The 115343-nt window shown below is 55.0% G+C and carries 103 protein-coding genes, 2 tRNA genes, 6 pseudogenes and 1 riboswitch (1 of these 112 cut by a window edge); of the genes and pseudogenes, 55 read left to right on the top strand and 56 right to left on the bottom strand.

Annotated features, from left to right (window positions below):
• On the bottom strand, window positions 1-106 hold the 5' portion of the coding sequence (fabB, locus tag PU683_RS09780) for a beta-ketoacyl-ACP synthase I (RefSeq protein ID WP_277171297.1). It extends 1109 nt beyond the left edge of the window; only the first 106 of its 1215 coding nucleotides appear in the window; its start codon is at window positions 104-106; the stop codon falls past the left edge of the window.
• Between the two features lie 155 nt (window positions 107-261).
• Here fabB and mnmC point away from each other — a divergent pair, with 155 nt between their 5' ends.
• Complete coding sequence (mnmC, locus tag PU683_RS09775; RefSeq protein ID WP_277171296.1) at window positions 262-2262, top strand: bifunctional tRNA (5-methylaminomethyl-2-thiouridine)(34)-methyltransferase MnmC2/FAD-dependent 5-carboxymethylaminomethyl-2-thiouridine(34) oxidoreductase MnmC1; 2001 nt, start codon at window positions 262-264, stop codon at window positions 2260-2262.
• A gap of 224 nt (window positions 2263-2486) precedes the next feature.
• Here the strand turns inward: mnmC and PU683_RS09770 are convergent, their stop codons facing one another.
• The 6 genes from PU683_RS09770 to prmB are packed head-to-tail and all read right to left on the bottom strand — an operon-like array spanning window position 2487 to window position 7023.
• Window positions 2487-2765, bottom strand: a complete 279-nt coding sequence (locus tag PU683_RS09770) for a YfcL family protein (protein WP_277171295.1) — start codon at window positions 2763-2765, stop codon at window positions 2487-2489.
• Window positions 2766-2792: 27 nt separating this feature from the next.
• Entirely contained in the window at window positions 2793-3332 is a 540-nt protein-coding gene (locus PU683_RS09765; protein WP_054804318.1) for an elongation factor P hydroxylase, read from the bottom strand.
• Window positions 3329-4141, bottom strand: coding sequence for a sulfite exporter TauE/SafE family protein (locus PU683_RS09760; RefSeq protein ID WP_277171294.1), 813 nt, complete (start codon window positions 4139-4141; stop codon window positions 3329-3331). Before PU683_RS09760 ends, PU683_RS09765 begins: the two co-directional genes overlap by 4 nt.
• A complete protein-coding gene (gene mepA / locus PU683_RS09755) occupies window positions 4141-4965 on the bottom strand; it encodes a penicillin-insensitive murein endopeptidase (RefSeq protein ID WP_277171293.1) in 825 nt (274 codons plus the stop codon). Before mepA ends, PU683_RS09760 begins: the two co-directional genes overlap by 1 nt.
• Before the next feature lie 3 nt (window positions 4966-4968).
• On the bottom strand, window positions 4969-6054 hold the full coding sequence (gene aroC, locus PU683_RS09750) for a chorismate synthase (RefSeq protein ID WP_277171292.1): 1086 nt from the start codon (window positions 6052-6054) through the stop codon (window positions 4969-4971).
• A 36-nt stretch (window positions 6055-6090) separates the two neighbouring features.
• Window positions 6091-7023: a 50S ribosomal protein L3 N(5)-glutamine methyltransferase gene (gene prmB / locus PU683_RS09745; protein WP_277171291.1), complete on the bottom strand. Its 933-nt coding sequence runs from the start codon at window positions 7021-7023 to the stop codon at window positions 6091-6093.
• Between the two features lie 165 nt (window positions 7024-7188).
• Between prmB and smrB the strand changes: the two genes are divergently transcribed.
• Complete coding sequence (smrB, locus tag PU683_RS09740; protein ID WP_277171290.1) at window positions 7189-7740, top strand: endonuclease SmrB; 552 nt, start codon at window positions 7189-7191, stop codon at window positions 7738-7740.
• A gap of 55 nt (window positions 7741-7795) precedes the next feature.
• Here smrB and sixA read toward each other — a convergent pair whose 3' ends face one another.
• From sixA to PU683_RS09720, 4 genes are all read right to left on the bottom strand, one after another.
• Entirely contained in the window at window positions 7796-8281 is a 486-nt protein-coding gene (gene sixA, locus PU683_RS09735; RefSeq protein WP_023479752.1) for a phosphohistidine phosphatase SixA, read from the bottom strand.
• Window positions 8282-8490: 209 nt separating this feature from the next.
• A complete protein-coding gene (gene fadJ, locus PU683_RS09730; RefSeq protein WP_431190934.1) occupies window positions 8491-10635 on the bottom strand; it encodes a fatty acid oxidation complex subunit alpha FadJ in 2145 nt (714 codons plus the stop codon).
• Entirely contained in the window at window positions 10635-11945 is a 1311-nt protein-coding gene (gene fadI, locus PU683_RS09725; protein WP_277171289.1) for an acetyl-CoA C-acyltransferase FadI, read from the bottom strand. Before fadI ends, fadJ begins: the two co-directional genes overlap by 1 nt.
• A 165-nt stretch (window positions 11946-12110) precedes the next feature.
• Window positions 12111-12395 carry a YfcZ/YiiS family protein gene (locus PU683_RS09720; RefSeq protein ID WP_277171288.1) on the bottom strand — a complete coding sequence of 95 codons (285 nt, stop codon included), beginning with the start codon at window positions 12393-12395 and terminating at the stop codon, window positions 12111-12113.
• Between the two features lie 377 nt (window positions 12396-12772).
• Between PU683_RS09720 and fadL the strand changes: the two genes are divergently transcribed.
• A complete protein-coding gene (gene fadL, locus PU683_RS09715) occupies window positions 12773-14092 on the top strand; it encodes a long-chain fatty acid transporter FadL (protein ID WP_277171287.1) in 1320 nt (439 codons plus the stop codon).
• A gap of 56 nt (window positions 14093-14148) precedes the next feature.
• Here the strand turns inward: fadL and mlaA are convergent, their stop codons facing one another.
• Complete coding sequence (gene mlaA / locus PU683_RS09710) at window positions 14149-14901, bottom strand: phospholipid-binding lipoprotein MlaA (RefSeq protein WP_277174255.1); 753 nt, start codon at window positions 14899-14901, stop codon at window positions 14149-14151.
• A gap of 274 nt (window positions 14902-15175) precedes the next feature.
• Between mlaA and PU683_RS09705 the strand changes: the two genes are divergently transcribed.
• The 6 genes from PU683_RS09705 (at window position 15176) to PU683_RS09680 (ending at window position 20481) form a co-directional block, all read left to right on the top strand.
• Window positions 15176-16105 carry a formate/nitrite transporter family protein gene (locus PU683_RS09705; protein WP_277171286.1) on the top strand — a complete coding sequence of 310 codons (930 nt, stop codon included), beginning with the start codon at window positions 15176-15178 and terminating at the stop codon, window positions 16103-16105.
• Between the two features lie 137 nt (window positions 16106-16242).
• Window positions 16243-16605 (top strand): GtrA family protein, encoded by a 363-nt coding sequence (locus PU683_RS09700; RefSeq protein ID WP_277171285.1) that lies wholly within the window; start codon window positions 16243-16245, stop codon window positions 16603-16605.
• Entirely contained in the window at window positions 16602-17534 is a 933-nt protein-coding gene (locus tag PU683_RS09695) for a glycosyltransferase family 2 protein (protein WP_277171284.1), read from the top strand. Before PU683_RS09700 ends, PU683_RS09695 begins: the two co-directional genes overlap by 4 nt.
• A gap of 5 nt (window positions 17535-17539) precedes the next feature.
• Entirely contained in the window at window positions 17540-19078 is a 1539-nt protein-coding gene (locus PU683_RS09690) for a DUF6056 family protein (RefSeq protein ID WP_277171283.1), read from the top strand.
• A gap of 157 nt (window positions 19079-19235) precedes the next feature.
• Window positions 19236-20282 carry an acyltransferase family protein gene (locus PU683_RS09685; protein WP_277171282.1) on the top strand — a complete coding sequence of 349 codons (1047 nt, stop codon included), beginning with the start codon at window positions 19236-19238 and terminating at the stop codon, window positions 20280-20282.
• A 124-nt stretch (window positions 20283-20406) separates the two neighbouring features.
• Window positions 20407-20481, top strand: a tRNA-Arg gene (locus PU683_RS09680).
• A gap of 445 nt (window positions 20482-20926) precedes the next feature.
• Here the strand turns inward: PU683_RS09680 and PU683_RS09675 are convergent.
• The 9 genes and pseudogenes from PU683_RS09675 to PU683_RS09640 form a co-directional block, all read right to left on the bottom strand.
• Window positions 20927-21721, bottom strand: coding sequence for a hypothetical protein (locus PU683_RS09675; protein ID WP_277171281.1), 795 nt, complete (start codon window positions 21719-21721; stop codon window positions 20927-20929).
• 16 nt (window positions 21722-21737) lie between these two features.
• Window positions 21738-22901 carry an MFS transporter gene (locus PU683_RS09670; RefSeq protein WP_277171280.1) on the bottom strand — a complete coding sequence of 388 codons (1164 nt, stop codon included), beginning with the start codon at window positions 22899-22901 and terminating at the stop codon, window positions 21738-21740.
• A gap of 103 nt (window positions 22902-23004) precedes the next feature.
• Window positions 23005-23796, bottom strand: a complete 792-nt coding sequence (locus PU683_RS09665) for a hypothetical protein (RefSeq protein WP_277171279.1) — start codon at window positions 23794-23796, stop codon at window positions 23005-23007.
• Between the two features lie 3 nt (window positions 23797-23799).
• Complete coding sequence (locus PU683_RS09660) at window positions 23800-25248, bottom strand: radical SAM protein (protein ID WP_277171278.1); 1449 nt, start codon at window positions 25246-25248, stop codon at window positions 23800-23802.
• Window positions 25248-27914, bottom strand: a complete 2667-nt coding sequence (locus PU683_RS09655; protein ID WP_277171277.1) for a glycosyltransferase — start codon at window positions 27912-27914, stop codon at window positions 25248-25250. The genes PU683_RS09660 and PU683_RS09655 overlap by 1 nt, the downstream gene beginning before the upstream one ends.
• A 524-nt stretch (window positions 27915-28438) precedes the next feature.
• A pseudogene (locus PU683_RS22425) lies at window positions 28439-28552 on the bottom strand (Clp protease N-terminal domain-containing protein); the annotation flags it as partial.
• 9 nt (window positions 28553-28561) lie between these two features.
• A pseudogene (locus PU683_RS09650) lies at window positions 28562-28736 on the bottom strand (type VI secretion system contractile sheath small subunit); the annotation flags it as partial.
• A 631-nt stretch (window positions 28737-29367) separates the two neighbouring features.
• A complete protein-coding gene (locus PU683_RS09645; RefSeq protein ID WP_277171276.1) occupies window positions 29368-29505 on the bottom strand; it encodes a hypothetical protein in 138 nt (45 codons plus the stop codon).
• A 386-nt stretch (window positions 29506-29891) separates the two neighbouring features.
• Window positions 29892-31664 (bottom strand): sigma-54 interaction domain-containing protein, encoded by a 1773-nt coding sequence (locus PU683_RS09640; RefSeq protein ID WP_277171275.1) that lies wholly within the window; start codon window positions 31662-31664, stop codon window positions 29892-29894.
• 481 nt (window positions 31665-32145) lie between these two features.
• Here PU683_RS09640 and ygeW point away from each other — a divergent pair, with 481 nt between their 5' ends.
• From ygeW to arcC, 5 genes are read left to right on the top strand one after another with little or no spacing between them, the layout of a single operon-like run.
• Window positions 32146-33333, top strand: coding sequence for a knotted carbamoyltransferase YgeW (gene ygeW, locus PU683_RS09635; RefSeq protein WP_277171274.1), 1188 nt, complete (start codon window positions 32146-32148; stop codon window positions 33331-33333).
• Window positions 33334-33391: 58 nt separating this feature from the next.
• Window positions 33392-34591, top strand: a complete 1200-nt coding sequence (gene dpaL / locus PU683_RS09630) for a diaminopropionate ammonia-lyase (RefSeq protein WP_277171273.1) — start codon at window positions 33392-33394, stop codon at window positions 34589-34591.
• A 38-nt stretch (window positions 34592-34629) separates the two neighbouring features.
• Window positions 34630-35841: a YgeY family selenium metabolism-linked hydrolase gene (locus PU683_RS09625; RefSeq protein WP_277171272.1), complete on the top strand. Its 1212-nt coding sequence runs from the start codon at window positions 34630-34632 to the stop codon at window positions 35839-35841.
• Window positions 35842-35892: 51 nt separating this feature from the next.
• Window positions 35893-37314: a dihydropyrimidinase gene (gene hydA, locus PU683_RS09620; RefSeq protein WP_277171271.1), complete on the top strand. Its 1422-nt coding sequence runs from the start codon at window positions 35893-35895 to the stop codon at window positions 37312-37314.
• Window positions 37311-38243 (top strand): carbamate kinase, encoded by a 933-nt coding sequence (gene arcC, locus PU683_RS09615; protein ID WP_277171270.1) that lies wholly within the window; start codon window positions 37311-37313, stop codon window positions 38241-38243. Before hydA ends, arcC begins: the two co-directional genes overlap by 4 nt.
• 34 nt (window positions 38244-38277) lie before the next feature.
• On the opposite strand, the pseudogene PU683_RS09610 reads toward arcC, so the two are convergent.
• Window positions 38278-39096 (bottom strand): annotated as a pseudogene (locus PU683_RS09610) (XdhC family protein); the annotation flags it as partial.
• A gap of 423 nt (window positions 39097-39519) precedes the next feature.
• Between PU683_RS09610 and ygfK the strand changes: the two are divergent.
• The 3 genes from ygfK to PU683_RS09595 all read left to right on the top strand — a co-directional run bounded on the left by ygfK (window position 39520) and on the right by PU683_RS09595 (window position 45514).
• Window positions 39520-42624, top strand: coding sequence for a putative selenate reductase subunit YgfK (gene ygfK / locus PU683_RS09605; RefSeq protein ID WP_277171268.1), 3105 nt, complete (start codon window positions 39520-39522; stop codon window positions 42622-42624).
• Window positions 42621-43955 carry a putative aminohydrolase SsnA gene (gene ssnA / locus PU683_RS09600; protein ID WP_277171267.1) on the top strand — a complete coding sequence of 445 codons (1335 nt, stop codon included), beginning with the start codon at window positions 42621-42623 and terminating at the stop codon, window positions 43953-43955. Before ygfK ends, ssnA begins: the two co-directional genes overlap by 4 nt.
• Window positions 43956-44068: 113 nt before the next feature.
• Entirely contained in the window at window positions 44069-45514 is a 1446-nt protein-coding gene (locus PU683_RS09595) for a nucleobase:cation symporter-2 family protein (protein WP_277171266.1), read from the top strand.
• Between the two features lie 35 nt (window positions 45515-45549).
• Here the strand turns inward: PU683_RS09595 and PU683_RS09590 are convergent, their stop codons facing one another.
• Entirely contained in the window at window positions 45550-47001 is a 1452-nt protein-coding gene (locus PU683_RS09590; protein ID WP_277171265.1) for an MFS transporter, read from the bottom strand.
• A 103-nt stretch (window positions 47002-47104) separates the two neighbouring features.
• Here PU683_RS09590 and PU683_RS09585 point away from each other — a divergent pair, with 103 nt between their 5' ends.
• Window positions 47105-47899 (top strand): helix-turn-helix transcriptional regulator, encoded by a 795-nt coding sequence (locus tag PU683_RS09585; RefSeq protein WP_277171264.1) that lies wholly within the window; start codon window positions 47105-47107, stop codon window positions 47897-47899.
• Here PU683_RS09585 and PU683_RS09580 read toward each other — a convergent pair.
• Window positions 47869-48150 (bottom strand): annotated as a pseudogene (locus tag PU683_RS09580) (helix-turn-helix domain-containing protein); the annotation flags it as partial. The gene PU683_RS09585 and the pseudogene PU683_RS09580 sit on opposite strands and share 31 nt — an antisense overlap.
• 60 nt (window positions 48151-48210) lie before the next feature.
• On the opposite strand from PU683_RS09580, the pseudogene PU683_RS09575 reads away from it, so the two are divergent.
• Window positions 48211-48671, top strand: a pseudogene (locus PU683_RS09575) (glutamine amidotransferase); the annotation flags it as partial.
• Here PU683_RS09575 and PU683_RS09570 read toward each other — a convergent pair.
• Window positions 48628-49374 (bottom strand): helix-turn-helix transcriptional regulator, encoded by a 747-nt coding sequence (locus PU683_RS09570; RefSeq protein ID WP_277171263.1) that lies wholly within the window; start codon window positions 49372-49374, stop codon window positions 48628-48630. The pseudogene PU683_RS09575 and the gene PU683_RS09570 overlap by 44 nt on opposite strands.
• 58 nt (window positions 49375-49432) lie before the next feature.
• Here PU683_RS09570 and PU683_RS09565 point away from each other — a divergent pair, with 58 nt between their 5' ends.
• The 3 genes from PU683_RS09565 to yajD all read left to right on the top strand — a co-directional run bounded on the left by PU683_RS09565 (window position 49433) and on the right by yajD (window position 51566).
• Entirely contained in the window at window positions 49433-49795 is a 363-nt protein-coding gene (locus PU683_RS09565) for a VOC family protein (protein WP_277171262.1), read from the top strand.
• 123 nt (window positions 49796-49918) lie between these two features.
• A complete protein-coding gene (locus tag PU683_RS09560) occupies window positions 49919-51097 on the top strand; it encodes an alpha/beta hydrolase-fold protein (protein WP_277171261.1) in 1179 nt (392 codons plus the stop codon).
• 121 nt (window positions 51098-51218) lie between these two features.
• On the top strand, window positions 51219-51566 hold the full coding sequence (gene yajD, locus PU683_RS09555; RefSeq protein ID WP_023479696.1) for an HNH nuclease YajD: 348 nt from the start codon (window positions 51219-51221) through the stop codon (window positions 51564-51566).
• 128 nt (window positions 51567-51694) lie between these two features.
• Here the strand turns inward: yajD and cspE are convergent, their stop codons facing one another.
• Window positions 51695-51907, bottom strand: coding sequence for a transcription antiterminator/RNA stability regulator CspE (cspE, locus tag PU683_RS09550; RefSeq protein ID WP_023479762.1), 213 nt, complete (start codon window positions 51905-51907; stop codon window positions 51695-51697).
• Window positions 51908-52333: 426 nt separating this feature from the next.
• Window positions 52334-52511: riboswitch (M-box (ykoK) riboswitch) on the top strand.
• A 55-nt stretch (window positions 52512-52566) separates the two neighbouring features.
• Between cspE and PU683_RS09545 the strand changes: the two genes are divergently transcribed.
• The 3 genes from PU683_RS09545 (at window position 52567) to PU683_RS09535 (ending at window position 56640) form a co-directional block, all read left to right on the top strand.
• Window positions 52567-53580, top strand: coding sequence for a magnesium transporter (locus tag PU683_RS09545; protein WP_277171260.1), 1014 nt, complete (start codon window positions 52567-52569; stop codon window positions 53578-53580).
• 147 nt (window positions 53581-53727) lie between these two features.
• Window positions 53728-54138, top strand: a complete 411-nt coding sequence (locus PU683_RS09540) for an ASCH domain-containing protein (protein WP_277174254.1) — start codon at window positions 53728-53730, stop codon at window positions 54136-54138.
• Window positions 54139-54708: 570 nt separating this feature from the next.
• On the top strand, window positions 54709-56640 hold the full coding sequence (locus tag PU683_RS09535; RefSeq protein WP_277171259.1) for a methyl-accepting chemotaxis protein: 1932 nt from the start codon (window positions 54709-54711) through the stop codon (window positions 56638-56640).
• Between the two features lie 88 nt (window positions 56641-56728).
• On the opposite strand, the gene PU683_RS09530 is transcribed toward PU683_RS09535, so the two are convergent.
• On the bottom strand, window positions 56729-57661 hold the full coding sequence (locus PU683_RS09530) for a LysR family transcriptional regulator (RefSeq protein WP_277171258.1): 933 nt from the start codon (window positions 57659-57661) through the stop codon (window positions 56729-56731).
• 92 nt (window positions 57662-57753) lie between these two features.
• Here PU683_RS09530 and PU683_RS09525 point away from each other — a divergent pair, with 92 nt between their 5' ends.
• The gene (locus tag PU683_RS09525; protein WP_277171257.1) at window positions 57754-58230 is read left to right on the top strand and encodes a GNAT family N-acetyltransferase; all 477 of its coding nucleotides are present in this window, start codon (window positions 57754-57756) and stop codon (window positions 58228-58230) included.
• A gap of 468 nt (window positions 58231-58698) precedes the next feature.
• Here the strand turns inward: PU683_RS09525 and PU683_RS09520 are convergent, their stop codons facing one another.
• Both PU683_RS09520 and PU683_RS09515 read right to left on the bottom strand, forming a co-directional pair.
• On the bottom strand, window positions 58699-59538 hold the full coding sequence (locus PU683_RS09520; RefSeq protein ID WP_277171256.1) for a TraB/GumN family protein: 840 nt from the start codon (window positions 59536-59538) through the stop codon (window positions 58699-58701).
• A 163-nt stretch (window positions 59539-59701) separates the two neighbouring features.
• Window positions 59702-60601 carry a LysR substrate-binding domain-containing protein gene (locus PU683_RS09515; protein ID WP_277171255.1) on the bottom strand — a complete coding sequence of 300 codons (900 nt, stop codon included), beginning with the start codon at window positions 60599-60601 and terminating at the stop codon, window positions 59702-59704.
• Between the two features lie 153 nt (window positions 60602-60754).
• On the opposite strand from PU683_RS09515, the gene PU683_RS09510 reads away from it, so the two are divergent.
• From PU683_RS09510 to PU683_RS09495, 4 genes are all read left to right on the top strand, one after another.
• Window positions 60755-61300 carry a sugar ABC transporter gene (locus tag PU683_RS09510; protein ID WP_277171254.1) on the top strand — a complete coding sequence of 182 codons (546 nt, stop codon included), beginning with the start codon at window positions 60755-60757 and terminating at the stop codon, window positions 61298-61300.
• Window positions 61293-61619, top strand: coding sequence for a hypothetical protein (locus PU683_RS09505; protein ID WP_277171253.1), 327 nt, complete (start codon window positions 61293-61295; stop codon window positions 61617-61619). The genes PU683_RS09510 and PU683_RS09505 overlap by 8 nt, the downstream gene beginning before the upstream one ends.
• Before the next feature lie 13 nt (window positions 61620-61632).
• Window positions 61633-62472, top strand: coding sequence for an MBL fold metallo-hydrolase (locus PU683_RS09500; protein WP_277171252.1), 840 nt, complete (start codon window positions 61633-61635; stop codon window positions 62470-62472).
• A gap of 500 nt (window positions 62473-62972) precedes the next feature.
• Window positions 62973-65213: a hypothetical protein gene (locus tag PU683_RS09495; RefSeq protein WP_277171251.1), complete on the top strand. Its 2241-nt coding sequence runs from the start codon at window positions 62973-62975 to the stop codon at window positions 65211-65213.
• Window positions 65214-65301: 88 nt separating this feature from the next.
• Here PU683_RS09495 and PU683_RS09490 read toward each other — a convergent pair whose 3' ends face one another.
• From PU683_RS09490 to PU683_RS09480, 3 genes are all read right to left on the bottom strand, one after another.
• The gene (locus PU683_RS09490) at window positions 65302-65772 is read right to left on the bottom strand and encodes a GNAT family N-acetyltransferase (protein ID WP_277171250.1); all 471 of its coding nucleotides are present in this window, start codon (window positions 65770-65772) and stop codon (window positions 65302-65304) included.
• Window positions 65773-66037: 265 nt separating this feature from the next.
• Complete coding sequence (locus PU683_RS09485; RefSeq protein ID WP_277171249.1) at window positions 66038-66277, bottom strand: biofilm development regulator YmgB/AriR family protein; 240 nt, start codon at window positions 66275-66277, stop codon at window positions 66038-66040.
• Window positions 66278-66535: 258 nt separating this feature from the next.
• Entirely contained in the window at window positions 66536-67264 is a 729-nt protein-coding gene (locus PU683_RS09480) for an SDR family NAD(P)-dependent oxidoreductase (RefSeq protein ID WP_277171248.1), read from the bottom strand.
• A 100-nt stretch (window positions 67265-67364) separates the two neighbouring features.
• Here PU683_RS09480 and PU683_RS09475 point away from each other — a divergent pair, with 100 nt between their 5' ends.
• Window positions 67365-67748, top strand: coding sequence for a winged helix-turn-helix transcriptional regulator (locus tag PU683_RS09475; RefSeq protein ID WP_277171247.1), 384 nt, complete (start codon window positions 67365-67367; stop codon window positions 67746-67748).
• A gap of 85 nt (window positions 67749-67833) precedes the next feature.
• Here the strand turns inward: PU683_RS09475 and PU683_RS09470 are convergent, their stop codons facing one another.
• Together PU683_RS09470 and hiuH are read right to left on the bottom strand one after the other, a co-directional pair.
• Window positions 67834-68325: a GlcG/HbpS family heme-binding protein gene (locus PU683_RS09470; RefSeq protein ID WP_277171246.1), complete on the bottom strand. Its 492-nt coding sequence runs from the start codon at window positions 68323-68325 to the stop codon at window positions 67834-67836.
• Window positions 68326-68331: 6 nt separating this feature from the next.
• On the bottom strand, window positions 68332-68742 hold the full coding sequence (gene hiuH / locus PU683_RS09465) for a hydroxyisourate hydrolase (protein WP_277171245.1): 411 nt from the start codon (window positions 68740-68742) through the stop codon (window positions 68332-68334).
• 135 nt (window positions 68743-68877) lie between these two features.
• On the opposite strand from hiuH, the gene hprR reads away from it, so the two are divergent.
• Both hprR and PU683_RS09455 read left to right on the top strand, forming a co-directional pair.
• Entirely contained in the window at window positions 68878-69558 is a 681-nt protein-coding gene (gene hprR / locus PU683_RS09460; RefSeq protein WP_277171244.1) for a response regulator transcription factor HprR, read from the top strand.
• Window positions 69551-70906, top strand: coding sequence for a heavy metal sensor histidine kinase (locus tag PU683_RS09455; protein WP_277171243.1), 1356 nt, complete (start codon window positions 69551-69553; stop codon window positions 70904-70906). Before hprR ends, PU683_RS09455 begins: the two co-directional genes overlap by 8 nt.
• 18 nt (window positions 70907-70924) lie before the next feature.
• Here the strand turns inward: PU683_RS09455 and PU683_RS09450 are convergent, their stop codons facing one another.
• A complete protein-coding gene (locus PU683_RS09450) occupies window positions 70925-71410 on the bottom strand; it encodes a DUF2938 domain-containing protein (protein WP_277171242.1) in 486 nt (161 codons plus the stop codon).
• Window positions 71411-71482: 72 nt separating this feature from the next.
• Here PU683_RS09450 and PU683_RS09445 point away from each other — a divergent pair, with 72 nt between their 5' ends.
• The 5 genes from PU683_RS09445 (at window position 71483) to PU683_RS09425 (ending at window position 76945) form a co-directional block, all read left to right on the top strand.
• The gene (locus tag PU683_RS09445; protein WP_277171241.1) at window positions 71483-71884 is read left to right on the top strand and encodes a helix-turn-helix domain-containing protein; all 402 of its coding nucleotides are present in this window, start codon (window positions 71483-71485) and stop codon (window positions 71882-71884) included.
• 461 nt (window positions 71885-72345) lie between these two features.
• Window positions 72346-74307, top strand: coding sequence for a type VI secretion system Vgr family protein (locus tag PU683_RS09440; protein ID WP_277171240.1), 1962 nt, complete (start codon window positions 72346-72348; stop codon window positions 74305-74307).
• Window positions 74308-74328: 21 nt separating this feature from the next.
• A complete protein-coding gene (locus PU683_RS09435) occupies window positions 74329-75393 on the top strand; it encodes a PAAR domain-containing protein (RefSeq protein ID WP_277171239.1) in 1065 nt (354 codons plus the stop codon).
• Window positions 75394-75416: 23 nt separating this feature from the next.
• Window positions 75417-75863, top strand: a complete 447-nt coding sequence (locus PU683_RS09430; protein WP_277171238.1) for a hypothetical protein — start codon at window positions 75417-75419, stop codon at window positions 75861-75863.
• A gap of 14 nt (window positions 75864-75877) precedes the next feature.
• Window positions 75878-76945 carry a hypothetical protein gene (locus tag PU683_RS09425; protein WP_277171237.1) on the top strand — a complete coding sequence of 356 codons (1068 nt, stop codon included), beginning with the start codon at window positions 75878-75880 and terminating at the stop codon, window positions 76943-76945.
• Here the strand turns inward: PU683_RS09425 and PU683_RS09420 are convergent.
• Entirely contained in the window at window positions 76933-77166 is a 234-nt protein-coding gene (locus PU683_RS09420) for a hypothetical protein (protein WP_277171236.1), read from the bottom strand. The genes PU683_RS09425 and PU683_RS09420 overlap by 13 nt on opposite strands.
• Before the next feature lie 321 nt (window positions 77167-77487).
• Between PU683_RS09420 and PU683_RS09415 the strand changes: the two genes are divergently transcribed.
• Window positions 77488-78225 carry an alpha/beta fold hydrolase gene (locus PU683_RS09415; RefSeq protein WP_277171235.1) on the top strand — a complete coding sequence of 246 codons (738 nt, stop codon included), beginning with the start codon at window positions 77488-77490 and terminating at the stop codon, window positions 78223-78225.
• A 51-nt stretch (window positions 78226-78276) separates the two neighbouring features.
• Window positions 78277-78696, top strand: coding sequence for a bleomycin resistance protein (locus tag PU683_RS09410; RefSeq protein ID WP_277171234.1), 420 nt, complete (start codon window positions 78277-78279; stop codon window positions 78694-78696).
• A 23-nt stretch (window positions 78697-78719) separates the two neighbouring features.
• On the opposite strand, the gene PU683_RS09405 is transcribed toward PU683_RS09410, so the two are convergent.
• Window positions 78720-79169, bottom strand: coding sequence for a GNAT family N-acetyltransferase (locus PU683_RS09405; RefSeq protein WP_277171233.1), 450 nt, complete (start codon window positions 79167-79169; stop codon window positions 78720-78722).
• 116 nt (window positions 79170-79285) lie between these two features.
• Here PU683_RS09405 and PU683_RS09400 point away from each other — a divergent pair, with 116 nt between their 5' ends.
• Window positions 79286-79597: an EthD family reductase gene (locus PU683_RS09400; RefSeq protein ID WP_277171232.1), complete on the top strand. Its 312-nt coding sequence runs from the start codon at window positions 79286-79288 to the stop codon at window positions 79595-79597.
• A gap of 44 nt (window positions 79598-79641) precedes the next feature.
• On the opposite strand, the gene PU683_RS09395 is transcribed toward PU683_RS09400, so the two are convergent.
• Entirely contained in the window at window positions 79642-80508 is an 867-nt protein-coding gene (locus PU683_RS09395; RefSeq protein ID WP_277171231.1) for an SDR family oxidoreductase, read from the bottom strand.
• 108 nt (window positions 80509-80616) lie between these two features.
• Between PU683_RS09395 and PU683_RS09390 the strand changes: the two genes are divergently transcribed.
• Window positions 80617-81492 (top strand): LysR family transcriptional regulator, encoded by an 876-nt coding sequence (locus PU683_RS09390; protein WP_277171230.1) that lies wholly within the window; start codon window positions 80617-80619, stop codon window positions 81490-81492.
• 39 nt (window positions 81493-81531) lie between these two features.
• On the opposite strand, the gene PU683_RS09385 is transcribed toward PU683_RS09390, so the two are convergent.
• On the bottom strand, window positions 81532-81747 hold the full coding sequence (locus PU683_RS09385; RefSeq protein ID WP_277171229.1) for a hypothetical protein: 216 nt from the start codon (window positions 81745-81747) through the stop codon (window positions 81532-81534).
• Window positions 81748-82427: 680 nt separating this feature from the next.
• On the opposite strand from PU683_RS09385, the gene PU683_RS09380 reads away from it, so the two are divergent.
• Window positions 82428-82916, top strand: a complete 489-nt coding sequence (locus PU683_RS09380; protein ID WP_277171228.1) for a DinB family protein — start codon at window positions 82428-82430, stop codon at window positions 82914-82916.
• Between the two features lie 39 nt (window positions 82917-82955).
• Window positions 82956-83366 (top strand): VOC family protein, encoded by a 411-nt coding sequence (locus PU683_RS09375; RefSeq protein WP_277171227.1) that lies wholly within the window; start codon window positions 82956-82958, stop codon window positions 83364-83366.
• 150 nt (window positions 83367-83516) lie between these two features.
• Here the strand turns inward: PU683_RS09375 and PU683_RS09370 are convergent, their stop codons facing one another.
• Window positions 83517-83903, bottom strand: coding sequence for a nuclear transport factor 2 family protein (locus PU683_RS09370; protein WP_346771067.1), 387 nt, complete (start codon window positions 83901-83903; stop codon window positions 83517-83519).
• A gap of 98 nt (window positions 83904-84001) precedes the next feature.
• Here PU683_RS09370 and PU683_RS22370 point away from each other — a divergent pair.
• Window positions 84002-84217, top strand: a pseudogene (locus tag PU683_RS22370) (cupin domain-containing protein); the annotation flags it as partial.
• 105 nt (window positions 84218-84322) lie between these two features.
• Entirely contained in the window at window positions 84323-84775 is a 453-nt protein-coding gene (locus tag PU683_RS09360) for a helix-turn-helix domain-containing protein (protein ID WP_277174253.1), read from the top strand.
• Window positions 84776-84814: 39 nt separating this feature from the next.
• Here the strand turns inward: PU683_RS09360 and PU683_RS09355 are convergent, their stop codons facing one another.
• Window positions 84815-85828: a zinc-dependent alcohol dehydrogenase family protein gene (locus tag PU683_RS09355; RefSeq protein ID WP_346771066.1), complete on the bottom strand. Its 1014-nt coding sequence runs from the start codon at window positions 85826-85828 to the stop codon at window positions 84815-84817.
• Between the two features lie 214 nt (window positions 85829-86042).
• Here PU683_RS09355 and PU683_RS09350 point away from each other — a divergent pair, with 214 nt between their 5' ends.
• Window positions 86043-87296, top strand: a complete 1254-nt coding sequence (locus tag PU683_RS09350) for a mechanosensitive ion channel family protein (RefSeq protein ID WP_277171224.1) — start codon at window positions 86043-86045, stop codon at window positions 87294-87296.
• Window positions 87297-87573: 277 nt separating this feature from the next.
• A complete protein-coding gene (locus tag PU683_RS09345; protein WP_277171223.1) occupies window positions 87574-88509 on the top strand; it encodes an omptin family outer membrane protease in 936 nt (311 codons plus the stop codon).
• A gap of 53 nt (window positions 88510-88562) precedes the next feature.
• Here PU683_RS09345 and PU683_RS09340 read toward each other — a convergent pair whose 3' ends face one another.
• Window positions 88563-89789, bottom strand: a complete 1227-nt coding sequence (locus PU683_RS09340) for an alpha/beta fold hydrolase (RefSeq protein WP_277171222.1) — start codon at window positions 89787-89789, stop codon at window positions 88563-88565.
• Window positions 89790-89901: 112 nt separating this feature from the next.
• Between PU683_RS09340 and PU683_RS09335 the strand changes: the two genes are divergently transcribed.
• Window positions 89902-90780: a LysR family transcriptional regulator gene (locus PU683_RS09335; RefSeq protein WP_277171221.1), complete on the top strand. Its 879-nt coding sequence runs from the start codon at window positions 89902-89904 to the stop codon at window positions 90778-90780.
• 5 nt (window positions 90781-90785) lie between these two features.
• On the opposite strand, the gene PU683_RS09330 is transcribed toward PU683_RS09335, so the two are convergent.
• The 9 genes from PU683_RS09330 to hutI all read right to left on the bottom strand — a co-directional run bounded on the left by PU683_RS09330 (window position 90786) and on the right by hutI (window position 102436).
• The gene (locus tag PU683_RS09330; protein WP_277171220.1) at window positions 90786-91418 is read right to left on the bottom strand and encodes an NTP transferase domain-containing protein; all 633 of its coding nucleotides are present in this window, start codon (window positions 91416-91418) and stop codon (window positions 90786-90788) included.
• Window positions 91419-91430: 12 nt separating this feature from the next.
• Entirely contained in the window at window positions 91431-91895 is a 465-nt protein-coding gene (locus PU683_RS09325; protein ID WP_277171219.1) for a (2Fe-2S)-binding protein, read from the bottom strand.
• An 11-nt stretch (window positions 91896-91906) separates the two neighbouring features.
• The gene (locus tag PU683_RS09320) at window positions 91907-95122 is read right to left on the bottom strand and encodes a molybdopterin cofactor-binding domain-containing protein (protein WP_277171218.1); all 3216 of its coding nucleotides are present in this window, start codon (window positions 95120-95122) and stop codon (window positions 91907-91909) included.
• A 191-nt stretch (window positions 95123-95313) separates the two neighbouring features.
• Window positions 95314-95946 (bottom strand): ECs1377 family protein, encoded by a 633-nt coding sequence (locus PU683_RS09315; RefSeq protein ID WP_277171217.1) that lies wholly within the window; start codon window positions 95944-95946, stop codon window positions 95314-95316.
• A gap of 175 nt (window positions 95947-96121) precedes the next feature.
• Window positions 96122-97657: a histidine ammonia-lyase gene (gene hutH / locus PU683_RS09310; RefSeq protein ID WP_277171216.1), complete on the bottom strand. Its 1536-nt coding sequence runs from the start codon at window positions 97655-97657 to the stop codon at window positions 96122-96124.
• Window positions 97657-99339 (bottom strand): urocanate hydratase, encoded by a 1683-nt coding sequence (gene hutU, locus PU683_RS09305; RefSeq protein WP_277171215.1) that lies wholly within the window; start codon window positions 99337-99339, stop codon window positions 97657-97659. The genes hutH and hutU overlap by 1 nt, the downstream gene beginning before the upstream one ends.
• A 139-nt stretch (window positions 99340-99478) precedes the next feature.
• A complete protein-coding gene (locus tag PU683_RS09300; RefSeq protein WP_277171214.1) occupies window positions 99479-100216 on the bottom strand; it encodes a histidine utilization repressor in 738 nt (245 codons plus the stop codon).
• A 40-nt stretch (window positions 100217-100256) separates the two neighbouring features.
• On the bottom strand, window positions 100257-101213 hold the full coding sequence (gene hutG / locus PU683_RS09295) for a formimidoylglutamase (protein WP_277171213.1): 957 nt from the start codon (window positions 101211-101213) through the stop codon (window positions 100257-100259).
• Window positions 101210-102436 carry an imidazolonepropionase gene (gene hutI, locus PU683_RS09290; RefSeq protein WP_277171212.1) on the bottom strand — a complete coding sequence of 409 codons (1227 nt, stop codon included), beginning with the start codon at window positions 102434-102436 and terminating at the stop codon, window positions 101210-101212. Before hutI ends, hutG begins: the two co-directional genes overlap by 4 nt.
• Before the next feature lie 462 nt (window positions 102437-102898).
• On the opposite strand from hutI, the gene ypdK reads away from it, so the two are divergent.
• Entirely contained in the window at window positions 102899-102970 is a 72-nt protein-coding gene (ypdK, locus tag PU683_RS09285; protein ID WP_099458783.1) for a membrane protein YpdK, read from the top strand.
• 48 nt (window positions 102971-103018) lie between these two features.
• Here the strand turns inward: ypdK and alaC are convergent, their stop codons facing one another.
• Complete coding sequence (alaC, locus tag PU683_RS09280) at window positions 103019-104260, bottom strand: alanine transaminase (protein ID WP_277171211.1); 1242 nt, start codon at window positions 104258-104260, stop codon at window positions 103019-103021.
• A gap of 387 nt (window positions 104261-104647) precedes the next feature.
• On the opposite strand from alaC, the gene PU683_RS09275 reads away from it, so the two are divergent.
• Together PU683_RS09275 and PU683_RS09270 are read left to right on the top strand one after the other, a co-directional pair.
• On the top strand, window positions 104648-106348 hold the full coding sequence (locus PU683_RS09275; protein ID WP_277171210.1) for a sensor histidine kinase: 1701 nt from the start codon (window positions 104648-104650) through the stop codon (window positions 106346-106348).
• Window positions 106345-107073 carry a LytR/AlgR family response regulator transcription factor gene (locus tag PU683_RS09270; RefSeq protein WP_277171209.1) on the top strand — a complete coding sequence of 243 codons (729 nt, stop codon included), beginning with the start codon at window positions 106345-106347 and terminating at the stop codon, window positions 107071-107073. Before PU683_RS09275 ends, PU683_RS09270 begins: the two co-directional genes overlap by 4 nt.
• On the opposite strand, the gene glk is transcribed toward PU683_RS09270, so the two are convergent.
• Window positions 107070-108035 carry a glucokinase gene (glk, locus tag PU683_RS09265; protein ID WP_023479899.1) on the bottom strand — a complete coding sequence of 322 codons (966 nt, stop codon included), beginning with the start codon at window positions 108033-108035 and terminating at the stop codon, window positions 107070-107072. The two genes, PU683_RS09270 and glk, sit on opposite strands and share 4 nt — an antisense overlap.
• A gap of 267 nt (window positions 108036-108302) precedes the next feature.
• Here glk and mgrA point away from each other — a divergent pair, with 267 nt between their 5' ends.
• Together mgrA and PU683_RS09255 are read left to right on the top strand one after the other, a co-directional pair.
• Window positions 108303-109301, top strand: coding sequence for an L-glyceraldehyde 3-phosphate reductase (gene mgrA, locus PU683_RS09260; protein ID WP_277171208.1), 999 nt, complete (start codon window positions 108303-108305; stop codon window positions 109299-109301).
• Window positions 109302-109425: 124 nt separating this feature from the next.
• Window positions 109426-109773 (top strand): DUF2502 domain-containing protein, encoded by a 348-nt coding sequence (locus PU683_RS09255; RefSeq protein WP_277171207.1) that lies wholly within the window; start codon window positions 109426-109428, stop codon window positions 109771-109773.
• Window positions 109774-109974: 201 nt separating this feature from the next.
• On the opposite strand, the gene PU683_RS09250 is transcribed toward PU683_RS09255, so the two are convergent.
• On the bottom strand, window positions 109975-111222 hold the full coding sequence (locus tag PU683_RS09250) for an Nramp family divalent metal transporter (RefSeq protein WP_277171206.1): 1248 nt from the start codon (window positions 111220-111222) through the stop codon (window positions 109975-109977).
• Between the two features lie 352 nt (window positions 111223-111574).
• Between PU683_RS09250 and PU683_RS09245 the strand changes: the two genes are divergently transcribed.
• Window positions 111575-112762: a NupC/NupG family nucleoside CNT transporter gene (locus tag PU683_RS09245; protein ID WP_277171205.1), complete on the top strand. Its 1188-nt coding sequence runs from the start codon at window positions 111575-111577 to the stop codon at window positions 112760-112762.
• Window positions 112763-112804: 42 nt separating this feature from the next.
• Here the strand turns inward: PU683_RS09245 and PU683_RS09240 are convergent, their stop codons facing one another.
• Both PU683_RS09240 and PU683_RS09235 read right to left on the bottom strand, forming a co-directional pair.
• Window positions 112805-114976, bottom strand: a complete 2172-nt coding sequence (locus PU683_RS09240; protein WP_277171204.1) for a sensor domain-containing phosphodiesterase — start codon at window positions 114974-114976, stop codon at window positions 112805-112807.
• A gap of 175 nt (window positions 114977-115151) precedes the next feature.
• Window positions 115152-115227, bottom strand: a tRNA-Ala gene (locus tag PU683_RS09235).
• Window positions 115228-115343: the final 116 nt, after the last annotated feature.

Below are 115343 nucleotides of genomic sequence, written 5' to 3'. Positions count from 1 at the left end.
AAAATGTGATCCCTGAGCGTCCTTCACGCAGAGATGCCAGGACTTCCTGCTGGTTACTACCAATGCTGGAAACGATGCCCAGGCCAGTAATTACTGCACGCTTCATTCAATACCCCTAAGTCGCACTAATTAAGTTTCGTGTCGCAAGATAGCGTACACTTGTACGCCGAACAAGTCCGATCAGACATTTCACACAGAAATTTGCGCCTTTCTTTGACCCTCGTTAAGATCGACGCACTGCTTGCCGGACGAGTAACTTACGTGAAACACACCGCTATACAGACCGCTAACCTCGAATTCAACGCTGAGGGTACACCTGTTTCCCGAGATTTTGACGATGTCTACTTCTCTAATGATAACGGGCTTGAAGAGACCCGCTATGTTTTTCTCGGCGGCAACGACCTCAAGGCACGGTTTCCAGAACATTCAAGGAAGCTGTTTATTGTTGCGGAAAGCGGCTTTGGTACCGGCCTCAACTTCCTGACATTGTGGCAGGCTTTCGCCGCTTTTCGCGCCGATCATCCTGACGCTACCCTGGAAAGATTACATTTCATCAGTTTCGAAAAATTTCCCCTCACCCGCGATGACCTGCAAAAAGCCCATGCCCACTGGCCGGAACTGGCACCGTTTGCTGAGCAGCTGCAGGCGCAGTGGCCGCAGGCGATCGCTGGCTGCCATCGGTTGTTGCTGGATGCGGGTCGCGTGACGCTGGATCTCTGGTTTGGCGATATCAATCAGCTGATCGATACCCTCGATGAGAGCCTTAACCAGCAGGTTGATGCCTGGTTCCTCGATGGCTTTGCGCCGTCGAAAAATCCCGATATGTGGACACCCGCGCTTTTTCAGGCGATGGCGCGTCTTAGCCGCTCTGGCGGGACGCTGGCGACCTTCACCTCAGCCGGGTTTGTGCGTCGTGGTTTACAGGAGGCGGGCTTCTCCATGCAAAAGCGCAAAGGCTTTGGCCGTAAGCGGGAGATGCTGAGCGGCGTGCTGGAAAAGGGTGTTGCAGCCGCGTCACGCGCGCCGTGGTTTGCCCGCAGCGGTGCAGAGACGCGGGAAGTTGCGCTGGTTGGAGGCGGTGTGGCGAGCGCGCTGCTTGCCCTTGCACTGCTGCGCCGTGGCTGGCAGGTCACACTCTACTGCGCAGATGCCGCTCCGGCAGAGGGTGCATCCGGCAACCGCCAGGGCGCACTCTACCCGCTGCTAAGCGCGCACGATCCGGCGCTGGCGCGCTTTTTCAGCGCCGCATTTACCTTCGCCCGCAGGCTTTACGACGCGCTGCCGGTAGCGTTTGATCACCAGTGGTGCGGCGTCACGCAGCTTGGCTGGGATGAGAAGAGCCAGCATAAAATCGAGCAGATGCTGACACTGGAACTGCCTCATGAGCTGGCACACCATATCGAGGCGGAGGAAGTGCTGGCGCAGAGCGGCGTGGAGACCGGGTGCGGCGGCATCACCTACCCCACCGGTGGCTGGTTATGTCCGGCGCAGTTAACCGCGGGCGCTATCGCGCTGGGGGTTGAACAGGGTTTACAGGTGCACTTTCGTCATGAGGTTCAGCAGCTTCTTCGACAGCGCGATGGCTGGCTGCTACGTTTCGCCGATGGCAGCGAACGCCAGCATGACAACGTGGTGCTGGCCAACGGTCACCGCATTCAGCACTTTTCCCAAACGGAGAGACTGCCGGTTTATCCGGTGGCCGGTCAGGTCAGCCATATTCCCACAACCGGGCCGTTGGCTCACCTGCGCCAGGTGCTCTGTTATGACGGCTATCTGACGCCGCATAACCCGCATAACCAGCAGCACTGCATCGGTGCCAGCTACCACCGCGGCCAGCAGGAAGCCATCTACAGCGAAGTGGATCAGCAACAGAACCGCCAGCGGTTGATTGACTGCTTCCCGCAGGCCGAGTGGGCGCAGACGGTCGATATCAGCGCTGGCGACGCCCGCTGCGGCGTGCGCTGCGCCACGCGCGATCACTTACCGATGGTTGGTAATGTGGCGGATTACGATGCCACGTTGTCGGCTTATGCACAGCTTGCGGAACACCCGGAAGCGGCGGTCAGTGCGCCGGTACATGAGGGCTTATTTATGATAGGTGCGCTCGGATCGCGCGGCTTATGCAGCGCGCCGCTGGCGGCGGAAATTCTGGCCGCGCAGATGAGCAGTGAGCCCATTCCGCTGGATGGCGAAACGCTGGCGGCAATGAACCCGAATCGGTTATGGGTGAGAAAGTTGTTGAAGGGAAAAGCAGTGAAATAGGGGTTTTGCCGTCGGGATGGTGCCATGAAGAGATTGCCGGATGGCACGTAAACGCTTATCCGGCCTACGCCGTTTCAGCCGCTCCACACCCGCAGGCCGAATAAGGCAGAGCCGCCATCCCGCAATAGGTGCATACCCGACCACTCGTATTCAGCCGCACTACACCCGTAGGCCGGATAAGGCAGAGCCGCCATCCGGCAACACAGCCTCAGGTTAAAGCAGGCTTAGTGCGCCTTCGCCTGCTGGTAGAGATTTTCCCACATGCTGAGCACCAGCGCCTGGTCACGCGGCGACAGCTCACCGGCCTGGATGGCGTGTTGCACACTGGTAGTCACACGTGCGGATACCGCTTCCGGCGAGTGGTCGTCACCGCTCTCCAGATCGGCCACCGCCAGCGTCAGGTGCCCGCGCAGATAACCGCCAGCAAACAGTTCATCATCACTGGCGTCATCCACCATATTGTCAATTAACGCCAGAATGCGTGATTCAAACTCCGCGATCATCTCTCTTCCTCTCGTAAAAACATGGCTCTACAGATCTTCCGGCCATGGAAATTGTGCTGCCGCTAACGGCGGCGTCTGGTAATAATCCTGTAATGCCTTGATAAAACGCGCCGGACGCGCCGGGATCCCTTGCTCAAGCCACACCATCACCTGGGCGTGTACGCGGCGCTGAAACGCCACGCGGTCCGGCTCGACGTCGCCTTCCAGGTTGTCGCAGCTGACATTAAACGGGAAGCCCGCTGCCGCGCAGAAGAGCCACTCCAGCGCCTGCGGCTTCACTTCGACATCTTCAAACTGCCCCTGCGTGGCGGCATCGCGCCCGTCCGGGCAGTACCAGTAACCAAAATCAACCAGCTTGCGCCGCTCTGCCCCGGCAATGCACCAGTGCGAAATCTCATGCAGGGCGCTGGCGTAAAAGCCGTGGGCAAACACCACGCGGTTGTAAGGCGCGTCGGCATCAGCGGGAAGGTAGATCGGTTCGTCGTCGCCTTTAATCAGACGGGTATTAAAATCGCTGGCAAAGCAGCCATCAAAAATATCAATTAATTGCTGATAGTGGTGCGTCATACATTCACCCCCAGAAACTGGAGGATCTCCTGGCCGTGACTGTCATAGAGAAGTTTTGCGCTCATCACCGCCGAGACAATCACAATCATCGGACGGATAAGCTTCTGCCCTTTACTCAGCACCAGCCGCGATCCCATGCGCGCACCCAGAAACTGGCCGACAAGCATCACAAAGCCGGTGCCCCAAACAACTTTGCCGCCGATAATAAACAGCAGCAGCCCGCCGACGTTGGAGGTGGCGTTAAGCACTTTGGCGTGTGCGGTCGATTTCGCGAGGTTGAACCCGCAAAGAGTGACAAACGCCAGCGCGTAAAACGACCCGGCTCCGGGGCCGAAAAAGCCGTCATAGAAACCGACGCAGCCGCCGGCTACCAGCGCAAACGGCAGGCCATACAGACGACGCTGCCGATCCTCTTCGCCAAGCTTTGGCATTAATAAAAAGTAGAGACCGATACAGATAACTAATATTGGCAGGATCTGCCGCAGCACGTCCGATTTCACATACTGCACCAGCAGCGCGCCGCTCGTTGAGCCGATAAAGGTCATTAAAATATTGAGCTTCTGATCGGCGATATTGACCACTTTGCGGCGAATAAAGTAGAGCGAGGCAGAGAGCGACCCACCGCAGGCCTGCAGCTTGTTGGTCGCCAGCGCCTGCGCAGGCGTCATCCCTGCGGCCAGTAGCGCCGGAACGGTTAACAGCCCGCCGCCGCCCGCCAGCGCATCGATAAAGCCTGCCAGCAGCGCGACAAAAAAGAGCACCGCCAGCATCAGCGGTGTCATCATAAACAGCGAGTCAAAGAGTTCCATCAGAGGGCGTGTTCATCCAGTAGAGCCTGACAGGAAGGCGGCAAAGGTGGCGGCGTCTTTTTCTCAGGCGTGCTGCTGCCCGGTTTCGCCGGTTCAAACCAGCTCTGCAGCTCCGCGCCGCAGCCGTCGCCCGGTGGCGGCGCTGGCTGATCGACACACTCAAGGCTGTCGGCCGGGCAGCGCAGGCGCACATGCATATGCGCACGATGCTGGAACCATGGGCGCACCTTGCGCAGCCAGTCGCGATCCGTGCCGGCATCGAGGCAGAGCTGCTGTTTGATCGCCGGATTAACGAAAATGCGCGTGACCTCATCATCCTGCGCGGCCAGCTTAATCAAACTGCTGATTTCCGGCTTCCACAGCGAAGGCACCACGCTTTTTCCGTCGCGCGAGACCAGATCCAGCGCCTGCGGTTTCAGCAGCTGCGCCGTGCTCCAGCGCGTTGTTGGCAACTGCAGGAAGATATCAACATCCAGCCCCGACTGATGGCTGGCATGACCGCCGTTAAAGCGCCCGCCTGCGGGCATCCCCATATCGCCCACCAGCACGGTGCCAAGCCCGAGGTTATGCACCTGCGTGCTGAGGCGCTGAATAAACAGCACCAGATCCGGGTGGCCAAAATAGCGGCGTTGATCGGTACGCATCACCTGATAGGTGTCAGATTGCAGCGGCAGCTCCTGCGCGCCGACGATGCAGCCATTAGAGAAAGCACCAATCGACTGCGGGCTGCCGGGCACCGGATGGGTCAGTTTTTGCCACGGTGTCGCCGCCGTAGCGGCGGCGCTCAGCAGCAGAGCAAACAGCGCGAGTGCCGTGTTTTTCATTGGTTACCAGCGTGGAAGTGTGGGAGTAACATCAGCGTTTTGACCGCGCTGACGCAGGAAGTGATCCATTAATACGATCGCCAGCATCGCTTCGGCGATCGGCACGGCGCGAATGCCAACGCAGGGATCGTGACGCCCTTTCGTGATCATCTCCACCTCTTCGCCAGAACGCGTCACCGTTTTACCCGGTACAGTGATGCTGGAAGTCGGCTTCAGCGCAATATTGGCAACGATCTGCTGACCGCTGCTGATTCCGCCGAGAATACCGCCAGCATGGTTGCTCTGAAAGCCGTCGCGGGTCAGTTCATCCCGGTTCTGACTGCCGCGCAGCTTAACCACTTCAAAGCCGTCGCCAATCTCAACGCCTTTCACCGCATTAATGCTCATTAACGCATGGGCGATATCGGCATCGAGACGGTCAAACACCGGCTCGCCGAGGCCTGGCGGAACGTTGTCAGCCACAACCGTCACCTTCGCGCCGATGGAGTCGCCCTCTTTCTTCAGGCCGCGCATCAGCTCGTCCAGCGCCTCGATCTTGTCCGGGTCCGGGCAGAAAAAGGGGTTGAGCTCAACCTGCTCCCACGCTTTTATCTCCAGCGGAATATCACCCATCTGGCTCAGGCAGCCGCGGATCACGATACCAAATTTCTGCGCCAGGTATTTCTTCGCAATGGCACCAGCCGCAACGCGCATCGCCGTTTCGCGGGCAGACGAGCGGCCGCCGCCGCGATAGTCGCGCACGCCATATTTCTGTTCGTAGGTGTAATCCGCATGACCCGGACGGAAGAGATCTTTGATAGCCCCGTAGTCCTGCGAGCGCTGATCGGTGTTTTCAATCAGCAGGCCGATGCTGGTGCCGGTGGTTATGCCCTCAAACACGCCGGAGAGGATTTTGACCTGGTCCGGCTCGCGACGCTGGGTGGTGTAGCGCGAGGTGCCTGGACGGCGGCGGTCGAGATCGTGTTGTAAATCCGCTTCTGTCAGCGGGATGCCCGGCGGCACGCCATCCACAATACAGCCCAGCGCCAGCCCGTGCGATTCACCGAAAGTGGTGACGCGAAAGAGTTGTCCAATCGTGTTTCCTGCCATCACGGCTCCGTTATTCGTTGTGTGTTTGCGCGTTGATCAGTCTTTGTAAATGCTGAAATGTTCTTGTGCTGCAATCAGTTGCGCTTTGGTCAGCATAAAGACACCGTCCCCGCCGTTATCGAACTCCAGCCAGGTAAACGGCACATCAGGGTATTGGTCCATCAGATGTACCATGCTGTTGCCGACTTCACAAATCAGGATGCCGTTATCAGAGAGGTAGTGCGGCGCGCAGGCAAGAATGCGGCGCGTCAATTTCAGACCATCGCTGCCGGAGGCAAGACCCAGCTCCGGTTCATGACGGTATTCCGACGGCAGGTCCGACATATCCTCTTCATCCACATATGGCGGGTTGGTGACTATCAGGTCGTACTGCACTTTCGGCAGGTCGCGGAAGAGATCGGAGCGGATCGGCGTAACATGGTGAATAAGGCCATGCTCTTCAATATTGTGTTCCGTTACCGCCAGCGCATCGGCGGAGATATCCACCGCGTCCACTTCCGCTTCCGGGAAGGCGTACGCGCAGGCGATAGCGATGCAGCCGCTGCCGGTGCACATATCAAGAATGTGCTGCGGTTGATGATCGATAAGCCCGGCGAAGTGGTTATTAATCAGCTCGCCAATCGGTGAACGCGGCACCAGCACACGCTCATCGACATAGAATTCGTGGCCGCAGAACCAGGCTTTATTGGTGAGATAGGCCACCGGAATGCGCTCATTAACGCGGCGGATCACGCGCTCAACAATGCGGTGGCGCTCGCTGGAGGTGAGGCGCGCGTTACGCATCTCTTCGGGAATATCCAGCGGTAAGTAAAGGGTCGGCAGCACCAGCTGCACGGCTTCATCCCAGGGGTTATCAGTGCCGTGGCCGTACCAGATGTTGGCGGCGCTAAATCGGCTGACCGACCAGCGCAACATGTCCTGAATGGTGTGCAGCTCGTTCACTGCTTCGTCGACAAAAATTTTATCCATACTATCCCCCAGGGCATGCTCGCAATAAATTCGGCGGCTAGTTTGCCATGAAGATGGGGATAAATCAGCATCCACGCGCATCTGCGCGGCGTAAAAATGCATTTTGCTGCACCGTAGCCGCCCGCAGTCGGGTACACTGGCGCAAAGAAAAAACAGGATGCGCAAATGAAAAAGAAACCATCGCTTAGCGAGGAGGAGCAGGCCCTGTTCCGGCAGCTGATGACCGGGACGCGCCAGATGAAACAGGACACCGTCGTGCACCGCCCGGCGCGCAAGAAGATCGCTGAAGTGCCGGTCAAGCGCCTGTTGCAGGAGCAGGCGGATAACAGCCACTACTTTTCCGACGAATTTCAGCCGCTGCTTAACACCGATGGCCCGGTGAAATATGTCCGCAGCGATGTCAGCCACTTTGAGTTGAAAAAACTGCGCCGCGGCGACTACTCCCCGGAGCTGTTTCTCGATCTGCACGGTTTAACGCAGATGCAGGCCAAACAGGAGCTCGGCGCGCTGATAGCCGCCTGTCGCCGCGAGCACGTCTTTTGCGCCTGCGTGATGCACGGCCACGGTAAACATATTCTCAAGCAGCAAACGCCGCTCTGGCTGGCGCAACATCCGCATGTGATGGCGTTTCACCAGGCACCGAAAGAGTACGGCGGCGATGCGGCCGTGCTGGTGCTGATTGAAGTTGAAGAGTGGCAGCCGCCAGCGTTGCCGTAAGGCAGAAATGAGAAGAGCCGCACTATGCGGCTCTTTTTTGCATCGGTCCGATGAATCAGATGGCTTTCGGCATCTTCAGGTTACAGGGACTCATTTGCCAGTTGAACACCCCTTTGCCCTCGTTATCCAGCGTTACGCTGGCGATAGCCGAGGTGGTGAACATGGGCGGCGTTTCACCGGGACAGAGTTCGGCGACCAGGTAACCCACCAGCGGCAGGTGAGAGATCACCAGTGCTGTTTCGGTACCTTCATTGGCCAGCGCCTGTAAATAAGCGCTTACCAGGCCGACATCGCCGCAGGGCGTCAACTCCGGCAGGACATCCACATTGTCAGGCAGGTTCATACACTCCCCTACCTTCTCCAGCGTCTGCTCAGCGCGTAAAAACGGGCTAACCAGAACACGATCGATATCCACTTTTTGGCCTTTCAACCACGTTGCCATTTGACGCGATTCGTCGCAGCCGCAAGGGGTAAGCGGACGAACGGAGTCACTGGCTGCATCGAGGGCAGCATCGCCGTGACGCATGATAAAAACTTGCATATTGCACCGCTTTTGTTAACCAGAAGCATCGCGCTTTCGCCGGTGAAAAGAGATCACGCTGGCAGAAAAACGGGATGGCCGGGCATTTTGCCTGATTCATTCGTTGAATGAAACGCTGTTTTTTACCTCAATGGCGCAAGTATAGTCAATCACTGTTTATGAAATAACCGCGAAGGCCATGAGGTATAACAAATTTACTTTTTTCGACCTTAACTTACAGGCTCACACTCCGCTGTCGGCCAGAAGCGTTTCCCCTCCTCAGCCATGCGTAACAGGGCTTCACACGGTGCAAATCGTGCCCCAAAACGCGCCTCCATCTGCTGCAGCGACGCCACGACGCTTGCCGCGCCCAGCGTATCCATATAGTGGAAAGGACCCCCTAAAAATGGGGGGAAGCCAATACCGAAAACGGCACCGATGTCGCCATCGCGCGCGCTACGGATCACCTGCTCATCGAAACAGCGCGCCGCTTCGTTAAGCATCAGCAGGACGCAGCGCTCGGCAATCTGCTGAGCCGAAGATTGCCCTTTCGCCGACACACCGATTAAGCGGTAGATCGAGGCATCAGGCTGTTTTTTGCTTTTACGCCCTTTTGTCGGGTAAAGATAGAAACCGCGGCCATTTTTTCTCCCTTTGCGATCGTCATTCAAGATCGCGGAGACAAGCGTTGCAGGCGCGCTAAAACGCTCCCCATATGCAGCCTCCAGCACCGGAATGATCTTCGTCCCGGTATCGATGCCCACTTCATCCAGTAGTTGAATAGGCCCTACAGGGAAACCAAACTTCACCAGCGCCCGGTCGATAGCCTCGATCGGCTCGCCCTCGCTCAGCAGGCGCATCGCTTCATTGATATAGGGCGCGAGAATACGGTTAACGTAAAAGCCCGCTTTGTCGGCCACCACAATCGGCGTTTTGCCCTGCTTCTTCGCCAACTTCACCGTGGTGGCGATGGTCTGCTCATCCGTACCGGCGTGCGGGATCACTTCGACCAGCGGCATCTTCTCTACCGGGCTGAAAAAATGTAATCCGATCACCTTTCCGGGACGCGTCGCGTTTTCGGCGATATCCGCAATAGGCAGCGAGGAGGTATTGGAGGCAAAAATGGTATGCGGTGCACAGTGCGCCTCCACTTCGCTGACCATCTTCTGTTTGAGTGAGAGATCTTCAAACACGGCTTCGATCACCACATCGCGATGCGCAAAGCCGCGGTAATCAAGCGAGCCTGAGATCTTCGCCATCTGGCTGTCGCGCTCGCCGGGTTTGATAAAACGGCGACGCACCTTTTTATCTAACTCCTGCCAGCTGTACTTCAGCGCGTGGTTAATACCTTTCGCATTAATATCCTTAATGCGAACCGGCAACCCGCCCTTGCTGGCGGTGACATAAGCGATGCCGCCGCCCATTAGCCCGCCGCCAAGAATGCCGACGGTGTGCAGCGGCGCGGCAGCCACCGCGCTGCCAGGATCTTTTTTAATGTCGGTCGAGGCAAAAAAGATGTTACGCAGCGCCTGCGATTGCGGCGTCATCGCCAGTTGACCAAAGGCGCGCGCCTCCGCCTCATAACCGCTGCTGCGCCCCTGCGCCAGACCGGTTTCCATCACCGATAAAATTCGCGGCGCAGCAGGATAGTTGCCGTGGGTTTTCTGCTCAGTGCGCTTCGCCACCATCTTGAACAGCAGCGCGCGGCCAAGCGGCCCGGCGAGAATACGCTCGCGCACTGGCAAACGGCGGCTGAGCGGACGCTCCTGTTGCGCCAGTTCGACCGCCGTTTCCAGCAGAATATCGTACGGCACCACATCATCGACCAGCCCCACTTTCAGCGCCTGGCGCGCACGAAGCTGTTTGCCGGTCAGGATCATCTCCAGCGCAGTGCTGAGACCAACCAGACGCGGCAAACGCTGGGTGCCGCCGGAGCCGGGCAGCAAACCGAGCTGCACTTCCGGCAGGCCGAGGATGGTTTTGCCATCGTCCGAACAGACGCGGCGATGACAGGCCAGCGCCAGCTCCAGGCCGCCGCCGAGACAGGCACCGTGGATAGCAGCGACAACCGGGATCGGCAGCGCATGGATCTCCGCCATGATCTTCTGACCCTGGCGGGCCAGCTCTTCTGCCTCTTTCGCGCTCTGGCAACGACCAATCATGTTGATATCGGCACCAGCAATAAAGTTATCCGGCTTTGCCGAAATAAACACCACGCCGCGCAGCGCACGGTTATCACGGATCGCTTTTAAGATGGCGCGAACCTGGGCGCCAAACTCCGCTTTCAGGGTGTTCATCTTTTCATTGGGTACATCAATGGTGACGACCGCGACATTGTCGGGGCGCACATCAAGGTTAAATGCAGAAACCGTCATTATTCCGCCTCCAGAACCATTGCCGCGCCTAATCCTCCCGCCGCGCAGGCGGTGACCAGACCGAAACCGCCGCCGCGACGCCGCAGCTCATGCAGGGTTTGTGTGATCATCCGCGCACCGGTGGCGGCAAAGGGGTGACCATAGGCAATTGAGCCGCCAAGCACGTTAAATTTACGCTCATCCACCTCTCCGGTGGCCTGCGAACGCCCGAGCACGTCGCGGGCAAAACGATCGCTGGCCATCAGTTTCAGGTTAGTTAAGGTCTGGGCGGCAAAGGCTTCATGCATATCAAACAGCGTCAGATCGGCCATGGTTAATCCGGCGCGATCCAGTGCCAGCGGCGTTGCCCAGGCCGGGCCGAGCAGCATATCTTTTTGTACGCCAATCGCCGTAAAGGCGTAGCTGCGCAGATAGCCCAGCGGCACAAGACCCAGCTCTCTGGCGCGTGATTCGGTCATTAAGATCACCGCCGCCGCGCCGTCGGTGAGCGGAGTACTGTTGGCCGCGGTAACGGTGCCATGTTTGCGGTCAAAGGCCGGGCGCAGTTTGGCGTAATCGGCGAGGCTGGAGTTGCCGCGCACGTTATTGTCCTGCCCGACCGGGTCGCGGAACGGTGGCGCATAAGCGGTCATCACCTCTTCCGCCAGCTTGCCCTCGGCCCAGGCCTGCGCGGCAAGCTGGTGAGAACGGTGCGCCAGCGCATCCTGCTCCTGGCGGCTAATGGCGTAGGTTTTCGCCATCTGCTCGGCGGTATCGCCCATGCGCAGTCCGGTTGAATACTCAGCAACCGCAGGCGGAACCGGTAACAGATCGCGCAGGCGCAGGCGCGAGAAGAGTTTAAATTTCTGCCCGACGGTACGCGCTTTGTTGGCATCCACCAGCACGCGCGCCAGTTTTTTACTGACGCCAATAGGCAGTACAGAAGAGGAGTCAGCCCCACCGGCGATACCGGCGCGGATAGTGCCGGCCAGCAGGCTTTCGGTGACGTTTGCCACCGCCTGAAAGCTGGTCGCGCAGGCGCGGCTGACGCTGTAGGCGTCAGTGTGCACACTCATGCCGGTGCCCAGCACGATTTCACGCGCAATATTCGGTGCTTCTGGCATCTGCACCACCTGGCCGAAGACCAGCTGTTCGATCACTTCGGGGGAAATTTCGTTGCGCGCCAGCATCTCCCCCACCACCATTTTGCCGAGATCGATCGCCGGCACGCCGTGAAACGCGGTTGCCTGGCGGACAAATGGGGTCCGTAACCCGCAGACAATGGCAATGCGGTCGCCCTGACGGGTGACAAGCGGTAACGCCTGACTCATAACACTCCCCTGTTAACAACGTAATCAATAAAGTGGTCTGACCTGATAACAGTCTTAACCAATCTTTTACATTTAGCCAATGGCAGGGAGGAAAAAATGGGAGCTAAGGCACAGATAAACGGATAAAAAAACGCTCCCACAGAGGGGGAGCGTTAAGCGAGGGGTTTAGCGCAGACCAAGCTGGAAAATCAGGGTTTCCGCTTCACAGGCGAAAACAAAATCGATATCCAACTTAACGCCCTCTGCCACCTCGGTGAAAGTCGGAGTGATTTCACACGGTTCAGACTCAACGCTGCGCGCTTTGGCGCTCAGCGCCGCCAGCGTCTCTTCAGCGTCGGCGCGGTTAGGGAATACGCGGCTGTAAGAGGCGGTACAGTCGGAGTTGTCCATAATGGTTCCGACATCCATACAGCAGCAAACCGGGGTTTCATCAGCACTGCATTTACTCATAGAAGATTTCCTCTAAATTCGCACCCTGGGTGCCAGGTCAAGATTGCGCATATTTTACGCCGCCGCGCAGGGTCGCTCCAGTCGTTAATCGTCGGAACGGCCTTAAGTGACCGAAATCACAATTAAAAATGATCTAAAACAAAAACTACCGAAAACGGGGATCCGTGCTACGGCCAAATTTGCCACGCAGATCCCGTTTCGGAGATCACAATTGAAAAATCTTGATTACATACTTGCAACATTAGTTCTGGTCAGACCTATACTCTCGCCACTGGTCTGATTTCTCTGCGGTAGCTCAGACCCTACACTTCGCGCTTCTTTAACAAGGCGTAAAAAAGTTTGTATAAAAATAACTCGCTTCGAATGAGGTTATGGTCATGAGCCAGAAAACCCGTTTTACCAAGTCTGCTCTGGCAGTCGCAGTGGCACTCGTTTCTACCCAGGCCTGGTCCGCAGGCTTTCAACTCAATGAATTCTCCGCCTCCGGCCTCGGTCGCGCTTACTCTGGTGAAGGCGCAATCGCTGATGATGCCGGCAACGCCAGCCGTAACCCGGCGCTGATTACCACCTTCGATCGCCCGACCTTCTCCGGCGGCGCGGTGTTTGTCGATCCGGGCGTGGATGTTACTGGCAGCTCTCGTTTCAATAACGCCAGCCAGGACAATATCGCACCGACGGCATGGGTGCCGAACCTGCACTTTGTTGCGCCGATTAACGATCAGTTTGGCTGGGGCGCATCCGTCACCTCCAACTACGGCCTGGCAACAGAGTTCAACAACAACTATTCAGCTGGCTCCGTGGGCGGTAAAACCGATCTCGAAACGCTGAACCTGAACCTCAGCGGTGCATACCGTCTTAATAACAACTGGAGCTTCGGCCTCGGTTTTGACGCGGTCTATGCACGCGCGAAAATTGAACGCTACGCGGGTGATCTGCCGCAGCAAGTTGATGCAGCAACCGGCAATGCCTTTGGCGTGAGCAGACTGATTTCGCCTGATACGCAGATTGCACATCTGAAAGGCGATGAGTGGGGCTTCGGCTGGAACGCCGGTATCCTCTATGAACTGGATAAAAATAACCGCTGGGGTCTGACTTACCGCTCAGAAGTGAAAGTTGACTTCGACGGCGACTATAAGAGCAACCTGCCGCTCGCAGTTAACGTGCTGGGCCAGCAGCTTGGCCTGACAGGTCTGCCAGTCGCAACAGGCGGCGCAACCATTCCTGGCTCGCTGACGCTCAACCTGCCGGAAATGTGGGAAGTATCGGGTTATAACCGTGTCGATCCGCAGTGGGCGATCCACTACAGCCTGGCCTACACCAGCTGGAGCCAGTTCCAGCAGCTAAAAGCGACGGGTAGCCAGGGTCAGCAGCTCTTCTATAAAGAAGAGGGCTTTAAAGACGCCTACCGTATCGCGCTCGGTACCACCTATTACATGGATGATAACTGGACCTTCCGCGGCGGTATCGCCTTTGATGACAGCCCGGTTCCTGCCGATAAACGCTCTATCTCCATTCCGGACCAGGATCGCTTCTGGCTGAGCACCGGTGCGACCTATGCATTTAACAAAGATGCCTCTGTCGATGTCGGCGTCTCCTACATGCATGGTCAGAAAGTGAAGTTCACCGAAGGGCAATATACTTTCAAATCTGAAGGGCGCGCCTGGCTGTATGGTGCCAACTTTAACTACGCCTTCTGATAAGCGCGCAGGGATAAAAAAAGGTGAGCGTCTGGCTCACCTTTTTTATTGGGCTTTTATTCCGAGTCGATATCTTTTAAATCACCCTCAATCGCCTGTGCGTTAGGGTTTTCCTCCGGCTTCAGCTTGCCGCCGTTGGCGATAAAATCGTGGCGCTGGAAATAGGCTTCACGCACCAGGATATAGGGGTCGGAAGACTGGCGCAGCAGGCCATCGGAGTCGAGCAGCTGGGCGCGCGATTCGATGCCTTCAACCGTCCATTTACCTACGGAGAGCGGCCAGGTCAGCCAGGAGAGCACCGGATAGAGCGTATCTGCCATATCGCCGCCATCTTCACGCAGGGTGAAGCTGCCATAGAACGGCAGTTGCATATAGGGGCCGTAACCCATGCCATAGTGACCCAGCGTACTACCGAAACGGTGCGGCTCTTCGCGCTGCAGTTTCGGGTTCGACATCCCGGCCACATCCATTAAACCGCCCATCCCTAAAAGAGTATTAAGGAAGAAGCGGGTGAAGTGAACCATCCCCTGATAAGGATTGCCCTGCAGGAAGTAGTTCGCCATCACTGCCGGCTCTTCAAGGTTACTGGTGAAGTTGCTTAACCCATTACGCGCCGGCTGCGGCACATAGTCACGCCAGGCAACGGCAACCGGTCTGACAACATAGGGATCCAGCACGTTGAAGTTGAAGTTATACATGGTGCGGTTAAACCCTTCTAACGGGTCCGAGCGCCCTTGCGTCTCATTCGAGCTGGCGCAGCCGACCAGCACAGTGGTGGCCAGCGCAAGCGCCGACAGGCGGTATTTCATCATGATCTCCCTGCAGAATACGGCCTTCTTCGAGGCCATTCATCAAAATGCAACGCATTGTAACAGCGCGTCTTATGATGTCTATGTCGTGGTCTGTGTGATTCACTTCAGCATAGCCGCAGTTGCCGGTGCGGCGTGTTAATAATCTTATACATTGTTTCCAGGCAATCTATCGCCTTTTTTGCTCTTCACTATAATTTCGGAGGATACCGCCCTGAATAGAGGGAGAAAGCCGCTACGCTTAACGCACAAGAATCAATAAAGTGAGGCCTTCGTGGACAAAATAGAAGAAGAGAAGATCGACCAGCACAGCGATGACATTAAAGTCGAAAGCGAAGAGAAGCAGCGCGGCGAGGAAATAGAGGTTGATGAGGAGCATCTGCCCTCGCGGGCGATGGCGATCCATGAACATATTCGCCAGGATGGCGAAAAAGAGATGGAGCGTGATGCAATGGCGCTCTTCTGGTCGGCGATTGCCGCAGGCTTATCGATGGGCGCCTCGTTACTGGCAAAAGGCATTTTTCATGTGCAGCTGGAGGGCATTCCCGGCGGCTTTTTACTTGAGAACCTCGGCTACACCTTCGGCTTTATTATCGTCATCATGGCGCGTCAGCAACTCTTTACGGAGAACACCGTCACCGCCGTTCTGCCGGTGATGCAAAACCCAAGCTGGAAAAATATGGGTCTGCTCGGACGCCTGTGGGGCGTGGTACTGCTGGGTAACCTGGTCGGCACCGCCGTGGCCGCGTTCGCCTTTGAGTTTATGCCAATCTTTGATGAAGCCACCCGCGACGCCTTTGTCAAAATCGGCATGGACGTGATGAAGAACACACCGCTGGAGATGTTCTCCAACGCCATCATCTCCGGCTGGATCATCGCCACCATGGTGTGGATGTTCCCGGCTGCGGGCTCGTCAAAACTGGTGGTGATTATTCTGATGACGTGGCTTATCGCACTGGGTGACACCACCCATATCGTGGTCGGTGCCGTGGAGATCTTCTACCTGGTATTTAACGGCACCCTGCACTGGAGCGAGTTTCTCTGGCCCTTCGCCCTGCCAACGCTCGCCGGGAATATTTGCGGCGGCACCTTTATCTTCGCCCTGCTCAGCCATGCGCAGATCCGCAACGATATGAGCAACGCTCGCAAAGCGGAGGCGAAAGCCAAAGCGAAAGAGGAGAAGCAGGCGCGTGAAAAAGCGTAATTGGCCAGGGACAGATAAATTGCAGTGATATATCACATTGAGCAATGAGCGCTGATTTTCGCGGACTGGCGCCCTTTAATGACCTTCCAGGGGTTGTCTGATACACTCGCGGCATCAGCGACTCATTGCCCAGAATTATGTTTAAACGATTTTCTACCTACGCCTCTGTTGGTTTAATAAATACCGCTCTGCACTGGCTTATTTTTTGTCTGTGCGTTTATGGTTTCACCCTGCGTCAGGCGCTGGCTAACCTTGCCGGTTTTATTGTTGCGGTCAGTTTTAGCTTTTTCGCTAATGCCAAATTCACCTTCAAATCATCGACCACCGCCGGGCGTTATCTGATGTATGTCGGATTTATGGGCATGCTGAGCGTGGCTGTTGGCTGGCTTGCCGATCACTCCGGCACGCCGCCTATCGTGACGCTGATTCTTTTTTCCGTTATCAGCCTGGTGTGCGGCTTCGCCTGGTCAAAGTTAATTGTTTTCAGGGATGCGAAATGAAAATCTCCTTGGTGGTTCCCGTCTTTAATGAAGAAGAGGCGATACCCATCTTTTATCAAACGGTGCGCGGCTTTGACGCCTTAAAACCCTATACCGTTGAGCTGGTTTTTATTAACGATGGCAGCAAAGATGCCACCGAAACCATTATTAACACCCTCGCGCTCTCCGACCCGCACGTCGTGCCGTTATCCTTCACGCGTAATTTTGGCAAAGAGCCGGCCTTATTTGCCGGGCTTGAGCATGCGACCGGAGAGGCCATTATTCCGATGGATGTCGATTTACAGGATCCGGTTGAGGTGATCCCCCATCTGATTGCGAAGTGGCAGGCGGGTGCCGATATGGTACTGGCGAAGCGTAGCGATCGCTCAACCGATGGCAGAATGAAGCGTAAATCGGCTGAGTGGTTTTATAAGCTGCACAATAAGATCAGCGACCCGCAGATAGAAGAGAACGTCGGTGATTTTCGGCTGATGTCCCGCGAGGTGGTCGAAAATATCAAACTGCTTTCTGAACGGAATCTGTTTATGAAAGGCATACTTTCATGGGTGGGCGGTAACACCGATATCGTTGAATATATTCGCGCTGACCGCGTTGCCGGTAAGTCAAAGTTCAACGGCTGGAAGCTGTGGAATCTTGCGCTTGATGGCATCACCAGTTTCTCCACCTTCCCGCTGCGTATCTGGACCTATATCGGACTTAGCGTCTCGTTACTCTCCTTTTTCTACGCCATCTGGATGGTGCTCGATAAGTTGTTATGGGGAAACCCGGTGCCCGGTTATCCCTCGTTGATGACGGCCATCCTTTTTTTAGGCGGTATTCAGCTTATCGGCATCGGTATTCTTGGCGAATATATCGGGCGCGTTTATACCGAAGTGAAGCAGAGACCGCGTTATCTTATTAAGAACAGAAAAAGAACCCTGGAACGTTAATTATTATGTTAGAGAAATCTTATAAAGCTCTGCTTATTGCGCTCGCCTTTGCGAGCCTGTTCGCCATTGAGTGGCTGACGCCCATTCACTCAGATGATTACCGCTACTATCTGTTGGGTATTTCCCCTGCCAGCCATTACCAATGGTATATGACCTGGAGCGGCAGGATCGTGGCGGATTACGCCAGCGCGCTGATCCTCTTTACCCAGTCACAATTTGTCTACGCTTTCTCAACCGCTTTTGCGGCTTTAGCCTTCTGTTATTTCATTGCCAAAACGCCGGGCAAAACCCTGCGCTGGCAAAAAAGCGATAATATTTTGCTGCCGCTGGTCTTCTGTACCTACTGGATTGCTAACCCCAACTTAGGGCAAACCACTTTCTGGCTGGTAGGTGCCGCCAACTACCTCTGGACAAATTTGTTTGTCGCCGCGTGGATTTTTTATCTCTACCGGATCACCGTCGACAATATTAAGACCATTAATCCCTTACTGATGGTGCTCGCGTTTATGGCGGGCTGCTCAAATGAGAGCGTCTCGCCTTTTGTCGTGCTCCTCGCTGTGGTGGCCATTATTTATGAAAGGGTCACGGCGAAATCGGTAGCTAAAAACAAAATCCTCTATGCCCTGGCCGCGCTGGCAGGCTCCTGTACGCTGATCTTCTCGCCAGGTAATTTCGTGCGCGCGGCGAGTAAAACCTACTGGTACGGTAAACCGCTACTGGAGCGCATTACCATTCACTTAACCGAGCGGGTGCATAATCATCTGGCCTTAATCTGGATTAGCTATGTTGTGCTGCTGCTGTTAGTGCTGGTTATTCTCTTTAATAAAGAGGTCAAAGCGAAAATTACCCGCCGCACGGTACTGCCTGCTATCCTGACCGCAGTTTTTGGCGTCGGCACGGTGCTGATTATGTTCGCCTCCCCCTCCTACCCGGACAGGGTCGTCAACGGCACCTTTATGTTCTTCCTGTTGACCATCGCTTTTATCGCCTACGCCATTTTAATGAGCGGCGTCAGAAAAGCCGTTATTTGCACGGCAATTATCACCCTGCTCTGCGCGGGCACTTTCGCCTGGTCATGGACGCTGATGCATAAAAGCTATACGCACATTGCGCTGCAAGAGCAGGTGCGGATGAGCATTATCGAAAACGAGTCCGCACAGGGAAACAGAGAGATCACCATTCCCGATTACTACTTTATTAAAATGCAGAATAGCGGCGGCCAGTTTGGCCTGTTCCACGATCCTGAGATCTACGGCCAATATTTTGGTGTTGATAATATTTACCCTGAAACGGTGGACTTTGATTACTCCGCCATTGCTCATGGCGAGGTGATCCGCGTAACGAACACCGTCATCGCCTACAGCAACGCGCAGGGTGATTTAATTATCATCAGCCCGCAGCCGATTACTCAACCGGTCACCGTTGAAGTGGGTCAGGCGCGCCGTACGCTTGCGGCCGAGAAACTCAAATCGGCGAAAATCAATGGCGAGCACTGGTATTACGGCCATATTCCTGAAGGTCATGTAGAAAAGGTTTCACTGTGATTTTTCACCTCCCCACGCGGTAATGGTGGGGAGGTTTGCTTCTTTTTGGGCATTTAGCCCCGGTTCTGAATTCACTTAATGATGCTTAAAATGCGTGTTCGCGACATCACAATAAAAAACACGCGGCGGTAATAACTCATAAGAAACGGATGATGTGATGACGGATAGAAATTTCTGGTCAATACAGGCAATGCGAGCGTTAGCCGCGGTATTGGTAATGTGCTTTCACTTTAAAAGTTTTATTAATCAGTCGCTTCCGGGCTGGGGCGATCGGCTTTTTCTCAATGGCGATATCGGCGTCGATCTCTTCTTTGTCATCAGCGGGTTTATTATTTACTACATTACCCGCGACGATAATGACGGTTTTTCCTCTGCGAAACGCTTTTTTATTAAGCGCTTTTGCCGTGTCTTTCCTCCCTATTTCGCCATTACGCTGCTGGTAGCAGGCAATAGCGTTGAGTCATGGTTGCAAACCGCCACCTCACTGCTCTTTATTCCGTTAGACACGACGCAAATCGCCCCCTGGTTTGGTGTTGCTAAACTGTTTGTTGGCTGGACGCTCAACTACGAATTTATCTTCTACACACTGTTTACCCTCTGCATGTTGTTTAAAACGCGCAAAAACAGTGTGCTGTTTATGATTCTGGCCCTGGCAGTTGCCATTCCCGCCTGGTTACATAACGTGGCAATTTCACCCTCAAACCACTATAACTATCCGGGCTATCTCGCCACCATAACCAACAGTTTGATGCTGGAATTTCTTGTCGGCACCTTGATTGGCTGGCTGGTAGTGAATAAAAAGATCGCCTACGGGAAAGGTGTCAGCATTGCCTTAATCGTGCTCAGCTTCGCGCTGTTTCTCTCTATTCTGTTTACCCATTACAGCAAAATTGGCGGCCTCGGTTATATTTTCGCCGCTTTTGCACTGGTCTTTTCCCTGACCAACCACGAAGCGCAATACACTTTTTGGGCACCGAAGCCGGTGCTCTATACCGGGAAAATTTCTTTCTCCCTTTACCTTGTTCACTACCGTGCGAAATCGCTGCTCGGCAAAGCGCTGCACCATACTCAATCTGCCTGGGGCGGTGTAATGCTGTTTGTGCTCGCAGTGATCCTCTCATTTATCTTTGCTGTTATTTCATACTATTTGTTAGAGAAAAAATTCAGTTCACTCTTCAGAAAGTACTTATTAAAAAAGGCCTGATACAGAGGGATGCCATTTTACGCTGGCATCCCGATGCTTATCGCCGCGAACAGGGAACAAAAACCTTGAAGCGCAGCAAGCAGTTACGGTAGCATACGCACGCCAATTCATGGCCCCGCTCTGCGTCCCCTTAGTTAAATGGATATAACGAGCCCCTCCTAAGGGCTAGTTGCAGGTTCGATTCCTGCAGGGGACACCATACACACCTCGCCTGACATCTACCAAATTCAATAAAACCCTCTTCTTATCAGTGATAATCCCTCTATTCTGGCTATGCGACGTCAGCTGATCTCTACCTATTTCAAGGTGAATCAATAAAGACCTGGGGACTTAGTGGAGGCTTATCCTGTTCAATGAAAAACGAGGCCCCAAAAATTTGTTTAGTGTGCACACTATTCATTTGTTCAATTAGAACTTGCACATCTCTTTCAGTGAAATAAAGCGGCAATCGAAATGCGGACCAGTCCAGTGGAGAATGGTGAAACTGCCCCGGTTCATACTGTGCATATCAATGGTTATTGCCGTTAATGCAGTACTTAAGGTCTTCCCGTGTTCGATCTTTGATATCAAAAATGGGGAAACGACGGAAAAACTGCTTTCATCGTGAGGTTCCCCTTCTCTGTCAGGAGAAGGGGAATACCAGGCTAGAGGCTACCAACGATAGTTATGTAGTCAGTATATAGCTGCGGTGCACCAGAAAAAGAGGCCAGCTCGCGCCATTCGTCATACATCCTTTCGCTTTCCTGGTGTTCTTTAACGAACTGCAGTGATTTTTCAGTGGAAACGTCCAGCCCGGGATGGAAAGAGTTCAGCGATTCCAGGCTGTCAATCTCCAGCATTACCAGGTACTGCTCAATGCGGTTACCGCCCGTACCTTTAAGCATATGGAATTTCCACCCGGGATAATCGTCAATCCGGTGGACGTTGTTAAGGATAAAGTCATCAAAGGTCTGAGACGAAACACCTGAACGCAACGCCAGATTATGCAGACCTACGACGCGTTTGACCGGTTCCCGTCCCTCCCGACGCTGATAATTTGCCCCTTCTGCCAGGGAACTATGTTCATTTTCAGCCAGTTGCCTGTAGGTCGAGAAAATAGTGGGCAATTCACCAAATGTTGCGAAGGTCTTCCAGGTGCCGATCAACTCCACACCTTCAGGATGGTCGCGCCAGAACGCGCGAGCCTGCTCAGTTTGCTCACCGTGGTCATCAATGTAGCGCGCGTAGCATTCGGCATTCTCTGCCTCGTACAACATCAAATATTGGTTCTGACGTTCGCCACGCAGGCCCTTAAGTAGGGTCCATCGCCAGCCAGGATAAGCTGGAATATGCACACCCTTCTCCTGTAAAAACGTTTCGAATGTCTCTTCGGTGACGCCCTTTTTCAGATTAAGGCCAACATAGTGGAGACTGAAAACTGCTGATGAAGATTGACTCATAAAAATTCCTGTTTAGTTAACGCTGACGAGAAACAACCTGCGAACCGAATGCCACCAAAAAAAGCAGTAACAGTGCGCCGCTGAAAGTTACAGTGAGCCCGATATAGTGGGCGATAAAGCCAATAAGAGCAGGCCCGGCAAGCAGGCCGCTGTATCCGAAAAGTGTGACGGCAGGGATAGCAAAATCGGGTGAAATTTCCGGCTGGTTTCCGGCTAATGTGAAGAGGATGGGGATGATGTTGGACAGTCCCGCCCCCACCAGGATAAATCCTGGCAACGCGCCCCAGCGTGTAAAGACGATTAACACAACTCCTGCGCAGGCAATAGCACAACCGAGCAACAGCATAGATTTGCCACCCAGAGAGCCAGCCAGCCGGTCACCGCTCAGGCGTCCAAGAGCAACAGTGATGGAATAGAGAGTGTAGCCGAAGCCCGCAAGCGAAACGCTCATCCCCCGCTCTGACGTCATGAAGACCGCCGACCAGTCCAGCATTGCGCCTTCGAGCATAAAGACAAAAAAACAGAGAACCGCGATAATCAGAACTGGAGGATGACACAATACGCGGAGCGTTTCGCATTTGCCGCCTGTCGCATCGCTCTGTTTCGGCAAAATGTAGCGGGAATACGTCGCAAGAAGCAGAGCCAACAAAACGGAGATTGCGCAAACGGAAAGCAGAGGCGTTGCATCCAGCCACAGGAAGAGACTGACACTTCCCGCCCCGACGATACTACCGATACTATAAAATCCATGGAAGCCGGACATTTTCGCCTGCTCGCTTTCCTGCTCAACAACAACTGCGTGGGCGTTCATCGCGACATCGAGCATGCCGTTAAACGTGCCGAACAGCAGCAATGACATTACCATTGTACTGCGCTGGTCAAATAGCATCAGCAGCGGTAAATCAACGGCAAGTCCCAACACGCCAAGAATAATCAGGCGGCGACAGCCAAATTTTTTAATTATACTGCCGATAAATGGCATAATTAACATTGAACCAGCGGCAATGCAAAATAGCAGCAACCCCAAAGTACTATCGTTAAGATTAAGCCGTGTTTTAACGAAGGGAATCAGCGGAGCCCAGGATGACATCGCTAACCCGGCAATAAAAAATATAGCGCGCGTAGCATTCTGCTCCCGTGACTGAATATACGCCACGAAAGGTTTTGAATTAATTTCCATAGTAAGTTAGCAACTCATATCTGTTAATTCATTGCACGTTTTATGGCGAATGAATATGCTTCTATATCGTGTCTGGTCCTTCAGACACGTATCCCCATAATGATTAATTAAGGTTTTCAGCTACCGAGATATAGTCGGTATAAATTTGCGGTGACCCGGAAAATGACGCAAGCTTTTTCCACTCTTCGTACATTTGTTTGGTATCCCGGTGCGCTTTGGCAAACTTAGCCGCTTCATCCGTGGCAATATCCGGTTCGGGATAAAAGATATCCAGCGCGTCCAGGCTGGCGATTTCCATCAGAACCACATATTGATCGAGCCGGTTACCGCGTTCTCCTTTTAACAACCGGAATTTCCAGTCGGGATAATCTTCAATACGGTGATGATTATCTGCAATGAAATTTTCGAACTGCTCTGCACTGATGTTCGGGCGCAGCGCGAGATTGTGAATACCAATTACCCTCGCAACAGGGGGCTGATGCTGATAGCGGGGCCCGGGCAGAACGGTGCTTTTTTTATTCTCAGCCAGCAGGCGATAATCGGTGAACAGCGTTGGTAACTCGCTGAAGGTGGCATAGCCACGCCATTCAGCCAGCAGCGTTTCTGCCTCAGGATGTTGTAGCCAGAACTGCCGGGCAAGCGCTGTCTGGTTGCCGTCGGCGTTCAGGTAGCGGTCACGCAATTCTGCACTTTCAATTTCAAACAACATCAGATATTGCCCGGCACGTTCACCGCGCAACCCACGAAGCAGAGTCCAGCTCCAGCCCGGGTAGCAGGGAATATGCACACCTTTGTTGCGGACAAACGTTTCAAACGCCTGCGGAGTAATTCCAGCTTCAGTGTCGATGGCGATATAATACAGGCTGAAGACCGGCGAGGTTGAAGAATGGTTCATGGTTTACTCCTGCCCGGCATCGGTTAAGGTGAATTGGGTATTAATGATCGCTTCTACAAGCGTCGTGCCTACTGGCGTCAGAGTAACTACCCCCTGCTCGATAACTACCAACTTTTTCTCCTGCAGCTTTTCCAGCGTGGTTTTGATGATGTGGTTTTTTAAAAAGCTTTTACCGTTAAAGCGTTTCGAGAATACGATGTCATCAACCGGGATCAACGTGGAGAGCGCCATTTTGAAAGCGTTCACTTCGCGCTGCCCGGGCGAGATGCCATGGCTTTTTTCAATCGGCAGACGGCCCTCATCGAGGTACTGCTTATATTGTTTATAGTGGGTGATATTAATGGCTTCAGTGCGGGTGCATTTTGAACTGCCGCCCAGACCTATAGCCACCTCAGGATATTGTTTATCGAGGTCGGTAATCAGCCCCTTCCATTTTTCAGCTTCGAGGTGATTCTGGTGGAAATACATCGTCGGGTGTTCGCGATAGTTCTCTTTGAGGTATTTCTCTACCAGCTCACGCATTTGGTATTGCTTGCCCAGCCCCGGGAAGGTCATACCATTCGTACTGATAAGCCCTTTCTTTTGCCAGAGGCTTTCGCGTTCTCCGGAAACGCCGGTGCGCGTTTTCATGAACTCTTCCATGTGTAGCTTGGTACATACCACATGCGAGAGATCAAGCGCCAGGATGCGTTCCATATCGTATTTCACATCATCCACGGTCTGGCCCAGCATACCGTAGATAAGATCAACGCTTACCCAGTCGATGCCCTGTTCCCGAGCAGAGCGAATGGTCTCTTCACACTCATCGGCGGTGTGCTGGCGGCCACTGGAGACAATGATGGCATCGTTAAAAGACTGAGTTCCAAAGCTGATTTTGCTGAAGCCCAGCTCTTTCAGAATGCCGAGATATTCACGGTTCAGCGTTCGAGGCTCGCCTTCAAAGCGAAGCGTCGCTGCGGAGAAATTGAAATGCGTGTAATAGAAGTCCATAAGTCGGCGCAACTCAGGCTCCGGGAGCAGAGAGGGCGTGCCGCCGAAAATATTGAACTCGCCAATTTCCGCCTTTGCCAGACTCGGCACTTTTTCCAGCCACATCCTGGCTTCTTTAATATTGTAATCAACCAGATCCCGGAATATCCCCTCAGCCGACGCTGACTCAGGATTCAGAATAACCGTCGGGAACTGGCAGAAATGGCAGCGATACCGGCAGGTAGGAATATAAGCCCAAAGATGGATCTGCTTTGCTTCGCGAATGTCCTGTTCCATATCGGAAAAAAAGGACTCGAGCGGGTAGTTCTCGATATCACCAGGAAAGACGTGGCAGCCAAATGGATCTTTGTGGACATAATTCAAAAATTCCTGGTTTTCAGGCTGTACAAGAAAATGGTACACCGCCGGAACCGGGTAGGCAGGATCGAGATCTTTTAATGATGCTATAGCGTCATTCTCCATCAGAATACCCCCCCATTGGCAAAGTAGTTATGGGCTTCACCGGACTCGCGATCTTCACAGAAATACCCGACAAAGCGTTCGAAATCTTTTTCAGCTACATCGTCAAAACAGGCCGGCAGGGGCGGTGCAAAGCCAATGTCTTCCCCGACCGCGTTGCGCAAGGCAGCAAATATCTCGTGGCGGAATTCAAAGTAAAGCCGATAGGCCGGCGTTTTATAGCTATGAATAGGTTTGAAGTCGATGATGCTCATTTCGCGTTTAATGGCATGAATGCGCTGATAAAGCCGATCTGCAACTGAAGGTGAGAAAAAGTCTCGTACGCACTCATTTTCTAATAAAATATGCGGATTGAGCAGTACCGGCAGAATGATATTCTTCGGAATGTAATCCTTTATTGAGTATTCCCATCCCTGTCTGGCCTGCTCTTCATTAAGATCAACAAGGGCCTTTTTTTGCAGGGAAACGTCCGGACGAACGTCTTTCATAATAATGATGCCGTCGCTGCCGTAAGCAATGCCGTTAATCACGTCATCAATGATGGTATCCACGCGGCGGCTGTTAATTTCAACAAAAGATTCTTTGGCATAAACCGGTTTGCCGCCAAAGGCAATTACTTTAATACCAAAATCCCAGTCGTCGGAAAGATGTTCGACAAAGCGACCTTTTTCCAGCTGATAAAATATTTCGATTCCGCCAATTTTTTCATAGAGTCCGCGCTCTACGGCAAAGCCCTTTCCGTCCGGAAAGCCACCAAACAGCGAGAATGAAACGTCACGGCACCTCAGGGTTTTCTGGATTTCTCGAAACAGATTTGGCCGCTGCAGGAAAACATCGCGATTGTAGTAATAATTACAGGTGCCTAGATCGCCATCATCAGCAATCATTTTTTCTATCAGCGCATGCAACCAGTAGGGATCAACGGTGCAATCCGCATCGGCTGAGACAATATAATGCTTATTGCTTTTGCCCAACCGGGCATCGCGAGCACGTGAGCGCAGGGACGCATAATCCATACCGCATTTACGAGCCGAAGAGACACCCTGAATTTTCTCCTGAATAATATGAATATCCATAGCTGGATATCTTTCTTTGAACTGATTTATCTTCTCAACTGAATCATCATGAGAATTGTTATCTACAATAATGATTTCATACGAATCATGTGTAATTAATCTGCCATGAGTTTGTTGATTGAATAACGATGTTAATACCTCATAAATTCTGTCACTTTCATTGTAAACAGGCAGTACTACTGAGACAAAAATGTTATCACGCATATTTACTCCTGGTGCGGTTATATTAAGAATATCCATAACGTTGTTAGAAAGTATTCTTTTGCCAATGGCAAAATTCTTCGCGGCAATTCGATCCATTAGCGGTTTATTTGTCAGCAGTAAAAAGACTTCATTGATAAAATCCTCGTCAGGAAGACCGTCCTTACCATCTGATATTTTCATTACCGGGGCTTCGAAACCGTGCTGGCCGTAAACTTCTGTGTAGTATTCGTAGTGGGTGGAAATATAACAGCGGTGGCTACTGATGGCTTCGCCGATCGGATTCCCATAGCTGTCGTAGTCCCATGAGGTAAGGAATGAGACCACATCGCAGGAGTGATAGAGATCCTCAATTGTGATTTTGCCCTGGCTCATCGGCATAAAATTATGGTGTAGCGGGCCAAGAAACTTCACGCAGGCACTGACATCCAGCCTATGGGTTAATTGTTCAAGATCTGCGGTATGCGCGGGATGTTCGTGAGTATCACCAGCAATCAGCAACCACACCTTTTTATCAATGTTATGCTCTCTGAACAGGTGGTTAAGACGCTGAATCAGCACTACGTCACGATCCAGGCGTTTCTGCGGAATGATGCGTGTTGTTCTGGCGATGACAATATCCTGTGCAGGAATATTCAGCGAAGTACGAATATTTTTCAGGGACTGCTGAGGGGTAAAACTGTAGGTGTTTTTGACGACGTGAATATTCACTTCCCGATTGCACCAGTGTTCCAGTTTTTCTTTAAGATCGTTGTTCAGCGTGACGTAACTAATGAAGGGGGATTTCACCGGCTTAATTGCATGGTGGTACGGCGGCAAGCCGTATTTCATAATATTTTTTTCGCTGTTCCACATCAGATCGTGATCTCGCCAGATAACGAAATTCTTAAGCTGATGACGACGACCATACTTTTCTATGGCGAAATAAAGTGCTCTGGTGTAGATAATATTTTCAGGAAGCGTACCGTTTTCAACAATAACGATACTGATTTGCAGTTGTTCCCACTGAAGAACGATTCTCTCCGCTAAAGCCCGTGATGATTCCTCGGCGGCTGTAATAATATTTTCTTTTTCCTCAGGAGATACAGCGAGCTTTTCTCCGATCAGCACGGCATGGGTTTTATTAATGAACTCGGGAGAGTAGTGTGGAACAGAAGTAATATCATTGATACGTGTCAACGTAAACACATCGTGATAAATTTCGTGTTCATGACCGTAGGGTTTATTAAAATTGCCTTTATCGACTTTGATATCGTAACCGAGATCAAGATAGGATTTAATACCTTTCTGCTTAAGACTTTGTGAAATCTTCAACGCTTCCACCGTAATACCCGATACGGCTACGGCATCGAAAGAAATGAACATTGCATATCTTTGACCGTAGACACCCATAGTGACTACCTCCTCCTTCATTTATTGAATGGCATTCTTTAATCCAGTAATAAAACTCTCGTGAAATTTTTTAGTACTTACGCAACTTACTATTCTGACGATCGTGTCATGTCAAGGCATCCCATTTTCAAAATCACCGTGCAACTTCAAAAAAAGCCCAGAGAAATGTGACCAAAACCTTCGATATTTTTTCAGTCTTCATCCCCCGCGATGACTGCGCAGATACTCAGAATAAAAATATAAAATGATTCATACTCAATTTTCCATGACTGACGACAGCGAGGAATAATTGTTATATTCTTTATTATTCATTGAACGGTTTTCATTTAACTTCCGATGACGTACATCCGGTCCTGTTTAAGATATTGTCGGACACTGAGACAAATCAAAGGCCTATTTACTTAATAATAAAGACATAAGTCACCATTCAAAAAAACAATATTTTGGTTATCTTTTCCTGCACCACGGTAATATTAATATTTTATCTGCTTAAGCCAGCAAGTGACTGACCTCCCATGTTTTCCCCGTGCCAGCACCGTCAGGTCACCTACGCCCTGTTTCAATAGTTTCAGCAGCCAGTGTTCCGGCAGAATTTCTGCATGGGCGCGGGCCTGACACAGGGAGGCAGTCCCTTCCATTGCGCGGGCGCAATAAAGATTTTTTGCGCTCAGACAGGGGCGCAGACTCCTGACGATTACTGAAGTTGGCCGCCACCAGTAATTTCATTGGGAGCGCGGTTTTCTTGCTGGCTCCCCCTGTATGCAGGCCAGGCTTTAGATTAATAGATGCCTTTGGCACTTCATTCTGGAAACTATCAGCCATCTCATCATCCCTCGGTTTATCGCTGTGTGCACTTTCAGACTAAAGTAATTGACACGCTACAAGAGAATAATAATCGACTTAATATCAGAAATACAAATGTTTAATTTGCATAGAGAAATTTCTTAAGAATTTTCCACTAAATGTTAATGAAAGGTATCGCCGTAATGGCAGTGAAATGAACTACCAAAAGCGCACAAAACAAACATTTATGTCGCAGCAGTAAAAACAAACGGATAATTGTTAATAAAAGGATCTTGTATTGGTTTGCATCTATATCAGGGAGATTAAAATACCCATGCCTTTTTAACGATATGGTTTTAGATGAGAAAGAGATAAAAGGGGCAGAAAATCATAGCTTTGCTTTATGTGGGAAACACAGCAATAACGATAAGGAATACATCAGAGACATAAGCGGTTTTATGTCCCGGCGGAGAACGTTTTATTTACTGTCAGGGCTGTATGGCGATCCTGTCAGGCTTCAGCACGACAACATGGAGTGCATAGGCCTGGAAAACCGCCATACCGGATGACAAATCACCAGCCACAAGAAGCTCAATCGGTGCAATCAGCTTGCCCTTATCAGAAAATCCACCAGGCAGTGCAACGCCATCATGTACATCATCGACTGAGGTCAGTTGCTATGGAACAACAGACAAGGTACGCCGTTTTTCAAGTCGACCTGTGCATTCTCGACATCTGGCAAACGATCTCCGGGTCCTGTGCATCCGGCAAGAAAGGAAAGCGAACCCAGCAGCAGAAATTTATTCATTACTCATCCTCTGCCTGTGACTATTTTTTGATAAAGGTCTGGTATGTCACTGAACTTGTATCTCCTCTGTATCGCCCCTGCTTGCCTTTAGCCTGGAACATTAACCAGGTGTTCATACCATGAACTATGATCGGGCAGTCATCCGCAATGATGGGTGCCTGCCGTTCGATGGGATAGTCAGTAAGCCTCGAACTTGTCAGGCTTATTTAAGTCACGCAAGTCTCAATGATTTAGTAAGTCAATATTCAATCAACTCTCTTTGTTGGTACAACTGTTGGAATAAACATGACTCATATAATTTTTCTCATCTAAATCATGAGATTGATTAAAGGTTCGATTCCTGAAGATACGTACTGATATTCTGCCCCCGCCTATTCCCCCTTTATTCACACCCCCTCCAGCGCATACTTTTTAATTTTGCGATAGAGCGTGGCGATACCAATCCCCAGCACATCCGCCGCCTGCTTTTTATTGCCGTAACGCGAAAGCGCGTCACAGATCATCTGCCGCTCCATCTCCTCCAGCGCCGTAACGCTCTCTGCCCGCGCCTCAGCCGCTGCAGTGACGCGCCCGCCGGCTCCCGTGACGTTGTCGCTGCTTAACAGATTTGGCGGTAATAGCGAGATATCAATCACCTCTCCGGAGGGGACAACATTGACCAGGTACTCCATCAGGTTGCTCAGCTCGCGAATATTGCCCGGCCAGCGGTAGCGTCGCAGAAAGGCCACCACCTCCGGTGCCACGCCGGGATAGACCAGATCCAGCCGGTGCGTATGCAGATGAAGGAAGTAGTGGATCAGCAGCTCGATATCCTCCTGGCGCTCGCGCAGCGGCGGTAAGCGCAGCGGGATCACATTCAGGCGATAGTAGAGATCTTCGCGGAACTTGCCCTCGGCGATAACACGCGCGAGATTTTGATTGGTCGCCGAGATAATACGAATATCCACCGGCACCGGGTGGCAGGCGCCTACGGGCTGCACTTCCCGCGACTCAATGGCGCGCAGCAGCTTCACCTGCAGGGTTAAAGGCATATCGCCAATCTCATCAAGAAACAGGGTGCCATGATTTGCTGCCTGAATAAGCCCCGTTTTGCCATTAGCCGATGCGCCGGTAAATGCGCCTTTAACGTAGCCAAACAGCTCGCTCTCCAGCAGGTGCTCGGGGATCGCCGCGCAGTTGATGGCGACAAAAGGCTTAACGCTGCGGTCGCTCAGCTTATGGATCGCTCTGGCAACCACCTCTTTGCCAGTGCCGCTCTCGCCAACAATCATGACGCTTGAGGGGCCGGGCGCGACGCGGCGAATCAGCTTTTTCAACTGCCGCATCGGACGGCACTCCCCTATCAGGCTCTCAATTAAGGGCTCCTCGTGAGCGGCGCTTAATTCTGCTGACGAGTGGGACTGGTGAAATGCCATTAAAAATAACCACTGTTCCTGAACTGCATGCAGCTGACCAATAATAAGCTCTTTCTTATCATCAAATGAAACTACGTGCTGCATATGGCCGTGGCGAAAATGGTCTTCAAAGGTGAGCGGGCGAAAGTGAATACTCTTGCCAATCATATTTCCCGCGGACTCACCGATAATTTTCAACGCCGAAGGGTTAGCGAATTTAATTTTATGATCGTGCCCCACCACCAGCACGCCCTGATCCATAAATTCAATCATGGTCAAAAAGACTTTCTGAATATTATCGTTGCTGGAGAGATCCTGAAGAAAGCGCGAGACAAATATCGACGAGACATGACGAACATAATCTGAAAAGGCCTGGATATTGTCATTAATACGTACCTGCTGCTCATGGGTTAATGCCACCAGACTGATCACCCCAACGCACTGCCCATGATAGATAACCGGGGTACCGATAAAGGCTTTCTCTTTGCAGTTTTGCTTGCTGTGGCAGCCGTTACAGAAGGGATCGAAGCGCGAATGGGTAACCACTTTCTCCTTTTTTGTCTCAACTATGTGGCGCAAAAGTTGTGAACTTGTATTTAATTTACGGCCAATTTTCGTATCAAAAATTCCCGTTCCGGCGACCCTGCATAATGAACTATCAACAATTTCCACTTCCAGTTGCAGAACACTCGCCAGCATTCCGGCGAATTTTTGTATCTTAGGTTGAATCTGCATCAAAATGGAGGGCGTGGTGGATGGAATCATAATCTTCCTTATTTATTGCTCACAAACTTTTAACAGCATTTTCCGCTCTGCTTTCCTTTTCTGCAGGATAACACTCCCCTTCACTTATTACGGAATAACCACACCCGACCGCTTTGTGACGAATGGTAAATATGTAATAGCTATCACATTTCGCTATCAATATGATAATTCGGCCGCGTCCTTTATCAATTTAGCCGCTATTTCCCGGCTATTTTTCCCCCATCTTCCATTTCATCTTTTCATGGCAACCCTATCGCCTGTTGGCACACATCAGCGCACTGCCTCTTTTCTGCGCAATATCGCATATATTCGTGATTCATCTCACACAATTACCGCCCTTTACCCACCCTCCAGCGCTGCCGGCGGGAAGTGGCACACTTATTGTTAGGGTGCCACTACACGTTGGCCGTCGCGCGTCACACTCAACCCCGTCAACCGCACCGCCACGCGTAAGCCCGTCATTCTTAATCAGGATTGCAAAATGAAAACTGTTAATGAATTAATCAAGGAGATCCGTACCCTTCGCTCGCATCTGCATGAGAAAGATTTTCTGCTGACGTGGGAGCAGTCGCCGGATGAGCTAAAGCAGGTGCTTAATGTCGCCGCGGCACTGAAGGCGATGCGTTCAGAAAATATCGCCACCCGTGTATTTAACAGCGGGCTGGGCATTTCGGTATTCCGCGATAACTCCACCCGCACCCGCTTCTCCTATGCCTCGGCCCTCAATCTGCTCGGCCTCGCGCAGCAGGATCTCGATGAGGGGAAATCACAGATTGCCCACGGCGAAACGGTACGCGAAACCGCCAATATGATCGCCTTTTGCGCGGACGCCATCGGTATTCGTGACGACATGTATCTCGGCGCCGGTAATGCCTATATGCGTGAAGTGGGCGAAGCGCTGGATGATGGTCATAAACAGGGCGTGCTGCCGCAGCGTCCGGCGCTGATTAACCTGCAGTGCGACATTGATCACCCAACCCAATCGATGGCGGATCTCGCCTGGCTGCGCGAACACTTCGGCTCGCTGGCGGCGCTGAAGGGCAAAAAAATCGCCATGACCTGGGCCTATTCGCCAAGCTACGGCAAACCCCTCTCGGTACCGCAGGGGATCATCGGGCTGATGACGCGCTTTGGAATGGATGTCACCCTCGCGCACCCGGAAGGGTACGACCTGATCCCCGATGTCATTGAGGTGGCAAAAAGCAATGCCGCAGCCTCGGGTGGCAGCTTCCGCCAGGTCAATGATATGGCAGAAGCGTTTAAGGACGCCGATATCGTCTACCCGAAATCCTGGGCACCCTACACGGTGATGGAGCAGCGCACTGACCTGCTGCGCGCCAGCGATCATCAGGGGCTGAAAGCGCTTGAGCAGCACTGCCTGGCGCAGAACGCCCGCCATAAAGAGTGGGAGTGTACCGAGGCGCTGATGGCGACCACCCGCAACGGCGAGGCGCTCTATATGCACTGCCTGCCGGCGGATATCAGCGGCGTCTCCTGCGACGAAGGCGAAGTCGCGGCAGCGGTGTTCGAAAAATATCGCATTGCCACCTACAAAGAGGCGAGCTGGAAGCCCTACATCATCGCCTCGATGATCCTCTGTCGCAAATATGCCGAGCCGGGCCAGCTGCTGGAACAGCTGTTTACCGACGCGCAAAAACGCATTTTGTAACCGTCCGGCAGCCCGGTCGGCCACTTACTGTTTCTGACATTATGGAGAAGGTTAGAACATGTCCGCTCTTCCATTGCGTATCAATATTGCAGAAAACCGCTTCTTTAGCGGTGAAGCCTCGCCGCGCTTCTCCCGCCAGCAGGCGCAGCAGGCGCGCCAGTTCCATCAAAAGCTGGCGGGTTACCAGCCAACCCCGCTCTATGCGCTGAACTCCCTGGCGGGGTGCATTGGCGTGAGCACCATCCTGGTGAAAGATGAGTCGCAGCGCTTCGGCCTTAACGCCTTCAAAATGCTCGGCGGCGTTTATGCCATCGCACAGCTGTTGTGTGAAAAATATCATCTTGATATTAACGCCTTCTCGTTTGAGCACTTCAAAGCAAGCACCAAAGAGAAGCTCACCTTCGCCACCACCACCGATGGCAACCATGGGCGCGGCGTCGCCTGGGCGGCGCAGCAGCTTGGGCAGAACGCGGTTATCTATATGCCCAAAGGCTCTGCGCAGGCGCGGGTCGATGCCATTTTGCGCCTTGGGGCTGAGTGTATCGTCACCGATATGAACTACGACGATACCGTGCGTTTTACCCTGCAAAGGGCGCAAAAAAATGGCTGGGAGGTGGTGCAGGATACCGCCTGGCCCGGCTACACCAAAGTCCCCACCTGGATCATGCAGGGTTACGCCACGCTGATTGATGAGGCAATCGAACAGATGGCCTCGATGGGTACGCCCCGCCCCACTCACGTCTTTCTGCAAGCGGGGGTCGGCGCGATGGCGGCCAGCGTCCTGAACTACCTCGCCGACCTCTTCGACGCCCGGCATCTTCGCAGCGTGATTATTGAACCGGAGCGGGCCGATTGCCTCTACCGCTCTGCCGTAAAGGGCGAAATCGTCAAAGTGGGCGGCGAGATGGAGACCATTATGGCGGGCCTCGCCTGCGGTGAGCCCAACCCGCTCGGCTGGACAATCCTGCGCAACTGCGCCAGCCAGTTTATCGCCTGTGAAGATGCCGTCGCCGCGCTGGGCATGCGCGTGCTCGGCAACCCGCTGGGTGACGATCCGCGCATCATTTCCGGCGAATCCGGCGCCGTCGGCGCAGGCCTGCTCGCCGCTATTCCGCTGCACCCGCAGGGTGAGTCGCTGAGAAAGAGCTTACAGCTTGATCATAACTCAGTGGTGCTGCTGATTAGCACCGAAGGCGATACCGATGCGCAGCACTACCGCGAGGTGGTATGGGCAGGCAAGCACCCGGCGGCTGAATAACTTCCACGGCGTCAGCGCCATAACAGGAGAAGAGAGCGATGGCTAAAGCTATCCCGTTTAAACAGATTGTTGAAAAAGCACACCACTACGAAGCGGAAATGACACGCTTCTTGCGCGATATGATCGCCATCCCCAGCGAAAGCTGTGATGAGAAGCGCGTCATTCACCGGATCAAAGAGGAGATGGAGCGCGTCGGCTTCGACAAAGTGGAGATCGACCCGATGGGGAACGTGCTCGGCTATATCGGCCACGGCCCGCGGCTGCTCGCCATGGATGCACACATTGATACGGTCGGCGTCGGCAATATCAAAAACTGGGGCTTTGATCCCTATCACGGCATCGAAACCGATGAGCTGATCGGCGGGCGCGGCGCGTCCGATCAGGAGGGCGGCATGGCCTCAATGGTCTACGCCGGGAAGATCATCAAAGATCTTGGTCTTGAGGATGAGTACACCCTGCTGGTGACCGGCACCGTGCAGGAGGAGGATTGCGACGGGCTTTGCTGGCAGTACATTATCGAGCAGTCCGGTATTCGACCGGAGTTCGTTGTCAGCACGGAACCAACCGATTGCCAGATCTACCGCGGTCATCGCGGGCGCATGGAGATCCGTGTCGACGTACATGGCGTCAGCTGTCATGGCTCCGCGCCGGAGCGTGGCGATAACGCCATCTTCAAAATGGCACCGATTCTCAGCGAGCTGGAGAGCCTGTCGCAACGTCTGGGAAATGACGATTTTCTCGGCAAAGGCACGCTTACCGTGTCAGAGATTTTCTTTACCTCACCGAGCCGCTGCGCGGTGGCAGACAGTTGTGCCATCTCTATCGATCGCCGCCTCACCTGGGGCGAAAGCTGGGAGGGCGCGCTGGAGGAGATCCGCGCGCTGCCGGCGGTGAAAAAGGCCGAAGCGGTCGTGTCGATGTACAGCTATGACCGCCCATCGTGGACCGGGCTTATCTACCCCACCGAGTGCTACTTCCCGACGTGGAAAGTAGAAGAGGATCACTTCACCGTGCGTGCGCTCTATAACGCCTACGAGGGGCTGTTCGGCAGCGCGCCGGTGATCGATAAGTGGACCTTCTCCACTAACGGCGTCTCGATTATGGGGCGGCACGGCATTCCGGTTATCGGTTTTGGCCCGGGTAAAGAGCCGGAAGCCCATGCGCCGAATGAGAAGACCTGGAAATCGCATCTGGTCACCTGCGCGGCGATGTATGCCGCGATCCCGCTGAGCTGGCTGGCGACTGCGTAATTTGTCGATCTCATGCCCGCCTGACTTCACGGCGGGCATTCTGGAGTCTCTATGCGCGTACTGATCAAAAATGGCCTTATCGTGAACGCTGACGAGAGAGCCTGCGCGGATCTGCTTATCGACGCCGGGCGGGTTAAACAGATAGCCGGCACGATTGAGGCCGATGCCTCCTGCAAGGTAATTGATGCCACGGGCTGCTATGTGATGCCCGGCGGCGTCGATGTCCATACCCATTTCAATATTGATACCGGGCTTGCCCGCAGCTGCGACGACTTCTTTACCGGCACCCGCGCGGCGGCCTGCGGCGGCACCACCACAGTGGTCGATCATATGGGCTTTGGCCCGCCCGGCTGCCATCTGCGCCATCAGCTGGGGGTTTACCATAACTATGCCGCCTATAAAGCGGTGATCGACTACAGCTTTCACGGCGTGATCCAGCATGTGAACCACGGCATTCTGGATGAGATCCCGATGATGGTGGAGAGCGGCATCAGCAGCTTCAAACTCTATCTCACCTATCAGTACAAGCTGAACGATGATGAGATTTTACAGGCGATGCGCCATCTGCATCTGGCGGGCGCGCTGACCACCGTCCACCCGGAGAATGATGCCGCCATCGCCCAGCGCCGCGCGGCATTTCTCAATGCCGGGAAAACCGCGCCGCGCTTCCACGCTCTTAGCCGCCCGCCGGAGTGCGAAGCCGAAGCGATTGCCAGAGTGATTAACCTCGCGCGGCTTGCCGGTGATGCGCCGCTCTATATCGTGCACCTTTCCAATCAGTTGGGGCTGGAGTATCTGCGTCTCGCCCGCGCCCAGCAGCAGCCAGTGTGGGTGGAGACCTGCCCGCAGTATCTGCTGCTCGACGAGCGCTGCTACGAACGCCAGGACGCGCTGAAATATCTGCTCAGCCCGCCGCTGCGTAACGCCCGCCACAATGATGCGCTGTGGAGTGGCATTGCCGATGGCGCAATTGACACCGTCGCCACCGATCACTGCGCCTTTTCGCTGGCCCAGCGTCAGTCCCTCTCCGGCGGCGATTTTAGCCGTTGCCCGAACGGGCTGCCGGGAGTGGAGAACCGCCTGCTGCTGCTCTTCTCCCATGGGGTGATGACCGGACGCATCTCACCCGAGCGCTTCGTGGCGCTCACCAGCGCCAACCCGGCGAAATTGTTCGGCCTGTGGCCGCAAAAAGGGGTGTTAGCCCCCGGCGCGGATGGCGATGTGGTGATTATCGATCCGCAGCGCACCACGACCATTCGCCACGACAGGCTGCATGACAATGCGGACTATTCGCCGTGGGAGGGGTTTATCTGCCAGGGCGCGATCCGCCAGACCCTGTCGCGCGGGCGGGTGATCTTCGATAACGGCGTCTTTACCGGCAGCGCCGGACAGGGGCGCTTTTTACCCCGTCAACCTTTTCAGCCGCTTACGCTCCCGTCAGCGGAACCGTTGCTATCAGAGAGTGTGTTATGAAGAAAAAGATTGTTCTCGCCCTCGGCGGGAATGCGCTCGGCTGCGATCTTGCCGGGCAGATGCAGGCGTTACAGCAGACCGCACAGACCATCGCCGAGCTGATCGCTCAGGGTCACCAGGTGGTGATCACCCACGGCAACGGCCCACAGGTGGGCATGATCACCCTCGCCTTCGAGGCCGCCGCCAGAACCGAGGCGCATACGCCGATGCTGCCGATGTCGGTCTGCGTCGCCCTGAGCCAGGGCTATATTGGCTACGATCTGCAAAACACCCTGCGCGAAGCCCTGCTCGCCCGCAACCTCGATATTCCCGTCGCCACGGTAATAACCCAGGTGGAAGTGGCGGCAGACGATCCCGCCTTCAGCCAGCCGGGTAAACCGATTGGCTCCTTCTTTTCGGAAGCTGAGGCGCAGGCCCTTATCCGCCAGGGGTACACCATGAAGGAGGATGCCGGGCGCGGCTACCGGCGGGTTGTCGCCTCGCCGAAACCGGTCGACATCATTGAAAAAGAGACGGTAAAAGCGCTAATGGCCGCCTGCCATGTGGTGATCACCTGCGGCGGCGGCGGCATTCCGGTGGTGCGTGAGGGGCAACATCTGCGCGGCGTCAGCGCGGTGATCGATAAGGACTGGGCCAGCGCAACGCTCGCCGGGATGATCGATGCCGATATGTTGGTCATTCTCACCGCGGTGGAAAAAGTGGCGCTGCATTTCGGCAAGCCCAACCAGCAGCTGCTTGATACGCTTTCGGTCAGGGATGCGGAGCGTTTTATCGCCGAAGGCCACTTCGCAGCCGGTTCGATGCTGCCGAAGGTGGAGGCCGCCGTCGCTTTTGCCCGCTCGCGGCCGGGCCGCCAGGCGCTGATCACCGAGCTACGCCAGGCAAAAGCGGGCATTGAGGGGAAAACCGGCACGCTGATTAGCCAGTAACCAGCGGCCGGGCCTTAGCCGATCAGTTGACCGCGAGCACCGTTTCGCTCTGTTGGTGTGCGGGCGTGTTGAGACCAAGCAGCCCGCCTGCCGCGCGGTTTTTCACCTGCAGGATCTCCGCCAGCACGCTGATGGCGATCTCCTGCGGCGTCTCGGCACCTATGTCATACCCGACGGGCGCTCGCAGGCGGGCAAGCGCGCTGTCGCTGACGCCCGCATCGCGCAGCTGGCGCAGAAAGGATTGCACTTTACGCCGGCTCGACAGCAGCCCGAGCCAGGCGACCGGCTGGCCAATCAGCAGCTCCAGCGCCTCGCGATCCTGGTTATGGGTAGCAATCAATACGAAATCCTGCGGCTGAATAGCGAGGTTATCGATCACCTCGACAAAGGTTTGCCCATACACCAGCCGAATGGAGGGGAGAAAGGCGTCAGAAGTGAGGCTCTGTAGATAGGTGTCGCCGACGGCGATATCAAACCCGAGCGGCACGGCGGCGTGGGCCATCGCGCGGTTAACATGCCCGCCGCCAACCAGCACCAGCCGGGGGCGCAGGCCATGCACGCTGATATGCACCGTCATGGCGCCGCCGCAGTCCGCGCCAACCGCATTCTGCCCGCTGCGTGCCATACGGCCATGAAAAACGCGGGCGGTTTTCTCCCGCAGCGCCTCCAGCGCCTCGCTGATAACGTGGCGCTCAATCACGCCGCCGCCGATGGTGCCGATAATCGTGCCGTCATCGCGAATCAACATCTGCGCAGTGTGCCGGGGGGCTGACCCACGGCTGTCAATAATCTGCGCCAGGGCAAAAGGCCGGTTCTGCTCTTCAAGTTTTGCTGCTTCTGCAAATATCGTCATAACATCCTCAAGGTTATTTATTCCGCGCGTGGCACGCTTTTTCACCTTTGAGTAATGCAATATTTATACTCGCCTGCCGTTTTATTTTTTAAAGCGTGAGCCGTGTCGTAAACGAGTCTTTTAATTGCCTGAGAATTAATCAGAACTGACTGTTTTAATACGCAGCGGCAGGTCGAACATTATCACTCTGATATTTTCTCTGCGCTTTTTGAGAAAATGAAAATCACGCCCGCCTGAGAATGGCCTGAGAGCCACTTAACAGAGACTCTGCAACCGGCACAACTTTAGATGCACCTCACACTTTCACGCTCTTTCAACCACTTAAACAAGGAGTGGTGTGATTGTTGCTTCCCCTCTCCCCGCCGCTGCGATGAAGAATAATGCGGCAATGTCGTTTATCTGAATAAGCCAGAGGAGAGGGTTATGGGAGATATTATGCGCCCCGTGCCGTTTGAAGCACTGCTGACGCGTATTTTTGAGGAGTATCAGAGCCAGCGGTCAATATTTGGCATTCCCGAACAGCAATTCTATTCAACCGTTCATTCGCGGCCCATCACGGTATTTGGCGAAAGCTGCGCCACCCCGCTTGGCCCGGCCGCAGGGCCGCATACACAGCTGGCGCAAAATATTATTACCGCCTGGCTGACCGGCGGGCGCTTTATCGAATTAAAAACCGTGCAGATCCTCGACCGCCTCGAGATTGAAAAACCCTGTATTGATGCCGCAGATGCCGGTTTTAATACCGAGTGGTCGACGGAGTTCACCCTGACAAAAGCCTGGGATGAGTATCTGAAAGCCTGGTTTGTGCTGCACCTGCTCGATGCGGTGTTCCCGCAAACGCCGAAGAGAGATGAGAAGTCGTTTATTTTTAATATGAGCGTTGGTTACAACCTCGACGGGATCAAGCAGCCGCCGATGCAGACCTTTATCGCCCGTATGATGGATGCCTCAACGGAGCCGAAATTTCACCTCTATCGCACCACCCTGCATCACTGCCTGAATAACGCCGATTTTCTCGCCCGCCTGCCGCCCCATGCCCGCTCGGCCAGGCTGCAATCCCTCTCTGAGCGCATTCCCGCTACGCTGGTGCAGGGCGTGACGCTCTCCACCATGCACGGCTGCCCGCCGGATGAGATTGAAGCCATCTGCCGCTATATGCTGGTGGAGAAGCGACTCAACACCTTCGTCAAACTCAACCCAACGCTGCTGGGCTACGGGTGCGTACGCGAGATCCTCGACCGCTGCGGTTTCGAGGAGATCTTGCTCAATGAGGAGTCCTTCGCCCACGACTTACAGTTTGCCCCGGCGGTGGCGATGCTGACGCGGCTGATGGCGCTGGCGGCAGAGCAGCAGCGCGGCTTCGGCGTCAAACTGACCAACACCCTCGGCACGGTTAATAACCGCGGCGTATTGCCAGGCGGCGAGATGTATATGTCCGGCCGCGCCCTCTTTCCGCTCGCCATCAATGTTGCCGCCCGGCTGTCGCGCGCGTTCGACGGCAAGCTGCCCATCTCCTACTCCGGCGGTGCCAGCCAGCTCACCATCCGCGACATCTTCGAGACCGGCATTCGCCCCATCACGCTGGCAACGGATCTGCTAAAACCGGGCGGCTACCTGCGTCTTACCGCCTGTCTGCGCGAGCTGGAGCAGTCGAAGGGTTGGGAGATGACCTCTATTGATGTTGCGCGGCTCGACGCGCTGGCCGAGCGCGCCATAACCATGGAGTACACGCAGAAAGCGTGGAAGCCGGACGATCGCATCGATGTCGCCAGCCCGCTGCCCGCTACAGACTGCTATGTTGCGCCCTGCGTCAGCGCCTGCGCTATCAAACAGGATATCCCGGAGTATATTCGCCTGCTCGGCGAGGGGCGCTACGCCGATGCGCTGGCGTTGATTTACCAGCGCAACGCCCTGCCGGCGATGACCGGCCATATCTGCGATCACCAGTGTCAGTACAACTGCACGCGCCTTGATTATGAGAGCGCGGTGAATATTCGTGAGCTGAAAAAGGTGGCGCTGGAAAAGGGGTGGGAGGAGTACCAACGCCGCTGGCATAAACCGGCGGGCTCCGGCACGCGTCATCCAGTGGCGGTGATCGGTGCCGGGCCTGCCGGGCTGGCTGCCGGTTACTTTCTCGCCCGCGCCGGGCATCCGGTAACGCTGTTTGAGCGCGAAGCGAGCGCTGGCGGCGTGGTGAAAAATATCATTCCACCGTTTCGTATCCCGCCGGCGCTGATTGAGCACGATATTGATTTCGTGGTGCAGCACGGCGTGAAGATTGTCTACGGCTGCGACCCACACCTGACCGTGGCGCAGCTGCGCCAGCAGGGTTTTCACTATGTGCTGGTGGCGACCGGCGCGGATAAGAGCCGCGCGGTGGAACTGGGGCGCGACAACCCCAATATTTACGCATCGCTGGCATTCCTGCGCGCCTTTCACCGCGGCGAGCCTTTGCAGCCGGGTAAGCATGTGGCGATTATCGGCGCAGGCAACACGGCGATGGATTGCGCCCGTGCGGCGCTGTGCATACCGGGCGTCGAGCGGGCAACCGTCGTTTATCGCCGCTCGCGCAAAGAGATGCCCGCCTGGCGCGAAGAGTATGAGGAGGCGCGTCGAGCGGGCGTTGAATTCGCCTGGCTGAGCAATCCGGAGCAGTTTGCGCCAGATGGCACGCTGACGCTGCGCGTGATGCAGCTCGGTGAGGCTGATGACCAGGGGCGACGCCAACCGCAGGCCACCGGGAAAACACGCACGATGCAGGTTGATAGCGTAATCACCGCCATCGGCGAGCAGCAGGATAGCGCGGCGCTGGCGGCATTCGGCCTGCCTGTTGATGAGAAGGGCCGCGTGGCGGTGAACACCGATGGTGAAACGCGCCTTGCCAACGTCTTTTTGATTGGCGATGTGCAAAACGGCCCGGCGTCGATTGTTGCCGCTATCGGTAATGCGCGGCGGGCAGCAGAGGCGATCCTCGCACGTGAAAGTGTCGCCAGCCATCAGCAGAGCAAATACTGGAGCAATGTTGACCCGGCGGAGATTTACCAGCGCAAAGGCGATATCGCCCTGGCGCAGGTGGACAATGCCGATCGCGAAGCGTTTGTCGCGCAGGAGGCGAGCCGCTGCCTGGCGTGTAACTACATTTGCAGCAAATGCGTCGATGTCTGCCCGAACCGGGCAAATATCTCGCTGCCAATCCCCGGCTTCAATAACCGTTTCCAGACCCTGCATCTCGATGCCTGGTGCAACGAGTGCGGCAACTGCGCGCAGTTCTGCCCGTGGCAGGGCAAACCCTATCAGGACAAAGTGACCCTCTTCAGCCTCGAAGAGGATTTCCTCAATAGCCGCAATCCCGGCTTTTTCATCGATAACCAGCGCGTCTATATCCGTCAGCATGACCAGCAGTGGCAGCTCGATATCGATGCGGGCGGCCATTTCGGCGAGGTGCCACCGCAACTGGAGGAGATGTGCCGCATTATTGGCCACGTTCACCAGCACCATCACTATCTGCTTAGCGAGGTAGAACTATGAGTATCACCATCCTGAAAAATGCCACCGCCGCGCAGCTCTTTCCGGCGAAAGTGTGGCAGCAGGTCGATATCGCGATTAACGATGATCTGATCCTCGCCGTCGATAGCGGGCTGGAGCAGCGCTATATGGACGCAAAGGTGATTGAGATGCAGGGCCGGCTGGTGATGCCCGGTCTGGTCTGCGCCCATAATCACTTCTACTCCGGTTTGTCGCGCGGCATTCAGGCGAAAATCGCTCCCAGCCCCGACTTTATCTCGACGCTGAAAAACCTCTGGTGGCGGCTCGACCGGGCCATCGATGCCGAGTCGCTCTACTACAGCGCGCTTATCTGCTCGCTGGAAGCGGTGCGCAGCGGCTGCACGGCGGTCATCGATCATCACGCTTCGCCGACCTATATCGCCGGTTCACTCAGCCAGCTGCGCCGCGCTTTCCTGACCGTGGGGCTGCGCGGCATGACCTGCTTTGAGACCACCGACCGCAACGAGGGGCTGCGCGAGTTGTGCAAAGGCGTGGAGGAGAATATCCGCTTTGCCCAGGAGATCGACGCAGCACGGCAAAAAGAGCAAGAGCCTTATCTGGTCGAAGCCTGCATGGGTGCCCATGCGCCCTTCACCGTGCCGCACGAAGGGCTGGAGATGCTCAGTGAGGCGCGGAAAGCGACCGGGCGCGGGCTGCATATTCATGTCGCCGAGGATCGCTATGATGTCGCCCACAGTCATCACCATTACGGAAAAGATCCGCTGGAGCGGCTGGCAGAGTACAACCTGATTGACGACAAAACCCTTATCGCTCACGGGCTCTATCTCTCCGACATCGATATCTCGCTCCTCAACGCTCACGATGGTTTTCTGATCCACAACGCCCGCTCAAACATGAACAACCACGTCGGTTATAACCACCGGCTGGCGCAGTTTCGCCATTTTGCGCTCGGCACCGATGGCATCGGCTCCGATATGTTTGAAGAGATAAAGTTCGCCTTCTTCAAGCACCGCGATGCGGGCGGCGCGCTGTGGCCAGAGAGCTTTGCCCGCGCGCTCTATAACGGTAACGAGGTGCTGAACCGCAACTTCAACGCCCGCTTTGGTCGTATCGAAGCGGGGTATAAAGCGGATTTGACCATCTGCGACTATCTGCCGCCTACGCCGCTTATCGATGCCAATGTCGCCGGGCATCTGGCGTTTGGCCTTGGTTCCAACAGCGTCCATAGCGTGATGGTTAACGGCAGGATGATTTATCAGGATCGCCGCTTTACCCTCGACTGCGCGCCGCTCTTTGCCGAGGCGCAGGCGGTGGCGAAACGGCTATGGGCAAGGATGGATGCCCTGAACTGACCCCGCCCGCCCGCCTGGCAGAGCAAGCCTGGCGGGCAGGCGCTACATGGTAAGGTTGGGTGCACATCGACGTCTCCTTTTGTCACCCGACCCGCACAGGAGAGTGAGAGCTCATGAAAGAGAGTGCTATATCGGCTTCGGCCGCATCCGTTGATGAGGTTCTGCCTGTTACGCAGATGTTTTTTTATGGCCTGCAACATGTGCTGGTGATGTATGCCGGTGCGGTGGCGGTACCGCTAGTGGTGGGCAACGCGGTGGGGCTGCCCGCGGAACAGATTATTTTGCTCATCAGTGCCGATCTGTTTATTTGCGGCGGCGCAACGCTGATGCAGTCGCTGGGGGTGACGCAGTGGCTCGGCTGTCGGCTGCCGCTGATTCAGGGTTGCACTTTCGCCGCGCTCATCCCGATGGTGCTGATCGGTAAAGAGTATGGCCTTGGAGGCATCTCCGGGGCGGTGATGGTCTCGGGGGTCTTTATCCTCTGCTGCGCACCATGGATCAGTAAGCTGATCCGCTTTTTCCCCAAGGTGGTGATGGGCAGTATCGTCACGCTTATCGGCCTGTCGATTCTGCCCGTCGCCGGTGGCTGGGTCGGTGGGGGCGCAAGCGATATGCGCGGCTTTGGCGACCTGATTTCACTCCTGATGGCCGCCGTGACGCTGGTGGTGATCCTCAATATCTACACCTTCGCCTCCGGGGTGGTTAAAAACACCTCGGTGTTGATTGGGCTGGTGATCGGCACCCTGCTGTGGAGCGTATTTAAACCGCTCGATTTTCAGCAGGTGGAGGCAACGCCCTGGCTGCATCTGCCGCAGGCGCTGCCATTTGCGAAACCGGAGTTTCACCTGCTGCCCGTCGCACTGCTGTCGATGGTGATGGTGGTGGTCATGGTGGAGACGATGTCGTCGATGATAGCGACCGGCGATATTGTCGGTAAAAACGTCGATGCCCGGATGCTGCGTAACGGCCTTAATACCTGCGGGCTGGCGACGACAATCTGCGGATTGTTTAACCTCTTCCCCTATGCCGCCTTTGCGCAAAATGTCGGGCTTATCGGCCTCACCGGCGTGCGCAGCCGTTTTGTCGTTGCCATGTCGGGGGTGATTTTGATGCTGATGGGGCTGTTTGCCAAACTGGCGGCGCTGGTGGTGCTGATCCCCAAACCGGTGCTGGGCGGCGCGGGGATTGTGATGTTCGGCATGGTCGCCGTCTCGGGCATTCGCACACTCGGGCAGGTCGATTATCGCAACAACAATAACGGCATGGTGGTGGCGCTGACGCTCGGGCTGGGGATGATGCCGGTGCTGGTGCCAACGCTGTTTACCCAGTTTCCGCCCACGGTGCAGCTGTTTCTGCACAGCGGTATTACCATCGGCACGCTGACGGCGATTGTCGCCAACCTGACCCTCAACGGCAGCGCGCCGTTTAAATTCGCCCATCACGCCCCTGCCCCCGACCCGCTGCCGCCCAGCGCCGCAGCGCGCAATGTGGCGGTGCGCACCGTGAGAATGTGGCTGCTGCTGCGTAAAGTGCAAAAAGAGCGCCAGGAGAAAGCGTGATCCGCCCACGCGCTGGCGGGCGGTGTTACCGCTATCTACACTGCCCGCCGCTGCATGGCCAGCGCCAGCAACAGCAGGCAGATCGCCACCGAGACGGCCAGATTACAGAGCATGCCCGCAACAAACGCCGAGGCGTACTGCTCCGCCTGTGCAACTGACCCGGCATCGCGCAGGGCGGTATTGAACAGCATCGCCACTACCGCCACGCCCAGCGCGGCTCCCACCTGCTGAACGGTGGAGATGATGCCGGAAGCCATGCCGGATTGCGCTTCGTCAACGTAGCCGAGCACCAGATTGAGCAGCGGCGTCATGATCGCCCCCTGCCCGGCACCGACAATGACCAGCACCGGGATCAGCCTCACGGGGTCCAGCTGCGCCCCCGCCATCGCCACCTGGGCAATCAGCGCGGCAATAAACAGCGCGTAGACCAGCGCCCCGCCGATAATCGCCCCGATGCCCCAGCGCGCCACCAGCCTCGGTGCGGCGAGCGATGCCAGCACAAAGCCGACGCTGCACGGCGCGAAAACCAGCCCCGCCTGTAACGGATCCAGCCCAAGCCCTTTTTGCACCAGCAGGGCAAAACAGAGAAAGAAGGAGCTGGAGGTGGAGTAGATCAGCAGCACCAGCACCACGCCGAGCGCAACATGGCGCTGTGCCAATAAGCGCATATCAACCAGCGGCTCTCTTCCGCGGATGCGACGCTGCTCCTGCTGGTGATAAAAAAGCACCAGCAGCGCCGCAGCCGCGCCCACTGACCAGAGCGTCCACGCGGGCCAGCCTTGCGTGGGCCCCTCGATTAACGGCACCAGTAACAGTGAGAGCGCTATGCTTACCAGCAGCACACCGCGCATGTCGAGCAGCGGTTTTTGCGGCGCGAAAGATTCGGGAATAGCGCGAGCCGCAATGATGGCAATAGTGCCAACCGGGACGTTAACCAGAAAGATAGTGCGCCAGCTCAGGCCAAAGAGATCGGCATAAATCAAAGCGCCACCCAACACTTGCCCGGCAATCGCCGCCAGCCCGAGCGTCATGCCGAGCAGACCAAACGCACGGCGTCTGTCGTTGCCGTCAAAGTTGACACGAATCGAGGCGTAGACCTGCGGGAAGAGCAGCGCCGCCGCCAGGCCCTGTAATACGCGGGCGGCGATCAACGTCTCACTGCTTGTTGCCAGGCCACACAGTGCCGACGCGAAGGTAAAGCCAGCCATACCCGTGACAAAAAGGCGACGCCGACCAAAGCGATCGCCGAGCCGCCCGCCGGTAATCAACACCACACCAAAGGCAAGCTCGTAGCCGGCGACAATAAAACTAATTTGCGCGAAGCTGGCACCCAGCCCGCTCTGAATACTCGGGATGGCAACATTGACCACGAAGAGGTCGAAAATGGTGACAAAACCTGCCAGCAGCAGCACGCCTAAGCCCGCCCAGGGTGGCGCGGCGGCGGTCATGCAATCGCAGGAGATCGCAGCACAAGGAGAGGATTTCATAGCGTATTTCCATTATCAGCGAAGTGTGCGACGATTCTCCCTGCTTTATTAAGCTGTTACAATTTAACCACTTATACTATTACTTTTAGCAACGAGAACCGTGATGCGAACTCTGCAACGAACCCGCCCCGACCTGGCGGCCTTTTTACGCGCGCACCGCCAGCGCTTGTCGCCTGCCGATGTCGGCCTGCCCAGCGGCAACCGACGCCGCACGCCCGGGCTTCGGCGCGAGGAGGTGGCAGCGCTGGCCGGTGTCGGTTTAACCTGGTATACCTGGCTTGAACAGGGGCGCGATATTGGCGTGTCTGCGCAATTTCTCGATAACCTGGCGCGCGTGCTAAAGCTGGATGCGGCCGAGCGCCGTCATCTCTTTATGCTCACCCACGCGCGTCCACCAGCCGAGCCGGGCAAAACCTGGTGCGTGCTGCCGCCGCTGGTGCGCCGGCTGATGCACGATCTCCCCCACCCCGCCTTTGTGCTCAACCTGCGCTGGGATGTGCTGGGCTTTAACGCTCCGGCAGAGGCGCTTTTCGGCTTTAGTCGTCACGCGCCCGAGCGGCGTAACCTGCTCTGGCTGCTGTTCACCGATCCGCTGCTGCAGAAACGTTTTGTCGCCTGGGATGAGCAGGCTCCGCTAATGCTGTCGAGTTTTCGCCGCGACTTCGCCCGCGCCAGCCAGAGCACCGATATTGTCGAACTGGTGGACGAACTGGAACGCGTGTCGCCAGAATTCAACCGCTGGTGGCGACAGCATGAAGTACACGCCCCATGCAACGGCGTGCGCGATTTGTGGCTTGCAGACCGTTCCGTGCCGTTTGAGCACACTACGCTGATTATCGACGAAGATCGCCACCTGCGGCTGGTGGTTTATGCCCAACAACAGGAAGGTGTTGAGTAGAAACTCACGCAAAGCCGCCAGGTCAAAACGTCGTGGGGCGTGGCTCCAGGAATCGCCCGGAACGCGGCAGTGAAGGCGGTGGGACACGAAAAGCCGAGCTGATAAGCGACCTGCTTCACCGGAATACCGTTGGAGAGCAGCTACAGCGAGACGCAGATGCGTGCCCGCGGTTTCCAGCTTCTGAAGCGGAAACCGGTGTCGCGAATAAACTGGCGCGAGAAGGTGCGTTCCGACATCGCCGCAATCTGCGCCCGCTCGCGCCTGGTGAAGTTGCTGCATTCAGCAATCAGCGAGCGGCTGAAGTAGAGGGTGGCTCGCAATTCATTGGCGAGGCGCTGGGCGCAGCTTACGCGCAGAGCCCGCAGAAGGAGACCGGTAAATTTCCTGTTACCCTGACCGCAGCGGGCAAAAATCACCCCTCTTTGCCCATTTTCCTGAAACGCTGGCAGTCGGGCACTGGCATAACGATATGCCGGGCCTGACGGCGGACGCACAAGTGCTTGCCTACAGTGAAGGGTGCCCACGCCAGATTGTCGCCTACAGGGATGGCGTGTTCGGCTTCCCGTGCCATATGGCGTTAACGCCTGACGTTGTCGAGCAGCTTATCGCCCACTGCGAAGCGGATCTCAGCCGCGCTGCGCAATACCGTTTTGTCGAAACAGCTGAAGCGCTGCGCGCCCATGATTACCGCGAGATGAACGATATGCTGTGGCTGTTTCTCGACAAGCTTACGGCGCATTACTCTGGCGCAGCGCAGACACCGCGCCGCTGATCTCATCAAGCGTATCGCGTCCTGCCTCGCGCCACATGCGCAGCAGGCGCTGGCGCGAATGGGGCGCGGCGCTCTCAAGCAGCTGCACGGTCTCAATCTGCGCCACAGCGAAGTGGCGAAAATCGCCGCGGGTTTCACACCATGCGGCGAGCAGCAGATCGCGGGATAAGTAGCCGAGGGCGAAAGGCCAGATCACGCGCTCACTGCGGTTTCCCTGGCGGTCGGTATAGCGAATGCCCACTTTCACCTGTCGCCTGATGGCGGCGCGCAGCCCGGCAACATGCTGGCTTTCAACCGCCGTTTCCGCCCTTCCCACCAGCAGCGTGGCGTGTTCAAACAGCGACTGCATCGGCGGCGGGATGCTCTGCATCACTTTGCCCGCCACCTCTTTTGCCGCCTTGCCAATCTCCGCGTCGCCATAGGTCGCCACCCAGCGCAGGCCGAGCGCCAGCGCATCCAGCTGCTCCGGGGTAAACATCAACGGCGGCAGCAGATAGCCCGGTGCCAGCAGATAGCCGGTGCCCGCTTCGCCCTGAATATCCGCCCCCTGCGCGCGCAGCGTGGCGATATCGCGATAGAGCGTGCGCAGGCTGATGGACAACTCCTCCGCCAGGCTTGCGCCGCTCACCGGATAGCGTTGGCGGGCAAGGATTTGCAAAAGCGCGAGCAATCTCGCGGCACGCGTCGGTCCTGATGCTGACATGTTTTGTCACTCCTCCCTGCAATACTCACTCCCCACCACCTTGAGGAGAGAAGTGCCAATGATACCGAATTTATTCATCCTGTATGTTTCCGACCCACAGCGCAGCAGCGATTTTTACCAGACGCTGTTTCAGCAGGCACCCGATGTGGTGCTGCCCACCTGGGCGGCGTTCTCCTTCGCCAACGGGCTTAACCTCGGGTTGTGGTCCACCCGCGCCGCCGATTTTCTCTCCGGCGGCGAGGGCAACCGCATGGAGATGAGTTTTATGGTGCAGGATAGCGCGGCGGTTGACGCGCTTTACCAGCAGTGGCTGGCGCTGGGCGTTGAGATCGAGCAGCCGCCCGCGCAGGCGGTTTTCGGCCGTACCTTTGTCGCCCGCGATCCGGACGGCCACCGCATCCGGGTCTGTATTCCGGATTAGTGGTGCTGCGGGCTGTTCGCAGCCCCAGGAGATGGTATTGTTTTTATCCCTTACCGGATGTTCGCCGGGCTTACTGCTTGATGCCCGGCTAACGTGCCTGATAACGATAAAAAAGGATCAACAATGCAACGAAACCTCGCCTGCCTGACACTCGCTATCGCCGCCCTGCTCGGCACCTCAACGCTGCCGGCGTTGGCCGCACCGCTTCCGGTCACACCGGATCAATCGGTGCCGGTCAGTCACTACATTACGCAGGTCAACACTGATAAGAGCGTCACCTTTCGCCTCTTCGCGCCGGGCGCAAAGCGCGTCTCGGTGGTCACCGGCTCCAGCCCGGACAGCTATGTGTCACACGATATGCGTAAAGATGAGCGCGGCGTCTGGTCGTGGAAAAGCGAAGTGCTCGCCCCCAATCTGTATGAGTATTACTTCGACGTGGACGGTTTCCGCTCGGTCGATACCGGCAGCCGTTTTCAGAAACCGCAGCGCCAGGTAAACACCAGTTTGATTCTGGTACCGGGCTCTATGCTGGACGACCGCGCGGTGGCGCATGGCGATCTGCTGACAGTGACCTATCACGCGAAAGCGCTGCGCGCCGAGCGTCGGATGTATGTCTGGACACCGCCGGGTTATGACGGCAAAGGCGAGCCGCTACCGGTGCTCTACTTCTATCATGGCTTTGGCGATACCGGCCTGTCGGCGATTGACCAGGGCCGCCTGCCGCAAATCATGGATAACCTGCTGGCGGAGGGGAAAATTAAGCCGATGCTGGTGGTAGTGCCAGATACGGAGACGGATATTACCGGGGCGATCCCGGAGAACTTCCCGCCAAAAGAGCGGCGTAAGGAGTTCTATCCCCTGAATGCGCAAGCCGCCGATCGCGAACTGATGCAGGACATTATTCCGCTGGTCGATAGCCGCTTTAACGTGCGTAAAGATGCCGACGGGCGTGCGCTGGCTGGCTTATCGCAGGGTGGCTTCCAGGCGCTTTACTCCGGGATGCACCATCTTGAGCACTTTGGCTGGCTGGCGACCTTCAGCGGCGTGACCACCACAACGGTGCCGGATGCCGGTATTACCCGCCAGCTTGATAACGCGCAGGCGGTGAATAAGCAGCTGCACAACTTCACCGTCGTGGTCGGCGAAAAAGACGCCGTTACCGGCAAGGATATCGCCGGGCTGAAAAAGGAGCTGGAGAGCAAGGGCGTCCATTTCGACTACAAAATGTACCCGGGCCTCAATCATGAGATGGATGTCTGGCGCCCGGCCTACGCCGAGTTTGTGCAGAAAGTGTTTAAGTAACGGCAAGCGCCTTCTCATCCTCCGGGGAGGCGCAGACGAAGAGAATAGGTTGAACTCGCAGGCCCGGCAGGCTAGCCTGCGTCAACAAATACTCTCTTTTAAAACACAGGTAATGTCGGCAATGGCTTTAATCCCTAAGAACTACGCGCGGCTGGAAAGCGGCTATCGTGAGAAAGCACTCAAAATCTATCCGTGGGTGTGTGGACGCTGCTCGCGGGAGTTTGTTTACTCAAACCTGCGGGAACTGACGGTTCATCACATCGATCACGATCACACCAATAATCCGGAAGATGGCAGCAACTGGGAGTTGTTGTGCCTCTTTTGCCACGATCATGAGCACTCGAAGTACACCGAGGCGGATCAGTATGGTACGAATGTGATTGCGGGAGAGGATGCGCAGAAGGACGTGGGCGCGGCGACCTATAACCCGTTTGCGGATTTAAAGTCGATGCTGGGCAAGAAGAAGTAAGTTTTCGTGAAACGTAAGCCATAAAAAAACCCGCGCATGGCGGGTTTTTTTCATTATCATCAGCACTTCTTACTGCTCAGGCTATCGCCATCATCGCGGTTGTAAGGCTTGCTGATAATCAGCGCGGCTTACAGGGCAGTCACGTTGCCAGCTGCAGGGCCTTTAGCGCCGTTTTCGATGGTGAAGGAAACTTTCTGACCTTCATCCAGGGTTTTGTAGCTGTCGCTCTGGATTGCAGAGAAGTGTACGAATACATCTTTGCTGCCGTCGTCCGGAGTGATAAAGCCAAAACCTTTATCAGAGTTGAACCATTTTACTAAACCAGTCATTTTATTAGACATAGATATTTCCTTAATAGATGAGCCACTTAGCGCGGCGGTAATGGCCTGTAATTAGAGAGTATCTTATTTGGCACTTAGGAGGAGGCTCACGAAGAAGGGTATCTTTGGATAACTCTTGAACTGAGGACTGCTTTACTAAAACTGCTTTCATAAGGTCTGTCTTCCAAACCGATGGCGCTATTAAGACACAGCAAATTTCATTTGGCAACGTCTAAGTTTAACTATTTTAACCGCTTACACGCCCGGATGGCTGCCTGTCAGAGGCTGAAGGCTTGAGCGGTGCGGGCTCAGCCCCTTAAGCCAAACGGCAAATTTTTTGCATTTATCGCGTCATACAGAAACGTTTTTGCGAACTTAAACGCTCCCTCAATCATCTGCATGTTCACATTATCCCCTGCGAAATAGAGGGGTATAATCCCGCCCGCAGTTCGATCTTGTTATGGCGAGGCTCCTGAGCAAAAACAAGTTACCGCCCTGATGGTGTCGAGAGAGACCACACAGGGAAATACAGGCATCCATCGAATCAAGGTGTTGCCAAGGTAACTTCCGACGTTTTTTCGCGGATACGTTGCTCAGTGCTAAAACCGGGACGTAGGGATCTTCATCTATATATTCCTGTCTTGTTCGCCCTGTAAGCAGTTTTCTATAGGGAACGTTGTATGTCACATATTTATACTCACGGCGCACATTACTCAGAGGCGCAGCAGGCTGGCGATAAGCTTGCCCACTATATGTCTGCCGATTTTATTGCCCTGTCTGACGACATGACTGTTGAAGAGGGTCGCTCGACATTTTTGCAACAGATTAGCGATGATTACTTTCCGACATACGTTTTTATCGTATGCGGTGCGATGCTGCGCGGTGCCCTGCCCATCAGAGCGTTGTTGCAGGAGGAGAATGTCGCGAAGCCGATTACCTCGTTGATGACCAGCGATCTGGTTCACGCCGCGCCTGATGATACGCGCCATGAAACGGCCCGGCTGATTGAAAGCCGGGGCATGACGCTGATTCCGGTCACGGAACACGGCAGGCTTGTTGGCTGCCTGGCAGAGAAAGAGATTGCGCACCTGCTCGCCGATGAAGCGACAGAGGATGCCCAGCGTCAGGGGGCAACCTTGCCGCTGGAAAAGTCGTATCTGGAGATCACCCCGGTCGGGTTATGGAAAAAGCGTGCGCTCTGGCTGTTGCTGCTGTTTGTCGCGGAAGCTTATACCAGCAGCGTGATCCAGCACTTTGAAGAGGCGCTGGAATCGGCGATAGCGCTGGCCTTCTTCATTCCGCTGCTGATCGGTACAGGGGGCAATAGCGGGACGCAAATCACCTCTACGCTGGTGCGCGCGATGGCGCTGGGCGAAGTCAAAATGGCCGACATGGGCCGGGTGATTCGTAAAGAGATGACCACGGCGCTGATGATTGCACTTACCCTCGCCGCAGCCGGATGTCTGCGTGCGTGGATGATGGGCATCGGCCAGGAGATCACCTTAATCGTCAGCCTGACGCTGCTCTGCATCACGCTGTGGAGCGCTGTGGTCTCTTCTGTGATCCCGATGGTGATTAAACGCGTCGGTATCGATCCGGCGGTAGTCTCTGCGCCGTTTATTGCCACGCTGATAGATGGCACCGGCCTGATTATCTACTTCAAAATTGCGCAATATTTTCTTGGGCTGAGCTGAAAACCGTCACCCTCCTCTCTTTACAGAACGCGCTGGCTTAATCCGTCGGCGCGCTCTGCTCCCCTTCCCCCCAATTCTCGGCGCATTCATTGCGTATAGAGACGTGCTATCGTCAGCCATTAATCGATGGTTAAAACAGGGTTTATGATGAGCACGATCGAACAATTAAAAGCAAAGTATCCCGGCGCGCAGGCGTGGCAGATCGGCGACAGCCCGGCGCTTGCTGATGAACTGGCGGCATTAGTGGCCAGCGGCATCAAAACCGCCTCCTGTGGTGCATTCGCCTGGTGGCAGACAGAAGCGTCCGCCCCCAAACTCGGCAGCTACAATATTATTCTCAACGGCCAGGGTGAGCCGGTGTGCGTGATCCGCATCATCTCGCTGCGCCTGATGCGTTTTTGTGATGTCACCGAAGCGTTTGCCCGTAAAGAGGGTGAAGGCGACTTAAGCCTCGAATACTGGCGCAAGGAGCATCAGCGCTTTTTCAGCGCAGCCGGGATCTTCTCTGAAGAGATGGAGCTGGTGGCCGAGGAGTTTGACGTCGTTGAGCGTGTTTGAATGACGCCGCATCGCGCGGCGTTTACCCCGGATTTCCACCTGCAGTCATAAAGCGTGCCGACATGCATAATCCTATTAAAAATGAGTTAAACATTTATCCCCGCCCTTATAAAAAATAATTTAGTAATTATTTTTAAATAACACTACTCTGCGTAGGATTATTATCTGAGTGCGACTCATTATCATAAATATAATCACCAATGCCGCCCTGTTACCTAATTATTATACTTACCAACTTTAAATAAAAGCAGTGATTATCGGCACGGCAAATAAAAACTTTATGCTTTTATTTAAATAAAAAAATAACCATTAATTGACGTGAATGTTTCAGCAAAAAACCCCAAAAATAAAATCACAAACCATTGATTTAAAAAGCAATGATTAAATAGGTTTAATTAAAAAATTTAAACTATTTACTTCATGGACAATTAACAATGCGTATCTATAATTCTTTTGTCGCCAGAATTCTTTAAATTAAAACCTCCTAAATATAGGGGGTAAGTTTTATTGTGAGCGCATTAACCATCTTAAAAACACCAGATTAAAACATTACAAATACCAGGGTAAAAAATGAAAAACCTATTAAATAAAATTAACCTTTCCACGAAATTTATGGTGCTGGGTATCATTTCACTTCTCCTCTTTGCGCTACCGACGGCTCTATTTGTTAATGAGAGCAGCGAGAAAGTGCAGGCAAAACAAGTTGAACTGAAAGCGATTCCGGTTGAGAAAAAGCTGTTAAAGCTGCTTAACCTGATTCAGCGCCACCGCGCCGAGTCGGCTATTGCGGTTACGCAAGGAAACCCTGCTTATCCTCCGCGCATTGCGCTGCGTGACCAGGTCAACGTGCTGGCTGATGAGATCAGAAAAGATATCGTGGCAGAAAGCCCGGACGCACACCCTTTACAGCAGCTCGACAAGGTTAATCAGCAGTGGCAGGCGCTGCAAAACCAGATCGACAGCCGCAGCCTGACCGCGCCGGAAAGCCTGGTCTCTCATGCTGCGCTTATCCGCAGCCTGCTGGATTTCAATATCGACGTGCTGGATTTCTATGGCCTGTCGCTGGACTCCGATTTAGATACCTCGCAACTGATTACGGCTGCGCTCTATCATCTGCCTGAACTGACCGAAACCCTGGGGCAGATCCGTGCCAGCGGCACCTCACTGCTGGCGAAGAAGGATGGCATCAGCGAGGCCGACAACGCCCGCATGGAGTTTCAGATTGGCAACGGCGAAAAAGCGCTGCAGCTGTTTGACGTCGGCATGAAGAAATACCTGACCGGCAATGAAGAGATCCGCAACCTGTTTGGGCGTAAAACGGAAGGTGCGATTCAGGGGGCAACCCAGGCGCTCTCCACCGCCCGCGAGATCTTTATTACCCATTCGCGCCCGGCGATGGCACCGACGGAGTACGTGGCGATCTTTACCGAAGCCATCAACAACTTCACCGTGCTGGGTAACGGCATGAGCGATGAGCTCTCGCAACAGTTAACTAAACAGATTTCGGCGCAGCGTAGCGCACAGATCACCCTGCTGGCGGTGCTGATCTGCAGCGCGCTGTTGGGTATTACCCTGACGGTGTTTATTATTCGCTCAATTACCGGCCCGGTTAATGAAGCGGCACGTATCGCGCAGGAAGTGGCAACCGGCGACCTCACCTCCCGCATTGCCGTCACCGGCAGTAATGAGATGAGTGCGCTGTTGCAGTCCCTGATGGCGATGAGCGAACACCTCTCATCGCTGGTAAATGATATTAAGAACAACGCCGTGACCATTGCGACCTCCTCTGAAGAGATTGCCAGTGGCAACAGCGATCTCTCCTCACGCACCGAGGAGCAGGCCGCTTCGCTGGCGCAGACTGCCGCCAGTATGGAGCAACTCGCCTCGATTATTCAGCAAAACGCGGATAACACTCGCCATGCCGCGTCGATGGCAGGCTCAGCGACCAGTGCCGCACTGCTCGGCGGCGAGGCGATGGAGTCCGTGCTGGCTTCAATGCATAAGATCAGCAACAGCGCCGGACAGATTGAAGAGATTATTACCGTGATTGACGGCATCGCCTTCCAGACCAATATCCTGGCGCTGAACGCCGCAGTTGAGGCGGCCCGCGCCGGCGAGCACGGTAAAGGGTTTGCCGTTGTCGCCTCTGAGGTGAGAGCCCTGGCGCAGCGTTCCGCTGTGGCGGCGAAAGAGATCAAAGAGCTGATTGAAAACTCGGTCAGCGATGCGCAGTCCGGCATTAAGATGGCGGAAAACGCCGGTGACAAAGTGAAGCAGAGCGTTAGCGCTATCGAGCAGACCTCAATGCTGATCAACGAAGTCTCCGCCTCTTCTGCCGAGCAGAGTTCCGGGGTGTCGCAGATTAATATCGCGGTGAGCCAGATGGATCAGGTGACGCAACAGAACGCCGTGCTGGTTCAGCAGTCGGCCTCTTCGGCAGACGACCTCGCCGAACGCGCGGCGCGCCTGCGCCAGCTGGTAGCCGTCTTCAGAACGCAGTAATCTCTGCGGCTCAGAATGAAACCCGTTCTGAGCCGTTAACCCCAACGCCGCCCGGATCGTCAGGCGGCGTCCTATCCTTTCTTCTGTTTCAACGCCCGCTTTTTATCTCCTGCGCCAGCGTTTGCAGCGTCGCCTGTAACCAGCTTGTCGCGCCTCGCTTGCCGCTGCGCTTATGGGAGTAGATCTTCACTTCGAACGGCGCGATGTCGAAGGGCAAGGCAAACAGTGCGATATCCACGGCGGGCATCAGTTGCTCGGCGGCAAAACGCGGGATCGCCATCAGCAGATCGCTCCGGGCAACGATAAACGGCGCGCTCAGCATCGATGGCGTTTTGAGCGCTATCTGTCGCGTATACCCCATCTGCTCAAGTTGTAAATCAATCACCCCCTGCTTCTCATTCCACGGCGTCACCACCAGATGCCGCGCGGCAAGATAATCATCAAGGTTCAGCGCGGAGCGGCTTTTGTTGCTGATAACGACATACTCATCCCTGAACCAGTCGATCTCATCCAGCTCCGGGTGGCGAACCGCATCCGGCGTGCTGAAGCCCAGCGCCAGGTCCACCTCGCCGGCCAGTAATTCGGTGAGCGCCGGGCTGTGCGGAAGGTATATCAGATCAAAACCGAGGCCGGGCGCGTCGTGTTGCAGTTTTTCCATCAGGGCCGGGAAGATGCTAAACGCGGTGAAATCGGTGATGGCGATCTGCAAACGTTCCGTCGTCGTGGCGGGTGAGAACTGCGGCTGCGGCGTCAACTCCTGGTTAAGGAATTTCAGCGCCGAGGCGATTGAGGGTGCAAGCTGGGTGGCATAGACGCTGGGGCACATCCGGTGCCCCTGCCGGTAAAAGAGTGGATCATTGAGGGCGGTGCGCAGCCTTGAGAGCGCATGGCTGAGCGCTGAGGTGCTCATCGCCAGCTCATCTGCTGCAAGGCGTACCGAGCGGTAACGGTAGACGGCGTCAAAAACCGGCAGCAGGTTCAAATCAAGACGCCGCAGCGCCGGATGCATAATATTCATCATTATGTGAGTTCATTGCACTTAATTCTTCAGACAATACCCCTTATGCTTAGCGCCAGCAATCTCACCGCTTGATAACACGAACAGGAAAACCGATGAGCCTTACCATTCGCCCGGCCTGCCCGGAAGACGCACGCGCTATTTACGACATGATTTATGAGCTGGCCGTGTATGAAAAAGCGCCGCAAGAGGTGGTCACTACCCCCGATGAGATCCGCGAAACACTGTTTGGCGCGGGCAGCAATACTGAAGCGTTAATCTGTGAAATCGCGGGGAAAATCGTCGGTTATGCCGTCTTCTTCACCAGCTACTCCACCTGGCTGGGCCGCAACGGTATCTATATGGAAGATCTCTATATCTCCCCGGATTATCGCGGCCAGGGCGCGGGCAGAGCGATGCTAAAACAGATCGCGCAGTACGCCGTTGCGCGCCGCTGCGGTCGCCTCGAGTGGAGCGTGCTCGACTGGAACCAGCCGGCAATTGATTTTTACCATAGCATCGGTGCGCTGCCGCAATCTGAATGGGTACGCTACCGCCTTGATGGCGACGCGCTGCTGAAGTTTGCTGAATAAATGCCATTCACCGCCGCAGCGTGGCGGGCTAAACGCCCTACTCCGCTGCGGTGATTTTGTGATAACAGCGCTTAACAGCGACAGGTGGTTTGACCTGGTAAGCGGCGCTGGATTATAGGTATAGCGGGTACTATTCACTCGAACACCGGATTGAACCCTTAAGCAGCGGCCAGAGCAGAGTGTCTATGCCATCAGCCTACAAGAGACGTGCGCGCAGGCTTTCGGCGAAGGCATCAGCGCCGACACCCCCGGCATGATGGCGGGCTGGCGGAATAGCTGGCTGAAACAGGTGTACGGTAAAAGAGATCGCGCCGCCAGTTGTTGGTTGAGTTGCGCGATGTTTGCTTCCGATACAGGTTAGAGAAATATTTATTGGGTCTGCTTTGAGCGAGGAGATGACATTAATAAGCGGGACTCTTAAACCCTTTTGATATGTAATTTTATAATTAATAATTTTTTACATTTATCTTATACCAACGCCGGAGGATGTACTTCTTTGAATATAATACAGCCCTCATATTGCCTTTTGGGTGTTACTGTTTCACGTTCGAAAGCATGATGCCATGTAATGCAATCATCCGGTATTTTTGCCTCTGTAAGTAAAATACAGTTATCCGCTCCCGCGAAATTTTCCAGCGAAAATAGGTCATTTATATTAAAACTGAATGGCGTTAAATTATTGTGTAAAGCAGTACCGCTTCTTGCGAGTTGAGCAACAGAGCAGCTTTGCTGAGGGAAAAATTCCTCGAAGTTTTCCCGTACTGATTTCAACCTCAGATCTCCCGTCTCCAGGCTACCAAAGCGTTTGATATGCAGATTATGGAGCATGATCAACATGCGATGTTCAGGATAGTTTGAGGCTAACCTAATCAATTGTTTAGCCATTCGGAGGTCACGCCATTCAAAGAAAGTTTGTGATGACTTAGCCTTAAGATAATCATCAATTTCTCGCATGCGTGTCGAATGCCATTCTCGGGGAAATTCATTTAAAGAGCGACGGGGAATACAGTCAATACCAAGACAGGGAATTTTTCTTTTTATAGCCCAGGTGAGAAGATCTCTCATCTCTTGAGTCCGCATAATAAGTGGGAAATTTTCAAGACGAGAACTGGCATCTTCCTTGCGTTGATGCGAAAGGAACATCCCGCTGCTATCGGCTTCAAATATTAAAACTGACAGACCGCTAAAATAACGCTCTGCAATTTCCATCCTTAATCCAGAAAATTCTGACACACCATGTATAGCTTCCCCCAGGAAAAGAAAACGCGTTCCTGAGAAAAGCTGTGACTCTTCAAGAGTATATTCCATAATCTATTTCATAAACTCATGCATCTAAAAGATAAATTTCATGCAATACATATACTTTCATTAGCAGTTATGAGCAAGCAGGCAGTACTGCAAATTAAAAATTAATGTAAGACCATGCACATAACGTCCACCTCTGGCACGAAGCGGATGTAACATTACAGCCTTAATCGGTACTGGTGAACGTATTCATTTCGCTAAGCAACCAACTTTCTAAACGCTCCAGTGCGGCCTCATTGATTCCCGTTTCCGTCGGTTTTATTAAACAGAATCTTTTGCTCAGGCTTTCTGATGCTGGCCACGGCGAAACAAGCGTGCCGCAACGCAACTCATTCTCGATATACATACGCGGAACCAGTGCAACGCCCTGCCCCGCCATCACGGCCGCGATGGCCATCTCATGCAGATCGTAGCGCGCGCCCTGCGCCGGGTTATAGAGGTAAATCCCACTCTCCTGCGCATAGCGATGCCATGCATCGGGATTCTGTCGGCGGTGAATGCGCGGAAGTTCGTTTAACTGCTGATTGACATCATCATGGGTTAAGAGTGCAGGATGGCACACAGGCAGCAGATTTTCCTGAAACAGAAATCGCATACGCATGCCTGCCCATGCGGAGTGTTCAAAATGGATAACCGCGTCAAAACCACTGCCAGGCAAAATAAAAGGATCCGTTCTGGCGGCAATATTTAAGGTTATCTCCGGGAACAGCGCGTTAAAGCGGTTCAGGCGGGGAATCAGCCAGCGGCTGGAAAAGGTCGGCAGGACAGCGATGTCCAGGTTTTGGCCCCCTTGCGGCATTCCCATTACATACTGCGTATCTCTCTCGAGCCGATCGAGCGTTTCACGCACGTGATGTGCATAGCGCGCACCGACCGGGTTAAGCTTTACCCGGCTTCCCACACGATCAAAGAGTTTACAGTCCAGCAGGGCTTCAAGACGCGCAATCTGGCGGCTAATGGCCCCCTCCGTTAACGACAACTCCTCTGACGCCCGGGCAAAATTTCCGTGCCGTGCAGCGGCATCAAACGCCTGAAGCGACGCAATACTGGGAATTTTCCTGCGCACAGAAGAGGCTCCTTGCTCTCACACTTATTGACTTAAAGTCACTGATGCGTGACATATTATCGTTTTTAAGCGGTAAAACCAGCTTGTAGCATGATGAAAAATCATTGAGCAAACCTGTTTGCTTGCGTTTACGACTCATGTGGAGATGGGCTGATGTTCTATACCGTGGAGTGCTCCTATACCGATGCTGAAAGCGAGGCTGAATGGAATGCGTTTTACAGCCAGCAAAAGCTCCCCGCATTAATCTCTGTTACTGGCTTTACGACCTCTCAACGCTTTCGTGCGCTCAACGCTGGCTGCCCTGCTTATCTTGCCATTCACACCGTTAATGATGCGGATGTGCTCAGCAGTGAGGAGTACCGTTTAAAAGGAGGCGGTAATTTCTCCCGTTGGCAGTCCTGCATTACTGACTGGCACCGTAACCTGTATGCCGGTGAAGGCCTCGCGCCGGCGCTCTCTGCCAATGACATTCTGCTTCTGAGCGCGAAGCCAATCGGCTTTCTGGAGAGCGAATTAGGCTATCGCGGGCTGGAAATGCAGGCGGTGGCGCTGGATAAAACCCCTGCATACCGCATGGCCTATTTTTTGCCTGCTGCAATTGCTTCGCCCTTTACGGACATGCCCGGAGTGTATCTCTACGAGAGCCTTACACCGCAGTTGCAGAGCAGTGAAAAAGGGACGCCACACCACCATGCCTAATCTGACTTTTTATATTTCTGAAAATCATGCTGACAAGTTTCAAAACCTTGATGCTTTAACCGACAGATGCAGCGCCCTCTGCTGTGACATCCTCGGCTCAGAACGCAAAAATGTGCATATCATTTTTATCAAGGTAAAGCCGGGCTGCGGGCAACCGGTGTATGCCGAGCTCTTTTACCGTCTCACTCCATGGCGAACCCATAAAGTGATGGAGAGCTTTATGCGTGAGCTGGATGTTGCCACGCAACAGGCCTCTGGCCTGACGGCCCGTATTCGCTGCTTTGGATCGCAAGCAGAACACCTTTTCGCCCGCAACTAACTCCGGGGTAGTGATGAGCCACGCTTTTCCGTTCCGCCAGATTGGCGATTTTCAAATAACCGCGCTGAGTGACGGCACCCTGGCAGCCAGCCTGGAGCTGTTGTCAGGCATTGAGAAAGCTGATGCGGATGCTATCCAGTGCAGTGCCGGCATTGATATGGCCGGTGATATCCATATTAACTGCTACCTTATTCGCGGCCGGGGGCGGATTATTCTGGTTGACGCTGGTGCAGGCGCGCTGAACAACATCGGTGGACAACTTATCGCCAGCCTTGCCGCAGCGGGTGTCAGCCCTGATGATGTCGATACCGTTTTATTGACACACTGCCACCCGGACCATATTGGAGGCCTGCTCAATGCTGAAAAAGAGCCGGTTTTTAAACGCGCTGAAATGATTCTCCACCCTCTCGAAGCAGAGCACTGGCGGGATGAAAGAAAACGCGCAAGCGCGAATGAACGCGGGCAGCGTAATTTTTTGCTGGTTCGGCAAACCTTAGACGCTTATGCCCCCAACCTCCGTTTTTTTAACGGCGAGAAGATAGCCGAAGGCATTCTCCCGGTATGGTTACCGGGCCATACGCCCGGTCATACCGGTTTTCGCATCGATTCGGAGAATGAATGCTTATTAATATGGGGAGATATTGTTCACTACCCGCATATTCAGTCAGCACAACCGGCCGTTTCTATCCTGTTCGATGTCGATCCCGCGCAGGCCGTGGAGACACGGAAGAGAATAATGGAGCAAGCGGCCAGCGAAAAAGTGCTCATTGCAGGCATGCACTTAAGTCAGACAGGGTTTGCCCGCGTTAGCAGAGAGGGCAGCGGATACCGTATTGATTACGCTGAAAAATGAGTGGGTAGCCTGGCTGGCGGAGAGGGACATTATGCCGCTGCGCCAGGCATTTATTGTCTCCTCACTTATCCTCTGAAGCTGACGAGGGATAAAAATTCCGTTACCAATCCTCCCCTTGATCACTCTGTATCGGGACAGACGAAACGATCTTTTCGCAGAAAGCTATCACGAGACAGCCTTATGAATGCCCGCTCTTTCAGTGACAAAATCAATGTCACTTCGCTGAGCCAACACATTGCCATTTTTACCGCTCCGTCGGCGCGTATCTGCGTCTCCCTTGCTTTAACGCCCCCTCTTTTGCCTCTCGCTTCCATCAAAATATATATTAATTTTGTTTATGTTTTTATACCACAAACGTGATTTCCTTATTACGAACCGGCACTAAAAAGCAACTGATTTAAAAGTAAAAATTGCTATTGAAAAGCCAGAATTGTCGGCGTACAGTAAAAACACTGTATATAAATACAGTATCAACCATCACTTACAGGACGACAAATATCATGGCTACTAATGAAAACAGCACTGCCATTACGGAAGTTGCCTCTTTCGCTGCACTGCGCGCACGTAAACCTGCAACCGAGGGTGAACGCGTTTTTCTGACCTCCTGGAATGCGCAGGCAGCCAGCGATCACTCCATCCGTTATGGCGAAGGATGGTTTATCGGAAACCTCGTTGCGGGCAGTGACGATGGCGGTTTTATCGCCAGCAACGGTGGGGCATATCACTGGCGACGCGATACGGATATTGAAGCGCTTACCGTTCACGACTTCGGCGCCGTACCGGGTGGCACCGTTGACTGCGCTCCTGCGGTCAAAGCGATGTACGAATTTATGAACGGCAGCGTTGCACGTGGCGCAACCAGCGATCTTTCCAGCAAAATTGGCGTCCGTTTCGGTGCGGGCACCTACCTGATTAAGCCGCTCGATATGCGCCGTTACGGCAAGAAGATCGCAGCCGATGACGCTGAACTGCCTTATAACCCAAGCGGTTACTTTGCCGCGGGCGACTTTGTCCTGCGTGGTGTGACCACCAGTTTCGGCAAACAGATTGCGACCCGCATTATCTCTGATAAATCCAGTTCAGCCGTGCTGGCCCTGAACCACCGTTATTTCTCCATTTACGGCATTGAGTGGGAGGGGCAGCAAACCGTCAAGCAGGATGAGAAGACCAACCTGTTGATTGGCGCCACGCTTGGGGTGTTTAACGATACCGCTTCCAACAAACAGCCGTTTATTACTAACGAATGCGTGGGCGGCACTTTTGCTAACGTCTCCTATTTCAAGGCCAGTAATACCGGCGAGGCGACGATTTACTATCTCGATAGCCTCGACAGTAAATTTAACCAGATTTACTGCAGCAGGGTGGCGGGCCCGGTTATCAAAGTTGGCTGGAGTAACCGCAAAGCAGGCTCGTGGGATCACTCCACGGCGATTGAGCTTTCTGAATTTAATTTCCAGTACTGTTATGCCCCGGCAATCTGGATCCCACGTCACGGCCAGGGTCTGATCCGCAACGGCTGGATTGAGCACAGCGCGGTGCCGATGGATATTAACAACGGCCAGTGGCTGATTGAGGCGCTGAGCATTGAATCATCCACTTATGACGCCGTGTTCTACAACTCGCGCGTTGTGATGTCGCAATGGTCAAACCCGACCGGCGTCAATTATGACCGTACCACCGAGCCGGGCAGCGATAAGTGGTTCAGCTACCCGAAAAACCCGGATGGCAGTGCGATCACCGCGAAGCTTTCCGCCTATGAAATGGGGATGTCACTGTTTCAAAATAACATTACTTATCTGGACAATCCGCTGCGCGCTAAGTGGCTGAGCGGCGTGCTGCGCGGCACCATTGACAGCAAAAAACTGTGGCTGAATATCGGTACGTTCCAGATGCCGCAAACCGGCACCCACTGGAAGATTGAGGTCGATTGCCGCAGCACTTACGGCAGCCTGGGCGGAAGCGGCCCAATGCCGGTCAATAACGATCGCGCTGCGGGAACGCTGCATATTCACGTTGCACGCGGTGCTGCGGATGTTCCGGCCGTGACCTACTGGATGGAGGGTGCGCCGGGCATTACCGAAGTGAAGTATATTGCTCAGGAGTACAACAAGCTGCTGCCGGGCTTGTGGATCAAACTTCCGGCGACCATTGGCGAGTATGCGGTGCACGTTCGCGGCACCGGTGAAACCAGCCAGGAGAGAGGGGAATGGGCCCTCTTTACGCCGGATGGTCAGGTGCAGGCTGAAGCACCGAACGGCGTGGACGCCGAACCCCGCGCCTCAATGCACAACGGTAAAGCGGGCTTTGGCGCGCAGGGTGATGTCGCGGCAATCAGTACCCGTTCGCAGGCCTCATCCAGCGTACCGGTTGAGCAGTCCAAGCCGCGCCAGTGGATGCGGGTAAATATCAACGGCGTTGAGTATGCGATGCCTTACTACGCCTTTACGCCGCAGATTAAGACCCAGCCGGCGGCAACCGTTTCTGTTGCCACAGGCGCTACGCTGAACCTGACCGTGGACGCCAATGATGCCGCCAGCTATCAGTGGCAGAAATCCACCAACGGCACCAGCTGGAGCACTATCTCCGGTGCCAACAAGGCGACATACAGTAAGGATGCCGTTGCCGCGGGCGATGCGGGGCAGTATCGCTGCGTGATCAAAGGGCAAGTTGGGGCAGTAGACTCCTCCGTGACGACCAATCAGGTGACAACCAACACGTCAGTGGTGACCGTCACGGCCTGACACGCCTGACTAAATAGAAGAAAAGCCACTCTCTAAAAATCCACGCGCTTGCGTGGATTTTCTTTGCCTTCGGCAGACGCACCGGCTCCTACTCAGCTATTAAATTCTTACTCATATTGATGCCAGTCACACCAAAGCCGATAGCCTCATAAAGATGGCGCGCCCGCGCGTTATCACCCGCCACACGAAGGCGGATCTGCTCAACCCCTTTCGCCCGCATCTCATCCTCAAAGGCCCGCAGCGCGCCTTTGCCAAGGCCCTGCCCCTGGCAGGCGTCGAAGATATGAAAATCATAAATAAAAACGGTTTGCATCGAAGCGTCAGGTTTATACCAGAGGTAGCCGACATGCTTCTCGCCCTCCGCCAGCAGGCAGAGCAGAACGTGGCCCGGCGTATTAACGCCTGCGGGGAGATCGTCTGCGATCTCCTGGGTGGCTCTGGCCTGCGCCTCTGCCTCAGAAAGGCGATAGTTTGCGGCAATCTCCTGCGCATAGTCAGCAATGAAATAGTCCAGATAAGCCGGGTATTCATCCTCACGCATGGGGCGCAAAGTAATCATCGCTGTTCCTTTTATTAAAGCGGGATGCGTATCGCCGCCATGAATGAGCGGCATTCACAATAAAGCGCCCGGCGAACGCTGTCAGCAACTCGCCTGCTTACTGAAGAGGCTGTCCGCTGGCGCGAGCCTGCGTTGAAGAGAGCGTAAACCCGTGGCGCGCGCCTTTCTGGATCGGTTATGTGCGCAGCTATAAAATGTGCAGGTTGCGGCATCTGAGAAGCACAAACGCCTCCGGCTGAGCAGAGGCGCAGGCAAAAGCAGAAGATTAAACGTCCAGCGTGCGAAGCACCACCAGCTCAAGGGCATTTCGCAGGATATCTTTGCGGATCACATCCGTTTCCGTCTCAACACGGGCGATAAGCGCCAGCATGATATCTTTATTGGCTACCGTCGCTTTCACGGCCTGAAGCTCACGTTTCACTTCGTCAATGATCTCTTTTTCTGCCTCAAAGACTGAAAAAACTGACTGGAGGGTCTGCGGGAGTGTGGCGGTCGGATTGTTCATTTTATTTCACTCATTTTAAGTGGGCCCGGATTACGCATGGTTGGGCCGGCAGCCTGGTCGTGAGGCAAGTTGTACAACTTACCCCTGCAAACTTGTACAAGTTGCTACTATAGTGCCACTCATTCAGAACTGCAATGTCACACTTGAAATAATTCACCACGCAATAAGTTGTTATGATGTGCTTTTCTTCCGTTATGCAGGAAAAGCAGACACCCGGACGCCATTCGCTCCAGCGCCGGGTGAGTTTAAAAACAGTGCTTACGCAGACATGCCGCCATCAATCACCAGTTCGGCACCGCTGACGTAACTGCTGTCGTTGGATGCGAGGAACAGCGCCGCAGCCGCTATTTCATCGGGATTTCCCAGCCGCTTCACCGGGATTTGCGCGCTCAGTGTCTGCCTGACGTCATCGCTCGCCTGGCTAAACATTGGCGTATCCGTGGGGCCCGGGCTGAGGGTATTAACCCGGATGCCGCGCGGAGCCAGCTCGCTGGTCCAGGTTCGGGCATAGGAGCGCACCGCGGCTTTGCTGGCCGCATAGGTGCCATAACCTGGCACCGCCATGCTACCGGCAATCGAGCCGAGCAGGACGATGGTGCCGCCCTCGCCCATCTGGCCGATGGCCTGCTGCACCGTGAGCACCATGGCGCGCACGTTCAGGCCAAAGGCATGGTCGATATGCTCTTCCGTGCTCTCCTCAAGGCTTGCTGGTTCCGAGACGCCTGAGGAGTAGACGAGGATGTCGAGCCGTCCGGCCCTGGCATGAATAGTGTCAAACAGACGAGTGCGGTCGTGCGTATTGGTGATATCGCCCGCGATCGCCTCAACGTTACCGCCAATAAGCGACACCGCTTCTGCCAGCTGCGCTTCGCGTCGGCCGGTGATGAAAACATGGGCGCCCTCTTGCGCAAAACGCTGAGCGATTGCAAGGCCGATACCGCTATTACCGCCGGTCACCAGGGCGGTCTTACCTTCAAGTTTCAACATGACTACTCCAGAACGTGGGGATGGACGCCTGATGATACATTTCGTATATTTACCGTCAATTACGCACCTGATATACACCAGATATAGAGAAGGTAACCTTATGTCGACCGATATCCCTGCCCTGCTGGCAGAAATTAACAGTACGCGCCCGATCCTCGAGCAGGTTGCCAACAAGTGGTCGGTGTTGATCCTCACCGTCTTATGCAGCGAACCCTCACGCTTTAACGCCATCAAACGCCGGCTCGACCCCATTACCCACAAAGCGCTGACGGAGGCGCTGCGCCGCCTGGAGCGTAACGGGCTGGTTAGCCGCCGCGTCATCGCCTCATCCCCCGTGGCGGTTGAATACTCCATCACGCCGCTGGGTCGCTCATTGCAGGATCCCTTTGTGGCGCTGGTGAGCTGGGCGAAGCAGTACGGTGTGGCGATTGAGCAGGCGCAGGAGGTTTACGACGCGCGGCGCGCCACGGAAGAAGAGGTGTAAATGTGCCCGCGTAAACGGTGGGTGATGAGTTTAGGTGATAAGAGATAAAAAACGGGGAAAAGCCTTTTCCCCGCTGCGAACGTGTTTAACTTTGCTCGCTTTTACCCATGACGTTATTGATGGCGTCCATCCCACACCGCTCGTCGGACTCCGCACCGCCGGTGCCCGCCATGCCGATGGCACCAATCCACTGATCGTGATATTTCACCGGTACGCCGCCGCCAAGCAACAATAACTCATTCACCGTATTAAGGTTGGCGGTCTCTGGCGAGGCCTGCGCCTGGCGGGCAAACTGCCGGGTCGGCGTTTTGGTCGAGAGCGCCGTAAACGCTTTGCGCCAGGCCGCCTGCGTATTATGCGGCCCGATGTTGTCATCGCGCATCAGCGTCACCAGGTTGCCGCCGCGATCGACCACCGCCACCACGCCCTGGCGATGCATGTCATGACAAACCGATAACGCTTCGGTTGCCAGCTGCGTGGCGAGCGCCTGCGTCATGTCATACACGGTAGCGGGCGCAGCGGCCTGCGTCATCGTGGGGCCTGCCGCCAGCAGCAGCGCGAGCATAAGACGTTTCATCTGCACTTAGCTCCCGCGGTAGGTGGAGTAGCCATACTGGCTCAGCAGCAGCGGAACGTGATAGGTCGACTGCGTATTATCGATATGAAATTCGACAGGAATCTCCGGGAAGAAGCTCTGCTGTTTCTGGTCGGCAAAGTATTTACCGGTTTTGAAAATCACCCGATAGTCACCCGCAGCAAACGGCTTTTCCGGCCACAGCGCATTGATACGCCCGTCCTGATTCGTGTTGGCAGTGTTAAGCACCGTCCAGTTATCTCCCTGCTTCTGCTCAAGCGTCACCGCAACATTGGCGGCCGGCAGCCCGGTTTGCTGATTCAGCACATGGACACTCAGCGGGTTTTTATCTGCCGCGAAGGTAAGCGCGGGCGCAGCAAGCAGTGCAGCCAGGGTTAACGCAGCAATAGACTTTTTCATGTTGGATTCTCCTGTGTTGATGACCCGTTTTTTATACCTACACGCTGTCCATAATTGCCTGTCAGAAAGATGACCATATTGTCATCTGGCGCTGAAAGGCTGGGGCGGCTCAACATTTCGTGGCACACTGCGCCGATGAAACTATTACTGATTGAAGATAACCAGAAAGCCAGCGCCTGGGTGCGCAAAGGGCTTGAAGAGGCGGGCTATATCGTCGATTACGCAGCGGACGGGCGCGATGGCCTGCACCTGGCGCTGGCGCACCCGTATAGCCTGGTGATCCTTGATATTATGCTGCCTGGCATGGATGGCTGGCAGGTGCTGAAAACCCTGCGCACCGCAAGCCCGGTGCCGGTGATCTGCCTTACCGCCCGCGATTCGGTTGAGGATCGGGTTAAAGGGCTGGAGCTGGGGGCGAACGATTACCTGGTCAAACCCTTCTCCTTTGCGGAGCTGCTGGCGCGCGTCAAAAATCAGCTACGTCAGCACCAGCCGCACAGCACCACGCTGCGCGTCGCCGATCTGGTGATGGATTCGGCGCGTTTGCAGGTGACGCGTGACGGCATTCCCATCGCCCTGACGCGCAAAGAGTTTATGTTGCTGTGGCTGCTTGCCAGCCGTCACGGCGAGATCCTGCCGCGCACGCTGCTGGCGAGCGAGATTTGGGGCGTCAATTTCGACAGCGAAACCAATATCGTCGATGTCGCCATTCGCCGTCTGCGCCGCAAAGTTGACGATCCGTTTACGCAGAAGCTGATCACCACCGTTCGGGGCATGGGGTATTGCCTCAGTGTGCAGGAGCCAGGCGATGTCTAGCCCCTCCCTGACGCTGAGGCTGACGGTGATCTTTACGCTGATTATGGCGATGGCCTGCGGCGGCATCAGCCTGATCCTCTATAACGCCCTGCGCAGCGAGCTGGTGTGGCGCGACGATCAAACGCTAATCAACCGCGCGGCGCAACTGCGCCAGCTGCTGGAGGATGGCGCCCAGCCTGACGCGCTGCCGCTCTACTTCAACCGCATGGTCGATATTCGCCAGGATATTCTCAGCATCCGCCCGCCGCAGGCGCAAAACGTCACCATTAACCATACCGGCGTCGCGCTGCCGGATATTGCACCCACATCGGTTAATACGCCACCCAACGCGCAGCAGCTGCACCGCTGGCGCAGCGCGGACAATATGGAGGCCTCGGCGCTCAGCCTGCAGGCCAGTTCGCCGCACGGGCCGGTTACCGTCACGCTTGCCCGCGTGGCGCGCGAGCGGGCAATGATGCTCGAGCGTTACCGCCAGCAAAGTATTCTGGTGTCACTGGCGGCTATTCTTCTCTGCGCCGCGCTCAGCCCGCTGCTGATTCGCCGCGGGTTGCGGGCTATCGGCCGCTTAAGCCAGATTGTGGCCGAGACCGCCAGTGATCGCTTAAACCAGCCGGTGCCGCTGCAGGCGATACCGCAGGAGCTGCTCCCCCTTGGCAACGCGCTGAATGCCATGCGCCAGAGCCTGTCGACGGACTTTATCCGCCTCACCCAGTTTGCCGACGATCTGGCCCATGAGATCCGCACGCCTATCAATGTCTTGTTAGGCCAGAATCAGGTAGCGCTGGGTCATCAGCGTTCCGTTGCAGAGTACCAGGCGCTGCTCGAAGGGAATATTGAGGAGCTGGAAGCCCTGTCGCGGCTGACGGAAAACATTCTCTTTCTTGCGCGCGCCACACATCACAATATCAGGCTCAATCAGGAAACGTTCTCGCTCAGTGAAGCGCTGGAGATGGTGAGCGATTTCCTGGAGCCGCTGGCGGAAGAGCGTGAAATGGCGATCGCGCTGAATGCGCAGGGCAGCCTCACCGCCGATAAAATGCTGTTTCAGCGGGCGATAACCAACCTGCTGACCAACGCCATTCGTTATGCGCCGGGAAAAGGCACGATTACCGTCAGCACGTCTCATCGCGGTAACGCGGTTGAAATTGAAGTGGCGAATGCCGGGGAATCGCTTAGCGAACCGGAGAAAGCCTTCGAGCGCTTCTGGCGGGGAGATAACGTCCGCCACACCGCCGGCAGCGGGCTGGGGTTATCGTTAGTAAGCGCCATCGCCGCGTTACACGGCGGCAGCGCTTATTATCGCCACGCGCAGGGGATGAATATCTTCGTCCTGCGTTTGCCTGCCTGAGACGTCACGCAAGCGGAATTAACAGGTATAAAGCAGCGCCGCGCCATACAGCCCGAGGCCATAGGCCAGATGCGTCAGCAGGCTTACTCCCCGCGCCCGCCAGGGATTGGGCGTGCGGGAGGCCGCGATACCAAAACCCAACGCCGGCTGCATAACCAGCCAGGGCGCGGGCAGCGTAAGTAAGCCTGTCAGCAGGCCCGTCAGCAGAAGCGGTTCGTGCAGCCATGCCGGACCCTGTAACAATAAAGGTATGCCCGCAAACAGGATGCCGGTGAGGTAATGGAACGCCTGGCCGGTAAGATTCTCCCCCCTGACACGCGGCGTTGAGAGGATGGTGTGATGCCGTACCTTTCCCCGCGCGAGCCACCACAGCCAGCGCCCCACCAGCCCATAGTTGAGCGGCGGCACGCGAAGCAGCTTTTTCTGACACGCCGACCAGCCATCCATCAGCAGCGTTGCGCCAATGCCGGTGACGAGGGTGTGAAGCACAATATCGTTAGCCAATTTTCCTTCCCCTGATAAAGAGATGCTAAGGTGTCGGCGAGTGTGCAACGTGAAGTGAGGTTTAAGTCAACGGTGAAAGAACTCGATATCGGAGAAGTGGCGGCGCTTTCCGGCATAAAACCCTCCGCGCTGCGGTTTTATGAAAAGAAGGGCTTAATCAAACCGATTGGCCGCAACGGGCTGCGAAGGCAGTATCCGCATAGCGTGCTGAGTAAATTGCAGCTGATCGCGCTCGGCCAGGCGGCAGGCTTCTCGCTGGATGCGATGGCGGCAATGTTCAACCCGCAGGGCAAGATTGCCATTGACCGCCAGCAACTTCAGCAGCGTGCGCAGGAGATTGACGAGACAATTTGCAAACTGCAGTTATTCAGCGAGGGGCTAAAACATGCCGCCCGCTGCACCGCGCCGGAGCATAGCGAGTGTGTGGAGTTCCAAAAACTGGTGAGCAGAGGGCTGCGGCTGATTAAGCAATAAGTAGCGTATCTCTTCGGACCACACTGTCTGTACAGATTATCAACCGCTACTTTTTGCAGGTTGCCATTGTAGGTAGGAAGTTATTGAATTGGGTATATTACCGCGGCGTTCCAATATCCGGCATGTTTAAACGTTGGAATTACACTACTGAGTTTGCTTTAAGTACGACTCGTTGGTTTATTGTCATACAGAAAGCAGCGTTTTCTGTATTGCATGCTTTAGTGAAATTTGCAGTAAGTCCGCAGAATAATATTTAGTACTTTGCAAAATGGATATATAAAATGCAGAGTTCGGCGTCGGCTTAAGCAATCTACTAATAACAAGAATAGGCGATAACCTCTGCTGGAAAAAATTTTCTAAACGCTGTTTTATGATATTCGCCAGATGCATTGGCTAAAGATCACTCTATAATCATCGCTCTGGTTTAGGCTCTGACGAGAGTTAGTTAAATGGATTTATCAATGTTTAATCGAATTACTGTACATCTGCCCGTCGAAGGGCTTCGCTTCTGGAAACTCACCGGAAGCGAAGCAATGTCTGAAGCCTTCAGTTTAAATTTGACCCTACTGGGAGACGAGGCGCGTCTTGAACGCAGCGCATTGCTGGGTAAACCGGTTACCGTTGCTATACCGACGCAATCTCTGACGACTGAACGTTATCTTAACGGCAAAATTACTCGCGTCGCTGTGAGTGCCGTAGAGTTAACCGGAATACGCTATGCCGTATATCACTTGACGGTGGAGCCAGATGTATGGCCAATGAAACGTGACCGCAACTTACGTATTTTTCAGGGGCAGACAGCAGCGCAGATTGTTAAAACGCTATTGAGTGAATACCAGGTCAATGTTGAAGATCGATTAACTTATAGCTATCGGGTATGGGATTACTGCGTACAGTATCAGGAGAGGAGTTTTGATTTCATCAGTCGGCTAATGGAATTAGAAGGGATCGCATACTATTTCAGACACGAAGCCGATCGACATATTATGGTGCTAACCGATGCCAATGAGCAGCATCACTCTTTTCCTGGTTATGAAGTTATTGCTTATCACCAAACATCCTCAGGCGGTGTAACCAATGAGGAAGGTGTCGGCCAGTGGGCACTTGAAGATAATGTCACTCCCGGTATTTATAGCCTTGATGATTATGACTTTCGTAAACCGCATGCATGGCTGTTTCAGGCACGACAGAATCCCAAATCCCCCTCCCCCGGTGAGATAGATGTTTATGATTGGCCCGGACGTTTTGTCGATCATCAACATGGGGAATTTTATGCACGCATTCGACAAGAGCGCTGGCAGGTAGAACATCAAAAAATTCAGGGCACTGCTACCGCAATCGGTATCGCACCCGGTCACACTTTTTCGCTGGTCAATGCTCCCTTTTTTACCGACAACGGCGCGTATCTCACTACCGCCGTGCACTACCACTTCGAAGAGAACCGCTACGCCAGCGGTGAAAATGGCAATACCATTCACCAAATTGATTTTTCCGTTATTCCCGCAACAGTGACTTTCCGTCCAGCGCCAGTAACGCCCTGGCCCCGTACCTTTGGCCCACAAACCGCGCGGGTCGTTGGCCCCAAAGGGCAATCTATCTGGACTGATAAATATGGTCGCGTGAAGGTCAAATTTCACTGGGACAGATTAGCGAAAGGCGATGATTCAAGCTCATGCTGGATCCGTGTTTCCAGCGCCTGGGCCGGTCAAGGTTACGGAAGCGTCCAAATCCCGCGTATTGGCGACGAAGTAGTAATTGATTTTATCAACGGCGACCCCGATCGCCCGATAATTACAGGGCGCGTTTATAACGAGGCCAGCATGCCTCCATGGACATTACCTGCAGCCGCGACACAGATGGGTTTTTACAGCCGCAGTAAGGATGGTCACCGCGATAATGCCAACGTTTTCCGCTTTGAAGATAAGGCGGGTGCAGAGCAGATCTGGGTGCACGCTGAAAGGAATATGGATACAGATATTGAAAACTGTGAAACACATGATGTTGGCGTAGACAGAAAAAAATCCATAGGTCGCGATGAACATGTGACCATCAAACGCGATCACAGTTCCAGCGTTGGCAATAACGATAACAATAATGTCGGCACCCAATACACACTCAATGTCGGTGAAAATAAGACGATCTTAACGATGGATAAAGAGGGGAATGCACTGCTTGAAGCAGCATCTTCAATTAAGTTAAAGGTGAATGATAATTACATTCATATAACACCATCAACTATCGACATTATTGTTTCTGAAGGCACGCTGAAAGCGGAGAGCGTTACTGAAGCCTCATTTAAAGGCGTGGAGATGACCAGGCTCGGGGGCGGAACGAATGCTGAGGTCAAAGCCACTGATACGATTGCAATTAATGGAACAAATTTGACCGATATTAAGGGCGCCATGGTCAAGGTTAACAGTTAACGTTCAGAAAAGGTCATCACTATGGGACAGCCAGCTGCCCGCGCACAAATTGATACCAGCGCTCATTCAGGAACAATTCAGACCGGAAGCCCTGATGTCATTATTGGTGGTTTTCCTGCGGCGAGAAAAGGAGACGCATTGTCATGCTCACAGCATGGGAAGGGTGCCATCGTTGGCGGCTCCGGTACGGTTTTTGTCAATAATTTGCCGCTTGCACGTATGGGGGATCAAACCCAGTGCAACACCAGCAGTACACCGGTACCACCTGCAAATAAAGCTGCTCCAACCCAATACTGGGGCGGAACGCTCGCAAAAAAAGCCGGTGAGAATGGGCTGATACACGATGAATTCTATGATGCGCGTATCCTGGGAGCGTATGCCAATCTGGAAGATAAAAATGAAAACGGCGATCTGGATACCCTTTCCACGGGATTTGCAGTTGAAGATCTCACCATGGGTAACCTGAAAAGTGAGGATCTTTTTCGGGGTGAAGTACGCAACAAAGTTTCAGCCGTCAATGCCACGGGTTCAATATATGGCGGGGGAGATAATATTTATGGGCTAAACAGCGGTGCCACAGCGACAGGGATTCAATATGGCGCAACCGGTAGGGCTGGGGAGAAGGGGTTGCTTTATGGCAATGTCAGCGGTGATGTCAATGTTGGCTCAGCAGAAGCTAAAGCGGTTCTTGAGTTCTACGGCGGCAATAAAGATCGCTATGGTTTTAACGTTGATTTTGGCGCTGAAGCTAATGTTTTTAAAGCTGAAGCGGTAGGTAATCTCGATGTTCTCGGTTTTTTAGTTGCTGAAGCCAAAGTTGCAGGCGTTGCCGGTTCGGCAGCGATTGGTACTGGTGGCGGATTCTGGATAGGTACAGATGATTATTCAATCAATGGCAGAGCAACTGGCCGGTTCGCAATCTTACTTGGATTTCGTGGCGACGTTGAGGTTAGAATTGCTTTCAAACCTCTTTTGAAGTTTTATGATTATATGTTTGAGTTGCTCGCAGATTTCGAAGAGAAACCTGCCGACAGCGGGGATGGGACAATACTCTCCGGGTGTGCTACCGTGCTCATTGGTGGGTAGGGAGACTCAGTTAAGGTAACGCTATGAGATTTGTATTTTTTACGATTTTTCTAATAACAACATTATTATATATCTGGAATGGGAAGGATCAGTTTAACAAAAAGGAATGGTTGGCTTTTTTAGTAAAGTTTCTTCTGGTCACGGTGGGAGCTTTCGTTTGGACGCTGTTATTAGTGTTCATGGTCAAATTTTTCCCTGAACTTGGTTACTATAGGATGCGCTGGATAGCGGTTGTTATTCCCCAGTCCGTTATGGCAATTTTGTTCTGTAAGTTTATCGTCGTAATGCTATATGCCATATTTACAACGATCCTCCATCTTCACAAGCGCCATAATACCCAGGAAAACTTTTTAAAAGTAGCATCAATTTTTACGCGTTGGGGACCTAAGGTACTGATTGGGGCTAAATGTTTGTTATCGATTGGTGCGGCGTTGGCCTTCTATGGCATCTGGCTCGCTGACGCGGCGTGATTAACGGAGCTTTTATGGACATCGATAATAACTATGCTTTTCCATTGACTCCTGCCCTCAGCAACGCGGAAATTGAAGCCAATTACTGGAAGTGCTTGTACACCTCATCTGAAGAAAAAATGCTTCAGTACTGGGTTTTCTTACCGAAACGTGTCAAGCCAGCGGAGGTCGTCCCAACCTACCTCGAAGAGGTAGGCATGACCAATTTAGGGCGTTATTTCAGTAATGATACGCAGCCTTATATGGAGGTATGGGCAGCCTGTGAGCATATAGAATGGGAAATAAATCCAGCAGACTGGCTGTTCAATAAACTGGAGCTTATGGGCGAGAAAGTGCTTCAGCAACGGCTGATCAAACATCCCTCCGGCTTCGGAGAATTTGCTGATGTTTTAACCCTAAAAGTCCACTCTTCCGGTGATAAGGTAATTTCACGTTTTACCGTACAAAAAGATTACAACCCTAAGAAAGGTGGCGGTAATTATTTCCTTATCAAGGCGGCTTGCGCCGCACGAGATTATGCAGCTTTGGCTGACAGCATTTATCTTACCGTCACGAACTGGGATCTCCTGCATCGCAGTAATTTAGGCCTGGCGGAACTGCTGGAAACATTCAGTATTAGTAATAAAAACAGTAGTGGTTTTAAAATCCCAGGTTCATGGAAAGCAAAACCGATAGCTAAAAACCGCCTGCTCATTGAACATACTTTCGATGACATTAATTATGGAGCGATCAATCTCTATTTTTATTCGAAAGATACGCTATTTACAGAGCAGGATGTGTTCAACTTAGCAACCAAACGTTTTAAAGATCCTCAGGCGGGTATCACACTCATCACCGACTCACTCAGCTCCATACCCAATGATTTTAATCCGCTTTTTGGTGAAAATATGTCAACTTGCCAGGGTGATATATTAAGTCTCGAAGAAAAGATCGAGGGCTTTTATCAGTGCTACATTTTTAGTCTGGGTAAAGCATGGTGCTATGCAGAACTCATCGGCAAAAAGCGAAATCACCATGATTATCACTTTGAAGCCAATAAACGCTGTCTGGAGATCATCCTGTCGACCTTTCACATCGCATAATCTGCCTCAGGTATACAACAGTGGCGACCACGACCGTCAGTAATCTGGCAGCGGCAGGCGAAAGGTTCGACGAAGGCAGCGCCTTCAATTAACGCCTCGTCTTCAACCTGCGGTCTGAAATCGAGGGTGATGCTGACACTGCTTACCCACTCATGCGGGATGCGCTGTTGGGTCAATAACTTTGTCAGCCTGTCCGTGTAATGGCGCAGCAGAAACTCCATCAGCTTACCGCGGGTCTCAGGCTGAGGTAATGAAAACGAAATCTCTACAGACCTCTTCCATCGCTGATCGCAAAGCGCTCAAGCAACCCCCAGAGACCAGTCGCCGTTAAAATCATTATTGCGGCTCACAAAGCTCGAATTAAGCGCGTAAGCGATGCTCTGAAGCTCACGTCGTCTTGCCATCATTACTCCCGGTTTACAGATCAACGACCTCGCCAATATTAGGGGTTGCGCACCTGTTGTTGCCTTTCAAAGGATTATCCATGTTAGAACATAGCGTTAATCATTGATTGAATAAATGCTCAAATTACAGGGATCCCTATGCCATATACATCAGCAACGCCGCGGCTGTTTTACCGTACGCAGGGAGAAGGTCCGTTAGTCATCATGCTTCATGGTCTGTTGATGGATAGCAGATGCTGGGTGGCTAACGGCTTCATCTCGGCGTTAAGTCCCCATTTTCAGGTGGTGTGTCCGGATCTGCCCGGCCACGGGGCGAGCGATAAACCTGATACTCAGGCCGCCTACACGCAACAGAGCCAGGCGTTAGCCATCGTCAATCTTATGAATGAGTTGGGTCATGAAAAAGCGCATATCATCGGCTACTCTGCCGGTGCGTGGCTGGCGATGGCGTTGATAAATGCGCACGCAGAGCGTCTGCACTCCGTAGTGTTGGGGGGATGGGATTGTGAAGCTGGCCTGCCTGAAACGCCTGTTGGCAAACTCACGTTTGAGATGTTTATCGCTTATGCCCGGCAAGTCGCGCCGGAACTCACCGCCTCGCTCACCGCGGAGGATGAAAAAGGGGCTGAGCACTTTTTCAATGAACTGAGAAAACACGCTCAGGAGGCGGACGCCTTTTTCCCCTGCCCTCTCCCCCTGCGGCTGTGGGCGGGCAAGGAGGATCCCTATTACGCCTCGATGGCGGCATTAGCCACCCGCTATGCCATACCGCTTTTCGCCGGTAAAGGCGATCATCTGAGTGAAGTTAACCATCCAGAGAGTGCCACGCTGAGTGCGGTAAACGATTTTATTCGCCACGTTCAACAGCACACTTGATATAGAACGTGCGTTACTGCCCGTCGCGCCAGTTAAACAAGGAGAGATACCATGCCTGCGGTTCAGGAAACCTACTGGAACCGGATGGTCCCAGAGCTTACCGTTACCCACTTTGCCACCTCGCTGTATTTTTACACCGAGGTGTTGGGTTTCAGGGTGATGATAAAACGCAGCGATCCTGACTTTGCCTACCTCGCTCTCGGTGAGGCGCAACTGATGATTGAGCAGTATCATGCGCAGGGCTGGAATACGGCAGAGCTGGTCTCGCCATTAGGCCGCGGGGTCAATTTTCAGATTGAAGTGGACGATATTGCGGCGGTGCTAAATCGTCTGGCAGCAAGCAACATCACTCTTTATCGGCAGCTGCAGGATAATCACTATCACACTGGTGAAACCTTAGCCTGCCAGAGAGAATTTCTGGTGCAGGATCCGGATGGTTACCTGCTGCGCTTTAGCCAGTACATCGCGTAATTAGCGGCTGGCGCGTTCAGGACTCATTTCATTCTCTGCAATTTCATATGTAAAAGCGGATAGGGCCTGCCCTGACCATCTTGCTCAGAGCGGCCCACCACCTTAAAGCCCTGCTGTTGATAAAAGCTCACCGCCTGTGGATTCTGTTCATTGACGTCAAGCTCATCCGCGCCCTGCTGTACGATTGCGTGGTGTAAAAGCGCTTTGCCGATGCCTTTTCCGCGCTGTGCGGCATCGACAAACAGCATCTCAATGCGTTTTTCGCTGACGCCGACAAAGCCGACGATGGCACCGCCTGCAACAAGCCGGGCCATCGACAGCGTGACGCCGGGGAAATAGAGATTTTCTAACAGCGGGCGCAGCGCCTGAATCTCCTCTTCCGGTAAGAAATCGTGCGTGGCACGCACCGATGACTCCCAGATTTTCAGTAAGGTCGGGTAGTGAACGGGCATACCCGCTTCAATCGTTAGCATAATTTTCGTCTCTGTAATGGTTTAACAGCGCGGAATGCATATTAGCAGCCGGCGAATGCCAGCTACACTTTCAGCGGCTTAAATAAACAGACACCCGTTATGAAAGAGGTCATACGATGAGCAACGCAACTTTCACGCTATATGTCACCTATTACGGCGATGCGCAGAGCCGCTTCGACCGGGACTATTACGTTAATAATCACATTCCGCTGGTGATGAAAGCGTTCCAGCAATATGGCTTGCTCAGCGCAGCCGCCTTCTTCCCGGCCATTGAGCAGACGGGCACCGTCGCCATCTGCGAGTGCATTTTCCGCGATGAGAACGCCATGAAAACGGCATTCAGTTCAGCAGAAGCGCCAGAGGTGATGGCCGATGTGGCACACTTTACCGATCTGACACCGGCCCAATCGCGCGCCGTTGCGCTTTAAGGGCTAACTCAGAAGGCCGATGCGCAGGCATCGGCCTTCTCATGTTACTGTGCGACAAGCCCCTTCACGAAGTCGCGGTAGGTATGCAGCGGGCGACCAAGTAGCGCCACTAGCCGCTCCCGGTCGCCATCATGTGGGATCATACCGTGGCTGACGTAGCGCTCGGCCATCAGGCGCATTTCATAAGCCATCCATTTCGGCATAAATTCCGCCATACTGGCTTCGAAAGCATCCGGGCTGTCACCGCCGTACATCACCTCCCGCCCGAGTAGATCGCGCCAGATTGCCGCCGCCTCCATACCCGTCAACGTATGCGGACCAACAAGATTAATCGTCTCGACGGGCAGCGTCTCGCTCGCCTGGTCGCGCCGAATCAGCTCGATGGCCGCCACTTCGGCGATATCGCGCGTATCAACCATCGCCAGCCCGCGGCTGCCAATCGGCATCGGGTACACGCCGTGGTTAATCATCACCTCCTTAATCATCACCTCATTGTCGATAAAGTAGGTGGGGCGCAGAATAGTGGCGCTGAAGTTCAACGCGGTAAGCATCCGCTCGGCGCCATATTTAACCGCGAAATGCGGCACATTGACGGCAGTGTCCGCGCCGAACACAGAGAGATAAACCACGCGCTCGACACCAGCTTCCCTGGCAATATTGAGGGTAATCAGTGTCTGGGTATATTCGTCAGCGGCAACCGCATTGAGTAAAAACAGCGTTCTGATGCCGCTAAAAGCAGCACGCAGTGCGTCGATGTCGAGCAGATCGCCCTTAACCACCGCCACACTGTCAGCAAAACCGGCTTTTGCAGGATCGCGGGTCAATACGCGAACGTCAGCGCCGCGGCGAAGCAGCTGGTCAACAACGTGGCGGCCAACGCGGCCGGTCGCTCCGGTAACAAGAATAGTCATGATGTTTACTCCGTTATCTCTGGTGGGTGTAACCAGAGATTATCCCGATCCATTTTTGCCCGGAAGACGCTATTATTTGCACAACCTGTTCCAAAAATGAGACAGCTAATGGATATCAACGCCTTAAAAGAGTTTCATCTCATCGCGGCAGCTGGCGGGATTGGCGCCGCCAGCCGCGCCAGCGGTAAGCCTAAAGCCACCCTTTCACGCAGGCTGAGCGATCTTGAAGAGGCGCTGGGCGTGCGGCTGGTGGAGCGCGGCGGTCAAAAGTTGAAGATCACCGAAGCAGGCGAACGCCTGCTGGCGCGCACGCTGGGTGCAATACGTGAAATTGATGAAGCGGCTGAGTCGGCGCGGGAAGATGCCGCTGCACCCGCAGGATGGCTGCGCGTTGCCGCCCCGCTGCTCTTTTCGCAGCTGGCGCTGGGGCGGCTGATGGCGGAGTTTCGCCGTCGCTATCCGCAGATCTTTATTGAAGTTGTCGCGGAAAACCGCATGAGCGATTTGGTGGAAGAGCACTTTGATGTGGCGATCCGCATTAACCCGCTGGAAAACAGTTCGCTGGTGGGGCGCTGTTTTGCCAGGGACAAGCTGGTACTGGTCGCCGCGCCTTCCCTTAGCCTGCCCGTCGCGGATGCGCAAAGCGTGCAGACGATCCCGGCCGTGGTCATGTCAGCGCATCGCGAAGGGAGTGACTGGATCGTAGAGAAGGGTCAGCGTCGCTTTACGCCACAGCCGGTAATGCGCCTCTCCTCGCTGCTGACCGTCCGCGATGCGGTTCTCGCAGGTGCCGGTGCGGCCATGGTGCCGAAGTCGATCGTCAGCGCTTATCTTGATAGGGGGGAACTGATGAACTGGGGAGAGGCGGATACGCTCACCGAGCTGTGGGTGCTGCACACCTCACGTCGGTTGCAGAGCCCTAAAGTGAAGGCTTTTGTGGAGTTTATCTGCCAATACTATCCCGCCGGCTGGTTCTCTACCTGAGGCGAGCGGGAGGTGTAATAACAAAAGCATCGCCGTTAATCACTGCTCGCTGGCGGCAATGCCCTCGCTGGCGACGAGGCGGATAGCGGACTCATACACGTCGTTCATGCCATCCACAGCCTGCGCTTTTGCAACTTTCAGCTGCTCGAGGATCCCCTCTTTTTCAACGCGTTTTCCCGCTGAAATTAATGATGAAACCGCATGTCCGATAACCATATAGACTTCACTTACACGTTCTGAACTGATGATATCCATTCACTCTCCTCCCGCGTAGATGCCACACCGATAATTACCCGCTGCGCGAGCAGTGTGGTGGGCAAGGTATGTCGATGTTGTCCGACATATTTATAAGGTAATCTACCAGCAAATTCATCCCTGTTTTATGAGTATTATCTTAAGGTGAGTTAAATATTTTTCTATTTTTAAAGATGGTGTTAAAAATTGATAATTTTAATTATTTTCCGGCAATAAAAAATAAAAAAGGCTTTACGAAAATAAGCGGGTGGGCAACAAGAGGTTAAAAAAGTGGCAGGGGACATCATCTCCTGCCGACTATAATCCGACAACGGCACCTGAACCTTGTGCGCTTTATAAAACCAGTGTGGCGGAGAAAGCTTAGAAAAACCTTAACGGCTAAAATATTCTGTCGCGAGGAGGCGAAGTGGCAGCCTCTTCGCAAAAAAATCTGCGGTAAGTCGCATACATGTGGAGATTAACCGACGCTTTGGCCAGAAAGGGGCCACCTCACTGGATTCAGCTATAAACTCACCCGGTAGCGTGATCGCCCCGGCCTCTCTGGCATGTTAACCAGCGCTGCTTGCTAAAACGCGCCGATGCCAACTTCCGACTGCCCCCCTGGTTTTTGCTTAAGAATCCACTCAGCCAAACTGCCCATGCGAGGTAAGATAGCGCTTCAGTCATATGCGGAGCGGAAGATGGATAAGGACACACTGGTTACCCTGGTGAAATTTAAGCGCTGGATGGATGGCGAAACCCTGAAAGCCATCAAGACGATCGACGAACCGGCGCATGGGCAAAAGCGCCACCTGATGATCAGGTTGATGAACCATATTTATGTCGTCGACACGATTTTCAAAGCCAACCTTACCGGCCAGCAGCATGGTTACACCGCGCTAAATACGCCGGAAACGCCCACTCTGGATGAGCTTGAAGTGAAGATGGCAGACTCGACGGCGTGGTACATCCAGTATGTGGATGCCCTCTCCTCATTCGATCTTGAAAAAGTGATTACCTTTCGTTTTGTCGACGGCGGTGACGGCGAGATGCGCGCCATCGATATGCTCAACCATGTGCTGTTCCATGGCACCTATCATCGCGGCGCGGTCGGCTGGATGATTTCCGAGTGCGGCGGCGTCGCGCCAAAGGATGTGTTGACCGTTTTTCTGCGCGATCATCATCACTGACGACTGCACTTTTTTCTGCAAGCGAGCCAGGAGCCAACCATGCTGATGTACACCACAATAGGCAGCAACGATTTCCCGTCGATGACGCGTTTCTATGACGCCATTTTTGGCGTGCTGGGCGTGCCGCGCACGCCTGCGTGGAGTGAGGCCTGGGCGATGTGGGGCGAGCCGCCAGACCAGGGTTTTAGTTTTTGCATCTGCCCACCGTTCGATAAGAAAAGGGCGACGGCGGGAAACGGGACCCTGTTTTCCTTCCGCGCAAGCAGCGCAGAACAGGTACGGCAATTCCATGCCGCGGGGCTGGAAAATGGCGGTAGCGATGAGGGCGCGCCCGGTCTCAGAGAAGCCTACGGGCCGGATTTCTATGTTGCCTATTTGCGCGATCCCGAGGGGCACAAGCTGGCCTGCGTATGCCATCCCTGGCACCCGGAAACAGATAACCCAGCCTGATAGTTCTGGTGTTATTACTGGTCAGACTTAAAAAATCTCTCCAGCACGGCCTTTATCCTGAAAGGCTTATGCATAAGCATTTGATGTCATGGAAATCACCATTCAGCACCCACTGCCGCTAAGCCAGCGCAGCGGGTGTTTCAAAGACCGCTATTTGGCGCTACCCAGATGGCGATCGCCCTCGCTCCCTTTGAGCATCAGCGTCGTCTCTTCAATACGCAGAAAACGACCGGCTTCATCCAGCTCGGCAAACATATACACCTCCATAAGCACCTCTGATCCGTCGCGCTTAGTACACAAAACGCGGTGGCGGGTAGCGTATAGCAGCCCCGCGCGCAGCTCATCCAGCACCTCAATTTTCGCCCCCGCGCTTATCTCCCGAAGCTTGCGGGCATGTTGTGCAAACCCCTCGCGATCTTCCCAGTCGCCATTGGTGCGCTGACGATAGTGGGGGTTAAAGTAGCGCTCGATCACCTCTTCGAGCGGCAGTTGCTGCTGGTTGATGATGTCATCCAGAACGGCGACGATAGTTGTCATTTGCATCTCTGCTCCTCAGTCAGTGTGATGAGGATCTTACCGTCGACCCACTGGCGTCGGTACGCTATAAAAGACAATCAATACGCTTCAGGCGCCAAATGATGAATGAACCGCTGATTCCTTATTCCCTGGCCAGCAATGTAGAGGGTCCGACGCTCTGGGCGGTGATGCGCCAGTCAGAGGCAATGCGCGAAACGCCGCGTCATCACCACGCTCGCGGGCAACTCCTCGGTGCCGAGCGGGGGCTGCTCACGGTCGACGCCGGAAGTAGCCGCTGGGTAGTGCCCGCCACACACGCAGTCTGGATACCGCCAGGCATTTCGCACGGTTTAACGTCACATGGCCCCTACTCCGGCTGGAGCGTTTATATCGCGGCGGCAGCCTGTACTCTCTTGCCCAATAAACCCTGCACGCTTGCAATGTCCGGCCTGCTACGCGAAGCGGTAACCCGCGCGGCGGGCTTTGAAGCGATGACGCTCACGCCATCGCAGGAACGTCTGGCGGGGGTGATTATTGATGAGATCGGCGCGCTGCCTGAGGTAGATCTTGGTCTGCCCATGCCGCAGGATCCGCGTCTAATCAGGATCGCGCATGCGCTTACCGCTCGCCCGGCTGATGGTCGCAGGCTGGAGGCGTGGGCCGCCTGGGCGGGCATCTCACCCCGCACGCTTTCGCGGCGATTTCGTGCGGAAACGGGATGCAGTTTTAGCGAATGGCGACAGCGGGTGCGGTTACTGCGGGCGCTTGAACTTCTGGCGGCGGGTAAGCCGGTAACGGCGATTGCGCTGGATCTGGGCTATGACAATGTGAGCGCGTTTATCGCCCTCTTTAGCCGGGTCTTTGGCACGACGCCGGGGCGGTATAACCCGTGAAAGGTGGCGGTAAGGGCCCACACCCTACCGCCCTGCCGGTTACCACTCGACGCAGATTTTCCCCAGGTGGGCGCCGCTTTGCAGGTACGCAAAAGCTTCGCTCAACGCCTCATAGCTGAAGGTGCGATCGATAATTGGCTTTTGCTTCATCACTTCCAGCGCTTTAACAAAATCGATCTGATCCTGGCGGCTTGCGACAATCACCCCTTTGATCTGCACCTGTTTCGCCAGCAGAGAGAGCACCGACACGCTGGCCTCATCGCCGGAAAGAATACCAATCTGCGCGATATGCCCGCCGACTTTGACGGCTTTCAGCGACTCTTTCAGGGTGGCCGGGCCGCCTACTTCCACCACGTGATCGACGCCAAACCCCTGGGTCAGCTCAAGCACTTTATCTCCCCATTCCGGCGTGGTTTTGTAGTTGATGGTCTCATCCGCGCCCAGTTCGCGCACAACGTCGAGCTTCTTATCGGAAGAGGAGGTGGCGATGACGTTAGCCCCCATCGCTTTTGCAATTTGCAGCGCGGCGATAGAGACACCGCCGGTGCCCTGCACCAGCACCGTCTCGCCCGCTTTCAGGTTGCCATCCACCACCAGCGCCCGCCAGGCGGTCAGCGCTGAGGTGGTGATGGTCGCAGCCTCTTTGTGACTCCATCCCTGTGGCGCACGGGTAAAGGCGTTTTGCGAGCGGACAACGTATTCGCTTGCCATGCCGTCAACGCCGTCACCGGGGGTATGAGCAAAGCCGCTCACCTCAGGCCCCGGCTTGCCTGCCAGCCAGATGGGGAAAAAGGTGGAGACCACGCAATCGCCCACGGCAAAGCCTTCAACGCCCTCACCCACCTCTTCGACCACGCCCGCGCCATCGGACAGCAGAATGCGGCCATCCTCCGTCGGGAACTGGCCGCTGGCAACAATCAAATCATGAAAGTTCAGCGAGCTGGCTTTAATCGCAACCCGAATTTCACCCTTGCCGGGTCTGCCCGGATCGGCGATATCTGAGACGGTAATGTTTTGCAGGCCGCCCGGCGCGTTAAGTGTGACTGCTTTCATCATGCTTCTCCTGTTACAGCGTAAATTTGCGTTGATCAGACTAAATCATAGGATCACTTTGTTAAAGGTGAGCGTTTTTGTGACCGGGCCGACACCGCGCGCGGCGTGGACTTATATCCCCGTGTTATGTCATGATGCTAATTGGTTAAATTTTTGTATATATGCCCGCCAGCCAGGGCTTATACAGATGGCATACTCGTTCAGGCGATAAGTAATGGCGTATTTGAATTCTTTATTAACGTTTATCGAAGGCAGGCCGGCGCTGGCCATTGTGTTAAATATTATTCTGCTGATCGTCGCTGGCATGTTCGCGCACCTGATGTGCAAATTCCTGCTGATAAAAGTTGTTCGTAAAGTCTTCTTTGCCAGCCATAAAAAAGATGTGCCGCTGGAAAAAGATCGCCGCATTGCCGAAAAACTGTCCAACTTTGTGCCGGTTCTTACGGTCTATTACCTGCTGCAGTTTATGGAAAATATGCCAGCCTCGCTGGTGACGGCCATAAATACTATGTGCGGCATTTTGTTCTTTATTTTCCTCTCCGTCTTTTTTAACGAGATGCTGGATATCGTTAATAGCTCCTATTTGCGCAAAACCAAGCGTAAAAATCACTCGATTAAGGGCTATATCCAGATAGGTAAAATCTTAATTCACGTTATTGCTGCGATCATGATCCTCGCGGTGATGTCGAACAAATCGCCGGCTATTATTATCTCCAGCCTCGGTGCCGTGGCGGCGGTGCTGATGTTAGTGTTTCAACACACTCTGCTTTCGCTGGTTGCCAACGTTCAGGTCTCCTCAAATGATGTCCTGCAACTGGGGGACTGGATCGAGATGCCGGATAAAAATTTGAGCGGTGAAGTGACCGATATCGCGCTGCACACCATTACCATCCGTAACTGGGATAACACCATCTCCCGTATTCCAACGAAAAACTTCCTCACCGAGACCTATACCAACTGGCAGGCGATGTTCTCCTCCGGCGCGCGCCGCATCATGCGCAGCACCCATATCGATCAGCACTCGGTGAACTTTCTCTCACAGGAGATGCTGGCGCCGATGCTGGCGATACGCGGTGTGAGTGAACCGCTGTCAAAACTGCTTGATGGCCGCGATCCGCTGGGCGTGGCAGACAGCTGGTTTATCGATAATGGCCTGACGAACCTAACGCTTTTCCGCCACTACCTCATGGCCTATCTCGCTGAGCGGCAAGATATTGTCAAAGAGATGTACATTGTGGTCAGGACGCTAAAACCGTCACCAGCCGGGATCCCGCTGGAAATTTACTGCTTCACCTCCTCGACCCTGTGGGCGGAATATGAGAATACACAATCGACGATTTTTGAATATATCACCGCAGTAGCAGGACAATTCTCCCTGCGCTTATATCAATATCCTGCCGGACATGACTTCTGGCGCTTATCGCAGCAGCATGCGACAGAGAAAAACGCGCCGCCAGGCGAAGGCTAACAGGCTTTACAGGTGGCAACATGGGGGCGGTTCGCTCTATCCTCCTCCGCGCGCCACCCCTGATAAACCTCACCCTTTTAGGTATATAAAATATATTATCCCGCCGAATGTTGCGGCATATCGGTAATTGATAAAATTAAAAAGAAAAGAGTGTAGAAGGATATATTTCATTCATAAGATCTTTATCAAAAAACAAAAACGAAACCCACCTCCTTTATTGTAGAAATTTACTTCTGCGGCAAAATCACTAACACGATTGTGATATGAGCAAAGAAAAATGAAAAAAACTCGTATTGTAGTGATGATGATAAGCGCTATTTCAGGCACCGCGTACGCAGATTCCGAGCAGTTAATCCCCGATTTTTCTTCCGACAGTTTTTCCGTCTCCGCCTCTGCCGGGATGCTGAGCGGTAAATCAAATGAACTCGTCTACGATGAGACAGGAAGAAAAATCAGCCAGCTAAACTGGAAGATAAAGAACGTCGCCATTGTGAAAGGCGATCTCTCCTGGAATCCCTACTCTTTTTTAACCCTTAACGCCCGCGGCTGGACGTCACTCGCCTCCGGAGCAGGCCATATGGATGATTACGACTGGCTGAATGAAAGCCAGTCAGGCTGGACCGATCACTCCACCCATCCTGATTCGGATGTCAATTACGCCAATGAATTCGACCTCAATCTGAAAGGCTGGATTTTCCAGGACGCGAATTATAAAGCGGGCGTGGTGGCAGGTTATCAGGAGACGCGCTTCAGCTGGACGGCGCTCGGCGGCGCTTATGAGTATGATAACGGCACATCAGTCGGCACCTTCCCGCCAGGCGAACGCGGCATTGGTTATAGCCAGCGCTTCACCATGCCCTATGTCGGGCTGGCGGGCCAGTACCGTATTGATAACTTCGAATTCAATGCCCTGCTGAAATTCAGTGACTGGGTGCGCGCGCATGATAACGATGAGCACTATATGCGCGACCTCACCTTCCGCGAGAAGACCAGCAACTCACGCTACTACGGTGCGTCGCTTGATGCCGGCTACTACGTCACGCCACACGCCAAAGTGTTTGCTGAGTTCACCTACAGCAAATATAAAGAGGGCAAAGGCGGAACACAGATCATTGATACCAATAGCGGCGAATCGGAATTCATCGGTGGCGATGCTGCGGGTATTGCCAATAAAAACTACACCATCACTGCCGGTCTGCAATACCGCTTCTAAACCCGTGATGACTACCGCATATTAAGCCCCTGACGGGGCTCTTTTTATGCGCGCTATTTAGCAATAAACCCGCCAATCGCCGCCGTCACCGCCTCGGCAGCCTCTGTTGGCGGGTGGTGGCCGGTTTTTGCCAGCGTCAGCAGTTGGGCATCGGGCAGAAGCGCGGCGATCTCCTTACTTAACTCAACCGGCGTCGCCCGATCCTCTTCCCCAACGATCACCAGCGTCGGCACGGCAATCGTGGGTAGCAGGTGCGTGATATCACCTCTGTTAAAGACGGCGGCATCCAGCGCCAGCGCTAATCCTTCGCGGTCGTGAGCATGCATCATTGCGCGCTCCTCGGCAGCCTCGTGGGGGTGGTGTTGCAGCCAGTCGGAGCTGTTGACATACGTCTGAATGATGCTGAAGAGCGCTTCCCGTGCCGCATCGGAGCCATTGAGTAGGGTTTCGCGCTGCCCGCGCCAGTTTTCCAGCCGTTCCGGCAACTCAGCCCGCGCGCTGGTGCCAATCAGCACCAGCCCTGCCAGTAGCTCTGGATGGCGCGCCGCCAGCCGCAGCGCCACCATTGCGCCCTGGCTCTGCCCAACGATCGTGACCGTACCGAGCGCCAGTTCATCTATCATCAGCGCCAGATCGCCGCTCAGGTCGTCCAGCGTCCAGCCTGCGGAATCGTAGCCGCTCAGGCCATGTCCCGGCATATCAAGAACGATACAGCGATAAGAGTGGCTCAGGGCCTGAACCTGTGCGGCAAAAATGTGATGACTGGCGAAAAGCCCGTGGGCAAAAAGCAGCGTTGGCCCTTCGCCGATATCGCGATAGCGGTAGAGCGTGCCATTGATGCGCACCTGCTGAAGCGACCACTCATCCTCCCCATTAAAGGCTCTCGCCAGCAGCGCCGAGTCTTCAAAGATTTGATAACGGCGAATCTTCCCGTCGGTGACCGTAAAGTGGATGATCATATCGCTGCCGACGGTGTGCTGGGTGCTCATCACCGTATGGCGAAAACGCCCCAGCACCAGCACACTCTCGTGCCGGGCGATGATGTCATTAATGACAAATTCCCGTGGCCGGAAAGTCTGCGGGAAGGCCATTAACCAGCGCCGGACCTGCTCAGGCCCCTGCAACAGCCCGACGGTAGAAACCGTGGGTTCGCCGTCGATATGCCACACCACGTCGTCTGCCAGCAGGCTGACAATCTCCTCTACCCTGCCCGCGGCAAACGCCGCAAGGTAAGTTTCTACTACCGCTCTGGCGGCGGGTTGCTTCGCTGTGAATTCCATCCGTTCACTCCTGTTTTGCAAATATTGATGCTGTAACAGGAGTCTATTTTTTCCATATTTTGAAAACTACGGATAAAATCGGCGAATTAATTTGCATAAACAGAAAACAGAGATGATGGACTGGAACGATTTACGCTTCTTTTTGGCGGTTGCCCGCACCAACAGCCTGACCAAAACGGCGGCCACGCTGAAAGTGAGCCAGTCGACGGTGTCGCGCAGAATCGGCGCACTGGAGAGCAGCCTGCGAACCAGCCTGTTTCTGCATCATCAGACCGGTTACTTTCTTACCGATGCCGGGCAGGCGCTGCTGAGCTACGCCGAAGAGGTGGAGAGCCGGGTCGGAGCGCTGGAGCACGCCTTTGCCGGGCGGGATGGCGACGCGGCAGGAACCGTGCGCCTGGCGACGGCTGAGACGCTGGCCAATCATCTGATTATCCCGGCCCTGCCGCAATTGCAGGCCGATTACCCGGCGATCCGCCTTGAGCTGATTACCGGGGTCAATACCGTCTCGGTGGTGCGAAATGATGCCGATATCGCGCTGCGCCTGGTGCGGCCTGAGCAAAACACGCTGAAGATCCGCAAAGCCGGGGTGATGGCCTCGGCGGTTTACGCAACTGAGAGTTATCTGCGCACCCACCCCGCCCCACCAGACGCGCCCTTACGCGGGCGGCGCTTTATCACCTGGGACAGTACCTTCAGCCATCTTCCCGCCGCCCGTTGGTTTGACGAACAGGTTGCGGATAAAACCTCGATGCTTGCCACCACCAGCCTGGTAACCCAGCTCTCTGCCGTCAACGCCGGGCTTGGGCTGGCGGTGCTGCCCTGCTTTATTGCCGCCCAGCAGCCCAGCTTAGTCGAAGTGATCCCGTCGGGCCAGGTGCTGAGTGAAGATCTCTGGCTGGTGACCCATGCCGATCTCATCGCCTCGGCACGCATCAAAGCGGTGGCGGAATTTTTAATGACCCTCCTTGCGCGGGCAAAAATGTCCTGACGAAATTACCGACCACCGCGCGGATTGATGCGCCGCCGCGGCAGCGTATCAAGCAAGCGGTTAAGCTCGGTTCGCTGGCGATACTGCGCAGGGGTGTCGATATCGCAATGGATCCCCGGCTCATCGACGGCAACCGTGCAGGTGCCGATCTGGCGAACGATCGTTTTTAAGCTGCTGTCGGCGGGCGCATTGCTGATAAGCGTGAGCGCCTGCGCCGGGAGCAGCACCGGGTGACCCCGGCCCTGTTCATAACCGGGCACCAGGCAGTGGTCATGATCCGGATGCTGCCATAACGCGCTGTACACCGCTGGCGACACCTCCGGCATATCGCCCAGCGCCAGGAAAAAGCGCCGCGAGGTGACTGCCGCCGCGCCACACTGTACCGACGAGAACATCCCCGAGGCGTAATCGGGGTTGTGGACAAGCGTAATGGCGGGCTGCCCACGGTAATAGCGCGCCAGCTCATCGCCCCGGTGCCCGGTAACCAGTATGACCCGGTCACAGAGCGAAAAGGCGCTGCGAAGCGCGCTGTCGAGCAGCGTGCCCGCCCCCCAGGGCAGCATCATTTTCCAGTCGCCCATCCGGCTTGATAACCCGGCCGCCAGCATTACGCACTCAATTAACGCCTTTTCACTCATCGCTCACCCCTTTTACACCTCGCCTTTCAGCACCGCTTTGATGGAGGTGATGATGGGCTGATAGCCGGTACAGCGGCAGAGATTCCCCTCCAGCGCCTCTTTCAGCGCGTCATCATCCGGCGCAGGGTTCGCCGCGAGCAGCGCTTTGGTGCTCATTAACACGCCCGGTGTGCAGAAGCCGCACTGCACGCCGCCGTGGCGCACAAACGCATTTTGCAGACGCTTGCCCACCGGATCGTGGTGCAGAGCTTCAATGGTGGTCACCTCCGCCCCGTGACACTGGGCGGCAAGCAGCAGACATGAGCAGACCGCCTTGCCGTCAAGGATGACGGTACAGGCCCCGCACTCGCCCACGGAACACCCCTCTTTGGTGCCGGTCAGGCGTAAATCTTCACGCAGCAGATCGATCAGCCGCAGGTTATCGTCCACTTCACGGCGAATACGGATTCCATTCACTTTCAGTTCGATTGCGTGCATCTTCGCGCTCCTTAGTTGCTCTGCTCAGTTATCACGTCCTGCATCATCAGGCGGAACATATCGACAAACACCGGGATTTTGTAAGGCGCAGACCAGCGCCCACCGATGGCGTCATCCACCAGCCCTTTCAGCGCCTGCGCGGCTTTATCAACCGAAGCGGCGTTCAGCGGCTGGCCGATCAGCGCCTCTTCCACCGGGCTTAACCGCTGCGGTTTTCGCATCAGCGCACCGTCGACCAGCCGGCAGATGCGGATGGTGCCTCCGCTGTCGACATGGAATTGCCCGGTCAGGCTTTGCCGCGTGATGTTGAGCGCATTGCGCCGTCCCAGTTGCAGGTAGCACTCCACCAGCGGCTGGGTCATCGGCACCGGCAGAATAAAGCGCGTGACCAGTTCATCGGCAGCGATACCGGTGCGATAGCCATCGGTAACAAATTCGCTGACCGGCAAGCGGCGCGTACCGCGCAGGCTGCGCAGCTCCACCTGTGCGTCATAGATAATCAGCGGCGGCAGAGAGTCGGCGCAGGGCGCGGCATTGACCACATTGCCGCCGAGCGTAGCGCGGTTGCGAAGCTGTAACGAGCCGATGGTTTTGCAGGCGGTAACAAGCAGCGGATAGCGCTGCTGCACCAGCGGGTGTTTAATCAAATCGCTAAAGCAGACTCCGGCACCAATCGATAATCCGCCGTCGAGATTGAAGATCTCTTTAAGTTCGGCCAGCCCGGCAATGTTGACCAGCGGTACGGCGTCACAGCGCAGCCGCGCCTGCACCAGCACATCGGTACCCCCCGCAATTGGCTGGGCCGCCTTTTCCGCCAGCAGCGTTAAGGCCTCTTTCAACGTGCTCGCCGTGTTCAGCGATACCGTATTGAGCCGGTGAACCTCTTTCTTCGGGCCGCAATCAAACAGCCGTTCACTCTGGCGGGCCGGTTTTTTCAGGTTATAACCGAGCCTGACCTGCTCAAGGGTGAGTGGAAGCGTACGGTTAAAGCGGCCGATGGCGAAGCTCACCGCGTTATTGAGCGCCGCGGCGCCGAGTTCGAGCACCGGTTCGCCAATCACTTTCGCCCCCATCGGCCCCGCTTTATCGGCATTTTCGATGGCGTTGATGATAATGGGTGGCATATCTTTGATGGTCGGCAGCAGGTAGGTGTCAAAGTTCTCCGACTTCACCACTCCCTGCTCGGTATTGAAATCCTCCAGCATGCCGTAGCCAATCATCCCCTGCAGCACGCCGCCGTAGACCTGGCCGTTAAAACCAACCGGGTTGATCACCTTGCCGACATCATGGGTGGCGACGACACTGTTGACTGTCACCTTGCCGGTGCGCATATCGACTGCCACATCCGCAATCTGGCAGCCATAGACCCAGGTGAAATAGGGGCTGCCGCTCCCCTTCTCCTCATCCCAGTGAATAGGAGGTGCCACATGCCAGCCGTAGGCGGATAAGTTGGCGCCGGTGGCGCGGGTCATATCGACCACCTGCTGAAAGGTGAGACGACATTGCGGCTGATGGCGGTTGAAGACGCAGCCATCACGCCAGACCAGATCCGCTATCTCACCGGCTTGCAGCGTCGCTAAAATGGCGGCAGCCATGCGATTTTTAATGGTATTGGCGGCGCTGAGGATCGCCTGCCCACCCATCAAGGTGCCGCGCGAGGCAACGGTAGAGCCGCCATCGGCAATCATCGCCGTCGCCGGTTCACTAAAGGTGACGCGCGCCAGCGGAATGCCGAAGGCTTCCGCCGCCAGCAGCGACATGGTGGTCTGCAACCCCTGACCGTTCTCCGAGACCGAGGTGGAGATATTGATACTGCCGTCGGCATTGACCTGGATAAGTGCGGATGAAGCGTCCAGCCCCTCCGCACCAAGGGAGCAGCCGCGGTGGCTCAGCGCCAGGCCGATGCCGTAACGCACCGGGCCACCCGCGGCATTCAGCTGCTGATAATGCGCCCGTCGCGCCTCGAACTCAGCTTTAAGCACCGACGTCTCCAGCACCTCCTGCGCCGAGACGGTGTGATCGCACATACGCTGGCCCGCCATGCTGATATCGCCCTGGCGCAGGATATTGCGCAGACGCAGCTCCACCGGCGAGAGACCCATTATCTCCGCCACTTCATCCATCAGCGATTCATTAGCAAAAATGACTTGTGGCGCGCCGTAACCGCGATATGCCGAGGTGTAGTTATTGTTGGTATAGACGCTGGTAAGATCGACGCGCACGTTGGGGATATTGTACGGCCCTGCCGCCTGCACCGAGCTGCGCCAGGTAACGAACATCGTCTGCCCGGCATAGCTGCCGCCGTCGGCGAGGATATTTATCTGCATCGCCTGAATGCGCGCGTCATCATCAAGGCCAATGCGGTAATGCAATTTGTAGGGGTGGCGCTTATAACTTTCGCGCATTGATTGTTCGCGGTTATAGGTCATCTTGACCGGACGCCCCGTCAGCTGTACCAGCAGCGCCGCGCGGCAGGCGAGGTTATCAATGATGTCATCTTTCCCGCCAAACGAGCCGCCGAGCACCGAACGTTTCACATTCACTTTGCTCTGCGGCAGATCGAGGTATTTGGCGACAATGCCGCGAACACGGTGAGCGTTCTGAATCGAACCGGCAATCGTCATAATTTGCTGGTCATCATCCAGCCACGCGGTGATCGACTCCGGTTCGATATAGGCGTGCTCCTGGAAACCCACCTCATAGTCGCGCTCAATGATCTTCGTCGAGGCGGCAAACCCGACCTCAATATCCCCTTTCACCGTGTGATGGCGGTTGATGACGTTGCTCTCAAGCGCGCTGTGGATCAGCCGCGCGCCCGGTTTCAATGCCTCCTCCGGGGAGGTGATCGGCTCGCAGGGCGAGTAGGTGAGCTTAATTTTATCCACCGCCAGGCAGGCAGCCTGATAGCTCTCCGCTGCCACCACGGCAATGACATCACCGCGATAGGCCACCTCGTTTTCGATGATCGGCGGGTAATCGGGGATAATCACACCCAGCTTGCGCTGCCCCGGGATATCCTTCCAGGTCGCGATATGTACCACGCCGGGCACCTTTTCCGCTTCACTGAGATCGACCGACTCAACGCGCCCCGCGGCAATATCGACATAGCGACAGACGCCGTAAAGCATGTTTTTCAGCCGGATATCGTCGCCATAAATTGCCGTTCCCCTGACTTTGGCCAGCCCGTCTACGCGGGCTACTTCACTGCCTACCAGCACCGTCTCCATTGTTATGCGCTCTCCACTAGCAAAAGGATGAGTGCTATAAGCAATGGTTATGCCACTTTCATTTCGGGCAAAAAACAGACGAAACAGGGCAAAAAATGGCTATAACGGATAAAAAACAGGCAGGGGTTTGCCTGACCGTTATCAAGCCGGGAAAAGGTGTATCACTTTGATAAATTTACCGCCGATGGCGGCTATTTTTCGACGCGGCGGTAAACAGGCATCAGCCGCGTGGTGCCGGTGAGATCGTCGAACACCTCGGTTTCGGCGGTGGCGATCGCCATCCCGCTTTTGCGCAGCCGCTGCACATCTGCCGCAATGCGTTGCAGCCCAAACCAGAAGAGCCCGTCCAGTGCTGTCACCTGCAACCCCGACTCGAGTGCCAGCTTCAGGCGCTCGCGCGGGGCTTTTACCTCTTTAGCGATCTGCTGATAGGGCGCGGCCGTCGCACCGGTGGCATCGATGCGCCGAATGCGGGTCGCCAGACGATACTGGAAGGTATCGGGAATGTCGCTTAAATCGGTTTTCAGGCTGTAGACGCAGCCAAAGCGCTTGCCGTTAAAGATGACATTTTTCTGCGCCAGGCTGAATTCCTCGCGCAGCGCGGCAATCAGCTGCGGCGCGCGGGTCAGAAGTAAACGGAAGGGAAGCTCAAAGCTGGTAACATAATCGACATTGAGCAGCGCGATGCGCAGCCGCTCTTCGGCTCCGGCGTTAAGCTGGCGGCACTCATCCAGCACATCGCGCCACTGCTGCGCCAGGCGCGGCGTACCGGCGACATCAGCAAAGCTGTATTTCTCAATCTGATAATCAATTTTCCCGCTCACCCGGCCTTCCCTTCTGTGTGATTTCAGTTTCCGTGGCTCAATTTACTAAATCCGTGAACTAACCGGAAGCCGCTAGCGCCGCGCCGTGATAGCCGTCATGGCGCGAAGGTGAGTGCGGTCTGGATAAGCTGTTTAGCAGGCAAAAAAAGCCCGGCTTCTGTGCCGGGCAGGATGTTCAGCTGGTGGGGGAGAGTATGTCTGGCAGCAGCTGCCGCAGATGACCAGCGCTGAGCAGCGTTATGGCGGCCTCAATATCGGGGGCGAAGAAGCGGTCCTGCGCATAGTGTGTGACCTCCTCGCGCAGCAGGCCGCGGGCCTGTTCCAGCAGCGGGCTGGTGGTTAAGCCTTCGCGCATATCGAGCCCCTGGCAGGCGGCCAGCCACTCGACGGCAATCACGCCGCGCGTATTCGCTGCCATCTCCCACAGGCGACGACCGGCGGCAGGTGCCATTGAGACGTGATCCTCCTGATTGGCGGAGGTCGGCAGGCTGTCGACGCTGTGCGGGTGCGCCAGCGCTTTGTTTTCACTCGCCAGCGCTGCTGCCGTCACCTGGGCGATCATAAACCCGGAGTTCACGCCGCCGTTTTTCACCAGGAAGGGCGGCAACTGCGACATATGGCTGTCCATCAGCAGAGCGATGCGCCGCTCCGCCAGCGCGCCGATTTCGGCAATCGCCAGCGCGAGGTTGTCGGCGGCCATTGCCACCGGCTCGGCGTGGAAGTTGCCGCCGGAGATAACCTCGTTTTCGGCGGCAAAGACTAACGGGTTATCGGAAACCGCATTGGCCTCGGTTAACAGCACGCTGGCAGCAAAGCGCAGCTGCGTTAAACATGCGCCCATCACCTGCGGCTGGCAGCGTAATGAGTAGGGATCCTGCACCTTATTGCAGTTGTGATGCGACTGCGCAATCGCGCTGTCATCAGTCAGCAAATGGCGGTAGAGCGCAGCGGCGTCCATCTGCCCGCGCTGACCGCGCACTTCGTGAATGCGTGCATCAAAAGGCCGACGCGAGCCAAGCGCCGCTTCGGTGGTCAGCGCCCCGCACACTACCGCCGAGGCGAAGAGATCTTCGGCTTCAAACAGCCCGCGCAACGCAAATGCGGTGGAGGTTTGCGTACCGTTCAGCAGGGCAAGCCCCTCTTTTGCCGCCAGCGTCAGCGGTGCCAGGCCGGCGCGTTTAAGCGCCTCGCTGGAGGGCAGCCACTCCCCCTCAAAGCGCGCTTTACCTTCGCCAAGCAGCGTCAGGGAGAGATGTGCCAGCGGCGCAAGATCGCCTGAAGCGCCAACGGAGCCTTTCGCCGGTATCCACGGGTAGAGACCGGCGTTGAGCATCTCCACCAGCAGCTGAATCACCTGTAAACGGATGCCGGAGAAGCCGCGCGCCAGGCTGTTGATTTTCAGCAGCATCATCAGGCGCACCATCGCCTCATCCAGCGGTTCGCCGACGCCGGCGGCGTGGGAGAGCACCAGCGAGCGTTGCAGGTTTTCCAGATCGTCGGTAGCGATACGCGTCTGCGCCAGCAGGCCAAAGCCGGTGTTGATGCCATACGCCGTGCGCCCCTCAGTCATGATGGCGTTTACGCAGGCAACACTCGCTTCAATGGCGGCAAAGGCACTTTCATCGAGGGTAACGTGCAGCGGCTGCCGCCAGGCGTCGCGCAGCTGCGCCAGCGTCAACTGGCCGGGAATAAGGTGTAGCGTACTGTTCATTAACGTTTCCCCTGGGTGGCATCCACCATCGGTAAGTTAAGCCCCTGTTCAACCGCGCACGCAATGGCGCTTTCATACCCGGCATCGGCATGGCGCATTACGCCGGTGGCGGGATCGTTATGCAGCACGCGGGCAATCCGCGCCGCTGCCTCATCGCTGCCGTCGCAGACAATCACCATGCCCGCATGCTGTGAAAAGCCCATGCCAACGCCACCGCCGTGGTGCAGCGAGACCCAGGTTGCGCCGCTGGCGGTGTTAAGCAGCGCATTGAGCAGCGGCCAGTCGGAGACGGCATCGGAGCCGTCGCGCATCGCTTCAGTTTCGCGGTTCGGGCTGGCGACCGAGCCGGAGTCGAGGTGGTCGCGGCCAATCACAATCGGCGCGGAGACCTCGCCGCTGCGCACCATTTCGTTAAACGCCAGACCCAGTTTCTGCCGCCACTCCAGCCCCACCCAGCAGATGCGAGCCGGTAAGCCCTGGAAACGGATACGCTCGCGCGCCATATCCAGCCAGCGGTGCAGGTGCGGATCGTCGATCATCGTTTTTACTTTGGCATCTGTTTTGTAGATATCTTCGGCGTCACCCGAGAGCGCCACCCAGCGGAACGGGCCAATGCCGCGGCAGAAGAGAGGGCGAATGTACGCGGGAACAAAACCGGGAAAATCGAAGGCGTTGGTTACGCCCATCTCTTTCGCCATCTGGCGAATGTTGTTGCCATAATCAAAGGTCGGCACGCCCAACTGCTGAAAAGCGAGCATCGCCTTAACGTGTTCGGCCATGCTCGCTTTCGCCGCCTGCACGGTCTGCTGCGGATCGGATTCCGCTCTGCGTTGATACTCTTCCCATGACCAGCCCGCTGGCAGGTAGCCATGCAGCGGATCGTGGGCACTGGTTTGATCGGTGACCATATCCGGGCGCACGCCGCGCTGCACCAGCTGCGGCAAAACGTCGGCGGCGTTGGCGCAGAGCGCCACGGAAACCGCCCGCCGCTCTGCGGTGTAGCGTTTTATTCTCGCCAGCGCGTCGTCAAGGGAGGTGGCCTGCTCATCGATATAGCGGGTGCGCAGGCGAAAATCGATGCGGCTCTGCTGGCACTCAATCACCAGCGAACAGGCCCCGGCCAGCGTCGCTGCCAGCGGCTGCGCGCCGCCCATGCCGCCCAGACCAGCGGTTAACACCCAGCGCCCGGTTAGGTTACCGCCGTAGTGCTGACGCCCGGCTTCAACAAAGGTTTCATAGGTACCCTGGATGATCCCCTGGCTGCCGATGTAGATCCAGCTCCCGGCGGTCATCTGGCCATACATCGCCAGCCCTTTTGCATCCAGTTCGTTAAAGTGCTCCCAGCTGGCCCAGTGCGGCACGAGGTTAGAGTTAGCAATTAATACGCGCGGCGCGTTCTCGTGGGTTTTAAACACGCCGACCGGTTTGCCGGACTGCACCAGCAGCGTTTCATCCTGTTCGAGCAGAGTGAGTGCCTTAACGATGGCGTCGTAGCACTCCCAGTTACGCGCCGCACGCCCGATACCGCCATACACCACCAGCGCCTGCGGGTTTTCTGCCACCTCCGGGTCGAGGTTGTTCATTAACATGCGCAGCGGCGCTTCGGTCAGCCAGCTTTTGGCCGTCAGTGCCGTACCTCGCGGAGCGCGGATCGCCTGCGGGCGAGAGGGGATATGCGACATCGTTGTTCTCCTGAAATCACGCGATGAGTGTGTAAACACATATACTTGTCTATACAATTACACGCAAGGCAGGTTTTAACACTCGAGATACATTTTTCTGATAGTGCGCTAACAATCACGCTTTTGCTGGCGGCAGCGCTCAGGAGCCGAAATGGCCTTGTAAGCGGTAGCGGGAGCCGGGATAAAGCAGGCTGGCGTGGGAGACAATCTGCGACCTCGACCAGGTGCGTCGGCGGATCAGCAGGCAGGGATCGTGCTCCTGGATCTGCAACAAGCGGCAGTCGTCGGCTGCCGCATGAACCGCTTCGACAATGTGCTCCCCTTCAGTGAGCGGCGCAATCAGCGACAAATAAGCATGGGCGGTGGTCTGCGTGTAATCCTGGTGCAGATACTCCGGCACTACGGTGGCATTGACCCAGCGCTCCTCAATTTGTACCGGCATCCCATTCTCAAAATGCACCATGCGCGAGTGAAAAATGCGAGTCCCTTCCGCCACGTCTAGCGCCGCGGCCTGGGTGGTATCGGCGGCGCGCGCCTCCAGCAGCAGCACTTCGCAGTGGTGCTGATGGTGACGGTCGGCAATCTCATCGGCGATGCTGCGCACTTCGAACAGCGCCGATTGCCCTTTCGGCTCAGCGACAAAAGTGCCGACGCCCTGCAAGCGCACCAGTAACCCCTCATCGGTCAGCGCGCGCACCGCGCGGTTGATGGTCATGCGGCTAAAACCAAACTGCGCCACCAGCTCCGCTTCAGAGGGGATGCGGTCGTGCGGACGCCAGATACCGGCGGCGATCTTCTCGCTGATGGCCTGCTTAACCTTCTCGTAAAAGGGGACGGGCGCGGTGGCCGGGGCTACCCGGGGGCGGGGTGAATACATAGCGCGGTAATTCCTTATTGTTATTAGTCAGGCGAGTATATCACTGCCACCAGTGCAGGATTTGCCAGGCCAGCCGGGCGGCGGCTTTCGCGCCCTGCCCTGCGTGATCGAACGCCGGATTGAGCTCCACCAGATCCACCGCCTGCACTTTGCCGCTGCGACACAGCGGCTCGATAATGCGCAGCAGCAGATGCATCGGCACACCCAGCGCCGCCGGTGCGGAAACGGCAGGCATCTCCCAGGCGGGCAGCACGTCAAGATCGATGGTGAGATAGATCCTGTCGTACTGCTCAATGAGGCGTTTAATTTCGGGTAGCGCTTCGGTTTCAAAGGCGTTTAACAGCGCCAGATCCTCAATCACCGTCACATTGCGGCGCGTCGCTTCATCCCACAGCGCCTGGGTGTTGGCCGCCAGGCTGGCACCGAAACACGTATAGTGAAAGCCGCGCTGCTGGGTGTCGCACTGCTGCGCCAGCTGACGAAACGGCGTGCCGGAGCTGGCGCGCGCCGCCTGGCGTAAATCAAGGTGCGCATCGAGGTTGATAATGGCGACCTGCTCATGCGGGAAAGCATCAAGGATCGCCGAGCCGTGGCCAAATGCTGTTTCATGCCCTCCGCCAAACACCAGCGTGCGCATCTGCGCCTGCTGGCAGGCGAGCACCGCATCATGCAGCACCTGCTGCGCCTGCTCCAGCGCCTCCGGCTGGGCGACAATATTACCTAAATCGACTATCTGCTGATGCCCGGCGTGGCTGGCCATCGTTGCCAGCGCGTTACGCAGGGCAAATGGCCCCTTCGCCGCCCCCGCGCGCCCCTGGTTGCGCTTAACGCCCTCATCACAGGCAAAGCCAAGCAGCGCCGTCTTGCCGCGGTGCGCTTCGGGGGCAAAAGTCGCCGCCCGGGTGACGGTCTGAAACAGACGCAGGGCGTTTGCTGCTTCGCCGCTGTCATCCCTGCCCTGCCAGCAGGCGGGCGCTACCGGCTGCCATAGATTCATGCCGTCACCTCACCACGGAAAATACGTTGATAAAGCGGGTTACGACCCGGCTCGTAGATTATCTCCACCGGGTGACTGGCTTCCCAGACAACAAAATCGGCGACGAACCCGGCGGCCAGTTGACCGTGCGTATGCTGGCGACCAAGCGCCTGTGCGGCATGGCGCGTAACGCCCGCCCAGGCCTCTTCCGGCGTCAGAGCAAACTTTACGCAGGCCATATTCATCGCCAGGTGCAGGCTGGCAAACGGGCTGGTGCCAGGGTTGAAATCCGTCGCCACCGCCATCGGCACCTCCTGCTGGCGCAGCAAGGCAACCGGCGGTTTTTGCGTTTCATTAAGAAAATAGAAAGCGCCAGGCAGCAGGACGGCAACGGTGCCGCTGGCACGCATCGCCATCACGCCCGATTCGCTCAGGTACTCGATATGGTCGGCGGATAAGCCGTCAAAGCGGCTAACCAGCTCCGCGCCGCCCAACGAGGAGAGCTGCTCGACATGGCCTTTCACCGGAATACCGAGCGCCTGCGCGGCGCGAAACACCTGCCCGGTTTGCGCCGGGGTAAAGCCGACGTTTTCACAAAACGCGTCCACCGCCTCAAACAGCCCTTTTTCCGCCAGAGTCGGCAAAATGGTGTGGCAAACCAGTTCAATATAAGCCTGCGGGTCCGCTTTATACTCCGGCGGCGCGGCGTGTGCGGCGAGCAGCGTGCGGCTCACCTCAACCCTATTGTTTTGCGCCAGCGTGCCGGCGACGCGCAGCATCTTCTCTTCGCTGGCTAAATCCAGCCCATAGCCCGATTTAATCTCAAGGGTGGTGACCCCTTCGCGCATCAGCCGTGCCAGCCGCGGCTGCGCCAGTTCCAGTAGTTCCCCTTCGGGACATTCCCGCGTCGCCCGCACGGTTGCGTTAATGCCGCCGCCTTCGGCGCTAATCTGCTGATATGAGACACCGTTTAACCGCTGCTCCCACTCCTGGGCGCGGTTTCCGGCAAAAATAAGGTGGGTATGACAGTCGATTAAACCCGGCGTCACCAGACGACCTTGCAGATCGCTGCTCTGCAGGACCTTAGCGGGCAGTTCACGCTCCGGCACAATCGCCCGGATCTGCCCGTCACGCACCACGATGGCATGGTGCTCAAGCAGGCCATACGGTTCTGCCCGCGTGGGGTCCATGGTCGCAAGCCTCGCGTTACGCCACAGATGGTCGTCAGAGGTCAGCTCAATCATACGATTCTCTTGTCATGTGTTGTATAGACATTTATTTGCATAATGATTCGCTTGTCAACTCTGCGGCGCGTTTGCTGTGGGCGCTCCCGCTATTAACACGGCTGCAAACCGCAAACTGTGATGCCGCACATAAAATTCGCCTTATATTTCAAGCGCCAATGAACCGTTTCAGCTACGCCAAAAAACCGTCGCCCAAGGGCAATTTATTTAGCAGCGAAAGTATTGTGTCGCCAAAGCCCGACACATTGTAAGTTGCTAAAATTAAATAGAAAAAAGGCTCTTGTAAGGGCAAAAAATTAAGCGTACATTAGCCCCCGTTTGGTGATGAATTCACCGGAAATTCTGAGATGGCGCTGTGGCCGAAAGGGAGAAAATTCTCATTTTCATTTTGGCGTAGTTTCACCTCTCTATACTCAGTCCTGACAGATCATTAATGCATACTTTGTGTGCGGAGCGATGAACGTGAAATATTTCTTTATGGGCATATCGGTGATGGTTATCGTGTGGGCCGGCACATTCGCCCTGATGATCTAGCCTGAGCCATAGCGCAGAAAAAAATAAGGAGCCATACGGCTCCTTTTTTTATGGCTGGGTCTCTTCCGCCGCCCCTTTTGGCGTCACGGGAAGCAGGCCGTCGGCGCGGAACATCGCTTTGATGCCGCGCACCGCCTGGCGGATACGATCGCGGTTCTCAATCAGTGCAAAGCGCACATGGGTGTCGCCATAATCACCGAAACCGATGCCGGGCGAGACGCACACTTTCGCCTCCTTCAGCAGCTTTTTCGCAAACTCCAGCGAGCCCATCGCCGCATAGGGTTGCGGAATTTTCGCCCAGACGTACATAGAGGCTTTCGGCATTTCGACCATCCAGCCTGCTTCATGCAGCCCTTTGACCAGCACATCGCGGCGACGCTTATACTGCGCGGCGATATCGCGCACGCACTGCTGATCCCCTTCCAGGGCCGCGATAGCCGCAACCTGCAGCGGCGTGAAGGTGCCGTAATCGTGGTAGCTTTTGATGCGTGCCAGCGCGTTGACCAGCGTCGGGTTGCCGACCATAAAGCCAATGCGCCAGCCCGCCATATTGTAACTTTTCGACAGGGTGAAGAACTCGACGGCCACATCGCGCGCGCCGGGCACCTGCATAATGGAGGGCGCTTTCCAGCCATCAAACACGATATCGGCGTAGGCCAGATCGTGTACCACCAGCACATCGTAACGCTTTGCCAGCGCTACAACTTTTTCGAAGAACTCCAGCTCCACGCACTGCGCAGTTGGGTTCGACGGGAAGCCTAAAATCATCATCTTCGGCTTCGGATAGCTCTCGCGGATCGCCCGCTCAAGCTCATTGAAGAAATCGACCCCCTCCACCAGCGGCACCGATCGCACCTGCGCGCCGGCGATCACCGCGCCGTAGATATGGATCGGATAGCTCGGGTTCGGCACCAGCACGGTATCACCGTGATCCAGCGTCGCCAGCATCAGGTGCGCCAGCCCCTCTTTCGAGCCGATGGTGACAATCGCTTCCGTTTCCGGATCGATATCCACCTGGTAACGATCCTGATACCAGCGCGAAATAGCCCGCCGCAGACGCGGAATACCACGCGAGGTGGAGTAACCGTGCGTATCGGGGCGCTGCGCCACGGTGCAGAGTTTTTCCACGATATGGGGCGGGGTTGCGCCATCCGGGTTGCCCATACTGAAATCGATAATGTCCTCGCCGCGGCGTCGCGCAGCCATTTTCAGTTCGGCAGTAATATTAAAAACATAGGGGGGAAGACGATCGATACGCGTGAAACGGCGTTCAGGACTGGAGTCAGCCATAGATTCCTCGAAGTTACGTTAGCGCCCGGACCGTCCGAGCGACGTCGCTGCATGTGCAGCTGTTCTGACCATAGCCTGATTAAATTCTGCCTGTCGAGAGGGAAGCGAAAAAATAGTGTGGCCGGGTAAAAGAGGAAGCGAAATGTGAACAGTCTTAGAGGTGATTGCCGCTTAAGCCGATAACTACCGCTTATCTTTAACATTATGATAAAAATAAAATTACCTCAAAAGGGCAGCAAAGTGAGTTGTCTCCCGCGCTGGGTAAGATTCCCTTTAATCCCCTTTTTAAAAAATGGTTTTTCCTCATTCATCTAATCAATGGTTAACTGGTGATCTGCCGCCGGGTTTTTTATCATAGCCCTTTGACCTCTATCACATGAGTCCCCCGTGCACGAAATATTCGACATGCTGCTGGCGGTTTTCGACCGCGCGGCGTTGATGCTGATCTGCCTCTTCTTTCTGATCCGCCTCCGCCTGTTTCGCGAGCTGCTGCATAAAACTGCTCACTCACCAAAGGAGCTGCTCGGCGTAACGGCGATCTTCTCCCTGTTCGCGCTGTTCAGCACCTGGTCCGGCGTGCCGGTGGAGGGATCGCTGGTCAATGTGCGCATTATTGCCGTGATGTCCGGCGGGATTCTCTTTGGCCCCTGGGTCGGCATTATTACCGGGATCATCGCCGGGACGCACCGCTACCTGATTGATGTCGGCGGCGTGACCGCTGTGCCCTGTTTTATCACCAGTATTATCGCCGGCATTATGTCGGGGCTGATTAACCGAAAGTTTCCTAAAGCCCAGCACTGGCGCGCCGGGATCATCGGCGGGATGATTTGCGAAAGCCTGACCATGCTATTGGTAGTGGTCTGGGCACCCTCGACGGCGCTGGGGCTGGATATTGTGGCGAAAATCGGCGCGCCGATGATCTTCGGCACGGTGTGTATCGGCTTTATTGTGCTGCTGGTGCAGAGCGTCGAGGGGGAAAAAGAGGCGATTGCCGGACGTCAGGCGCGGCTGGCGCTGGATATTGCCAACAAAACGCTGCCGCTATTTCGCAATGTGAACAGCGAGTCGCTGCGCCAGGTGTGCGACATCATTCGCCGCGATATTGATGCTGACGCGGTGGCGATCACCAATGTCGATCATGTGCTGGCCTATGTCGGGGTCGGTGAAAATAACTACCTCGATAACGATGACATTATTAGCCCGACCACGCAGCAGGCGATCACTACCGGCGAAATTATCATTAAAAACAATGATGAAGCGCACCGTACGCCGGAAATCCACTCCATGCTGGTGATCCCACTGCGCGAACAGGGCATCGTCACCGGAACGCTAAAAATCTACTACTGCCACGCGCACCAGATTACCTCTGCGTTGCAGGACATGGCGGTCGGTTTATCGCAGATTATCTCAACGCAGCTGGAAGTCTCCCGCGCTGAACAGCTGCGTGAGATGGCCAACAAAGCGGAGCTGCGCGCGCTGCAGAGCAAGATTAATCCCCATTTTCTCTTTAACGCGCTGAATGCTATCTCCTCATCCATTCGCCTGAATCCCGATACCGCGCGCCAGCTGATTTACAATCTGTCGCGTTATCTGCGCTATAACATCGAATTAAAAGATGATGAGCAGATCGACATCAAAAAAGAGCTCTACCAGATTAAGGACTATATCGCCATTGAGCAGGCGCGCTTCGGCGATAAGCTGACGGTTATCTATGATATCGATGAAGAGGTGAGTTGCGTGATCCCAAGCCTGCTGATCCAGCCGCTGGTGGAAAATGCCATTGTTCACGGTATTCAGCCTTGCAAAGGCAAAGGAGTGGTCACCATCAGCGTGGAAGAGTGCGGCAACCGGGTGCGCATCGCGGTGCGCGATACCGGCAACGGTATCGCCCCTGAGATGATCGCCCGCGTCGAAGCTGACGAAATGCCGGGGAATAAAATTGGTCTGCTGAATGTCCATCAGCGGGTGAAATTGCTCTATGGCGAAGGACTCCATATTCGCCGCTTGTCGCCCGGCACCGAAATCGCCTTTTATGTGCCCCGCCAGACGTCGCGCGCGACGCTGTTGCCCTCACCGGAGAGAAGATGAAAGTCATCATTGTAGAAGATGAGTTCCTGGCGCAGCAGGAGCTAAGCTGGCTTATCCGCGAACACAGCCAGATGGAGATTGTCGGCACGTTTGATGACGGTCTCGACGTGCTGAAGTACTTACAGCACAACCGCGTGGACGCCATTTTTCTCGATATCAACATCCCGTCGCTGGATGGCGTGTTGCTGGCGCAAAATATCAGCCAGTTCGCGCATAAACCCTTTATTGTCTTTATCACCGCATGGAAAGAGCATGCAGTAGAAGCGTTTGAACTGGAAGCGTTTGACTACATCCTGAAGCCTTATCAGGAGTCACGCATTGTCAATATGTTGCAGAAGCTGGAGAGCGCCTGGCAGCAGCAGGCTGGTACGGCGAGCAGCCCACAGTCGCGGGAGAACGCCACCATTAACCTGGTGAAAGAGGAGCGCATTATTGTCACCAGTATTCACGATATCTATTACGCGGAAGCGCATGAGAAGATGACGTTTGTCTACACCAGGCGGGAATCGTACGTGATGCCGATGAATATTACGGAGTTTTGCAGCAAGCTGCCGACAGCGCACTTCTTCCGCTGCCACCGCTCATACTGCGTCAATCTGGATAAGATCCGCGAGATCGAACCCTGGTTTAACAACACCTATATTCTGCGGCTACGGGACCTTGATTTTCAGGTGCCCGTCAGCCGCAGCAAGGTAAAAGAATTCAGACAACTGATGAATCTTTAGAGGACATAACCCAGCGTCTGGCGCAGATGCGCGCCGGAGCCCAGCAGGCCTGGGTTATCGTGAACAATCAGGTAGACCGGAATATCCTGCACGTAGGCTTTGAAACGCCCCTTATCTTCGAAACCGCCGCGAAAACCAGAGGCGGTGAAGAAATCAAGGAAGCGCGGCACGATACCGCCCGCGATGTAAACGCCACCAAATGTGCCGAGATTGAGCGCCAGGTTGCCGCCAAAACGGCCCATAATCACGCAAAACAGCGACAGCGCACGCCGACAATCGGTGCAGCTGTCTGACAGCGCGCGCTCGGTAATATCTTTCGGTTGCAGGTTTTCCGGCAGGCGACCATCAGATTTCACAATCGCGCGGTAAAGGTTGATAAGCCCGGGGCCGGAGAGCACGCGTTCGGCGGAGACGTGGCCAATTTCAGCCCGCAACTCTTCAAGGATAATCCCCTCCTCTTCGCTGTTCGGCGCGAAATCGACGTGGCCGCCCTCACCCGGCAGGCTCACCCAGCGCTTATCCACATGCACCAGATGCGCGACGCCAAGACCGGTGCCGGCACCGTAAACGGCAATCGGTTTGCCCTCAACCGGCGCGTTGCCGCCAAACTGGATCAGATGTTCCGCTTTCAGCATCGGAATAGCCATCGAAACGGCGGTGAAATCATTGATGATCTCCAGATGCGCGAAGCCAAGGTTTTGCCTCATTTCGTCAATGGAGAAGGCCCAAGTGTGGTTGGTCATCGCCACCCAGTCGCCGGTGATGGGGCAGGCAATGGCGATACAGCCATCTTCCACACTCACCTCGTGCTCTTCGAGGTAGACGCGTACGACCGCTTCCAGGCTCGGATAATCAAGACCTGAATAGGTCTTCGCCCGGGAAATGTCGCCGGTCTCGACATCACACAACGCTAAGCGCGCGTTGGTGCCGCCCACGTCTCCCACTAAAGCATATTTTTTCATTCTTCTACGGCTCCGCTAAAGTCAGAATAAATCTTTGGCACACTGTAAATTCAAGGCGCTGTAACGACAACGACCATATCACGAGTGCCCCTTTATTATCGATCTACATCACAGATTAGCCCTAAGCTTTCAGACTGATTACTGCCTAATTGCCGTAGTGCGTTACAAGAAGATACCTGGAGTACGCTTGTGCGTTGAAAGAGTGCGCAACATGGCGCTTATTTGTGCCCGGAATTTATCGCTTCCCCCTTTATCAGGAGTATTTGCATGGTTTACCTGGCGGACCCCGCACGTTATGAAAAAATGGCCTATAAGCGCTGCGGCGAAAGCGGGCTTAAGTTACCTTTGGTGTCGCTCGGGCTGTGGCACAACTTTGGCGACGCGACATTGCTCGAGACCAGCCGACAGCTGCTGCGCCACGCCTTTGACCTCGGCATCACCCATTTCGACCTGGCGAACAATTATGGGCCACCGCCTGGCTCAGCTGAGAGCAACTTTGGGCGCATCATGCAGGAGGATTTCCGCCCCTATCGCGATGAGCTGATTATCTCCAGCAAAGCCGGTTACACCATGTGGGAGGGCCCTTATGGCGACTGGGGCTCGCGCAAATATCTGGTTGCCAGCCTCGATCAGAGCCTGCGCCGCATGGGCATTGAGTATGTCGATATTTTCTATCATCACCGTCCGGACCCGGAAACGCCGCTGAAAGAGACGATGCGCGCACTCGATCACCTGGTACGCCAGGGTAAGGCGCTCTATGTCGGGCTGTCGAACTACCCGGCGGCACAGGCGCGGGAAGCAATCGAGATCCTTAACGATCTCGGCACACCGTGCCTGATCCATCAGCCGAAATACTCCCTGTTTGAACGCTGGGTCGAGAGCGAACTGCTGGATTTGTTGCAGGAGAAAGGGGTGGGCAGCATTGCTTTTTCGCCACTGGCAGGCGGGCAACTGACCGACCGCTATCTGCAGGGGATCCCGCCGGATTCGCGCGCGGCGAGCGGGAGCCGCTTCCTCAACCCGGATCAGCTCACCGAGGAGAAACTGGCGACGGTGCGGGCGCTGAACGCCGTGGCCGAGCAGCGCGGGCAGAAGCTGTCGCAGATGGCGCTGGCGTGGGTGCTGCGTGATGAGCGAGTTACGTCGGTATTAATCGGTGCCAGTAAAACCGGCCAGCTTGATGATGCGGTGGGGATGCTGGCGAACCGGGCGTTTAGCGCGCAGGAGTGCGAGGAGATTGATGCCATTCTCGCCGGCACGCAGTAAACGATCACTTTAGCAAAAAGTGCTGTTAACGCTGAATTAGGAGTTCCGCCACTAATACGGGGTTTGCGCGCCCCGTAATATTGCCGCCACAGGCCCTCCCGGCCCGATCGTGAAGGAGAAGAGTATGTTCAGGTCACTGATTCTGGCAGCAGTATTAATGGCTTTTGCGCCGCTGGCCGCCAATGCTGGCGAAATCACCCTGTTGCCGTCGGTTAAATTGCAGATCGGCGATCGTGATAATTATGGTAACTACTGGGACGGTGGCCGCTGGCGCGACCGCGATTACTGGAATCGTAATTATGAGTGGCGCGATCATCGCTGGCATAAGCATGACCGCGGCCGGCATCGTGGCTGGGATAAGCATGGCTGGGACAAGCGCGACGCCTACGAGCGCGGGTATCGTGAAGGCTGGAGAGATCGTGATGACCACCGCGGTCCAGGCCGCGGTCACGGGCATGGACACCACCATTAATTGTGTTTCGCAGATAGTTTGATTACCCGATGAAACGTGCAGTGCCGGATGGCGGCTAACGCCTTATCCGGCCTACGCGATCCAGCTTTCTACAAGCTTTTGTGCACCGATACATTTTTGCAGGACCGATAAGCGTAGCGCCATCGGGCATTTAAGCCGCAGAAAAGAGATGTAACCCGATAAACCCACAACCATCAGGCACTATTTACCCATTAACTCAGCAAGCGTTCCCACCAACAGCCAGCCGTTCAGGCACACCACCAGCGCAACAATCACCCAGCCAGTACGTCTTACCAGCGCGGTATTGACCAGTTCGCCCATCAATTTCGTATTGCTGGTAAACACCAGCAGCGGCACCAGCGCCAGCGCGATACCGAAGCTTAGCAGCACCTGGCTCATCACCAGGATACGGGTCGGATCTAGCCCCAGCCAGATAACAATAAACGACGGCATCATGGTGATGGTACGGCGCACCCACAGCGGAATATGGAAACGGACGAACCCTTGCATTACTACCTGCCCGGCCAGCGTACCGACGACCGTGGAAGAGAGTCCCGCCGCCACCAGGCTCAGGCCGAAAATTGTTGCTGCGGCATGGCTTAACAGCGGCTCCAGCGTCAAATAGGCCTGATCGAGATCGGCCACGCCGGTATGGCCATTAAAGTGAAACGCCGCCGCGGCGGTCGCCATCATCGCCAGGTTAACAAACCCGGCAATGGTCATCGCCAGTCCGACATCCCATTTGGTTGCGGAGTAGCGCTCGCGGCGAGTACCGTCGTGCAGGTTTTGCGTCAGGGAGGAGTGCAGATAGATCACGTGCGGCATAATGGTCGCGCCCAGCACACCAGCGGCAAGAAAGACCGCATCGGTTCCGGAAAGCGTAGGGATCACAATCCCTTTTGCCAGCGCCGCCAGCTTCGGCTGAGAGAAAATCAGCTCCACAATATAAGCTGCCGCAACAAACAGCAGCAGGCCGCCAATCACCTTTTCCAGCGGTTTCTGCCCGCGCTTTTGCAGCATCAGGATCAGGAAGGTGGCGATCCCCGTCAGCACCGCGCCCTGCATCAGCGACACGCCGAGGATCAGCTTGAAGCCAATCGCCGCGCCGATAAACTCTGCCAGATCCGTCGCCATGGCGATAATTTCTGCCTGCACCCAGTAAAACCACACCAGCGGGCGCGGATAGTGATCGCGGATCTGCTCCGCAAGGTTTTTGCCGGTAGCAATGCCGAGCTTGGCAGAAAGCAACTGGATGAGCATCGCCATCAGGTTCGCCCACACCACAACCCATAAAAGCTGGTAGCCGAACGTCGCCCCCGCCTGAATGTTGGTGGCAAAGTTACCCGGATCGATGTAACCAATTGCGGCAATAAATGCAGGCCCCATCAGCGCAAACCGAAGTTTACGCGCTGCCCGTCCGTTACTGCTCTCCACGCGACTACTGCTCATTTATTGCCCCTAAATATAGCCTTTGCTATGTTTGATGCTACCAAAATGAGAATGATTATCAAGATCGTTAAGATGGGTTTACTTGATTTCTCTGATAGCCTGAACAATAGAAGGGTTGAATGCCAAGGATGGTGACGGCGGCAACAACAATTACCGCAGCGTTATGTTATGAGTCTAGCAGCGTGACGCAACTTTTCACGGCCTTTATTAACATACCTGAATTGTATGTTTGATCACTAATTTTGAGTCTGGTCACAGGACATTAATATAGTGTGCCTTTGATCTCGTTTTCTTTTGTCTTGTTACATAGAATGTGCACGAAATTCCTACCCGTCTCATATTTGGAGCAAATATGTCCCGCGTTCTGCACTTTGTCCTGGCGCTTGCTGTTGTGGCGCTGCTTGCCTTGCTGGTGAGCAGCGATCGCAAAAAGATCCGCATTCGCTTTGTTATTCAACTGCTGGTGATTGAAGTTGTGCTGGCCTGGTTCTTCCTCAACTCTGATGTAGGCCTCGGCTTCGTAAAAGGCTTCTCCGGGATGTTTGAAAAACTGCTCGGCTTTGCCAATGAAGGCACCAACTTCGTCTTTGGCAAAATGAATGACGAAGGCCTGGCCTTCTTCTTCCTGAAAGTGCTCTGCCCGATTGTCTTTATCTCTGCGCTGATTGGTATTTTGCAGCACATTCGCGTTCTGCCGATTGTGATTCGCGCCATCGGTACGGTGCTGTCGAAAGTGAACGGCATGGGTAAACTGGAATCATTTAACGCGGTCAGCTCCCTGATTCTGGGTCAATCCGAGAACTTTATTGCTTATAAAGATATCCTCGGCAAAATGTCGCGCAACCGCATGTACACCATGGCCGCCACCGCAATGTCGACGGTTTCGATGTCGATTGTGGGTGCGTATATGACCATGCTGCAGCCGAAATATGTCGTCGCTGCGCTGGTGCTGAACATGTTCAGTACCTTTATCGTGCTCTCGCTCCTCAACCCGTACCGCGTGGATGAGAGTGAAGAGAATCTGCAGATGGCGAAACTGCATGAAGGCCAGAGCTTCTTTGAGATGCTGGGTGAATACATTCTGGCAGGTTTCAAAGTGGCGATTATCGTTGCGGCAATGCTGATTGGCTTTATCGCACTGATTTCCGGCCTGAACGCCCTCTTCGCTGCCGTGCTGGGTATCTCCTTCCAGGGGATTCTGGGCTACATCTTCTACCCGGTTGCCTGGGTGCTGGGCGTACCGGCGCATGAAGCGCTGCAGGTGGCGAGTATCATGGCGACCAAACTGGTCTCCAACGAATTCGTGGCGATGATGGATCTGCAGAAAATCGCGTCCACCCTCTCTCCGCGGTCGGAAGGTATCCTCTCTGTCTTCCTGGTCTCCTTCGCCAACTTCTCCTCCATCGGCATTATCGCAGGCGCGATCAAAGGCCTGAACGAAGAGCAGGGCAACGTGGTTTCCCGCTTTGGTCTGAAGCTGGTTTACGGTTCGACGCTGGTGAGCGTGCTCTCTGCGGCGATCGCGGCGCTTGTTATCTGATTAGGGCGTACTTTACGAAAACCGGGGCCTGCCCCGGTTTTTTTATGCCAGCGGCTGCGGCTTACCGAGCAAATACCCCTGCAAGTAGTCGACACCCGCCTTCAGCAGTAACTCGCGCTGCGCCTCACTCTCCACATACTCTGCCACCACCGTCAGACCTTTAGCCTTCGCCAGATCGCATATCGCTTTCACGATCATCGCATCCTGCGGGTCGGTGAGGATATCGCGGATAAAACAGCCATCGATCTTGATGATATCGGCCTGGATGCGCTTCAAACGTTCGAAGTTGGCGTAGCCGGTACCGAAGTCATCAATAGCGATTTTAAACCCCGCCTGGCGCAAACGCGTGATATTGCGGATGCTCACTTCCGAGTGGGAAAATGCCTGCTCTTCGGTAATTTCGATAATCACCGCCTGCGCGGAGATGCCGTAGCGCGCAAACAGTGCAAGAAACTGGGTAGCGAAGGATTGTTGCATCAGGGTCAGCGGCATCAAGTTGAGGGAGAAACGCGCCTTATCAACAGGCTGCGGATGCGCCTGCATCCATTTCAGCAGCGTTTCGACGACCTGCATATCAAAGCGCGTGCCGAGATCAAACTGGGCAATCACCGGAATAAATTGATCCGGTGTGAGGGTCTTCCCGTCACTGACCAGCCTTGAGAGGATTTCGTGATAGCCCTCGCCATTAGCATCGACAATAGGCTGGGCATAGAGCGCAATGCCGCCCTCTTCCAGCGCCCGCTTCACCCGCTCAAGCTGCAGCACACGCTCAGTGGTCTGATGATTCACTTCTGCCAGACTGTTGGTGAGCGCCAGAACGCGATTTTCGCTGTCCGTCTGCTCCGATAACCAGCTTAGCTGGCCGAGCGTCTGGTGCAGCGCTTCCCTGTTGCCCTGCAGTTCACCCCACGAGGCGCCGAACTCAATCTCCAGCGGGTTTTTATTCCAGCATAGTCGCTGACTATTAAGCACATCCAGCATCGAGTGCAAGCGCGCCAGGGTCTCCGGCCCGTTGAGTAGCAGCAGCAATTCACTGCCGGGCAGCTGAAAAAAGCGCTCCCCTTCATGTAACCAGGGTTGCAGCGCCTGGGTGACGCTGCGCTTAACATGAACGCGCATCATCATGCCGAAGTGACGGCTGAGGAAATCGAGATTTTTCATGTGCAGAGAGCAGATGATGCTGCCCGGCTGGCGTTCCATCTCCCTTTCCAGTGCACGCAAATTGGGCAAACCGGTCAGCGGATCGCTCATCGCCTGCGCCTGCCAGCGCCGCTTCAGCCACAGGCTGCGGCCGAAGACGCGAGTGTTGTAGAGCAGACAGACGGTGAAACAGATCAGTACTGACATAACAAACGCCAGCGAGTAATCCGCGCGCACACCATGAAAAAAGTTGTCGTTATAAGCCAGTAACAGGAAAGCCGACACGGCCCAGCTCAACGTCAGAAATGTGGCCGGCAGACGACTGCAACCAAAGTTGAAAATAATAAAGATTACCGGTACCAGATAACCGGCAATGAGATCGGTTTCATAAGGCGCGCATAACAGCGCCACAATGGTGATTAATATCGCCAGCCAGCCCAGCGTAAATAACCGTTTTCTCTTAGTAAAACAGGGCACAACGGTACGCCGCCACCAGGCCCTGGCGAAGCGGGGATTGAGGATCATGCGCATCGGATAATAAACAATCATGGTGAAAATCAATGCTGCACAAATCAAACTCTCAATATCGATGATTGAGAATATTAACGAACCGCTGCCAAAAAAATTGGAAAGAACAATGGGGTAATTAAACCAGGCGCCGGCAATATACATCGATATTTTTATGCCGACGGGCGCAATAAACCCCATCCATAAAATTCGTACTCCCATATTTTTATTGGGAATACCGTAACGCCAGCGCGCACCAAGCTGCCAGCGAACAATGGCGCATACCAGCAACACAGCAAACAGCTGGCAAAACAGCAGTGCTGCCGCTTCGCCGAAAGGCAGATGGAAGAAGATCTCATTAATAATGGCGGAGCCGAGAATAAGCGGCGCAACAGCGTGACGACCAAATAATAAGAGCATCGCCAGCGTTACGCTTAATGGTAACCAGGCGAGGTAAACCGTGCCGGCATCAACTATTGAGCTCGGTGAAATAAGACGGGCAATAGGTATAGCCACCAGGCACATCATTAGCGCCAGTAGAAACGTCTTAACGTTACCGGATTTCATAAAGTAATGTCGGCTCTGGTGGTTAAAAAATAATTACCATGAATAATAGATTTATTGAAAGAGTGTAGCAAGCAAGGGAAATGGACGAGAAAATGGCAGAGGTGCGTCTATATCAGGCAACAGCTTAAAACCTTCCAGACAAAAAACCCCCGCGTAAACGCGAGGGTTTAAATTTTGGTGGAGCTAAGCGGGATCGAACCGCTGACCTCTTGCATGCCATGCAAGCGCTCTCCCAGCTGAGCTATAGCCCCACAATGTTACTCTACGCACCAGTTCCGTTGGGTTCGGAATTTGGTGGAGCTAAGCGGGATCGAACCGCTGACCTCTTGCATGCCATGCAAGCGCTCTCCCAGCTGAGCTATAGCCC

It is taken from the genome of Candidatus Kosakonia sp. 282A-S69 (assembly GCF_029433855.1).
Lineage (GTDB): Bacteria > Pseudomonadota > Gammaproteobacteria > Enterobacterales > Enterobacteriaceae > Kosakonia > Kosakonia cowanii_A.
This window is presented reverse-complemented; position numbering and strand designations above follow the sequence as displayed.

Bases quoted from the DNA above. Each gene is read 5' to 3' on its own strand.
- ygfK (WP_277171268.1), top strand. From the start codon at position 39,520: ATGGGAGATATTATGCGCCCCGTGCCGTTTGAAGCACTGCTGACGCGT.
- hutI (WP_277171212.1), bottom strand. From the start codon at position 102,436: ATGATTGAGCTGACCTCTGACGACCATCTGTGGCGTAACGCGAGGCTT.
- PU683_RS09255 (WP_277171207.1), top strand. From the start codon at position 109,426: ATGTTCAGGTCACTGATTCTGGCAGCAGTATTAATGGCTTTTGCGCCG.
- PU683_RS09370 (WP_346771067.1), bottom strand. From the start codon at position 83,903: ATGACAACTATCGTCGCCGTTCTGGATGACATCATCAACCAGCAGCAA.
- PU683_RS09470 (WP_277171246.1), bottom strand. From the start codon at position 68,325: ATGAAACGTCTTATGCTCGCGCTGCTGCTGGCGGCAGGCCCCACGATG.
- dpaL (WP_277171273.1), top strand. From the start codon at position 33,392: ATGTCCGCTCTTCCATTGCGTATCAATATTGCAGAAAACCGCTTCTTT.
- PU683_RS09585 (WP_277171264.1), top strand. From the start codon at position 47,105: ATGCGAACTCTGCAACGAACCCGCCCCGACCTGGCGGCCTTTTTACGC.
- PU683_RS09640 (WP_277171275.1), bottom strand. From the start codon at position 31,664: ATGATTCCATCCACCACGCCCTCCATTTTGATGCAGATTCAACCTAAG.
- PU683_RS09250 (WP_277171206.1), bottom strand. From the start codon at position 111,222: ATGAGCAGTAGTCGCGTGGAGAGCAGTAACGGACGGGCAGCGCGTAAA.
- PU683_RS09415 (WP_277171235.1), top strand. From the start codon at position 77,488: ATGCCATATACATCAGCAACGCCGCGGCTGTTTTACCGTACGCAGGGA.
- cspE (WP_023479762.1), bottom strand. From the start codon at position 51,907: ATGTCTAATAAAATGACTGGTTTAGTAAAATGGTTCAACTCTGATAAA.
- PU683_RS09325 (WP_277171219.1), bottom strand. From the start codon at position 91,895: ATGCACGCAATCGAACTGAAAGTGAATGGAATCCGTATTCGCCGTGAA.
- PU683_RS09700 (WP_277171285.1), top strand. From the start codon at position 16,243: ATGTTTAAACGATTTTCTACCTACGCCTCTGTTGGTTTAATAAATACC.
- hutU (WP_277171215.1), bottom strand. From the start codon at position 99,339: ATGTCGCATATCCCCTCTCGCCCGCAGGCGATCCGCGCTCCGCGAGGT.
- PU683_RS09720 (WP_277171288.1), bottom strand. From the start codon at position 12,395: ATGAGTAAATGCAGTGCTGATGAAACCCCGGTTTGCTGCTGTATGGAT.
- PU683_RS09435 (WP_277171239.1), top strand. From the start codon at position 74,329: ATGGGACAGCCAGCTGCCCGCGCACAAATTGATACCAGCGCTCATTCA.
- PU683_RS09420 (WP_277171236.1), bottom strand. From the start codon at position 77,166: ATGGAGTTTCTGCTGCGCCATTACACGGACAGGCTGACAAAGTTATTG.
- PU683_RS09375 (WP_277171227.1), top strand. From the start codon at position 82,956: ATGCTGATGTACACCACAATAGGCAGCAACGATTTCCCGTCGATGACG.
- PU683_RS09645 (WP_277171276.1), bottom strand. From the start codon at position 29,505: ATGAATAAATTTCTGCTGCTGGGTTCGCTTTCCTTTCTTGCCGGATGC.
- PU683_RS09625 (WP_277171272.1), top strand. From the start codon at position 34,630: ATGGCTAAAGCTATCCCGTTTAAACAGATTGTTGAAAAAGCACACCAC.
- fadL (WP_277171287.1), top strand. From the start codon at position 12,773: ATGAGCCAGAAAACCCGTTTTACCAAGTCTGCTCTGGCAGTCGCAGTG.
- PU683_RS09440 (WP_277171240.1), top strand. From the start codon at position 72,346: ATGTTTAATCGAATTACTGTACATCTGCCCGTCGAAGGGCTTCGCTTC.
- ssnA (WP_277171267.1), top strand. From the start codon at position 42,621: ATGAGTATCACCATCCTGAAAAATGCCACCGCCGCGCAGCTCTTTCCG.
- smrB (WP_277171290.1), top strand. From the start codon at position 7,189: ATGAAAAAGAAACCATCGCTTAGCGAGGAGGAGCAGGCCCTGTTCCGG.
- PU683_RS09385 (WP_277171229.1), bottom strand. From the start codon at position 81,747: ATGGATATCATCAGTTCAGAACGTGTAAGTGAAGTCTATATGGTTATC.
- PU683_RS09665 (WP_277171279.1), bottom strand. From the start codon at position 23,796: ATGAACCATTCTTCAACCTCGCCGGTCTTCAGCCTGTATTATATCGCC.
- PU683_RS09570 (WP_277171263.1), bottom strand. From the start codon at position 49,374: ATGTCAGCATCAGGACCGACGCGTGCCGCGAGATTGCTCGCGCTTTTG.
- prmB (WP_277171291.1), bottom strand. From the start codon at position 7,023: ATGGATAAAATTTTTGTCGACGAAGCAGTGAACGAGCTGCACACCATT.
- PU683_RS09510 (WP_277171254.1), top strand. From the start codon at position 60,755: ATGTTCTATACCGTGGAGTGCTCCTATACCGATGCTGAAAGCGAGGCT.
- yajD (WP_023479696.1), top strand. From the start codon at position 51,219: ATGGCTTTAATCCCTAAGAACTACGCGCGGCTGGAAAGCGGCTATCGT.
- hiuH (WP_277171245.1), bottom strand. From the start codon at position 68,742: ATGAAAAAGTCTATTGCTGCGTTAACCCTGGCTGCACTGCTTGCTGCG.
- PU683_RS09655 (WP_277171277.1), bottom strand. From the start codon at position 27,914: ATGGGTGTCTACGGTCAAAGATATGCAATGTTCATTTCTTTCGATGCC.
- PU683_RS09545 (WP_277171260.1), top strand. From the start codon at position 52,567: ATGTCACATATTTATACTCACGGCGCACATTACTCAGAGGCGCAGCAG.
- PU683_RS09490 (WP_277171250.1), bottom strand. From the start codon at position 65,772: ATGATTACTTTGCGCCCCATGCGTGAGGATGAATACCCGGCTTATCTG.
- PU683_RS09340 (WP_277171222.1), bottom strand. From the start codon at position 89,789: ATGGAATTCACAGCGAAGCAACCCGCCGCCAGAGCGGTAGTAGAAACT.
- PU683_RS09505 (WP_277171253.1), top strand. From the start codon at position 61,293: ATGCCTAATCTGACTTTTTATATTTCTGAAAATCATGCTGACAAGTTT.
- fadJ (WP_431190934.1), bottom strand. From the start codon at position 10,635: ATGACGGTTTCTGCATTTAACCTTGATGTGCGCCCCGACAATGTCGCG.
- PU683_RS09455 (WP_277171243.1), top strand. From the start codon at position 69,551: ATGTCTAGCCCCTCCCTGACGCTGAGGCTGACGGTGATCTTTACGCTG.
- mgrA (WP_277171208.1), top strand. From the start codon at position 108,303: ATGGTTTACCTGGCGGACCCCGCACGTTATGAAAAAATGGCCTATAAG.
- PU683_RS09240 (WP_277171204.1), bottom strand. From the start codon at position 114,976: ATGAAATCCGGTAACGTTAAGACGTTTCTACTGGCGCTAATGATGTGC.
- PU683_RS09520 (WP_277171256.1), bottom strand. From the start codon at position 59,538: ATGGAATATACTCTTGAAGAGTCACAGCTTTTCTCAGGAACGCGTTTT.
- glk (WP_023479899.1), bottom strand. From the start codon at position 108,035: ATGAAAAAATATGCTTTAGTGGGAGACGTGGGCGGCACCAACGCGCGC.
- PU683_RS09500 (WP_277171252.1), top strand. From the start codon at position 61,633: ATGAGCCACGCTTTTCCGTTCCGCCAGATTGGCGATTTTCAAATAACC.
- PU683_RS09390 (WP_277171230.1), top strand. From the start codon at position 80,617: ATGGATATCAACGCCTTAAAAGAGTTTCATCTCATCGCGGCAGCTGGC.
- PU683_RS09480 (WP_277171248.1), bottom strand. From the start codon at position 67,264: ATGTTGAAACTTGAAGGTAAGACCGCCCTGGTGACCGGCGGTAATAGC.
- PU683_RS09670 (WP_277171280.1), bottom strand. From the start codon at position 22,901: ATGGAAATTAATTCAAAACCTTTCGTGGCGTATATTCAGTCACGGGAG.
- PU683_RS09380 (WP_277171228.1), top strand. From the start codon at position 82,428: ATGGATAAGGACACACTGGTTACCCTGGTGAAATTTAAGCGCTGGATG.
- mepA (WP_277171293.1), bottom strand. From the start codon at position 4,965: ATGAAAAACACGGCACTCGCGCTGTTTGCTCTGCTGCTGAGCGCCGCC.
- PU683_RS09495 (WP_277171251.1), top strand. From the start codon at position 62,973: ATGGCTACTAATGAAAACAGCACTGCCATTACGGAAGTTGCCTCTTTC.
- PU683_RS09245 (WP_277171205.1), top strand. From the start codon at position 111,575: ATGTCCCGCGTTCTGCACTTTGTCCTGGCGCTTGCTGTTGTGGCGCTG.
- PU683_RS09345 (WP_277171223.1), top strand. From the start codon at position 87,574: ATGAAAAAAACTCGTATTGTAGTGATGATGATAAGCGCTATTTCAGGC.
- PU683_RS09530 (WP_277171258.1), bottom strand. From the start codon at position 57,661: ATGATGAATATTATGCATCCGGCGCTGCGGCGTCTTGATTTGAACCTG.
- PU683_RS09330 (WP_277171220.1), bottom strand. From the start codon at position 91,418: ATGAGTGAAAAGGCGTTAATTGAGTGCGTAATGCTGGCGGCCGGGTTA.
- PU683_RS09590 (WP_277171265.1), bottom strand. From the start codon at position 47,001: ATGAAATCCTCTCCTTGTGCTGCGATCTCCTGCGATTGCATGACCGCC.
- hutH (WP_277171216.1), bottom strand. From the start codon at position 97,657: ATGAACAGTACGCTACACCTTATTCCCGGCCAGTTGACGCTGGCGCAG.
- PU683_RS09695 (WP_277171284.1), top strand. From the start codon at position 16,602: ATGAAAATCTCCTTGGTGGTTCCCGTCTTTAATGAAGAAGAGGCGATA.
- hutG (WP_277171213.1), bottom strand. From the start codon at position 101,213: ATGAATCTATGGCAGCCGGTAGCGCCCGCCTGCTGGCAGGGCAGGGAT.
- PU683_RS09350 (WP_277171224.1), top strand. From the start codon at position 86,043: ATGGCGTATTTGAATTCTTTATTAACGTTTATCGAAGGCAGGCCGGCG.
- PU683_RS09540 (WP_277174254.1), top strand. From the start codon at position 53,728: ATGAGCACGATCGAACAATTAAAAGCAAAGTATCCCGGCGCGCAGGCG.
- PU683_RS09475 (WP_277171247.1), top strand. From the start codon at position 67,365: ATGTCGACCGATATCCCTGCCCTGCTGGCAGAAATTAACAGTACGCGC.
- PU683_RS09405 (WP_277171233.1), bottom strand. From the start codon at position 79,169: ATGCTAACGATTGAAGCGGGTATGCCCGTTCACTACCCGACCTTACTG.
- PU683_RS09770 (WP_277171295.1), bottom strand. From the start codon at position 2,765: ATGATCGCGGAGTTTGAATCACGCATTCTGGCGTTAATTGACAATATG.
- arcC (WP_277171270.1), top strand. From the start codon at position 37,311: ATGAAGAAAAAGATTGTTCTCGCCCTCGGCGGGAATGCGCTCGGCTGC.
- PU683_RS09300 (WP_277171214.1), bottom strand. From the start codon at position 100,216: ATGTATTCACCCCGCCCCCGGGTAGCCCCGGCCACCGCGCCCGTCCCC.
- PU683_RS09535 (WP_277171259.1), top strand. From the start codon at position 54,709: ATGAAAAACCTATTAAATAAAATTAACCTTTCCACGAAATTTATGGTG.
- hprR (WP_277171244.1), top strand. From the start codon at position 68,878: ATGAAACTATTACTGATTGAAGATAACCAGAAAGCCAGCGCCTGGGTG.
- PU683_RS09765 (WP_054804318.1), bottom strand. From the start codon at position 3,332: ATGACGCACCACTATCAGCAATTAATTGATATTTTTGATGGCTGCTTT.
- PU683_RS09595 (WP_277171266.1), top strand. From the start codon at position 44,069: ATGAAAGAGAGTGCTATATCGGCTTCGGCCGCATCCGTTGATGAGGTT.
- alaC (WP_277171211.1), bottom strand. From the start codon at position 104,260: ATGGCTGACTCCAGTCCTGAACGCCGTTTCACGCGTATCGATCGTCTT.
- hydA (WP_277171271.1), top strand. From the start codon at position 35,893: ATGCGCGTACTGATCAAAAATGGCCTTATCGTGAACGCTGACGAGAGA.
- PU683_RS09660 (WP_277171278.1), bottom strand. From the start codon at position 25,248: ATGGAGAATGACGCTATAGCATCATTAAAAGATCTCGATCCTGCCTAC.
- PU683_RS09430 (WP_277171238.1), top strand. From the start codon at position 75,417: ATGAGATTTGTATTTTTTACGATTTTTCTAATAACAACATTATTATAT.
- PU683_RS09425 (WP_277171237.1), top strand. From the start codon at position 75,878: ATGGACATCGATAATAACTATGCTTTTCCATTGACTCCTGCCCTCAGC.
- PU683_RS09320 (WP_277171218.1), bottom strand. From the start codon at position 95,122: ATGGAGACGGTGCTGGTAGGCAGTGAAGTAGCCCGCGTAGACGGGCTG.
- fadI (WP_277171289.1), bottom strand. From the start codon at position 11,945: ATGAGTCAGGCGTTACCGCTTGTCACCCGTCAGGGCGACCGCATTGCC.
- PU683_RS09675 (WP_277171281.1), bottom strand. From the start codon at position 21,721: ATGAGTCAATCTTCATCAGCAGTTTTCAGTCTCCACTATGTTGGCCTT.
- PU683_RS09560 (WP_277171261.1), top strand. From the start codon at position 49,919: ATGCAACGAAACCTCGCCTGCCTGACACTCGCTATCGCCGCCCTGCTC.
- PU683_RS09685 (WP_277171282.1), top strand. From the start codon at position 19,236: ATGACGGATAGAAATTTCTGGTCAATACAGGCAATGCGAGCGTTAGCC.
- PU683_RS09395 (WP_277171231.1), bottom strand. From the start codon at position 80,508: ATGACTATTCTTGTTACCGGAGCGACCGGCCGCGTTGGCCGCCACGTT.
- PU683_RS09410 (WP_277171234.1), top strand. From the start codon at position 78,277: ATGCCTGCGGTTCAGGAAACCTACTGGAACCGGATGGTCCCAGAGCTT.
- aroC (WP_277171292.1), bottom strand. From the start codon at position 6,054: ATGGCAGGAAACACGATTGGACAACTCTTTCGCGTCACCACTTTCGGT.
- PU683_RS09400 (WP_277171232.1), top strand. From the start codon at position 79,286: ATGAGCAACGCAACTTTCACGCTATATGTCACCTATTACGGCGATGCG.
- PU683_RS09335 (WP_277171221.1), top strand. From the start codon at position 89,902: ATGATGGACTGGAACGATTTACGCTTCTTTTTGGCGGTTGCCCGCACC.
- PU683_RS09690 (WP_277171283.1), top strand. From the start codon at position 17,540: ATGTTAGAGAAATCTTATAAAGCTCTGCTTATTGCGCTCGCCTTTGCG.
- PU683_RS09485 (WP_277171249.1), bottom strand. From the start codon at position 66,277: ATGAACAATCCGACCGCCACACTCCCGCAGACCCTCCAGTCAGTTTTT.
- mlaA (WP_277174255.1), bottom strand. From the start codon at position 14,901: ATGAAATACCGCCTGTCGGCGCTTGCGCTGGCCACCACTGTGCTGGTC.
- PU683_RS09355 (WP_346771066.1), bottom strand. From the start codon at position 85,828: ATGAAAGCAGTCACACTTAACGCGCCGGGCGGCCTGCAAAACATTACC.
- sixA (WP_023479752.1), bottom strand. From the start codon at position 8,281: ATGCAAGTTTTTATCATGCGTCACGGCGATGCTGCCCTCGATGCAGCC.
- PU683_RS09565 (WP_277171262.1), top strand. From the start codon at position 49,433: ATGATACCGAATTTATTCATCCTGTATGTTTCCGACCCACAGCGCAGC.
- PU683_RS09360 (WP_277174253.1), top strand. From the start codon at position 84,323: ATGTCCGGCCTGCTACGCGAAGCGGTAACCCGCGCGGCGGGCTTTGAA.
- PU683_RS09760 (WP_277171294.1), bottom strand. From the start codon at position 4,141: ATGGAACTCTTTGACTCGCTGTTTATGATGACACCGCTGATGCTGGCG.
- ygeW (WP_277171274.1), top strand. From the start codon at position 32,146: ATGAAAACTGTTAATGAATTAATCAAGGAGATCCGTACCCTTCGCTCG.
- PU683_RS09270 (WP_277171209.1), top strand. From the start codon at position 106,345: ATGAAAGTCATCATTGTAGAAGATGAGTTCCTGGCGCAGCAGGAGCTA.
- PU683_RS09525 (WP_277171257.1), top strand. From the start codon at position 57,754: ATGAGCCTTACCATTCGCCCGGCCTGCCCGGAAGACGCACGCGCTATT.